Origin of the sequence: Microbacterium sp. ProA8, from assembly GCF_039905635.1 — a bacterium.
Lineage (GTDB): Bacteria > Actinomycetota > Actinomycetes > Actinomycetales > Microbacteriaceae > Microbacterium > Microbacterium chionoecetis.
The window spans coordinates 2,510,607-2,622,453 of record NZ_CP157000.1; the positions used below are offsets into that span (position 1 = coordinate 2,510,607).

The window sequence follows — 111,847 nt, forward strand, 5'->3', positions numbered from 1 at the left end:
GCCGAGCCCCAGGTCTTGTCGATCATTCTGCTCCTTCGCATGAACCGGCCGTGATGACGTCTGCAGAACTCCACGGGCTGGTCGCACCGAGTGACCGCTCCGGCGCGATCGCCGACTCAGGACGCGATAAGCGTGGAGTTCTGCAGACGATCCTCCGCTCGATCCGCTTCTCCCGCCAGATCGGCACTTGCCATGTGGAGCTTTGGCGGCTTAGCGTCCATATCGTGGACACCGAGCCAAAACGCACCATTCCCGGAGCCCAGTCGATCGCGCGGGCCGCGCAGCTGCTGCGGCTGGTGACGTCGGCCGGGAGCGACGGGATGCCGACGGCCGAGCTCGCACGCCGCGCCGACCTCACCCGGCCCACCACGCACCGGCTTCTCACGGCCCTCCGTCACGAAGGACTCGTCGACCAGGACGATCGCACCGGACGCTGGATGCCGGGACCGGAGCTGTTCCTGATGGGAACGGTCGCGGCATCCCGGTACGACATCACGTCCCTCGCCCGCGACATCGTGCGGTCCCTCGCGGTGCGGACGGAGGAGAGCGCGTTCCTCTCGGTGCGCCGCGGCGACGAGACGGTCTGCCTGCTGCGCGAAGAGGGCAGCTTCCCGATCCGCTCGTTCGTGCTGTCGGAGGGCGTGCGCTTCCCGCTCGGCGTGGCGTCGGCCGGGCTCGCGATCCTCGCCTTCCTGCCTCCCCACGATGTGGACGCCTACTTCGAGCGACACGCAGACCTGCCTCGCGAATGGGGCGCCTCGCACAGCGAGCCCCGCCTGCGCGCACGCCTGCGCGACACGAAGGAACGCGGCTACGCCGTGAACCCCGGTCTCATCGTCGAGGGGTCGTACGGCATCGGCGCGGCGGTCTTCACGCGAGAGGGCCACCCGCAGTGGGCGCTGAGCCTGACCGGGGTGGAGTTCCGGTTCGGCCCCGAGCGCCTCCCCGAACTCGGTCGCACCCTCCTGGCCCACGCCCACCAGCTGACCACCCGCATCGCGGCCGCCCGCTGACGTCGAGGATTCAGGATCCTTGCACCGAGAGCAGCCCTCAGTGGCGGTGGACCGCGTTTCTCCTGAATCCCTGACGCGGGCGCCGGTCAGACGGCCGCCGCGAGCTCCTCGCGAGCGGCGGTGGCCACGACGTCGGCACCCGCCGGCGACATGACGATCGTGTAGTGGTTGAAGCCGTCGACCCGCTCATGCTGCACGCCGGGGTAGGTGGCGAGCAGCCGCTCGAGGTGTGCGGGGGCGTACAGCCCGGGAGGCTCGTTCTGGAGTCCTCGCGGCACGGTGAGGAGGCGGGCGGGATGCTGCAGCCCGGCCAACGCGTCGGGCAGCGACGTTCCCGCATTCATGTCGAGGGTGTCGTCGGCGGTCGTCTCATAGCTCGTCGCCGGCCGGTATGCCCCGGCGCCGTCCTCGACGAGGTCGTAGGCGAGATACCGCTCCAGCTCGGGAGTCCACGCGCCGTCGAAGGCGGGATGCCGCCGCCAGAAGTCGAGGTACTCCCCCGCGTCCGCGAACCTCATGGACAGCCGCGCGGCCGTCGGTCCGAGGATGCCGGCGACGAGCTGGTCCGTACTGAGCCCGGCCGGAACGTCGAGCGGCAGCCCGCCGTCGACGAGCAGCAGACGCGCGACGCGCTCCGGGTGCCGGTGGGCGAAGACGACCGAGACGAAGCCGCCCATCGAGTGCCCCACCACGAGGGTCCGCTCGATTCCGAGCGCATCGAGCAGCGCGGCGAGATCGTCGGCGTGGGCGGCCATCCCCGCCGGACCCGCGATGCCGTTGCTCCGCCCGCGGCCGCGCAAGTCGGGCGCCACGATGCGCACTCCGGGCAGGCGGTCCACGACGAAAGGCCACGCGAGGTGCGAGGCGGTGACCCCATGCACCACCAGTGCCGTGGGCATGTCGGGCCGCGCATCCGCCGGTTCCCAGACGCCCGCATGCAGCATGCCGCCCGCGACGGGGACGTCGATCTCGCGATAGCGGTGCCCTGCGGTCTCGTCACTCATCGGGCCGTCCATCCGCCGTCCATCGTGTACGAGGCACCGGTGACCATGCCGGCCTTCTCCGACGCCAGCCACCCGGCGAGCGAGGCCACCTCGTCCGCCTCGACGAGGCGCTTGACAGCGCTCTCGGTGAGCATGATCTTCTCCACGACCTCGCTCTCGGGGATGCCGTGCACCTGCGCCTGGTCGGCGATCTGCTTCTCGACGAGGGGCGTCCGCACGTAGGCGGGGTTGATGCAGTTGCTCGTCACGCCGTGGGCAGCACCCTCCAGCGCCGTCACCTTCGACAGGCCCTCGAGCCCGTGCTTCGCCGAGACGTAGGCGGACTTGAAGGCGCTCGCGCGCAGCCCGTGGGCGCTCGAGATGTTGATGATCCTCCCCCAGCCCCGCTCATACATCGCCGGCAGGGCCGCCCGGATCAGGAGGAACGGCGACTCCAGCATGAGGCGCACCAGCAGGCGGAACGCCTCGGGATCGAACTCCGTGATCGGCGAGACCCGCTGGATACCGGCGTTGTTGACGAGGATGTCGACGTCGAGAGTGAGCTCGTCGAGCCCGCGGGTGTCGGCGAGGTCGACGACCCAGGACTCGCCGCCGACAGCGGCGGCGGCATCCGTCGCGGCATCCGCGTTCAGGTCTGCGATGGTGACGTGCGCGCCACGCGCCGCGAACTCGTGCGCACAGGCGAGGCCGATGCCGCTGGCGCCGCCCGTGATCAGCGCGCGCTTGCCCGCGAGGTCCTGCTCTGCCATCAGTCGTCCTCCCCCGCCCGCGGGGCGAGCGCGTTGTCGATGAACCGTGTCATGCCGGCGAACACCACCGGGTCGAGTTGTGCGGGCGGCTTGCCGTCGGCGTCGCGCTCCCACAGCAGGAACCTCATGCCGATGAGCTCACCCATGCCCATGAGGGCCCAAGCCGTCGTCTCCGGATCGAGGCCGCGGTCGACATCGCCCGCCGACTGCGCCGCACGCAGCCCCGCTTCGTAGCCTTCGACGATGCGCGTGTAGTGCGTTCGCAGCACTTCGGGCGAGACGAACTCGGCCTCGCGGACCACCCGATACAGCGCCGGGTGCTCCGCGGTGAACCGGAAGAACCCCGCGAAGCCCGCTCGTTCGGCTTCCAGCCGTGACGAGGCCCCGGTCATCGCCTCGGACATCGAGTGCCGCACTCGGCGGTTGAGATCGAGCACGAGCGCTTCGAAGATCGCCTGCTTGCTGTCGAAGTACAGGTAGAACGTGCCGAGGCCGATGCCTGCTCGCTCGGTGATCTTGACGATGGATGCCTCGTGGTAGCCCTGCTCTGCGAACACGAGCTCCGCGGCCTCGAGCAGGCGGCGCCGGGTCGCCTCGCCGCGCTTGGTGAGTGGCCGCCCGGTCGCAGACGAGACCAGCTCCTCCTCGTGTTCGACGAGTTCGTCGGACATGCTCATCGAGATTCCCCCTTCGTGGGAGCGCCGCTGACGGCGCGACCGCTCTTCCCCTGCGCGCTCTGCTGCGAGGCGCTCACCAGATTCCGGGCCCGCTCGCGCAGCCGCGAGCGGGCGAGCTTCTCGATCGTCGAGCGCGGGAGCGCATCGACCAGTTCGACGTGCACCGGGATCTTGAACGCCGCGAGGTTGCGACGCGCGTGGGCGAGCAGCTCGTCCACCGACAGTGCAGCTCCGGCCATAGGCACGACGAACGCGACGCCGCGCTCGCCCCAGACGTCGTCGGGCACGCCCACCACGGCGGCTGCCTCCACCAGCGGGTGCAGGCAGAGCGCGTACTCGACCTCGGCCGGCGCGACGTTCTCGCCGCCGGAGATGAAGATGTCCTTGAGGCGGTCCACCACACGGAAGATGCCGTCCGCGTCACGCGACACCAGGTCGCCGGTGCGCAGCCACTCACCGCTCATCGCCCGCGCCGTCGCGGCGTCGTCACCGAGATATCCGGCGAACACGCTGGGCCCGCGCACCCAGAGCTCACCGGTGGCCGCGCCGTCGAGCGGCAGCTCCGAAGAAGGGTCGACGACGCGCACCGCCACGTGCGGGTAGGGCCGTCCGACGGCGCCGGGAGCGCTCGCCGCCTCGGTCGCTGGAAGATGCAGCACGTTCGGCGCCGCCTCGGTGAGCCCGTAGCCCTGTGTCAGCGTGATGCCGCGCGCCGTCCACGTGTCCTGCAGCGCGACGGGCATGGTGGCCCCGCCGACCAGTGCGAGGCGGAGGGATGCCGTGTCGGTCGTCGCCCATTCGCGGTCGTCCGCGAGCATCCGGTACTGCGTCGGCACGCCCATCATCGCGGTGACCCGCCGGTCGGCGATCAGCTGGAGCACCCGCGTCGGCTGGAACGACCGCTCGAGCACGACCGTCGCGCCGACCCACCAGGCGAGCAGCGGCTGGCAGTTCCAGGCGGCGACGTGGAACTGCGGGAGCATCGCGAGCACGACGTCGTCCTGGCTGAGCGGCAGCGCCTGCGCGAGGGCGAGGTTGTTCCAGAAGCAGTTCGCGTGGGTGAGCACGACGCCCTTCGGCGCGGCCTCGCTGCCGGACGTGAAGATCACGAGCAGCGGGTCGTCGTCGCGCACCGGCCGTCGCGGCCTGGGGCGAGCCGCGCGCGGGACCGCCGCCTCGACCCCCGTGGTGCCGAGAACGGCGACAGGAGCGGCGGCGAGGCCATCGGCGACGCGCAGCGCCTCGCCGGCGAGCGCGGCGTGCTCGTCTTCGATGAGCACCAGCGCGGGCGCGGAACGCGTCAGCACGTCGGCCAGCTCGCGCGGCGTGAGCCGCCACGACAGCGGCACGAACGCGATGCCCGCGATGGCGCACGCGAAGAAGGCGACGACGTGGTCGGTCGAGTTGCCCGACACGGTAGCGATGCGATCGCCCGGACCGTAGCCGGCGCGACGCAGGCCGTCTGCGAGCTCGGTCGCGCGGCCGGCGAGCGTCGCGTAGTCGGTCGTCACGCCGCGGTCGTCGACGGCGATGCGCTCGGGCGAGCGCGCCGCGCGGTCGACGATCCAGCGGCCGATCGTGTGGGGCCCGTCGTCGATGTCGGGGTCGGCGTTCCAGGTCATGCGCGGACCCTGTCGGACGCGGCGGTGCCGGCGGCGACCGCCTCGGGGGTCTCGCCCGCATCGTCGAGCTGACGCAGCGCGCCGCGCACCTTCTCGCCGCGCCGGCGGCGGGCGGCGGCGTCGATCGTGCCGGCGATCCCGCCCGGGAGGAACATCACCACCACGATGAACAGCACGCCGAAGAGGAAGAGCGGCTCCGACAGCGGCACACGCAGCCAATCGGGAAGCCCGGCGATGGCATCTGAGCCGGCGAGCACGGTGAGTCGCTGATCGAGCAGCGTGTAGAGCACACCGCCCACGATCGCACCCCACCGGAATCCGACGCCACCCAGCACGACCATCACGAGCACCGTGATCGTCAGGTCGGCCGACACCGAGCGCGGCACCGTGCCGGACTGCAGCAGCATGTAGGCGACGCCGGCGAGGCTCGCCAGGCCGGCGGCGATGACGAAGACGATGAGCCGCACGCGGTAGGGCGACAGTCCGAGCACGCGGACGCGCTGCTCGTTCTCGCGCGTCGCACGGGCCAGATGGCCGAGACGCGAGGTGTCGACCCACAGGGTCACGAGGTACACGACGACGAGCACCGCGAGCGCGAACCAGTACAGATTCCGTGTGTTCACGACGCCGATGAGGAAGTCCGGCACCTGATCGGTGTTGAGGCTCAGCCCCTCCTCGCCGCCGGTGACCTGCGAGTTGCGGCGCACGAGCACAGATCCCGCCTGCGCGAACGCCAGTGTGACCATGGCGAAGGGGATGCCCGAGACACGCATCGACACGGCCCCGGTGACCAGTGCGATCACCATGCCGCCGATCAGGGCGATGAAGACTCCCGGCCACAGCGGCACGCCGAAGTGCTCGAGCGCGATGCCGAGCCCGTATGCGCCGGCGCCGAAGTAGAGGGCGTGGCCGAAGGACAGCATCCCGCCCGATCCGAGCAGCAGGTTGTACGACAGCGCGAGCGCGGCGAACACCATGCAGAGCGACAGCAGCGCCAGCGTGCCCGGCATGTACGTGGGCGTCGGGAGGATGCCCGGCAGCGACAGGTTCAGCAGCGGCAGCAGGGCCATGAAGACCACCAGTGCCGCGCCGACGATGGCAGGAACGTAGCGACGCATCATGCCTTCCTCCCGAGAAGTCCGGCCGGGCGTACCAGCAGCACGAGCGCCAGGAGGATCACGACGATGAAGTCGCCGGTGCCGCCGAGGTAGAAGTTGGCGAACTGCTGGAGTACCGCCACGAGCACCGACGCGACCGCGGCGCCGGTGAGCGAACCGAGGCCGCCGACGACCGTGACGATGAACGCGAAGATGAGGAGCGTCTGCCCCAGGTGGGCCGAGACGAACGTGGAGTAGTGCATGGCCAGCACCCCGCCGATGCCGGCCGCCGCCCCGCCGATCGCGAAGACGAGGGTGAACGAGCGCCGCACATCGATGCCGAGCGCCGTCACCATCGACCGGTTCTCGACCCCGGCGCGGATGATCATGCCGTAGCGCGTCTTCTGAAGGAACAGCACCAGCGCGGCGAGCACGAGCACGGCGGCGATCATCAGCACCCAATACGTGTTCGGGATGCGGGCGCCGAGCACCTCTGTCGTCTGCTTCAGCCAGGGCGGCCCGGCGATGTGGATGGGATCGGTGCCCCAGATCCCCTCGAAGAGCGCGACGGCCGCGAACGACAGGCCGACGGTGACCAGCACCTGCTCGATGTGGCGCTCGTACAGCGGGCGGATCAGCACGAGCTCGGTCAGCGTCGCGAAGACGGCGCCGACGCCGGCGCCGGCGAGCACCGACAGCAGGAACGATCCCCACGAATCCGTGCCCAGCGCCTGCGCGACCATCCAGCCCATGAACGCGCTCAGCGTCAGGAAGGCGCCGTGCGCGAAGTTGAGCACGTGCATCAGCCCGTAGATGAGGCTCAGGCCGCTCGCGACGAGGAAGTAGAGGGCGCCGAGGCCGACGCCGGTGATGAGGGTCAGGACGAGGGTGCTCACTTCGACTCGCTCCGCTCGCTCAGCGCATCGCCTGCTTCTTCGTGCTCCACGTGGACGCCGAGGAGGCGGCGGGTGAGGTCTTCGTCGTCGAGGATGTCGCGAGCGCGCCCGACGTGTGCGACGCGTCCGCCGGCGATGACGATGGCGTCGTCGGCGAGGCGTCGCACGACCTCGAGGTTCTGCTCGACGAGGAGGATCGGGACGGTCTTGGACGCCTCCTGCAGGGCGTCGGCGACCTCGGCGACGATCTTCGGCGCGAGGCCCTTGGTGGGTTCGTCAACCAGGAGCAGCATGTTGTCGTTGATCAGCGCTCGCGCGACCGACACCATCTGCTGCTGGCCGCCCGAGAGGGTGCCCGCCTGCTGGTCGCGCCGGGCGACCAGGTCGGGGAACAGCTCCGCCACGAAATCTCGGCGAGGCTGACGCTGCCGTTCGGCGAGCGCGAGGTTCTCGGCGACCGTGAGCTTCGCGAAGACCTCGCGGTCTTCCGGCACATAGCCGACGCCCCGGCGCACGATCTTGTGGGTGGGCAGCCCGTCGATGCGCTCGCCGGCGAGGCGCACCTCGCCGCGGCGCGCGATGAGACCGAGGATGCCGCGGAGGGTCGAGGTCTTGCCGACGCCGTTGCGCCCCAGCACCGCGGTGATGCCGGTGGCGGGGACGTCGAACGAGACGTCTTCGACCACCTGCTGGCCGGCGATGGTGCAGCGGAGGTTCCGCACGGTGAGGACGGGTGACGCCGAGGTCCGGCCGCCTCCGGGAGGTAGTGCGCTCATGCGGCCTCCGTCCCCGTCGATCCGCTGCCGAGGTATGCGCTCTGCACGAGAGGGTCCTCCATGATCCGCTGGGGGGTGTCGTAGGCGATGATCGTGCCGAAGTACATGACGGCGACCTTCTCGACGAGACCCATCAGGACGTCGATGTGGTGCTCGACCATCAGCAGAGTGCAGCCCTTCTCCCGCTGCATGGCCCGGATGTTCTCGACCAGGCCCGGCACGTCGCCGGAGCCGACTCCCGCCATCGGCTCGTCGAGCAGCACGATGCTCGAGTCCGTCGCCAGCAGCACCGCGATCTCGAGTTTGCGCTTGTCGCCGTGCGAGATGTCGCCCGCGTACGCGTCGCGCATGTGCCCGAGCCCGACGACGTCGAGCTTCGCCAGCGCGACCTCGGTCGCGGCATCCGTCCGTCTCGGGAAGCTGAACAGAGACCCCGACCCGCCCAGCGACACCTGTGCCGCCAGGCGCACGTTCTCGAGCACGGACAGCTTCGGGAAGAGGCTCGCCGTCTGGAAGGTGCGCCCCAGTCCCGCCCGGGCCCGCGCCGGCACGGATGCCGTCGTGATGTCGCGGCCATCGAGCAGCACGCGTCCGGCGGTGGGCTTCATCAGCCCCGAGATGACGTTGAAAAGCGTGGTCTTGCCGGCGCCGTTCGGGCCGATGACGCCCACCAATGACCCGGCGGCGATGTCGAGCTCGACGTCTTTGAGGATCGTCGCGCCGCCGATCTGCAGGCCGAGACCTTCGATGCGCAGCGGAGAGCCGCGGCGGACTGCGTCCGGGGCGGGCGCGGACGGGACGGACGTGCTCATGGGCTGAGTGCCTCTCGTAGTGCCTGATGGCCGGGTGCCGAGCGCAGCGAGCCGACGGAACGCGCTGTCGCGCCGTGCGTCTCGCTGCGCTCGATCACGCCGGTGCTCGGGACGGCGGTGCTACTCGGCTTCGGCCGGCGCGACGTCGTCCGCGGAGACCGTGTCGACCAGCTCGGGCACGAACGTGCCGTCCTGAGCGACGAGCTTCGCCTGGTACATCTCCTGGATGAGGGCGTGGTCGCTCTCGCGCACCGTCATCGCGCCCTTCGGCCCCTCGAACTCGAAGCCTTCGAGCGCGGAGACCATCGCGTCGACGTCACCCTGCCCCTCCTTGATGGCCTGGACGATCATGATGGCCGCGTTGAACCCGTCGGGGCTGAACAGGTCGGGGGTGCCGCCGGCCTCCTCGATCGCCTCGACCATCGCGGTGTTCACGTCGTTGTCGGACGCGCCCGGGAAGTAGTGGTTGAGGAAATTGATCTTCTCGGATGCCTCGCCGTAGGCGCCGAACGTCGCGGAGTCGCCGAGGCCGGTGACGACCGGGATCTCGTCGAGCACGCCCTGCTGGCTCATCGCCTGCCACATCGCACCCGAGGTGGCGCCTGCCCACGCCACGAAGACGAGGTCGGGGCTGCCGGCGAGCACCTGCTGCGCGAACGGCGTGAACTCGGTGGCGTCCTCGGCGACGAGCACGGAGTTGACCGTCGCACCCTTGCCGCCGAGGATCGCCTCGACGGCGGCGACGTTGCCCTGGCCGAACGCGTTGTCCTGCGCGAACACCGTCACGGTCTTGCCTTCGATGTCCTCGAGGAAGGTGCCCGCGGTGGCGACGTCCTGCGCGCTCTGGCGCCCGGAGCGGAACGTGTAGTCGTTGATGCCGGTGACGGCGTCAGCAGCGGCGGGCCCCGAGATGTAGAGCACCTTGTTCTGCTCGGCCTGCTCGGCGACGGCGAGCGCGACGCCGGACGATGCCGTGCCGGCGATGATGTTCACGCCCTCGCCGATGAGCTCCTTCACGGCGGTGACCGCCTTGTCGGGGTCGCCCGCGTCGTCGCGGTTCTCGATGGTGATCGTCGTGCCGTCGATCTCGCCCGTGCCGTCGGTGGCGTAGTCGAGCCCGGCCTCGAAGCCGTCGAGGTACTGCTTGCCGTAGCCGGCGAGTGGACCGGACTCGCTCGTGACGATGCCGACGGTCACCTCTTCGAGCCCGCCGCCGTCCGTGGCCTCACCGCTCGGTTCGGCCGACGGCGCGCATGCCGCCAGGGCCAGCGCTGCCGTGACGACCACGGAGCCCAGGAGCAACTTCTTCGTAACCCGCATGTGCGTGCCTTTCCCCATTGGAAGGATCTGGTGCCTCGAATCGATGCTTCGTCTCAAACATGAGATCCGATTCAGGTTCTTGCAATCTAGGCAAGCGCGTGGCGTCCGCGCAAGTCAGGAGCGCTGCCCGTGCCACGTCGTTACCCAATCGGGACGATCTGACATTGCATACCTGTGATATATACCAACGGTATGCTTACTCCGTGACCCACGACCAAGACATCGAGACCCTCATCGTCGCCGCGCACGCACTCACCCGCGTCGCCGCGCTCGAAACCGCGAACGACGCCCCCGCCGCACAGTGGCGCACGCTCACGATCCTGCGCGGCCACGGCGCACTGCGCATCGGCGAGCTCGCGCGACTCAGCCGTGTGACGCAGCCGGGCATGACACGCCTGGTCGGCCAGATGGCCGACCAGGGCCTGGTGGTGAAGACGACGGATGCCGCGGACTCGCGTGCGACGGTCGTCGAGGCGACCGCGCTGGGTCTCGAGGCACTCCAGACCTGGATGCTGCAGCTGACCGCCGCCCTGGCGCCGCACTTCGACGACCTCGAGCCCGAAGAGTGGGAAGCACTGCGCACGACGGCCGCCGTCCTCACACGAAAGCTCGATCGCACTCGCGGCGACGTCACCGCGACCGCGGAGGCGATCCGATGAGCGCTCACGGCCACAGCGCGGGTTCAGTCTGGCGTCAGCCGGCCCAGGTGTGGGCGGTCGCATTCGCGTGCGTCGTCGCCTTCATGGGAATCGGCCTCGTCGACCCGATCCTCCCGGCGATCGCCGAGTCGCTGCAGGCGAGCCCGGTGCAGACCGAACTGCTGTTCACGAGTTATCTGCTCGTCACCGGCCTCGCGATGCTCGTCACCAGCTGGATCTCGAGTCGCATCGGCGCGAAGGCGACCCTGCTCATCGGACTCGGTCTCATCGTCGTGTTCGCGCTGCTGTGCGCGCTCAGCGGCAGCGTCGACGCGATCATCGGGTTCCGTGCCGGCTGGGGCCTCGGCAATGCGCTGTTCATCTCGACCGCGCTCGCGACCATCGTCGGCGCCGCGTCCGGCGGCAGCGGGGCGGCCATCGTCCTGTACGAGGCGGCTCTCGGCCTCGGCATCGCGATCGGTCCGCTTCTCGGCGGGCTCCTCGGCGAAGTGAGCTGGCGCGGTCCGTTCTTCGGCGTCGTCGTGCTCATGGCGATCGCGTTCCTGGCGGTGCTCGTGCTCCTGCGCGGACCGAGCGAGAAGCCCGCGCCCGTGCCGCTGTCGGCGCCGTTCACGGCGCTGCGCACGCCGTCGCTCGCCGTGCTGGCCGTCACCGCGCTGTTCTACAACATCGGCTTCTTCGTGCTGCTGGCGTTCTCTCCGTTCCCGCTCGGGTTCGGCGCGATGGGCATCGGCTTCACGTTCTTCGGCTGGGGCGTCGCCCTCGCCATCACGAGCGTGTGGGTGGCGCCGCTGATGATGCGCCACCTGGCGCGCACGACCGTCATGCTGATCACACTCCCGCTGCTCGCCATCGACCTGATCGCCGCGGGACTCCTCGTCGAGGATGCCGCCGCACTCGTCGTGTGCATCATCGTCGGCGGGCTGCTGCTCGGCGTCATGAACACCGTGCTGACGGAATCCGTCATGGAGGCCACCGACCTCCCTCGCTCGGTCGCGTCGTCGTCGTACTCCGCGGTGCGGTTCCTCGGCGGCGCCGCCGCTCCCCCGGTCGCCGCGCTGCTCTGGCACCTCTACGGACCGACCGTGCCGTACGTCTTCGCCGCGGCATCCGTCGTCATCGCCACCGCGACGATCCTCTTCGGCCGCCGTGCGCTCGCCCGCATCGACGAGCGTGAAGCGGATGCCGCCGACGAGGCCGCAGCCGTGCTCGTCGGCGACGCCGCCTGACGCGGACGCCCGTCGCAGCGCACGCCTCGGAAACAGCAGAAGGGCGGTCCGTGAGGACCGCCCTTCTCGTGGTGCACCCCCTGGGACTTGAACCCAGAACCCACTGATTAAGAGTCAGTTGCTCTGCCGATTGAGCTAGAGGTGCGTAGTTCACAACGAGGCGAACCGAGGACCAACATTAGCATCACGATCGCGTCTCGTGAAATCGAGACGGGAGTGCCGCCGCTATCCTGGATCCTGTGACCACCCCTCTCCCCGCAGCGACGTTCGACACGCCGTTCGAGGGAGACCTTCGCGCCGATCTCGAGCTCGCTCTGCGGCTCGCCGACGCGGCGGATGCGGCATCCATGTCCCGCTTCGACGTCGAGGATCTCGACATCCAGGTGAAGGCCGACAGCACTCACGTCACCGAGGCCGATCTCGCCACCGAGCGGGCTCTCCGTGCTGTGCTCGAGACGGAGCGTCCCGCTGACGGCATCTTCGGCGAGGAGTACGGCGTCACGGGCGATTCGAACCGGCAGTGGATCATCGACCCGATCGACGGCACGGCGAACTACCTCAAGGGCATCCCGATGTGGACGACGCTCATCGCCCTCGCGATCGACGGGGTGCCGCGCGTCGGCGTGGCCAGCCAGCCGGCGATCGGCCGGCGCTGGTGGGCCGCCACGGGCCTGGGCGCCTGGACCAACACGCCATCTGGCGAGGCACGACGCCTCCGCGTGTCGACGGTGGATGCGATCGCCGAATCCAGCGTGAGCTTCCAGAGCATCGGGCAGTGGCGGGATGCCGGCAAACTCGGCGCCCTCGAGCGTCTGACGTCGTCTGTGTGGCGCGACCGCGGGTACGGCGACGCGTGGCCGTACATGCTGCTGGCCGAGGGGCGCCTCGAATTCGTCGCCGAGTTCGGCGTGAAGGAGTACGACATCGCCGCGCTCGCGCCCATTGTGACCGAGGCGGGCGGCAGGTTCACGTCGTTCGACGGCCGCGACTCGCTGTCGGAAGGCTCCTCCCTCGCGACGAACCGCGTGCTCCACGACGCGTATCTCGACCTGCTCCACTCCTCCTGACCTTCGCTCCGCTCGCCCCATCCCACCCCGACCGCCTCCTATCCCCCACGGAGACTCCCGATGCCTGCCCCCCGCATCCTCGGCACCGCTGCCGCCCTCGTCCTGTCCGCGGTTCTCCTCTCGGCGTGCGCCGGCACGCCTGAGGCCGCCCCAGAAGAGACGGGCAACGCGGCGACGCCGACGACCGCCGCTCCCGAGCCCTCGGCGACCCCGGAACCCGAGCCCGCAGCCGTCGAAGACCCGACGTGCGAGACGATCATCGGCGAATCGGTGGTCGCGGACTTCGAGAGCCTCGGCTGGACCTCGCAGGCGTCGCCCCTCTACATCGGCAGCACCGAGGTCGAGGGCGGCCTCCAGTGCATGTGGGCCGACTTCGAGGGTCCTGCCGGTGACCACGGGCAGATGTTCGGCTGGGCGGCGCTCTCGGAAGACGAGGCCGCCGACGCCCAGGAGGAGCTCATCGCCCAGGGCTGGGTGCCCGAAGAGGCTCCTGAGGGCCTCTACGTCACCGAAAGCGCCGACACGGCGATCGCGACGGATGCCGAGGGCTACGGCATGACGTACCTCTTCGCGAACGGGCAGGTGACGGTGGCCGACACGAAGCAGGGCCTGCTGCTGATCGAGTGGCCGAAGGGCTGACACGACCTCCGCCGCACGAAGCGGCGATCACGTCGCGCGGCGCACCGCCTCAAGGGCTCAGCGCACGCCCACCAGCGTGAGCAGGCTCTCGAGTCCCTGAGGTGTGCCCGGCCAATGCCGCTCGATCGCCGGCCGCCCGGCCGTGCGGATCGTGTAGCGCAGCGCGATCGCGACGATGATGGCGTCGTCGGCGTACCCGAGCACCGGGATGAAGTCCGGCACCAGATCGATCGGCAGCAGCAGGTATACGAGCAGCCCGCCCAGCCACCACCGCGTCCCGCGGGGTACCTCGGGATCGGCGACCAGCCGGCGCAGCAGCACCACGACATCGGCGACCAGCCGCATGATCTGACGCCAGTTCACGTCGCGCCCGGCGCGACGGGCCTGCACCCACAGGATCAGCAGCAGCGCCGCCCAGAGCACCAGCACTCCCGCGAGCACCGAGAGAACGGCGATCGCCCAGTCCGGCATCCGCCGACTGTAACACCGGTGCCGGAGCCGCTGCGGGCGATGGGCGACCGCGCAGGGCGATGGAACCGCGCGCGGACGGCGTAGGCTCGAACGCTATGGCGATCGGCGTGACGATGTACACCTTCGACATCCAGCTGGCCGACGTCGATCGGGGCGTCTACGAGGACCTGTCGGTGCGCGTGGCGCGGCATCCGTCCGAGACCGACGCCTTCATGCTGACCCGCGTGCTGGCGTACTGCCTCGAGTACGAGGAGGGCATCGCCTTCAGCGAGGGCGTCTCGGCCACCGACGAGCCCGCGGTGCTCGTACGCGACCTCACAGGTGCCCTCGTCGCCTGGATCGAAGTGGGGGCTCCGGATGCCGCGCGGCTGCACACCGGCAGCATGCAGGCCGAGCGCACTCGGGTCTACACGCACCGTGATCCGGGGAAGGTCGCGGCACCGTGGGCCGGTAAGCGGATCCACCGCGGCGACGAGATCCTGCTGAACAGCTTCGACCCCGGCTTCGTCGACGCCGTCACCGCTGTGCTCGCGCGCCGCAACACCATGACCGTCTCGATCACCGAGCGGCGGATGTACCTCGACCTCAACGCGACGAGCTTCGAGACCGACATCCACACCCAGACCGCCGCCTGACCCGGGCGGCGTCGGGCGGCTCAGCGCGGCAGGAAGTACTCGCGCGCGAGCGGCGCGATCTCGAGATGCTCGGCGTCCGCCCGCGTGATCCACCGCAGCTCTTCGATCTCCGCCCCGATGACCGGCTGCTGGGCTCCGATGTCGGTCGCGAAGACATCGGCCACCACGAGGAAGCCCGGCTCGTTCGCTGCGGCGGCGGTGTAGGAGCCGAGAGGACGCAGCTGCTCGGCATCGACGGAGAGGCCGAGCTCCTCGAGCAGCTCGCGGCTCAGCGTCTGGCTCGGCGACTCCCCCGGTTCGGGCTTGCCGCCCGGCTGCATGAACGCCGTCGTGCCGGCCTTGCGCACCAGCAGCAGCTCGCCGCGCTCGTTCACGATGACCGCGGCGGAGACATGGATGCTGCGGGTGCGGGTCGGGGCGGCGTCCGAGGTGGTCACGATGGCACGCTAACAGGTACCGCGCATTCGGCCCGGCGTAGAATCACGTGTGCTTCCCGATTCCGCCATCCCTTCCGACCTGCCGCCGAGCGGCATCGACCCGGACGACCTCGCGACCACTCTGCGCGTGCTCGACAACATGGCGGGGCTCGACGAGACGCACCCCGACTTCGTGGCCGTCCGGCGCGCGACCGCTGCCATGTTCAAGGCCGTGAAGAAGGTTCGCCGTCGCGAGATCCGCGAGGCGATCGCCGAGGCAGACCGCGCTGTCGTCGCGGCCACGGCCACCGGAGCGCCCGACCGGATCGACGACGAGACGCGCGGCATCCCGATCTCCACCGCGACGACCGCGCCCACCGCGGGCACCCTGATCAAGGCGCGCGGCTGCTACATCTGCAAGCAGCCGTACACGGTGGTCGACGCCTTCTACCACCAGCTGTGCCCCACGTGCGCGGCGATGAGCCACGCCAAGCGCGAGGCCCGCACCGACCTCACGGGCAAGCGCGCGCTGCTCACCGGCGGTCGCGCCAAGATCGGCATGTACATCGCGCTGCGTCTGCTGCGCGACGGCGCCCACACGACGATCACCACCCGGTTCCCGCGCGACGCCGTGCGCCGCTTCAGCAGCCTGCCCGATGCTCCCGAGTGGATCGACCGCCTCAAGGTGGTCGGCATCGACCTGCGTGATCCCGCGCAGGTGATCGGCTTGGCGGAGGATGTCGCCGCCGCCGGCCCCCTCGACATCCTCATCAACAACGCCACCCAGACGGTGCGCCGCTCCCCCGGCGCCTATCAGCCACTCGTGGACGCCGAGCTGGCGCCGCTCCCTGACGGACCGCTGCCCGAGCTGATCACGTTCGGCCACACCAACGACCGCCACCCCCAGGCGCTGGAGCGTTCGGTCACCGCCCATCCGATCCTCGCTGCGGCCGCCGCCCGCGCCGACGAGCTCACCGAGCAGGCCATGGCCGCGGGGTCCAGCTCGCTCGAGCGCCTCGCCGCAGGTACCGCGATCGACGCCGGCGGCCTCATCCCCGACCTGGACCACTCCAACTCGTGGGTGCAGAGCGTCGACGAGGTCGACCCGCTCGAGATGCTCGAGGTGCAGCTGGCCAACACGACGGCGCCGTTCCTGCTCGTCTCGAAGCTGCGTCCGTCCATGGCTGCGAGCAGCGCCCGTCGCACGTACATCGTCAACGTGAGCGCGATGGAGGGCGTCTTCAACCGCGGGTACAAGGGTCCGGGGCATCCGCACACCAACATGGCCAAGGCCGCCGTCAACATGCTCACGCGCACGAGCGCCCGCGAGCTGTTCGAGACCGACCGCATCCTGATGACGAGCGTCGACACCGGCTGGATCACCGACGAGCGCCCGCACCCGACCAAGGTGCGGCTCGCCGAGGAGGGCTTCCACGCACCCCTCGACCTCGTCGACGGCGCCGCGCGCGTCTACGACCCGATCGTGCGCGGCGAGGCGGGCGAAGACCTGTTCGGCGTGTTCCTCAAGGACTACGCCCCCGGCGCATGGTGAACCTGCCCGAACCGGGTCACCGGGTGGTCGTGCGGTACCTGCTGCCGAGCGGGCAGGCGACGGATGCGCTCGGCGAACTGCTGAGCGCGGATGCCGAGACCGTCGTCGTCGACGGCAAGCGCGGCGTCGAGCGCATCCCGCGCGGCGCGATCATCGCCGCCAAGGAAGTCCCCCCGCCGCCCGCGCCGCGGCGGGCTGCGGGGATCTGAAGGCCCAGGGCGCGACGTCAGAAGCGGAGCAGCACCTTGCCGGCTCGTCCTGGGACGGCGCTCGCTGCTGCGGCGGCCCTGGCCTCCTCGAAGGGGTAGACCGCGTCCACGGGGAGTCTCACCTCGCCCGACCCGATGCGCTGCACCAGCTCGGCGAACAGCGCACCGCGGGCGGCGGCATCCATCGTCCGGCTCACCGTGCTGCCCCAGAAGCCCTTCACGGTCGCCTGCTTGAAGATCAAGTCGCCCGCCGACAGCTTCAGAGTGCTCGACGCCATCGAGCCGAACGACACGAGCGTGCCGCCCTCGCCGAGGAGTGACAGCAGGTCGCCGGCCGCCGTGCCGCCGACCGAGTCCACGGCTGCCCGCGGCGCGTTCTCGCCCAGGATGTCCGCGACGCGCTCGCGCCAGCCGTCGGACTCGGTCGAGACGACATCATGGATGCCGAGCCCGGCCAGCTCCTCGACGCCGGCATCGCGCCGCACGAGGCCCAGCACGTGCACGCCGCGGGCGGCGGCGAACTGCGCCACCAGTTTGCCGACGGCGCCGTTGGCGGTGTTCTGCACGATCCAGTCACCCGGCTTCACGTCGAGGAAGTCGAGCAGGCTCAGCGCACTGAAGGGCATGGAGATGAGCTGTGCGGCCGTCTCGTCGTCGATGCTGTCCGGAACGGGGACGAGCCCCGCCGCCTTGGCGACGAAGTACTCGCTCCACACGCCGAAGGTACCGCCGGTGGCCACACGCTGCCCCACCTGCAGCGAGTCGACGCCCTCGCCGAGAGCGTCGACGACGCCGTACGCCTCGGTGCCGGAGCCGGCCGGCAATTCGGGCTTGAAGCCATACGTGCCGCGGATCGTCCACAGGTCGTGGTTGTGGATCGGCGAGAGCACGGTGCGCACCCGCACCTGACCGGCCGCCGGTTCGGGGAGCGGTCGCTCCGCAACCTCGAGAACCTCGGTCGCGTCGCCGAAGGTGGAGTGGATGAGTGCGCGCACGGTGGTGCTCCTTACGAGATTCATGGCCGGCGGGAGCGCAGCCACTCGGTGTTACAGCCCAGCATCCCCCGAACGCATTCCCCCTCGCATATCGGCTGTCGGTGCGGTGCCCGCGGTCTGCGCCGGGCCCAGCGGCGGTTAGCCTGGGAGCGAACCACGAGAGGCGCCCGGGGATGCGCACGCAAGACAGCGACGACAGCAGGCGCGCAGGCGCATTCAGGACGGGATCCGCATGAGCACCACCGGCACCGCCACGCGCCGCATCGAGCTGACGCTGCACCGGCCCTGGTTCGCGCTCTACGCCCGCGTGAGGCCGACGCTCGTGATCGCGGGCCGTGGCCAGCCGGTGCAGTGGGGCCTCGGCACGTGGCAGGTTCCGGCCGATCAGACGGTCGTGGTCGGGGTGTTCCTCTTCAACCGCATGTGGCGGTTCGGTCAGGCCGAGTTCGCCCTCGAGCCGGGGCATCCGCCCGCACTCCTCTACAGGGCTCCCGCGCTGCCGTTCGTCCGCGGTCGGATCACCGTCACCGACCACACCCGCGCCGCCTAGCGAACAGCCGCGCCCCCCGGGCGACCGCTTCCGGGGCCTGCGACCACACCCGTGAGCCGCCGAACGCGGCGCTCGCCCCCCCGTCCACAGGTCAACCGGCCTTCCACAGGAGATCGAATCGTTTCATCGTCCTGGGCAACCGCGGTTGACCTGTTGAACGCCGAGGTGAACCGGACGGCGCGGAGGAGGAAGCCACGCACGCTGCGACATCCAGGGATCCTCAATCCCCGGATGAGCGCGCCCTGAATCCCCCGCCGCGCTCCCCACAGCATGGAGGCATTCCCATCGAACAAGGAGCCGCCCTCATGCCGAAGATCCTCGACATCCCCGTTCCCGATCTCACCGGAAAGCACGCCCTCGTCACCGGCGCGAGCGACGGCGTCGGGTTCGAGATCGCCGCGCGCCTGGCGCGAGCCGGCGCCGACATCCTCATGCCGGTCCGCAATACGCAGAAGGGCGAGGCCGCGGCCGCGCTGATCCGTGAGCGGACTCCGGATGCCGTCATCCGTGTCCTGCCGCTGGATCTGTCGTCGCTCGAATCGGTGGCCGCGCTCGCCGAGCAGGTTTCGGGCGAGGGTCGGCCGATCGACATCCTCATCGCGAATGCCGGAGTGATGAACCCGCCGACACGGCAGCTCTCCGCCGACGGGTTCGAGCTGCAGCTCGCGACCAACCACCTTGGGCATTTCGCACTCGTCGCTCGACTGCTGCCGCTCCTGCGTGAAGGACGCGCACACGTGACCAGCCAGGTCAGCATCGCGGCGGATCAGGGCGCGGTGAACTGGGACGACCTCAACTGGGAGCACGGGTACGACCCGATGAAGGCGTACAGCTCGTCGAAGATCGCGTTCGGCCTCTTCGCGATGGAACTGCAACGGCGATCGGATGCCGCGGGCTGGGGTATCCGCAGCAACCTCTCCCATCCCGGCATCACGCCCACCAACCTCCTCTCGGCGCAGCCCGGGATGGGCCGCCCCGACGACACCACGGCAGTCAAGGTGATCCGCACGCTGTCGCGGCTCGGCATCCTGGTCGGCACTCCGTCGTCGGCGGCCCTGTCCGCGGTGTATGCGGCGACGAGCCCCAACGCACAGGGCGGCCACCTCTACGGACCGAGGGGCCCTCGTCATCTGGGCGGGCTGCCGGCGGAGCAGCCGGTGTACTCGCGCCTGCGGAGTGAGGCCGATGCCCGGCGGACCTGGGAACTTTCGGAGCAGTCGACCGGCGTCCGCGTACCCGCGTGAGCGGCCGGGCCGAGGGAGGGATCTCGGATCCCTGGCTGAGGAATGACGGATGCCGCAGACTCGGGTGATGGACAGAGCTCAGCTGGCCGACTTCCTGCGCCGCCGCCGAGCCGCGCTGCAGCCGGAGGATGTGGGGCTGCGGCGGGGTTCTCGGCGCCGCACCTCGGGTCTGCGCCGGGAGGAGGTGGCCGCCCTCTGCGACATGTCCGTCGACTACTACAGCCGGCTCGAGCAGTCGCGCGGTCCGCAGCCGTCTGAGCAGATGCTGGCCGCGATCGCCCGCGGCCTGCGGCTCACGCTCGATGAGCGCGACCACCTGTTCCGGCTCGCCGGCCATACGGCGCCGACGCGCGCGCTGCGCAGCGAGCACGTCTCGCCGGGTCTCATGCGCGTGCTCGACCGGCTCGCCGACACCCCCGCGCAGGTCATGACCGAGCTCGGTGAGACGCTCGCGCAGACGCCCGCTGCGCGGGCGCTGTTCGGCGACGAGACCCGCTTCGACGGCTACATGCGCAGCGTCGGCTACCGGTGGTTCATGGATCCCCGGGCGCGCGATGTCTACCCCGCCGACGACCATCCCCTGCACTCACGGGCATTCACCGCCGATATCCGCACGGCGTACGCGAAGTTCGGCGCACGGTCGCGCGCCGGCGCGATGGTCGAGGCTCTGCTGGCCGAGAGTCCGGAGTTCGCGGAGTTGTGGCAGGAGCACGAGGTGCGCGGAACCCACTCGCGCGAGAAGCTGCTGCAGCACCCCGAGGTCGGCGTGATGCAGATGCAGTGCCAGTTCCTGATCGATCCCGAGCAGGGTCAGACCCTCCTCGTGCTCACCGCGACGCCGGGCACCGAGAGCTACGAACGGCTGCAGCTGCTCTCGGTGATCGGGACCCAGGAGATCACCGCGGGGCGGTGATCGGCGGCGGTGCGCCGGCTCAGCGGTGCTGCTCGCCGTTCTCGTGTCGGGCGAAGATCCGGCGGGTGGTGAGGTCTGCCCCTGTGAGGATGCCCGCACGGCCGAGGAGACGCCCGTTCTGCCAGTTCGACAGGCCCAGCTCCGGCTGACGCAGCGCGTACTGCCCGTCGGCCCAGCGCGTGAAGCCGTCGCCGGCGAACGGCGCGTTCACGGTCTCTCGGAACCGCGCCTGCGCAGCCGGGTCCTCCGAGATCAGCGCCGCGACGAACTGCGGGCTGTAGTCGTTGAAGAGGCGTACGGCCTCGTCGGCGTCCTCGACCACGACGATGCTCAGCTCGGGGGTGTCCTCCCACTCCCACTCCGTGCCGAGCTGCTCGGCGTCGAGCAGCGTCGCACGGGGCTCGAGGACCACTCCCTCGGCGCGGCGCACCTCGATCGAGCGGTCGAAGTCGGTGCCCGGCAGCCAGGACTCGCTTCCGTTGACCACATGGACGCGCGCGACGCCGCCGCGGGCCGCGGCCGCCTCGTCTGCGGCGGCCAGTACCAACGGGACGAATTCGTCGGCCCGCTCGCGGACCACGGCGGCGACGTTGAGGGTGTTGCACACCTTGCGATCGAGCGAGTTCCGCACGACGCCGGACAGGCGGTGCGGGTCGGCCGTGCCGTCGGCGATCAGCCAGGCGCCGCCGGTGCCATGAGAGCTGACAGGGATGCCGCTCTGCCGAGCGACGCTGCTCAGCTCGGTCACCGCCGAGCCGGAACCGCGCACGACGGCGAGCGCCAGACGCGCATCGCTGAAGAGCGCCCATCCGGCTGAGCGTTCGCGCACCGGGACGAGGCTGACGGCACCGTCAGGCATGCCGGAGCTCTCCAGCGCGGGGCTCAGCGCGTGCTCCTCGATGGCTTGTGCCGTCCCGAGCGCGTCACCCCCGATGCGCAGGACGGCGGTGTTGCCGGTGGCGAGCACGCCGGCGGCGTCGGCGAAGACGTTGGGGCGCCCCTCGAACACGAACGCGATCACGCCGAGTGGTGCGGTGACGGTCTCGACGACCCAGTCGTCGTGCTCGACACGAGAGACGACGTCACTCGCCGGCGCGCTCTGGACGTGCGCCGCCCAGCCGCGCAGTCCGTCGATCATGTCCTGCCGCATGCGATCGGACACGCGAAGGCGGGTCGTCGATCGGCCCAGCGACTCCGCACGCGCGACGTCGGCCGCGTTCGCCTCGGTGATGCGTGACCAGACGTCGTCGTCAGCCAGCGCGTCGGCGAACGCGACATAGAAGGCGTGCACCGGCCCGCACTCGGCCGCCCGGAGCCGTTCGAACGCCGCGACGGCCGCATCCACCTGCTGTTCGACGGCGTCCCGCACCGCCGCCGGCACGTGGAGCAGAGCACCCGTGGTCTGCACGACGTGGAGGTGATCGCCGGGCTGGAACGCGGCGGCCAGGTCGGCAGGGACCGTGGTGAAGCGGTCGCCGCCGAAGGGGATGACGGCGCCGGCGTCGAGGTGGGTGAGCGTGCCAGCAGTCATCGCGGCCTTCCGGGTGGAGTCTGGGACGTGGCCCATCCTAAAGCGATCCTCCCCGACCGGATCGTCGAGCGGTGGGCTCGCGGCCGCACATGACAAGGGGGCCCGGGGCGCCGAGTGGCGCGACCGGGCCCCCGCCGCCCGTCAGCCCCGCGGCGGGTTCGCCGGAAGCCACTCCTCCAGAGTCGTCTCGAAGTGCTGCGCACCGTCCACCGGCATCAGTGTCCGCTCCTCCATCCGCGCGCCGAAGTACGGCGCATCCGGATCGGTCACGACCTCGCGCTGGTCGCCGCGGAAGGTGAGCCCGCGCCGCACCATCTCGTCGAGCCCCATGACCTCGGGGCCGGCGATCTCCACATCCGCATTGAGCGGCGCACCGGCCGCAGTACGGGCGACGGCGGTGGCGACATCCTCCGCCGCGATCGGCTGAACGAGGTTCCCCGGAAGGTGCAGCGCGTCACCGTTGGTCGAGACGGCCGCGATGCCGGTGATGAACTCGAAGAACTGCGTCGCGTGGACGATCGAGTACGGGATGCCCGACTCGCGGATCAGCTCCTCCTGAGCCGTCTTCGCCGCGAAGTACGAGATGGTGTTCGGGCGGTTCGTGCCGACCACGGTGAGGGCGACGTAGTGCCCCACGCCGGCATCGCGTGCAGCGGCGATGAGGTTCTTCGTCGAGGTCGTGAAGAACTCCATCACGTCGTCCGGCGCGAACGACGGCGAGTTCGACACATCGACGACGACGTCCGCCCCCTGTAGCGCGTCCGCAAGGCCCTCGCCGGTGATCGTGTTGACGCCGGAGTTCGGCGATGCCGGGACGGCCTCGTGCCCGTGGTCGGTGAGCTTCGCGACGACCTTCGAGCCGATCAGTCCGGAGCCGCCGATGACGACGATCTTTGCCATGATGAGCCTTTCGTTCAGGGAGCGCGGGGAGGTGCGCTCACCAGCTACGACAGGACAGCCGCCGGATCTGTGACGGCGCGCCCGCAGGGCGGGTGCTGGTTCGGCGCCACACTCACTCCACGTCCCAACCCGTGAGCTTGTCGGGGTTGACGACGAGCCACGCCTGCACGATCCGGCGGCGCCGGAGACGGATGCCGAGGATCCCGGTCACCTTCCCGCCGCGGCACACGACGACCCCGGACATCCCGTTCACCGACGCGACACGCAGCGTCGCCGCCGGATCCAGCAGCACACCGGAGAGGTAGCGACCCACCTCGGACGCACCGCTCAGCGCCGATCGCGGCGCGGGCACCTTGCCGCCGGCGTCGACGGTGAGCTCGACGCCGGGGTGCAGGATCCGCCCCACGGCGCGCGGATCTGCGGAAGCCGCAGCCGCGACGAGCGCCTTCGCCACGCGGTCATGCTGCACGGCGCTCGACTGCGAGCTCCGCGGTGAGAAGTGCAGCCACGACGCGCGGTGCCGCCGGGTCACGCCCCCACCGGAGCGACATGGCCGAGCTTGCCGGGGCTCATGATCCAGTGGATCTGACGGATGCCGTCATCCGACGCCGTGATCATCGCGACGGTCGTGACGACCCCATCTTCCGAGACGGTCGCTGCAGGCTGTCCGTTGAGTTCGGCCCATCCGATCGTCTTGCCGATCCAGAAGTGACTCGAGAACGCGGCGACGAACTTGGCGACGCGACTGCGTCCGGCGACCGGGATGCGCGCGGCGAGCTTGACGCCGTTGCCGTCGGTGGTGCTCACCACGTCCTCGGCGAACAACCGCTCGAGGGCGCTCACGTCGCCTTTCTGCGCGGCGACGAGGAACGCCTCGAGCAGCCGCCGCTGCGCGCTGGCCGCCACTTCCGCTTTGCGCGCCGACTCCAGGTGCTTGCGCGCACGGCTGACCAGCTGACGCGCGCTCGCCACGGTGGCGCCGATGACGTCGGCGATGCGCTCATACGGGTAATCGAGCGCTTCGCGCAGGATGTACGCGGCGCGCTCGGTCGGCGTCAGCTTCTCGAGCACGAGGAGGATGGCGAACTGCAGCGCCTCGCCCCGCTCGGCGCCCAGGGCCGGGTCGGCGTCGGTGTTGACCGGCTCCGGCAGCCACGGGCCGATGTAGGTTTCGCGGCGGGCGTGCGCGGACTGGGTCGCGTTGATCGAGAGCCGCGTGGCGACCGTCGCGAGGAAGGCGCCCGGCTCGCGGATGTCGACGCGATCGGCGTTCTGCCAGCGGATCCACGTCTCTTGCACGATGTCTTCGGCGTCGGCCACGGTGCCGAGCATGCGGTACGCGATGCCGAAGATCCGACGCCGGTGCTCGTCGAAGACGGCGAGCGCCAGCGTGATGTCGTCCTGCTCGTTTCCAAGCCGTGTGGTATCGCCCATTCCGGCTGCCGCTCCGTTCGCCGCGCTCAGCGTACGCCCGCGGCGGAAGGGAGAAGCGCCGCGTCGCTCTCGCGCGGCATCACCTGCCAGTCGTGGAATCGCGTCGGCGCGATGGTCGCGCCGGGCGCGGGCAGCAGTTCCCAGCGGTCGAGCTGCGCCCCGAAGTAGGTCGCGAGCGGGTCGGCGACGACCTCGCGCTCGTCGCGGCGGAACCGGAGCTCGCGCTGGGCGAGGAAGCCGAGTTCGAACACTTCGGGCCCGGCGTGCTCCGTGATCGCACCGGTCGGGCGCGCGAGAGCGGCCCGTGCGACAGCGGCGGCCACATCGTCGGCGGCCATGGGCTGGATCAGAGCATCCGCCAGGTGTGCGATGCCGCTGCGGGTGGCGGCATCCGTGATGCTGCGGATGAATTCGAAGAACTGCGTGGCATGCACGATCGAGAAGGGGCGACCGGATGCCGTCAGCAGGCGCTCCTGCTCGGCTTTGGCCTGGAAGTAGCCGCCCTCGGAGCGGGCGAGCCGGTCGGTGCCGACGACCGACAGCACGACGTGGTGGCGCACCCCGGCGGCGGCGCCGTACGTGAGCAGGTTGAGCGTCGAGCCCGAGAAGAACTCGCGGGCGCCCGCCTCGTCGGTGTACGACGAGTTCGACACGTCGACGATGGTCTCGACTGCCTCGAGGGCCTGCTCGAGGCCTTCTCCCGTGAACGAGTCGACGCCGACCGCGCGCGCCACCACGACGACGTCGTGCCCTGTGGCCGCGAGTGCCGCGACGACCCTCGAGCCGATGAGTCCCGTCCCCCCGATGACCGCGATGCGCATGACGACCCCTCTCTGCTTCACCGCGCGTGGGCACGCGCGTCACCAGCTGAGACCGGATGCCCCAGCCATCTGTGACACGAATTCCGAAGATGTGCAGAAAAGCCGGCGGCAGGGGGCACGCCGGACTCATCCGGGCATATGTCACAACACCGCCGCCCGCCCGGTCGTAGTTCACAACCGCAGGGTTCACGGTCCGAGTTCCGGGGAGCACACATGTCGAGCACTTCCTTTTCCACCCCGCTGCGCACCGTCGACGCCGGCGAACTGTCCGTCGCGTACATCGACGCGGGCGATCCCGCCGCCGAGCCGGTCGTGCTCCTCCACGGGTTCCCGTACGACATCCACAGCTACGTCGACGTGCTGCCGCTGCTGACGGATGCCGGCTTCCGCGTGCTCGTCCCGTCCCTCCGGGGGCACGGCTCCACGTCGTTCCGCGACACGCGCAGCATCCGCTCCGGTCAGCAGGCCGCGCTCGGTGCCGACCTGCTCGCGTTCATCGACGCCCTGGCCCTCGAGCAGCCGATCCTCGCCGGCTACGACTGGGGCGCGCGCGCCGCCTGCGTCGTCGCCGCACTGTGGCCCGAGCGCGTGGGCGGGCTGGTGTCGGTGAACGGCTACCTGATCCAGGACATCTCGGCAGCCGGCATCCCGCTCACTCCGCCTCTCGAAGCCGGATTCTGGTACTTCTGGTACTTCGCGACCGAGCGCGGGCGCGCCGGCCTCTCCCGCGACGCGCGGGGCATCGCCGACGTGATCTGGCGCCGCAACTCCCCCGCCTGGGCCTACGACGCCGCCACCCTGGACCGAACCGCCGCCGCCTTCGACAACCCCGACTATGTCGACGTGGTCATCCACTCGTATCGCCATCGCCTCGGTCTCGAGCCCGGGGCGCCTGCGTACGTCGACCTCGAACGTCGCCTCGCCGCACTGCCGTCGATCACCGTGCCCACGATCACGCTCGATGGCACGGCCGACGGCAATTTCCCCGCCACGGACGGATCGCAGCACGACCGCTTCTTCACCGGTCCGCGGCGGCACCGACGCGTTCCGGACGCCGGACACCACCTTCCCGCCGAGGCCCCGCATGCGTTCGCCGAAGCGATCCTCGATATCGCCGAGCCGCCGGGCGACGGCGCGGGCACTCCCTGAGGTCCGCGCGCCGCAGTCGGCAGCGAGGGCACGTCGGCGCCGGTGCCGAAGCCCCGAGCCGGCAAGCATCGGCGGCGCGTTGTCAACCCGGGAGCAGGAGCGCGTCCGCTGCGCCAGGCTGATCGTCTACGCAGAGGAGGACGCGATGACCGACCCGAAGCGAGATGCGCACGGACCGATGCAGGTGCCCGATGAGCAGCCGCCGGTGATCCCGACGGATGTGGGCGCTCAGCCGGCTCTGCAGGCCGGCGCGACGTCGCGGTGGACACTCCCGGCGGGTGTGCTGGCCGTCGTGGCCATCGTGCTCTACTGCTTCGCCTTCCAGATCCAGCTCGTGCTGCCTATCGTCGGCATCGTCTTCGTGATCGTGATGTGGCTGGTGATGTTCCTCGTCGCGCGCCGCGGCGGCGCCGACAAACACACGAACCGTCGGCTGGCGTGGCTGATGGGCGGTATGGCGGCCGGCGCGCTGCTGATCGCGATCGGCATCTACATCGTCGAATCGACGCGACTGCCCTGGGCGTGATGCTGTCGGCCGGTCGCCCTACTCTCGGGGTATGCGCTGCGTCGCCTTCATGCGGAATGTCAACCAGGGTCAACGCGGGCACCCCGCGACCGCCGACATCCTGGCCGGCTTCGCGGACGCCGGTTGCTCCGACGCCCAGACCTTCCAGAGCAACGGCACGATCGTGTTCGATTCCGACGCACCGTCGGCCGTCGTCGAGCAGGCGGCTGACGCCATCGCGGTGAGGTCGGGCTACGACCGTGAGATCCTGTGGATCCCGTGGTCAGAGCTTCGTGCGGTGGTCGACGAGCACGGCGCCACGCCGGAGCCGCCCCGCTTCGAGCTCACGCTGCATAGCGACACGATCATCGATCGGGACGATGTCCGGGTGGTGAGCTGCGCCACCGAGCATCGCTGCTCCATCGTCGATGCCGGGCAAGGCTGGGCTCTGGTCCGCAACGACGTCCAGGGTGAAGGCCACGGGACCCCCCTGCTCGAGAGTCTGACGGGAAGGCCGGCGACTTCTCGCGGGCTGCCGACAGTGATCCGGCTGATCGCCCGCTTCGGTCGATGAGGCTCATCGCACCGGGGCTCGCCGGTACATGCTGGACGTACCCCCGATGAGGTGATCTCGGCCTGGCCCGGCCGCCGCCGTTCTCTCTTCCGCGTCGAGGACACGGCTCAGCCCGCGGAAGTCCCGCAGCAGGATGCGCCGGAGGACGAAGGTCGGCAGCAGGGCCACCAGCCGGAGCCAGCCCGCGACATCGCCCTCGTAGTCGGCGAGAACGCGGGTGCCGCCGCCGTCCGCCACGCACACGTACTCCACCCGCGAGTTCCACGGCGACGTGGAGTGCCAGACCACGCGATGGCCGGGCTCGATGAGCTCGAGCACGTCGGCGAACCGCACTTTGAAGGGACCCCAGATGCGGTCGACCGCCCACCAGCGACTCCCGATCTCGGCCAGCCCCCCGTCGATCCGCTGTCGGAACTCGACGGCCGGTGCGAACTCCGGCCAGCGAGCCGGGTCGGCAAGGTACGGAAACACCCGCGCCGGAGGATGAGAGAGCCGAGCGTCCAGACTCACACGCCGCCACATCGTCGTCACACCATCTCGGGCACCGGGCGGTGGGGGTAGAGCTCCTGCATCGCCTGGTCGTACTTGCGCTTCATCAGCAGGAGATACAGAAGCCGGATCGGCGCGGGGATGTTCTCGCGCATCCAATCCTCCCGCTCGTCCTCCGGCACACTCGCGATCAGCAGCCCGACCTGCAGCGCCATGACGTCCTTGCCGAGCTCCTTGCGGTGGGCGGCCAGGGTCTCGCGCGTGTGCTTCTCCATCCAGTCCCACTCCTGCTGCGACATCACGACCCCGGCGACCGGCATGATCTCGTCCTCCTCCTGCCGGAGATGCGCCCCCAGGGTGTCGCGGAGCGTCTCGATGTCACCAGCCAGCGCATCGCGAAGACCGGGATCGGCGGTCGCAACCCAGGGAGCCAGCTGCGGCTCGATGCGGGCGAGCTGTGCGGCTACCTCGGCATGCTGGGCGCGCATCTGATCGACGTGCAGCGTGCAGCCGGGATCCCGCGAAGTGAGCCGGTCCCACAGCGCGATGTCCTCTGTCTCGTGATGCATGTGCAGCGCGTAGAAGTCGAGATGCGCATACCGGCCGACGATCGCCGCACGCGCGACATCTCCGGCATCCACCTCGCGGATCAGCAGCGGCAGCTCCCGGTAGAGCCAGCGCAGGATGCGGTGCACGAGGATCAGCCCCGACGTGTCGCAACCCGCGTGCTGCCCTTCCGGCAGCGCTCCTGACGACGGCAACTTGGCAGCCATGTCGTACCCCCAGTCCCCCGCCCACGCGCGGCTCGTCGACAACGAGGCACGCAGACAGCCGCACGATACACCCGCGGGCGGAGGAGCACACCCTCCTCGCCTGCCGGCGCTCGGCCGACTGGTCCCGAGGTCCGGTCAGTGATTCTCGGTGACGCGACCGGCATCGACCCGCCAATGCCGGTCGAGCTGCACGGCGTCGAGCATGCGGCGGTCGTGTGTCACGAGCAGCAGCGTGCCCCGATACGACTCGAGTGCCTGCTCGAGCTGCTCGATGGCCGCCAGGTCGAGGTGGTTGGTGGGCTCATCGAGCACCAGCACGTTCACGCCCCGCGCCTGCAGGAGCGCGAGCGCCGCCCGCGTGCGCTCGCCCGGAGAGAGTTCGTCGACCGGCCGGCTCACATGATCGGCCTTCAGGCCGAACTTGGCGAGCAGCGTGCGTACCTCACCGGACTCCATCGCCGGCACGAGCTCCTCGAACGCGGCGGCGAGGGGCCGTGATCCCACCAGCAGCGAGCGGGCCTGGTCGATCTCGCCGACCTCCACGTTCGCGCCGAGACTCGCTGTGCCCGCCGTCGGCGCCTGCCTGCCCAGCAGCGCCCGAAGGAGCGTCGACTTGCCCGCGCCGTTGTGCCCGGTGATGCCGATCCGTTCGCCCGCGTTCACCTGCACCGACACCGGCCCGAGCGTGAACGACCCCTGCTCGAAGACCGCGGAGCTCAGCGTCGAGACGACCGTGCTGGAACGCGGTGCGGAGCCGATGGTGAATTCGAGCTGCCACTCCTTGCGCGGCTCCTCCACCTCGTCGAGCCGCGCGATCCGGCTCTCCATCTGACGCACCTTCTGCGCCTGCTTCTCGCTGGACTCGGTCGCCGCTTTGCGCCGGATCTTGTCGTTGTCGGGCGACTTCTTCATGGCGTTGCGCACACCCTGGCTCGACCATTCCCGCTGGGTGCGCGCCCGCGCGACCAGATCCGCCTTCTTCTCGGCGAACTCGTCGTACTTCTCCCTCGCATGGCGGCGAACGGTGGCGCGCTCCTCGAGGTAGGCGTCGTAGCCACCGCCGTAGAGACGGTGGGAGTGCTGCGCCAGATCGAGTTCGAGGACGCGTGTCACGCTGCGCGCGAGAAACTCACGGTCGTGGCTGACCAGCACGACGCCGCCGCGGAGACCCCTCACGAAGGACTCGAGCCGCTCCAGGCCGTCCAGGTCGAGATCGTTGGTCGGCTCGTCCAGCAGCGCGATGTCGAACCGGGACAGCAGCAGCGCGGCGAGACCGACGCGGGCGGCCTGTCCGCCCGACAGCGACGTCATGGCCGCCTCTTCGGCGGGCGCCCCGCCGAGGTCGAGTCCTAGATCGGCGAGGACGACCGGAACGCGTTCGTCCAGGTCGGCGGCGCCGCTCGCCAGCCAGCGGTCCAGCGCCGTCGAGTAGGTGTCGGCGGGATCCACGCCGGTCGCGGACGGCGAAGGGTCGCCCAGCGCGGCGGCCGCGGCATCCATGTCCCTCGTCGCCTGAGCACAGCCGGTGCGACGGGCGATGTACTCGGCGACGGTCTCTCCGACGACGCGCTCGTGCTCCTGCGGCAGCCAGCCGACGAAGGCGTCGGCGGGCGAGAGCGTGATGCTGCCGGCCTGCGGTTCGTCGATCCCGGCGAGCAGCCGCAGCAGCGTGGACTTTCCGGCCCCGTTGGCACCGACCACCCCGATGACATCTCCCGGCGCCACCGTCAGATCGAGCGAATCGAAGAGCGTGCGGTGGCCGTGACCGCCGGCCAGGCCGCGCGTCACGAGTGTTGCCGTCATGCTCCCATCCTCTCAGCGCGCGAGCGCGTGCTCGGCACGCTCCACCCACGCACCGCCGTAGAGGATCCGTCTGCCGGAGGCAAGAGGGATGCCGGTGCTGCGCGCCCGCACCTAGGCTCGCGGGGCATGAGCACGAACACGCGTGACCACGACATCGTCCTCCTCGGCGCATCCGGGTTCGTGGGCGGATTCACCGCACGGCACCTGGCGCGTTCGGCGCCGGACGGCGTGCGGATCGCCGTCGCGGGACGATCCGAGTCGCGTCTGCGCGGCGTGACGGAGCAGCTCGGCGTCGATTGGCCGAGGATCGTGGTCGACACCGGGGATGACGCGGCCGTTGCACGGCTCGCGTCCTCGACGTCCGTCCTCGCGACCACGGTCGGGCCATACCTCCGCTACGGCATGAGCGTTGCCGCGGCCTGCGCACGCGCGGGCACGTCCTACGCCGATCTGTCGGGTGAGAGCATCTTCGTCGCGCGCAGCATCCTGCAGAACCACGAGACGGCCGAAAGGACCGGCGCCAGGATCGTGCACTCCTGCGGCTTCGACTCGATCCCGTCCGACCTCGGTCTAGGGTTCGCGCATGCGGCCGCCGGCGGTATGCCCATCGTCGCGGCGACGCTGCGGGTGCGATCGCTGCGCGGTGGCATCAGCGGCGGAACGATCGACTCGCTGCGGCAGCAGCTGGCAGAGGCGGCGCAGGATGCCTCCGCCCGGCGCCTCCTCGGCGACCCCTACGCGCTCACGCCTGGGCCGTCCGTGCGACTGCCCGGCCACCGTGGCAGCCGATGGGGCAAGGAGCGCGGGGCGTGGCAGGCGCCGTTCATCATGGGCGCGTACAACCAGCAGATCGTGCAGCGGAGCAACTACCTGACGGACTGGAGCTACGGGCAGCTCATGCGGTACCGCGAGGTCGTGGCCACCGGACGCGGGGCCGTCGGCTTCGCGCGTGCCGGCGCCGTCGCGCTCGCGACCGCAGGGTTCGTCGGGGCCCTGTCGTTCCCCCCGACGAGGGCGCTCCTGGATCGAGTGCTGCCTTCACCGGGCTCGGGGCCGAGCAGGGGCGCGATCGAGCACGGCACGTTCGTCCTCGACGTCGATGCCTACCCCGTCGAGGGCTCACCCAGGCGAACGCGGGTGGCTGCCCCGTACGACCCGGGCTACGGCGGGACCGGCGTGATGCTCGCCGAGTCGGCGCTGAGTCTCGCCCTCGATGAGCTGAGCGACCGGGCAGGCGTGCTGACCCCGATGGTGGCGATGGGCGAACGGCTGGCTGCCCGCCTGCGGGCTTACGGGTTCACCTTCGAGGTCGGCGAAGTCGACTGAGGGGTGCTTCGCCGCGAACGACGCACGACACCGGCGGTCACGTCAAGGGGGTGCGCGCGACATGGCCGCCGCACCAAGGTGAGCGCATGGGCATCCACAACGAGAACCTCCACGTCGCGCTCGACGACGACCGCATCGAGACCATCGAGCACGTCGTCGCCGAGGTGGAGGACGACATCCACCACGGCCGGGTGTCGGACGACGTCAGCCACGTGCTCGGGCAACGGCTCGAAGCCGCGGGCGTCTCGCTGGCCCCCGAAGCCGTCGACGATCTGGCCGAAGCCATCGAGAACGACGTCTCGCTCTAGCTCTCGGGAACTGACCGATCACTTCGACATCTCGCATGCGACCTTGTCATCGTCGCTGTGACGGAGACTGTGCTCTCGCCTCGGTCCCGACGCGGATCCCACAGCGGATAAGTCAGCGTCCGGGCATCTCGGTCGGCGTCAGGTGGAGGTCGGCTCGACTGCGAGCCAGGCGTTGATCTTCCGCGACGCGAGCGCCGTCGCCTCCCTCGTTCCCGTCGTCACGCCGAGAGGGAATCTCCGTCGCTCAGGGTTGCTCGGCGACAGCCAGACTGCGAAGGGTGCCGCATCAGTGCCTTGCCCCGAAAAGAACCCGTCGCTCATACGCATCACACCGGGAAGCGCTTCGGCCGCCGAGAGCTCGCCGCGCTCGAACGTCCGCGTGCGCCACCACGACACGACGATGAGCGCATCCCTCGTCAGGGTGAGCCCATACCGCCGGGAGCGGAACACCGCCGACAACACGATCGGCGCCATCAGCACAGCAGCCAGCAAGGCAAGAATCGGCAACCGGACCGGTGTCTCGGCCCCAAAAGTCACCTCGACCCCCTGCGTGAACATCGACACCAGGATCAGCACGATGCACAGCAGCGCCACTGCCGCCAACACGCTCGCGGTTCGTCGTACCCGCCTGCGCTGAAAGGAGCCGAGCTCGGCGATGGGACCGAGCATGTCGAAAGCTGTGGCGGGCACCCGCCCATCATCGCGGACCGAGAGCAACAGCACCCGTCGCCTGTGGACGATCTGTCTCGCGGGCCGGGCGAAGGAATCTTCTCGGGCAGTCGAGCAGCACCGGCGGATCCGCCCGCGCGGGTGCGAATGCCCGCCAGTCCCGCGCGCGCCTAGTGTGCACAGACTTCGAACACCGCTCGCCCATCCACGCAAGGATGCGCAGCTGTCGGCGGCAATGCAGAGGCTGATGTTCGAACCCGGGATCCTCTCGGCAGAAGACGGCGGATGCGGTCGATGAGTCTCGGTCGATCGATGGTCGGTGCGTCTGGAAGCGCACTGAGCATGACGCTTCCGTCATATCGGCGCCCGTCATCGGTCGACATGGCCGCGAGCGCGGCACCCAGACCAGCGAGATTGTCCATGGTAAACCCCTCCTGCTCCCTGTTTCCAGCAAACGTGCTTATAGTGGAAACACTAGAGAGGACCTCCGACATCGGCCCGACGAGAGGTAGGGATGCACGCATCGGATGACGTGACCCGGATGCGTCTGGTCGGCGGCAACCTGGGGCTGGACTTCATCAACACACGCACCGGACCACCGCAGGGCGACCCCGTCGATGACCTGCTCGACGGATATGCCGGCTTGGTGGCGTGGGCGGCTTATGCGGGAGTCGTCTCGAAGAACGCGGCAGCCCGCCTGCGCCGCCTGGCACATGAGGACCCGCCTGCCGCGGACGCCGCGTTCGCCCGATCGCGGGGCATTCGAGACGACCTCGACGAGGTGTTCCGCGCACTCGTTGAAGGCCGCGAGGCTGATGATCTGGTGCTGCGCAGACTTCGCGAAGACGAATCAGAGGCGCTCCGAAGCGCGCGACTGCGGCCCGGGGCTGTCTTCGCCTGGACGTGGGACGAGGACCGATCCCTCGCCGGCCCGCTGTGGCCTGTCGTCCATGAGGCGATCCGCCTTCTGCTCACCGGCCCGCTCGACCGGATCAAGCAGTGTGGCGGATGTCGCTATCTGTTCCTCGACGAGAGCCGCAACCACGCCCGGCGGTGGTGCAGCATGGAGGACTGCGGCACCGACGAGAAGATCCGACGCTACGTCACCACTCGTCGGGCTGCGCGGGAACTGCGCACCCTCGGATAGGGGGAACGCGGTCTCGGGCTCGTCCTTCCGTTGCGAGGCGAGCTGCTCGATGATGACGTCACCCGTCTGTGGACGATTCGAACGAAAAGGGCCCGAGATCCGCGTGGTTACGCGGCTCTCGGACCCTCTTCTGTGACAGCGGTACGTGGAGATGGGGGGAATCGAACCCCCGTCCATCGCTGAGTAACTGCGGTTTCTCCGGGCGCAGTCTGTGAAAGCGTTCTACTCGGCTCCGACCTTTGTCACAGACACCTAAGTCGACGAGCCCATCCTGATAAGAGTCCCGCGTGACGCTCAGGCGACGTCACGCAGCAAGATCCCTAGATGACGCCAATACCCGTGACGGGATCAGTCACGGATTGACGGCGTCGGGCTCGCTGCTCAGGCAGCGAGGGCGAACGCGGACTGCTTCTTTTCGGCAGTTATTGGTTTGCAAGGAGCGTTTACGAGATAACCCTGCATCCTCGGCCCGCTTCACGCAGATTCGCAGGCGATGTCGAAACCGATCATCCCCGTGTCCTCGAATCGAGGTGGTTCCTTCTCGCGAAGGGCCGCTGTCACACTGTGGAGTTGCCAACACCCGGGCGCCGAAGCATCCGAGCACATCAGAATACAACGGATGCCGCTCCCCCGCCATTCCCGGCGGAAACGGATGGTCGGTGAGCGCGTTCCGCGACAGGGGCCGGGTTGTCAAGGCCCGTGCGAGACCGCGCCGGTGATGGTCGGCTGAGGCCACCCACCTAAGGAGTGAGATCGAGATGTCGCAGAACACCCCCCAGCAGCGCGCCAAGCAGCCCCGGTCGGCTCTCGCCGGGCCTTACGGGCACCCCTTCCACCCCATCCTCGTGACCATCCCGATCGGCGCATGGGTGGCGAGCATCGTCTTCGACATCATCGGGCTGGTCTCGGACGACCCCGCGCCGTACGTGCAGGGCGCCTGGATCCTCATCGTCATCGGCCTCGTCGGCGCCGTGCTCGCCGCCGTCTGGGGCTTCCTCGACTACTTGCAGCTCGGCCGCGGCACCGACGCGCGGAGGACCGCGACGATCCACATGGCACTCAACCTCGGCGTCACCGTGCTGTTCCTCATCAACCTTCTCGTGCGGCTGTCGGCCGACGACCAGGACGAAGTCAGCATCGTCGGATTCATCCTCAGCATCGTCGGTCTCGCAGCCCTCGGCGTGTCGGGATGGCTCGGCGGCAAGCTCGCCTACCACTACGGCGTGCGGGTCGCTGACGAGCGCACCCAGATGGACGGCTTCCGCTGAACCCGGCTCGGATCAGGCGCTGAGCGAGGCGCCGGCCCAGCGGCGGCGCTGCGACAACACGATCGCGACGAGGCCGGCGGCGACCGCGCCGATCGCCACGGGACCGCGGCGCGACCGCCAACCTCCCGTCGCTGGGCTTGCCGAAGACGGCGGGTCGAACACCGTGCCCGTCGTCACGTCGGCGCCCTCGCCACGCAGTTCCACGTTGTCCATCAGCCACCCCGCCATCCCGTCGTAGACGGGCGGTGCGAAGCGATGCACCGGAAGCACGACCGTCTGCGACCGGCCGACGAACACGGCGTGACGCCGGCGATGCGGCGCCCTCACGATGGCACGCGCCACCCGCGTGGGCGACGACGCCGGGGGCAACGGGTGGACGTGCCGCGTGGTGACGTTGGCCGCGTGCTGGTAGATCGGGGTGTCGATCGTTCCCGGCAGCACGACGCGCACGCGGATGCCGGTACCGCGAAGTTCTTGCCGCAGCGACTCGGCGAAGCCGAGCAGACCCCATTTGCTCGTGACGTACGGCGAGATGGCCGGCGACCCGACGCGCGAGTAGAGCGAGCCGACCATGACGAGCGCGCCGGAGTCCTGGCGCCGGAAATACGGCAGCACCGCACGTGCCCCGTGCACCTGGCCCATGAGGTTCGTCTCGAGCACCTGCCGGAACATCTTGGACGGCAGATGCTCGAAGGCGCCGTAGGCGAAGACGCCCGCATTGCCGACCCACACATCGATGCGGCCGTACTCGCTGTGGGCGGCCGCGGCGAGCGCGCGCACCTGGCCTTCGTGCGACACGTCGGTCGGCACGACCAGCGCCACCGCACCCAGGGCCCGGCACTCCTCTGCCACGGCCTCGAGTGCGTCCTTGCTGCGCGACGCGAGCACGAGCCGCGCACCCTTCTTGGCGTACATCCGCGCCGTCGCACGGCCGATTCCGCTCGATGCGCCCGTGATGACCACGACGTGCGCGGCTGCCCGGCTCATGGGGCCTCGAGCGACGAGCGACCGGGCAGGTTGAGCTCGCCGGGATCGACATCGACGTCTCCGGTATCGTCCGGGCCGCCCGTGCCGGGGACGGCTCGCACGTCGCCGGGATCGATGTCGGCATCAACCGTGTCGGGCAGGGGATCGGCCTGCTTCTCCTGCGTCTCGCTCTCACTCGCGGGGCTGTAGCTCATGTCCTTGCGCAGCGACTCCTGCTCCGACAGCGGGCTCAGCCGCGACTCGGCGGGTCGTGATGACGCGGCGTCGGGATTCTCGTGTTGCGGGTCCATGCAGCGACGGTAGGCGGCATCCGTTCCTGCGGTCGTCCCCCTTGACATCCCCGCGCAGCGCACGCCGAGCCCATCGCGTCGCGACGAGCGACGCGCGACATCCTCAATCGCCGGGCCTCGGCCTGCGGCGCCTCCGGAGGGTCATCGACGCGGTATCGCACGCTACGGCCGCGCTGCCCCCACGGAGCCTGTCGCCCGCGGCGAAAGGTCCGGAAGCGCCCGGATGCCGAACTGATTGCGCAGCGCACTCAGCGCGGCGAACCAGCCGGGCAGACCCGTGACGCCGGGGCCGGGAGCTGCGGACGCGGAGGCGAGGTAGACGCCGGGAATCGGCGTGCGCCACGGGTCGGGGCTCAGCACCGGGCGACGAACGAGCTGCCAGAGGCTGGGAGCGCCGGCGGCGATGTCACCGCCGGGATAGTTCGGGTTGTGCCGCTCGACCTCGCGCGCCGTGCGTGAGCTCGCCGCGAGGATCGTGTCGCGGAAGCCGGGGGCGAACCGCTCGATCTGCGCGGTGACCGCTTCGCGGCGGTCGACCGCACTCCCGGCGGGCACGTGGGTGTACGTCCACAGGGTGTGCTTGCCCGCCGGGGCCCGGGTCGTGTCGAACAGCGACGGCTGCGACACCAGCACGTAGGGGCGTTCGGGCAGGCGACCGCGGTTCACCTGATTCTCGGCATCCGCCACCTCCGCACGTGTGCCGCCGAGATGCACCGTGCCCGCGCGGCGCAGCTCGGCGTGCGTCCACGGGACGGGGTCGCTGAGCGCGAAGTCGACCTTGGCGACGCCGTCCCCGTACCGGAAGCGCTGCAGCGCCCGCCGGTAGCGGGCGGGCATCGCGTCGCCGGCCAGCCGGATGAGCGCCTTGGGTGTCACATCGAGGAGAGTGGCGGTGGCGTCGGGCAGCGCGTCGAGCGCTGTCACCTCGTGGTCGACGACGAGTTCCCCGCCGTGCGCGCGCAGATCGTCGACCATCGCATCGATGATCGCCTGGCTGCCGCCGATCGGGATGGGCCAGCCGCGCGCGTGCGCATAGGCGGTGAGCGCCAGCCCCGCGCCGGCGGCGGGGACGCTCGGCATCGACAGGATCGTGTGCGCGGCGACACCGGTCAGCATGGCGGGAGCGACGTCTTGCCGGAAGCGCAGATTCCACGCTGGGCTTCCCTGCTCGAGCGCGCGCAGGCCGAACGAGACCGCAGTCGGGATGTCGCTCGGAATGCGCACCAGGGGCGACCCGGTGAATTCCGCGACGCGCGTCGAGTGCTCGACGAGCGGGCGCATCAACTGGGCGTATGCCAGCGCGTCGGGGCCGAGCGCCTCGGCGGTGCGCCCCAGATCGTGGTAGGCGACACCCGCATGGCGTTCGTCGAGCGGGTGCGCGAACGAGACGTCGGGCGTCACGAACTCCACGCGCTCACGCAGACCGAACTCGCGGAAGAACCGCGACTCGAAGGCCATCGGGTGCACCGCAGAGCACACATCGTGGTGGAACCCCGGCAGCGTCAGCTCCCGTGTGGCCGCCCCGCCGCCGGGCCGGTCGGCGCGTTCGTACACCCGCACGCGCAATCCCGCGCGGGCAAGGGTGACGGCGGCGGCGAGACCGTTGGGGCCGGCCCCCACCACGACGGCGTCGAGATCGCCGCCGCCGCGCCTGGGGCGGGTGTTCACGGTGACGGCGCCTCGGTCCCGGCGGATTCGCTCGCCACGGGCGGGTCTCCGGTGGGCGTGCCCGCGGTGGGCTTGGCTCCGGCCGGCTTGGCCCCGGCGGTCTTGGCTCCTGTGGGCTTGGCGCCGCTGCGTGACGGCTTGGGCGCGGGGTCGGATGCCGCGTCCGCCGCCGACTCACCGGGCTTCGGGGTGTCGGGAGCGAGGGGCTCCGACTCCCCCGCGCCGGCCAGGGGGTTCCATGAGTCCTCGAGGTCGAGCGGCTGTCCTGTCGCGTCAGCCTGCTCCACGCCGTCGGTGCTCGTGACCGGAGCAGGCTCGGGCTCCGTGGCGTTCGTCGACATCGCACCCTCCGTTCCACCGGTGCCGGACACGGCGTCGGCGAGCTCATCTCCCTGCAGTTTGGCAGCATCCGCGGGGTCGGCACTCGCCGATGCGGCCGTGGCGGCGCGAGCCCCGGCATCCGTGTGGTGCTCCTCGCCGGTGTCGGCCATCTCCTTCTCGGCCGTCGTCGCCTCGAGGCGGCCGGCGGCCCTCCCTTCGGCGAGGTACGCGAGCCGGTGCAGGGTCTCGTCGTTGCGCCAGTGCAGGGGGATGTCGAGCAGCTGCTGCGGGATGAACCGGCCCGGTCCCGCGATCGCCTCCTCCTGGATGCGCACGACGCAGCCGTCTCCGCGCGTCTTGACGTCGATGGTCACGCGCGCCTCGCCGATCGGCCAGCCGCGCGCCCGCATCACCATCATCCGCGACGGGATGAACTCCTCCACCACCGTCTTGTCGTCGATGAGCGCCGGCCAGACTCCGAACGAGTGATGCAGCTCTGCGCCCGCCATCGGCCACGTCTCGTCGACCTCTCGCATACGGGACGCCCCGACGACCCACGACGGATACAGCCAACCGTCGCTCAGCACCTCGAACACGTCCTCGGGTGTGCAGTGCAGCACCCTCACATTGCGGGACATCGCGTCGCTCCTCCGCCGTCGTGGGTCCGTGCGGACGACGATAGAACAGGCCGCGTCGGCCATGGAGCGGGTTGCGCCGAGACCGATCGTGTGCCATCCCGCGCCGATGTCATGATCACGGACGCCTCGTCCCGACCGTCGGCGGTGGCCTCGCCACCGGGGCGCGACAATCACCCCTCCCAGCGTGCACATGGTACGCCCGAGATCCCGATTCGTAAACAGGTCAGTCGGCTTCGAGGTCGGCGGGCTACCCTGTCGCCTCCCAACGACAACGTCGGGCTCCCTCGCCGGCCCGGCGGAGGAGGACACCCATCATGAGCACGAACACCCCGAGGCCGTTGACGGCCGAAGAACTGGCGGGCGAGGGAATCATCGCGCTACCTGCCAAAGAGGTCGTCTCGATCCTCGACCTGGCAGCCGATATCGACCTCGCGATCGACGGCGCGGCGCCCATCGACCTCGCGATCGCACTGAATGCGAACGTGGTCGCACCGATCGACGCGGCCGTGAGCGCGAACCTGCTCGCCGACGGCTCGTCGGCCCAGGCCATGTCCGACCAGGCGGTGCAGGTGACCCAGACCGTCGAGGCCGACGCGATCGCCACCGCGCTGCAAGACAGCACCATCGATCAGTCCGACACGACCGAGAACGAGGATCCCGCAGACGGTTCCCTGCTCATGGCAGGCACGGGTACCGGCGAGTTCATGGCCGACGGCGCCGCGCTGGCGGATGCCGCCCCGATCGACGGCAGCGTCGTCATCGATTCGACGGGCGCGATCATCGGCGTCCTGGATGCCGCCACGGGCAACGTGATCGACGCCGACGGCGCCATCATCGGAACGCTCAACGAGACGTCGGGAATCGTCGTCGACGCGGCCGGCAACCTCATCGGCACGGTCACCGACCTGGTCGACGGTGCAGCCGTCGTGGGTTCGGGTGGTCAGGTGCTCGGCATCCTGGATGCCCTCACCGGGCAGGTGCTGGATGCGACCGGCAACGTGGTCGGAGCGCTCGACCCGCTGACAGGCGAGGTGCTGGACACCCTCGGCAACGTGCTCGGCACGGTGACCGACTTCGTGGACGGCACGACGGTGCTGGATGCCGCGGGCAACGTGATCGGCATCCTCGATGCCGCGACCGGCAACGTGGTCAACTCCCTCGGCACCGTCATCGGTGCGCTGAACCCGCTCACGGGGCAGGTGCTCGATGCCGCCGGCAACCTGCTCGGCACCGTCGGCGAGATCATCGACGACGTGACCGACGCGCTCGGCCGGCTCAACACCGGCGACCTGCTGAAGGGCGATCTGCTGAACGTCGACGTCAACGTTGACCTCGATGCGGATCTCGCGGCACCGATCAACGGCGCCGTGGCCGCCAACGCCAACGTGGCGGCGCCGATCGATGCCTCGGTGGCGGCGAACATCCTCGCCGACAACTCCGAGGCCACCGCCATCGCCCAGCAGGAGGCGGTGATCACGCAGGTGATCAGCGGCAGCGCGATCAGCACGTCCGACCAGTTGTCCAACATCGACCAGGGCGACCCGGTCGACGACGACGACACGGCGTCGACCGACGATGTCGTCGTGCCTGCGGTCGAGATGCCCGCCGTCGACACCGTGGACGACACCGCGTCGACCGACGACGCTGCCGTGCCTGCGGTCGAAATGCCTGCCGTCGAAACCGTGGACGCCCCGGCGTCCGACCCGAGCGTCGACTCGGCTGACACCACCACACCGTGACAACGCTCGTCGACGCACCCACCCGCGTCGACGGTGTCGAACTCATCGGAGCGATGGTGGGGTCCGGCTACCGGACCTCACCCTCGCTGGTGAGGCGCGCGGACGGACAGGTGCTCCAGCTGACCCCGCTGCTCTACCACGTGCTCGACGCCGTCGACGGCCGGCGCGGAGTCACAGAGATCGCCGAGACCGTGGGGCGGGCCACCGGCCGCGCCGTCACGGCCGCCGACGTCCAGGCGCTGGTCGACCGGCACCTGCGGCCCCTCGGGCTGCTGCGCAAGGCCGACGGGTCCGAGCCCGAACTGCGGCGGTCCGACCCGCTCCTGGCACTCAAGCCGCGGCTCGCGGTGACCAAGCCGAGTACGACGCGACGACTGACCGACCCGTTCCGGTTCCTGTTCCGTCCCGTGCTCGTCGTGCCCCTCGTCTTCGCGTTCGTCGCGATCGTGGGGTGGGTGTTCTTCGAGCGAGGGCTCGCGGCATCCGCCTACGACGCGTTCCAACGGCCCCACCTCCTGCTGCTCGTGTTCGTGGTGTCGGTGATCTCCGCCGGCTTCCACGAGTTCGGGCATGCGGCCGCACACCGCTACAGCGGCGGGGTGCCCGGCTCGATGGGCGCGGGCCTGTACGTGGTCTGGCCGGCGTTCTACACCGACGTCACCGACAGCTACCGGCTCGGGCGACCGGGCCGCATCCGCACCGACCTCGGCGGGCTGTACTTCAACGCCATCGTGGTGGTGCTCACCTACTTCTGGTGGCTCACGACCGGCTGGGAGGCGCTGCTGCTGCTGGTCGCGACGCAGATCCTGCAGATGGTGACGCAGCTGCTCCCGTTGCTGCGCTTCGACGGCTACCACGTGCTGGCCGACCTCGCCGGCGTCCCCGATCTGTACCACCGCATCAAGCCCACACTGCTCGGGCTGCTGCCGCATCGCTGGAACTCGCCCGACCAGCGTGTCCTGACCGTCCGCGCGCGCGTGCTCATCACCGCGTGGGTGCTGGTGACGGTTCCTCTGATGGGATTCATGCTCTATGCGATGGTGCGGGCGGTGCCACGGTTGCTCGGCAGCGCGGGATCGGCGATGGGGACGGATGTCGCGGCCGTGGTCGACGCCGGGCTGAACGGTCGCCTGCTCGATGTCGCCGCGTACAGTCTCCAGGTGCTGACGGTGGCGCTGCCGGTTCTCGCCTGCGCGCTCGTGCTCGGACGCGTGGGCTTCCGGTTCTTCCGCGGGCTGCTGCGGTGGAGCCGCGGGTCGACCCCGAAGCGCGGCGTGGCCGTGATCGTCGGTCTTGCCGTCGCAGGTGGGCTGGCGTGGGCGTGGTGGCCGGGTGAGGACAACTACCGTCCGATCCAGCCCGACGAGCGCGGCACCATCACCGCGATTCTGCCCGACCGCGCGAGCGCGCCGGCTTCCGGCCCGCGCACCGTGCTGCCCGTGAGGGAGGCGTCGCCGATCGCGTCGCCGATCGGCGCGGCGGCGGAGCGGCGGCTCACGAGCGGGGAGCCCCTGGTGACCACGTTCGATCGGGGCACCACGCTGCCGACGAAGGCCGACCCCATGCTGGCCATGGTCCTCGTTCCCGCGACTCCCCAGCCGTCGGGGCCGACGCTGACCGCCTGGGACGGCACCTGGGTGTTCCCCTTCGACAAGCCGCTGCCTCCCGAAGAGGGCGACAACCAGGCGCTCGCGGTGGTGACGGAGGACGGCGGCGTGGCGTACGACGTGGCCTTCGCGATGGTCTGGGTCGACGACGTCGAGATCACGAACGTCAACGAGGCGCACGCCTACGCCTCGTGCACCGACTGCGTCGCCGTCGCCGTCGCGTTCCAGGTGGTGCTGATCATCGACGATGCGCGTGCCGTCGTCCCGCAGAACCTCGCCGTCGCCGCGAACTACGATTGCCGCTCCTGCGTCACCGCGGCGCTGGCCAGCCAGCTCGTGCTGTCGCTCGAGCAGGAGCCGGGTGAGCAGGAGCTGCGAGCGCTCGGCGAGGTCTGGCAGGCGCTGCTGGATTTCGGTACCCGGATCACCGCGTACTCGCTCGCCCAGATCAGTGCGGTTCTCGACGTCGTCAAGGAAGAGATCAAGGAGATCGTCGGTGCTGCGCCGCCGCTGGAGCCGGATGCGGCTGCCCCCGCGACGTCGCCCACACCTGAGCCGACACCCCTCTCGGACGTCGAGGCCGCCGTGCCCGGCGTGGTGGAGCCCCCGCCACCCGATGGCGTGAGCGAACCGTCGCCGGCGGACGAACCGGCGCCGGCGACCGAAACGACGCCGGCGACGGAGCCCGCCCCCGCGACGGAACCGGCGCCGCCGACCGATCCCGCGCCGGCGATCGATCCCGCGCCCGAGCCGGCGCCCGCGCCGGAGCCGGCGCCCGCACCTGCGCCCGAGCCGACGCCGGAGCCCGCACCTGCGCCCGAGCCGACACCGGAGCCCGCACCTGCGCCTGCGCCGGAGCCGACCCCGGAGCCGACACCGACGCCGTGAGGTGCCGGCCCGCGGCTCGGGTCAGGCGAACCCGAGTTCGCCGCGGACGATCGAGTCGCCCGAGTGCGTGGGATCGCCGTCGGCCGGTTCCTGCGAGACGTCGACGAGCACGTACTCGCGCAGATCGATGTCGTCGGGCACGGGAAAGACCCCGGTGCTGCCTTCGAGCGTGCCCAGGCTCACAAGAGCCGACGCATCCTCGGTGATCAGCCAGACCTCGCGGAATCCGTCGCTCGGCTCTGCGGCCTCGAGATCGACCTGGACCTGCCGCGCGCCGTCCGGCTTCTCCACGATCACCGCCGTGCCCGACGCATCGGGGTGGGCGGGGAACGCGTCCAGGGTCGCCACTGCGATCTCGACCGGCTGCGTCTCGCGCACCAGCGTCCACGTCCCCACAGCGGCGACGATCAGCGCGATGCTCGCCGCAAGAGCGAACACGATCCTGGTCCTCCGCTTCCGCCGCGCGGGCGCCGGAGCCCCGGGAGATTCCTCGTCGTCGGAGACGGATGCCGCAGCCGAAGCGCGCTCAGGCTCGTCAGCGGTCGCCGCCCGCTCCCGCTCGTCCGCGGCCGGAATCCCGCCGGCGGTCGACATCCGGTCCGCGGCGCCGAGCCCCAGCTCCTCGGCGATGCCCGCCCACACGCGCTCGGGCGGCGCCTCGAGGTCACCCACGCCCACCGTCGAGCGGCCGACGATCACGGTGTACTCCAGTTCGGCGAGCTCCAGCGCGCACTCGTCGCACGTGTCGAGGTGCGCACGCTCCTCGTCGGTCGCCGGCTCGCCGAGCGCGATCAGCGATAGGCGGTCGGGGTCAAGGTGCGACATGGCCTACCTCCAATCGGCTGCGCAAACGGGTGAGACTTCGCCTGATGTGGCTCTTCACCGTACCGAGCGGCATGCCCAGTCGCTCTGAGATCTGCTCATGAGTCAGATCGTCGTAGAACGCCAGTCGTACCACGCGCCGGGCGTCGGGCTCGAGCCGGTCGATCTCATCGGCGAGCAGCAGCCGGTCGCCCAGGTCGACCTCCCCGCCCACGACATCGTCCGGCGTGGTGAACCGCTGCAGTTCGGCCTGCAGCGCCCGCACCCGGGTCCGTGCCTCCAGGGTGTCCGCGATCCGACGCCGCGTGATGGCGATCAGCCACGTCGAGAGCTTCGCCTTCGTCGGGTCGAATCGCTCCCGCGAGGTCCACGCCGATACGAAGGCCTTCTGCGTGACGTCCTCGGCGTCGCCGCGATCGCCGACGAAGCGCAGCGCCATGGTGAACACGACCGGCGACCACCGGCGGTAGATCTCCTCGAGTGCGCGTTCGTCGCCGCGTCGGAAGCGATCGCTCAGCTCCCGCTCGTGCGCGTCATCCACGCTGTGTCCTCTCGTCCTCGTCCTCGTCAAGAGCGGCATCGTCGCCGGCTCAGGGAAGCGGGGTCGCTATGGCGACCACGTTATCCGCGTATCGGCCCGTCGTGGAGTCGAACTCCCCACCGCAGGTGATGAGCACGAGCGCCTTCGTGCCCGTGCGCGCGAACAGCTCCTCTACCGGGAGCTCGGCCTTGGGGAAGTAGGTGACGGATTCGATGGCATAGCGGTGCGTCGTGCCGGCGGCATCCGCCACTTCCACGACGTCGCCGGCGACCAGCTCGCGGAGCCGGCTGAAGGGGCCGATGGGATACCCCGGGGCGTCGACATGCGCCGAGATCACGACATTGCCGTCGGCGCTCGTCGGATCGGACCCGAACCGGTACCAGCCGGCGACGGCCGGGTCGACGGGCAGCTCCATGAAGCCGCCCTGCTCGACGCCGACGGGCACCACCGGAACCTCCACACCGAGCGAGGCGGCGACCACCCGCACCGGCGGCTGCGGGGTGCGCGCCGGTGTCGGAGTGGCCGCCGCGACCGGCACCTCGACCACCGCAGTGGGGGTCGGCGTGGGGAGCGCCGTCGTGGTCGGTGCCGTCATCGGCGGACTGCTCTCGGGTTGCTCCGAGCCGCACCCCGCCAGCACGAGCACGACCGCAAGGGCGGCCAGCGCCCCTGCGGTCGTCCTCGCCATGTCGCAGATCCTCAGCGGTTCGCCCGTGTCCGGACGACGACGACAGCGGATGCCGCGACCGCCGCCGCGAGCGCCAGCCCGGCGACCAGGAACATGGACTGCATCATCGCGTCGCGTTCGGCGAGCTGACCGCCGGTGCCAGAGTTGACACCGTCCGGGGCCGAGTGCAGGCCCGACACCGTCTGGACGGCGACCGCCAGGTTCTCGTCTTCGAGGCTGCCCCACGCGTAGACGACGGTGAGGACACCCTCCTGGACGGTGACATCGGTCGGCCCGAGGACGGGGTCGGTCGTCCCCGCCGCCGCGACGGAGGCCGAGATCGTCCCCGCGGCGAGGTCGAGGCTCGCCTCGTTGGGGTTGGTGAGGTCTTCGATGACCGGGGTGCCGCCCGCGAGGACGTCGACGGCGGGGGCCGCCGCGACGTGGCGAACGGTCAGGCGTCCTTCGCCTGCGGCGGTGCTCGACGTGTCGTTGACGAACGGTGTGAGCGTCGGCTGTCCAGCCTCGTTCAGGTGCGCGACGGCGGTGTAGTTGGTGCCGGCGGCGAGCGTCAGGGTCGCCGGTCCGAGCACCGGGGCGCTGGCATCCGCGGCATCCGGAGCCGTGATCGCGACCTCGTAGTCGCCGGCCGGGAGGTCGAGCGGTCCGGCAAGATCGCCGGGCTGGAAGTTGTCCAGAGTCAGCTCGCCGTTGACGTACACGTCGACCGGGGTCTCGGGGATGCCGTGAAGCACCGAGAGCACGGCACCGTCGGCAGTGCTGGCACTGGCGGGTGCGACCATCAGACCGAGGCCTGCGATGGCCCCGGCGGCGATGCCCGCGAGAATCTTGTTTCGCACGGTGGTCCTCCTTCGTCGGGGCGGTCGGTCGCCGCCCATCGGAAAGTGATTCCCTCCGAAGGGTGGATATGGATGCACCTGAATGAAGATGTCTCGGATCTTGTGCGCGCGGTGCGTAGAGTCGGCTTCATGAGCGACGTCGTCATCACGGTCCGCGGGGAGCACGAGACCCGCATCGCCCCCGAGCGTGCGATCGCGCACCTCACCATCCGCTCCGAGGGCACCGAGCGCGGCGCGGTGGTGGAGCGCATGGCCGCGTTCACCGAGCCGGTGCGCGATGACCTCGCCGCTCGCAAGTCGGCGGGCACGATCATCGAGTGGACGAGCCAGCGCGTGTCGGTGTGGTCGGAGCGACCCTGGAATCCCGAGGGCAGGCGTCTGGCCCCCGTGCACCACGCCAGCGTCGACTTCTCGGTCACCTTCGCCGACTTCGCCGTGCTGTCGTGGTGGGCCGGTGAGGTCGCCGAGCGCGAGGGCGTCCAACTCGGCTGGATCGAATGGAAGCTGACGCCTGAGACACGGGCGCGAGTCGAAAGGGATGTCGCCACCCAGGCCGTGAGCGTGGCCGTCGCTCGCGCGACGGCCTACGCCGGTGCCCTCGGGCTCGCCGACGTCACCGCCCTCGAACTCGCCGACCTCGGACTGCTCGCTCGGCAGGACCGGCCCGAGATGGCCCCGCCGGGGCGCATGCTGATGGCGAAGGCCTCCTTCGCGGGCGACGCCGCCGGCGGGGGGCCGGCGGTGCAGCTGCAGCCCGAAGACATCGTGATCTCCGCCGCCGTCGAGGCGCGCTTCGCCGCCCGATGACCGCTGCCGACGGCGCGCACCCGACGTCGGACACGTCCAGTGGGCCACACGCCGACCCTTCGCGGTCGTTGAGCGAGGGAGGCACGACCGAGACGAAACGCCACGAACACGGCGGAGACGCTTCGTCGCGCTCCCCCGACGGGCGACCCGTGAGCGTCCGCCCCGGGATCGCCGAGCGGCTGTCGCGCATGATCCAGCTGCCCACGGTCTATGCCGAACGCGCCGAACGGGGACCGGCGCCGTTCGACGCGTTCGCGGATCTTCTCGTCGATCTCTACCCCCTCGTGCACGAGCGCCTAGAGCGGGAGCGCATCGGCGAGCTCGGCATCCTTTATCGCTGGCGTGGACGCGTCGCCGAGCGGCCCACCGTGCTCATGGCGCACTTCGACGTCGTTCCCGTGGACGAGAGCGACGCGTGGTCGCATCCGCCCTTCGAAGGACGCATCGAGGGCGGCTGGGTCTACGGTCGCGGCGCCCTCGATGACAAGGGACCGCTGGTGGTGGTGATGGATGCCGTCGAGAACCTCCTTGCGGCCGGCTTCACGCCCGCGCGGGACGTGTACCTGTCGTTCGGCGGTGACGAGGAGACGTTCGGCGGCGCCGCCCGGGTGATCGCCGAGACGCTGCGGGACCGCGGTGTCGAGCCGTGGCTCGTGCTCGACGAAGGCGGCGCCGTCGTGGCGGCGCCCCTCCCCTTCGTCCGCGGACGGGCGGCGATGGTCGGCGTCGGCGAGAAGGGTGTGCTCACACTCCGCCTCAGCGCCCGCGGCGAGGGCGGACATGCGTCCGCTCCGCCGTCGCGGACCGCGGTGCGCCGCATCGCGCGCGCGGTCGAGCGCCTCGGCCCCGGCACGTTCCCGGCGCGCACTCCGACTGCGGTCACGCGGATGCTCGAGCTCTTCGCGACACGGGCCGACGGCATCCCTCACCGCCTCTATCGCCTGCTGGCCGCCATGCCGTGGCTGACCGCGCGGGCCTTCGCGGCGATGGGCGGCGAGCCGGCTGCTCTCGTGAGAACCACCGTCGCCGCGACCATGCAGTCCGGCGGCACGGCCGCGAACGTGCTGCCCTCGCAGGCGTCGGCGACGCTCAACCTGCGCATCGCGCTCGGCGAGTCGGTGCAGAGCACCGTCACTCGGGTGCGGCGACGGATCGCCGATCGACACGTCACCGTCGAGGTGCTCGAAGGTGACGAGCCGTCGCCGGAGTCCTCGACCGAGAACGCGCAGTTCGCGCTCATCACCGAGGCCGTGAAGGTGTCCCATCCGGACGCGGCGACCGTGCCGTACATGATGATGGCGGCGACCGACTCGCGGCACTTCCACCGCTTCTCGCCCGCGGTCTACCGCTTCGCGCCGCTCGAGATGAGCAAGGCGCAGCGCTCGTCGATCCACGGGGTCGACGAGCGCGTCGATATCACGGCGCTCGAACGGGGTGAGCTGTTCCATCGCACGCTGCTGCAGCGCTTAGAGTGATCGCACCCGCCCTGTGCGCACGCGCGAGGGCGGAGGGAGCACGCTCGGGTCTGGGGCCCACAAGCAAGGAGCACGGATGACGCGCAGCGCCATGTCCTCACGCGTCACGATCGGGACGCTGGCGAGCGTCGTCGGCTTCCTGGCCTTCGTCGAGTTCACGAGCGGCGTGATCCAGGGCTACTACACGCCCATGCTCACCGACATCGCGCGGCACCTCGGCGTGCACGACGCCGATGTCAATTGGCTCGAGGGCACACAGCTCATGCTGTCGGCGCTGGTCGTGCCCGCCTTCGCGAAGCTCGGCGACATGGTGGGGCACAAGCGCATGCTGGTGATCTCGACGGCCATCACGGCCGCGGCATCCCTGGTGCTGCCGTTCACCGACTCGTTCGCCGTCTTCCTCGCAGCGTGGGCCATCCAGGGCTTCTACGTCGTCTGGCTGCCGCTGGAGATCGCGCTGATCTGGTCGCGCTCGCGCCGTATGGAGGGCCGGGCGACGATCACCGCGCGTGCTGCGGGATTCCTCGTGGCGGCACTGGAGTCCGGCGCCATCATCGGCGCCCTGGTCGGCGGCATGCTCATCGACACGCTGCCGCTGTGGATCGTGCTGCTCGTGCCGGCGCTGCTCGTCGTCGCGTGCTTCTTCGTCATCCTGTTCGGGGTGAAGGAGTCGCCGGAGCCGACCGGCGGCCGCCTCGACAACGTCGGCCTCGTGCTCATCTCGCTCGCCCTCGTCGCCTTCACGGGCGGCCTCAGCCTGCTGCGCCTGGACGGCCCGGTCGACCTGGTCGCCTGGCTCGTCACGGCACTGGGCGTGCTGCTCGTCGTACCGTTCGCGCTGTGGGAGCTGCGACGGGAGGACCCGCTCATCGACGTGCGGATGTTCCGCTCCCCCGCGCTCGGCCCGGTGTTCCTCACGGCAGGACTGTTCGGCGTCAGCGTGCTCGGCGCGCAGGCGCCGCTGTCGACGTTCGCCCGCACCGACCCCGAGACGTATGGCTACGGTCTGGGAACGACCGGGTTCCAGACCTCGCTGATCATCGGCGTGTATCTGATCGCCATGATCACCGGCGCGCTGCTGTATTCGCTGATTGCGCGACTCACCGCACCCCGACTCACCCTCATCGGCGCGGCGACCCTCGTCGGCGTCGGGTTCCTGATGTTCCTGCCGTTGCACGACACCTACGCACAGGTCATCGTGAACATGCTGATCGTCGGTCTGGGCTCCGGCGCCCTGGTGGCGGCGCTCCCGGCGGCTGCGGCATCCGCTGCTCCGCCGAGCCAGACCGGCGTGGCGACGGGCCTCACGAACTCGGTCAAGACGGTGGGCGGCGCGATCGCCTCCTGCGTGTTCGGCATCGCCCTGCTGCAGGGCGCGACAGGCGCCGCTGCCGGCGGCACGGCCGGGTCGCTGTCGGGGTACTTCACCGTGTGGGCGGTGTGCGGTGCGACGGCCCTGGCTGCCGCCGTGCTGCTGTGCTTCGTGCCGAAGACGGCCTTCAGCGACCGGGCCTCGCACGACGCGACGGATGCCGCCGCTCCCGTGGTGCGCTGAACCGAGCCGGGGCTAGTCGCCGAGGCGGTTGCGAGAGCGCATGGCGCGCTCGGCCTCGCGCTTGTCCTCACGCTCGCGGATCGTCTGGCGCTTCTCGAACTCGCGCTTGCCCTTCGCGACCGCGATCTCGACCTTCGCGCGGCCGTCCGAGAAGTAGAGCTTCAGGGGGATCAGCGTGTAGCCGCCCGCCGAGATGGCGTGCGAGAGCTTGACGATCTCCTCCTTGTGCAGGAGCAGCTTGCGCGTGCGCTTGGAGGAGTGGTTCGTCCAGTGCCCCTGTGAGTACTCGGGGATGTGCACGGCGTCGAGGTACGCCTCGCCGTTGTCGATGTAGGCGTAGCCGTCCGAGAGGTTCGCACGGCCTTCGCGCAGCGACTTCACCTCGGTGCCGGTCAGCACGAGGCCGGCCTCGTACGTCTTCTCGATCGCGTACTCGTGGCGCGCGCGACGATTGGTCGCCACGACCTTCTCCCCGCGTTCCCTGGGCATGATGTCTCCTCGTCGAAGCCGTGCAGCCGGCTCCTGAGCGTCCGGCCGGTCCGTGAGCAGGTCCTTGGCGCACGGCAGCCTGTCAGTCTACCCCCGCGAGGGCGCGGGATCTCACGCCCGCAGCCATCTCCGGATCGCGAAGCCGGCGGACAGCGCCGCCAGCGCCACACCGACCAGGATCAGAACGGGCACGACGAGCCACGCGTCGCCGATGTCCACCCAGGTCGTCACGAAGTCGACGCGGTTGCGCAGATACTGGTCGACGCCGAAGTGCACGCCCGCGATGACCGCGGCGCTCGCGAGGATCGATCCCAGCAGCGCCGCGAACACGCCCTCGAGGATGAACGGGGTCTGGATGAACCGGTTGGATGCCCCGACCAGCCGCATGATCCCCAGTTCCCGCCTTCGCGCGTAGGCCGACAGACGGATCGTCGTCGCGATGAGGAGCACGGCCGCGATGAGCATGAGCACCGCGATGCCGACCGCGATGTAGGTCGCGATGGTGAGGGCTGAGAAGAGCGGATCGAGGTACTGCATCTGGTCGTTGACCAGTTCGACCCCCTGCATCCCGCTGAACGCCTCGATGATGACGTCGGACTGCTCCGGGTCGACCAGGGTGATGCGGAACGTCTCGTTGACCTGGTCGGCCGTGATGACGCTGGCGTTCTCTTCGCCGGCGATCTGCAGCAGCTCGTCGTACGCCTGCTGGTGGTCGAGGAACGTGAGCTCGCGGATGAGCGGCGCCAGCGCGCTGCCCTCGAGCTTCGCCCGCACCTCTTCCACCTGCTCGGGCGTCGCCTCGCCGTTCGAGCACGTCGCCGGTGTCGAGATGCTCGTGCACATGTACACGGCGACCTGCGCCCGCTCGACCCAGAAGTCGCGCATCGTGCCGATCTGCATCTGCATGAGGATCGCCGCGCCGACGAACGTCAGTGACACGAACGTGACGAGCACGACCGACACGACCATCGACAGGTTACGACGCAGGCCTGTGAAGGCTTCCGACATGATGAGTCCGAACCTCATGAGGTGGGCCCCACTTCGTCGTCGGGGTCGGTCTCGCCGAGGCCGAGCCGGTCGGCGAGGCCGAGTTCCGCCACCTCGATCTGCTCGAGGTCGACGACCGGGATCGACTGGGTGTGCGCGGGCGGCGCAGCCACCGCCTCCGGCTCTTCGGGCCCATCGGGGCCGTCGGCCGACTGCTCGAGCGCCTCGGCCTTCCTCAGCTCGTCGACGGCGAGCGCTGCGGCGGTGGCTGCCTCGGCTGCCGCAGCGGCGGCTGCCGCGACGCCCGGAGACACCGTCTCCGTCTCGCCGGCGATCGGCTCGTCCTCCTCGACAGCTGTGGGATCGAGCCCCGCAGCGGCGGCGATGGCGGCCTCGCGCTGCACCTCGAGCACCGCCGTGAGGGCGGCGACGGCGGCCGCGCCGCGCTCCGGCTCGGGCGCCAGGCTCGGGAGTCCCGACCGGTCGCCGTAGCCGCCGTGCCGCTCATCGCGGACCATCTCGCCGTGCCGCAGCTCGATCACGCGGCGCTGCATCTGGTCGACGAAGCCGGCCTCGTGCGTGGCCATGACGACGGTCGTGCCGCCCGCGTTGATGCGCGAGAGCAGCTGCATGATGTCGATGGAGGTCGCCGGGTCGAGGTTTCCGGTCGGCTCGTCCGCGAGAAGGATCTGCGGGCGGTTGACCAGCGCGCGGGCGATGGCGACGCGCTGCTGCTCACCACCCGACAGCTCGTGGGGGAACCTCTTCTCCTTGCCGGCGAGGCCCACGAGCGCGAGCACCTCGGGGACCGCCTGCTGGATGAAGGCGCGGGACGAGCCGATGACCTGCAGCGTGAACGCGACGTTCTGGAAGACCGTCTTGGTCGGTAGCAGCCGGAAGTCCTGGAAGACGGCGCCGATGTGCCGGCGGAAGTAGGGCACCTTGCGGTTCGACAGCGTCCGCAGGTCGCGACCGAGCACGACCACCCGGCCTTCTGACGGCGTCTCCTCACGGAGGATCAGGCGCAGGCAGGAGGACTTGCCGGATCCGGAGGCGCCGACGAGGAAGACGAACTCTCCGCGCAGCACCTCGAAATCGACATCGCTCAGGGCGGGTTTGGAAGTGCCGCGAAAGCGCTTCGTGACGTTCTCGAACCGGATCATGGCCTAACGAGCCTATGCGGCCGCCCCGTCCCCGTGTCCAGCGACACTCACGGCTGCGGCATCCACCGGTGGACTCCGGGCACCCGGCGGATCAGTCGTCGACGTCTTTGCGCTTGCGCCAGCGGATGCCGGCCGAGATGAAGCCGTCGAGGTCGCCGTCGAAGACGACGGCGGGGTTGCCGACCTCGTGCCCCGTGCGGAGGTCCTTCACGAGCTGCTGGCCGTACAGGAAGTAAGAGCGCATCTGGTCGCCCCAGCTCGCGGTGATGACACCGGCGAGCTCCTTCTTCTTCGCCGCCTCCTCCTCGCGCTGCAGCAGCATGAGGCGCGTCTGCAGCACCCGCATGGCGGCGGCGCGGTTCTGGATCTGCGACTTCTCGTTCTGCATCGACACGACGATGCCCGACGGGATGTGCGTGAGGCGCACGGCCGAGTCGGTCGTGTTGACCGACTGGCCACCGGGACCGGACGAGCGGAAGACGTCGACACGGAGGTCCCCTTCGGGGATCTCGACCTCGACGGCCTCCTCCATCACCGGGATGACCTCGACCGCCGCGAACGACGTCTGCCGCTTGTCGGCGGAGCCGAATGGGCTGATGCGCGCGAGACGGTGGGTGCCGGCCTCGACCGAGAGCGTGCCGTAGGCATAAGGGGCGTCGACCTCGAACGTCGCGGACTTGATGCCCGCGCCCTCCGCATAGGACGTGTCCATGAGCTTCACGGGGTACTTGTGACGCTCGGCCCAGCGCAGGTACATGCGCAGCAGCATCTCGGCGAAGTCGGTGGCGTCGTCGCCCCCGGCGCCCGAGCGGATCGTGACGACGGCGGAGCGCTCGTCGTACTCGCCGTCGAGGAGCGTCTGCACCTCGAGCTGGCTGACGATGTCCTCCAGCTCGGCGATCTCGCGACGCGCCTCTTCGGCGGCATCCTCGTCGTCCATCTCGTTGGCGAGCTCGACCAGCACGTCGAGATCGTCGAGACGCTGCTCGACGTCGGTGACGCGCTTGAGCTCGGACTGGCGGTGGCTGAGGGCGCTGGTGACCTTCTGCGCCTTCTCGACGTCGTCCCACAGATTGGGGGCGCCGGCCTCCTCGCTGAGACGCGCGATGTCTTTCGTGAGTGCCTCGACGTCGACCACGGCCTTGATGTCGGCGAACGTGGAGCGCAGGGCCTGGATATCGGCGGAGGGATCGAAGTCGAGCATGACAGTCCAGACTAACGTGGAAGCGATGAGCGATCACGCCGAGTCCGCCAGCGCGCGGGACGTGCTGTGGCGGTTCGGCCCCATGGTCTACGGCCCCACACTGCTCTTCGCGCTCGGCGAGGGTGCCGTCATCCCCCTGATCCCGGTGATCGCCGCGCAACTCGGAGCGGATGTCGCGACCGCCGCCCTCGTCGCGTCAGCGCTCGTCGTGGGCCAGCTCTGCGGAAACATCCCCGCCGGCTGGTCGGTCGCCCGCATCGGCGAACGCCTCACCATGGCGATCGCCGGCTTCGTCTCCCTCGCCGGCATCGTGGGCATGGCGTTCGCGCCGTCGCTCGGCATCTTCGCCATCGCGGTGTTCCTCATCGGGTTCTGCGCGGCGGCCTTCGGGCTCGCACGCCACTCCTTCATGACCACGCGCGTACCGCTGTCGTTCCGCGCCCGCGCGCTGTCGCTGCTGGGCGGCACGTTCCGCCTCGGCATGTTCGTCGGTCCTTTCGTCGCCGCCGCGCTCCTCGCCGTCCTCGGCGATGAGCACGCGACGATCTGGTTCTTCGGCGGCTGCCTCGTCGCGACGATCCTGCTGGTGCTCCTGGGTCCCGACCCCGAGAAGCAGCTGCTCGCCCCGTCTGCATCCGCCCGCGCGGAGGTGGACACCGAAGACACCGGCGAGCCCGTCACGGGTTCGATCCCGTTGCGACGGTCTCAGCGGTCGGGCTCCCCTACGGCGAGCGCGAGATCCGACCCCGGCACCGGCGTGGTGCGCACGATGTGGCGCCACCGCCGCGTGCTGTCGACGCTCGGGCTGGCCGCGGCATCCCTTTCCGCCGTCCGCTCTGCGCGCCAGGTCGTGCTGCCGCTGTGGGGCGTGTCGATCGGACTCGATGCGCAGACGATCGCGCTCGTGGTCGGCATCTCGGGCGCGATCGACTTCGCGCTGTTCTACGCGAGCGGCCAGGTGATGGACCGGTTCGGGAGGCTGTGGGCGGCGCTTCCGGCCATGATCCTGATGGGTGCGGGGTTCGTCGCGCTCGCCTTCACGCACGATCTCCCGCAGGCGGCGATGTGGTTCGCCATGTTCGCCGCGGTGCTCGGAGTGGGCAACGGCCTGTCGAGCGGCATCCTGCTCACCCTCGGCGCCGATGTCGCTCCGCAGTCGGATCCGGCCGCGTTCCTCGGGTCGTGGCGTACGCTCACCGACGCCGGCGGCGCGGTCGCGCCGCTGCTGGTCTCTGCCATCGCCGCGGTGGGCTCGCTCGCCGTGGCGACCGGAGTGATGGGCGCCATCGGACTGCTGGGCGCTCTGGCCTTCGTGCGCTGGGTGCCGAGATACGTGCCGCGGACACTGCCATGACCGCCGTGGTGCGATTCTGCCGCAGCCGCAAGGGCGGCCGGCGCTGCACGCGTCCCCTCGGCCACGCTGGTCTGCATCGCCACCGGACGATCATGTGGGCGGATGCCGCGGACGACCCCGCGCGCTGTCCGGGCTCCGGTGAGCCCGGCACGCCCGCCGCCCCGCTCGCCGACGGCTACCCGGACGGGCGAGCGATGTGCGCGGTGTGCCACCGCTTCATCGCGCTCGACGCGGACGCACGGCTTGTGCCGCACGACACGGCGGACGAGAGCGAGACGGATGCCGAGACCCGGCGCCGTCAGGAGTGGTTCAACGTCCACGGCTGGTAGGGATTCTCCCGCGGCCCGACGTCAGACCCAGGCTCTGCGCACCGCCTCCGCACCCAGCTGCATGCGCGTCGTGACGCCCGCCGTGTCCATGAGCTCGGCGATCCGGCGCTGCACCGTCCGCAGCGAGATGCCGAGCTGCGCGGCGGCCGCGGCATCCGTCACCCCCATGAGCAGAAGGTGCAGCAGGTCGTGGTCGATGTCATCGGTCGTGGGCATCGCGGCGATGGGGAGGAACTCGGTGGCGGCGCGCCAGTACTCCTCGAAGATCGAGCTCACGAGGTCGAGCAGGCCGCTCGGGTGGATGAGGAGCGCACCGAAGCCGCGGTCCTCGCCCTGCGAGTGCATCGGGACGAGCGCCATCTGGTCGTCGACGATGAACATCCGCGTCGGCAACGTCGGCAGCACACGGATCTCCTCCCCGATCTGGGCCATCTCACGCGCCGCGGTCAGGAACCCCGGCCGTTCCAGCACCGCGTTCTCGACGATCACGCGGTAGCGCACGCCGCGGGCGAGCGCACGGTCCTCCTCGATATTGTCCTCGCCGCTGAGCAGGGCGATCTCGTGCAGTACGAGCACGCGCACCTGCTCGATGGACGCGGCCTGCAGCTGCGCGACCCGCTGCCGCACGGCGTCGTCGCCGATCACCACGTCGACCACGTCTGCGACGCTGCGGCGCTCCACCGATCGCCGGTACAGATCGCTGAGCTCGACGAGCGCCTCGTGCGCGCGGGTGAGCCCACGCTCCCGCTCGAGCAGCAGCGGGCGCAGTGAGATCGACGGCGGCGACGCGACGAACCGGTCGCTGCTCGATGCCTGACGCGCCAGCAGACCGAGTCTTTCCAGCTCGGCGACCATGGGGCGCACGCGCGGCAGCGACATGCTGAGGGCTGCCGCGATCTCGGCCATCGACGCGGACGGCTGCTGCAGCACGCACCGGTACACAGCGGTGTGCGCCTCGTCGAGACCGAGCGCTTCGAGCACGGTGGCCTTCCCCATGTCGTCCATCGTCACCCGCCCAGCCTGGCGGATGGTGGCCATGGCATTTCTCCGCCACCACTTTAAGCACACCGGCGACGAAGGTGGGCACTACGGAATCCCCAACCGAGAGGCTCGCGCATGTCACGACCCCAGCCCTCCGGACGCCGCCTGCGTCCGATCGTCGCCGCCACGAGCGGCATCGCGATCGCGATCGCAGGCGTCGGCCTCGCCACCCTGCCGGCCACGGCATCGCCCGCCCCTGAGGTCTCCCCCGCCTCAGCCGCGCCCGATGCAGCTGCCGTCACCAGCCACACGGTGACCCTCCTCACCGGCGACCGCGTGACGGTGACCGACCTGTCGGACGGCACCCACGCCGTCTCGGTCGACACCGCCGTCGAAGGTGCCGGTGTCCGCACGTACGAGGCGGCCGGCGACCTCCACGTCGTACCCGACGCCGCGATGCCGTATCTCGCAGCGGGCGCGCTCGACGAGGACCTGTTCAACGTCTCCCTTCTCATCGAGTACGGCTACGACGACGCGTCGGTCGACGCCACCCCGGTCATCGTCGAGCAGGATGCCGCGTCCGCCCGGAGCTACTCCGCCCCGGCACCCGGGCTCGAGGTGCAGACGGCGCTCGAGAGCATCGGCGCCTCGGCCGCGACGCTCGGCCACGACGCGGCCGCCTCCGCGTGGCAGACGCTGACCGCACCCACGGCGCGCAGCTTCTCGGCCGCGCCGGAGCTCGCCGGCGGGATCGAGGCGATCCACCTCGACGGCAAGGTGCAGGCCACGCTCGACTCGAGCGTCGGCTACATCGACGCGCCCGAGGCCTGGGCCGCCGGCCACACCGGCGCCGGCGTCACCGTGGCGGTGCTGGACACCGGCTACGACGACACCCACCCCGATCTCCAGGGCCGCGTGCTCGACGGCTCGAAGAGCTTCGTCCCCGGCGAAGAGGTGGCCGCCGACCCGAACGGCCACGGCACCCACGTCGCCTCGACGATCGCGGGAACCGGCGCCGCGAGCGACGGCACCCACCGCGGCGTCGCCGACGGCGCGCAGCTGCTCGTCGGCAAGGTGCTCGACGCCAGCGGCTGGGGCCAGGACTCGTGGATCATCGACGCGATGGAGTGGGCGGGCCAGAACGCCCCGATCGTGTCGATGAGCCTCGGATCCCCCGTGCCGTCCGACGGCAAGGATCTGATGGCCGAGTCGCTCGACCGGATCGCCGAGCAGACCGGCGCCCTCTTCGTCGTGGCCGCCGGCAACGCCGGCGCGGCCGAGACGATCGGCGCACCGGGATCGGCACAAGAGGCGCTCACCGTCGGCTCGGTCGACGACCCGTCGGGCGCGCTGTCGTGGTTCACCAGTCAGGGGCCGCTCTCCCGCTCCGGCGCATTGAAGCCCGACGTCACCGGCCCGGGCAACGACGTCACCGCGGCACGTTCCGCCGACGCCGGCGGTGAGGGCGCGTACATCGGGATGAGCGGCACGTCGATGGCGACGCCGCACGTGGCGGGAGCCGCCGCGATCCTCCTCGGCGCGAACCCCGACTACACCACCGACCAGCTGAAGGCGGCCCTCGCCAGCACCACGGTCGACGTCGGCTACACCGCGTACCAGGGCGGCTCGGGCGTCATCGACGTCGACGCCGCACTGGAGGCACCCGTCGTCGCGTCCGGCTCGGGCGACTTCGGCATGCTGATGTGGGGCGAGGAGCCGACCCCGGTCGAGCGCACCGTCGAGTACACCAACCGGACGGATGCCGAGATCACCGTCGCCCTCACCGCGACGCTCGGCGACACGACGCCGGGCGCCGGCGGCGAGCCCGGCCCCCTGTCGGCCGGCATCGCGTTCGACGCCCTCACGCTCGACGTCGACGCGCTCACGATCCCCGCCGGTGAGACCCGCTCGGCGACGATGACGGTCGACCCGGCCAAGGTTCCTGCGGGCACCCAGCTGTCGGGCGTGCTCGTCGGATCCATCGAGGGCGACCCCGTGACGCGGACCGCGCTCGGAACGATCGCCGAGGCGGAGCGCTACGACCTCACCATCACGGCCACCGACTTCGACGGCAACGCGACCACCGCGTACGCGATGCTGTACGACCCCGCGACCCAATGGGCCGAGCCCGTGCTCGTCGCCGGCGAGTCCACGCTGCGCCTCATGAAGGGCGACTACACGGTCATGTCGTTCATGGAGCTCGCGCGTACGCCCGACACCATCGCGACGGTGCTGGTCGGCGAGCCCACGCTCGAGCTGGACCAGAACCGCACGGTCGCCCTCGACGCCCGCACCGCCGAGCAGATCACGGTCGGTGTCGGTCAAGACGGGCTCGATCCCGTCTTCCGCAGGATGGACGTGACGGTCGACGACTTCGTCGCGAGCGCGATGATGCCCGTCTGGACGGATGAGATGTGGGCGCAGCCGCAGACCGTCGACGACGCCGACTTCGGCTTCACCACGCGGTGGCGGCTGCAGACACCGCTGCTGACGCTCACGGCGGGCAAGCAGCCGCTCGACCTCATCGAGCAGATCGGCTCCACGCTGCTCGACGGATCGTTCAAGGCGACCGCCGTGGACGCCGGCAAGGGCAGCGCCGAGGAGTTCGCCACCGCGGACATCGCGGGCAAGATCGCCGTGGTGACCCGGTCGGCCGAGGTCTCGGCATCCCAGCGCGCCGCGAACGCGGCCGCCGCCGGCGCGAAGCTGCTCATCGTCGTCAACGACGGCGACGGTGAGTTCAACGAGTGGGTGGGATCCGAGGACTACGCGACGGATGTCGGCATCCCGGTCGCCGGGATCAGCGGCGTCGAAGGGCGTCAGCTGCTCGCGCAGCTGGCGACCAAGAAGCTGACGATCGCCGCCGTCGGGGTTCCGACCTCGGATGTCGTGTACGACATCGCCGAGTTCGGTGACGGCGAGATCCCGTCGGACCTCTCGTACGCGCACACCGCGGACGACCTCGCCCGCATCGACACCCGCTTCCACGGCCAGCGGGAGGAGATCGGCGAGTTCCGCTACGACTTCGTGCCCGGCGCGGAGTACGGCAACGGCTTCCCGATGCGCACGCAGCGCGGGACCGAGCGGGCTGAGTGGGTCAACACCGACGGGCTCCGCTGGTACCAGAGCCTGGGGATCACGTCGGTCCGCTGGGAGATGCGCGACATCATGCGCAGCTACGAGCCGGGCGAGCGCACCGAGGCCGAGTACTACGGCGGAATCGTGCGCCCGTACGTCGGGACGGGGTATTGGGTGCCCAACCTCGTGTCCGACTACGCCCAGATCAACATCCCGAGCTGGGCCGACGGCGGCGACTCGGCCCACACCGGTGCGTTCGACACCTGGAGCGAGCCGTCGACGGTGCAGCAGCTGACCGACGTGTACCTCGACGGCGAGCTGATCCGCCAGACCGAGCACCAGGGTGCGAACGTCTTCGACCTGCCCGACGGCGAGCACGACTGGCGCGTGGTGAGCACCGCGACCCACGACGGCTCGCACCTGGCGGGATCCACGAAGACGGTGAGCGACTGGACGTTCCGCGCCACCGGCAAGCTGGGCGATTGGGAGTACCAGCTGCTCCCGCTGATCCAGGCGTACTACGACGTCGACGTCAACGCGCAGAACCTCGTCGGCGAAGGCCGCAAGAAGGGCTCGGGAGTCACCCTGGGCCTGGAGCTCGGACACGTCGCGGGCACCTCCCCCGCCGGCGCGATCACCGACGCCACGCTCGAGGCCCGCACCGCGGGCGGCGATTGGGTGCCGGTGGCCCTGTCTTCGGCGGAGACGGATGCCCCGACGGGCGCTGTCGAGCATGACGGCGGCATCTTCGTCGAGTCGCGCGCCTGGGTCAGCGGATTCTCCGCCCAGATCCCGGTGCCCGACAAGGGCGGCTGGGTCGACCTGCGTGTGACCGCGACGGATGCCGAGGGCAACACGTTCTCGCAGGAGATCGAGCGCGCGTTCGAGGCCACGCCGGCCAAGGGCGCCCGCTAAGCGCAGCGCGCCACGAAGGGCTCCGACGCACGCGTGTCGGAGCCCTTCGTGCTGCGCCCGCGGCGCGGCCGAGGGCTAGTCTCGCGGACTCTTACCGGGCCAACAGCCGCTCACCAGAGCATCCCGATCAGGTGGGCGAACAGGTCCTCCGAGTCGTTGTCGAGACCCCGCCGCGCGAACCACGTCGAGATGTTCACCACGTCGCGGTGCAGGAAATCGAGCCCCTGCGGGTTGGCGGCCACGTCGACGATCTGGGGCAGGTCGATCACCACGATGCGCCCGTGGTGGTCGAGCAGGTTGTACGGCGACAGATCGCCGTGCGCGAAACCGGCACCGGCGAACGCCTCGAGGATGCCGACGACCTGGGCGAAGGCATCCTGCAGCTCCTCGCCGTGCAGTCTGCTCTGAGCGAGTCGCGGCGCCGCGGCGCGGCCGTCGCCGACGAACTCCATGAGCACCTCGGTGTCGCTCACCTGCACCGGATAGGGCACGGGAACGCCGGCCTGCCAGGCTCGGCGCAGCGCCTCGAACTCGCTGTGCGCCCAGTGCCCGGCCGCCACGGAGCGGCCGTGCGCCGACTTGCGGCCCACCGCGCGGGCGTCGCGGGTGTTGCGCATGGTGCGGCCCTCTTCGTAGCTGCCCGAGCGATGGAAATCACTGTGATGCGTCGTGCGATACCGCTTCGCGGCGAGCAGCACGCCGGCGGTGCCGGGGACGGCGCGCTCGATGAGGTGCACGTCTGCCTCCTTGCCGGTCTTGACGACGCCGAGCTCGGTGTCGAAGGCCGCTGAGGCGGTGACGAGCCAGTGCGGATGCGGCAGTGGCCCGCGCTGAGTGGGAGACGAGGCCGGCCAGGTGGACCAGCGCTGATCGGTGCCGGGTTCGAGTTCCGGCGAGAGAAGGGATGCGGACGCGTCGAAGCGTGCGGATGACATCGGGTGGACACTCCAGGATGGGAGGTCACCGGATCAGTGGGTGCGGGCGACCTCGAGGGAAGAGAACAGGACACAGGGCGTGGCAAAGGCAGCCATCGTCGTTCCTCCTTCCCGGTAAGGGTGCCGCGGCACCGATTCGCTTCACTGTAGCGGAGCCAGGGTTCGGCATCCATCAACCCCGCCCCCTTTCCGTCTGATGTGAACGGGTGCGGTGTCGTTGTCGGCGAGCACTACACGCTCGCGACCGCCTTCGCCGACGGGTTCCCCGACGGTCGCGGACTGTGCCGTCTGTGTCATCGGTCGCACTGGGCAGCGGTGGCGGGCTCGTCCCCCGCGACGCCTCAGACGACAGAGAGACGGATGCCGAGACCCATCGGCGCCGGCAATGGTTCAACGAGCACGGGTGGTAGCCGGCGCACACGAATGGCGCTCGACACAGGTCCGAGCGCCATCCGCAGGCTGTCGTGATCGACGGACTAGGTGCCCGTCGTCACTTCATCACGGCAGGGTCTTGTTGTTGTCGATCATCAGCGACGAGACCTCCTTGCAGCTGGCGGCGACATCGTCGTGGGCCAGGTTCGTGCTGTCATAGCTGACACGCCACGAGAACGAGCCCGACGTGGTGTACGCCGTCGTGTTGGACGTACTCACTGTCGCCGGCGAGGGCGACCCGGCGCCGGCCACGCCACCCGCGTCCGGGATGGCGACCGGCTGCGTCCATGCCGGGTCACCGGCACAGGTCCCGTTCGTGAAGAACTCGAACAGCACCGTCCCCTTCATGTTGCCGCCGGGCGAGGCGGTCACCGTGGCGGAGTCGTTCGGAACCCACCGCTGCGCCGTGCTCATCGTCGTGGGAATCGTGTTCACCATGACATCCTCGTTGGCGACGTTGCACGCCGTGTTGTGAGTCTGCGCCGTCGTGTTCGGCAGGCTTCCGTTGTACTCGGCCACCCAGTGGTACTCGCCGGGAGCGAGCGGAGCGAACGGAGCCGGGCTGTACTGCCCGTTCCCGGTCACCGCCACCGCCGCCGACGTGTAGACGAGCGGTCCACACACGGTCGCGCTCGGCCCGTAGAGCTTGAACACGATCTCTCCTCCGGCCGCTGCGCCCGCTGCGGGCGGAGTCGGTCCGGCGTGGATGATCGCCGCGGTCGGCTGGGGGGCAGTGCCCCCGAGTGTCGCCGTGTCGGTCACGTTGCCGCCGAGGTAGACAGCTGGCCCTGCCTGCGTGGTGAGTGTCGGCGTCACGGGATTGACCGTGAAGCACTCACCCGAGGTGGAGTCGCTCGATCCTGGGATCGCGTTCGCGGAGTCGCCGGTGAAGGTCGCCCGCCAGCAGTATCGTCCGGCCGACGTCACATAGGCCGGTGGCGATGCGACCGTGACGGGGTACTCCGTGGCGGCCGCCGGGAGGTTTGTCGAGCCGATGCTCGTCCCCTCCTTGCCGGTTGTTCCGTCACAGGTGCCGGCGTCGAGCTTGCACAGCCAGAAGGCTACTGAGCCTGCCGGGTCGGCCGTGCCGCCGGTGACGTCGACGACCGCGGAGTCCTTCACTGTCAGAACGCCGGTTCCGATCGAGATGCCCGCTGGCGTGATCGCCGTGCCGCTGCCGTCGGTCGGCGTCGTCACGGTTGTGGACTCGCAGTTGCTGAGCGTGATCCGCTGCAGGATCGTGTCTTTGTAGTCGGCGGTGTCGGAGTTTCCGGTGACCGTGCTCGGGATGACGTTGGCGAACGCGAGGCACTCGCCGCCCGACCCCAGATCGTTGGCGGTGAGGTTGATCGCAGCCTCGCCGCGGAAACCGTCGGCGCTGAACTCGGCGTCGTAGTCCTGAAGAGGGACAGCGTCGCTCAGCGTGAGGACGCCGTTGACCAGCTCCCATTCGCGCACGAGGAGCGTGGTGCTGCCTCCCTGCTGATCCCAGAGGATCAGGAAGTCGCCTACGGCCCTGTTTGCCCACGGGTTGCAGTTGTCGATCAGCTGCTGCTGCGTCGCCGTGCCGTACGCACATGCGGCGGGGGCCTCGTCAGCCATGAACTCGTACGCGATGAAGCCGCTTCCCGTCGACTTGTCACGCTGCCACGCGAAGTACAGGTAGTCATCGCCGTCCACACGCGCGGTGTCGAGCCACGTCGTGTTGAGGTCGACCTGCGCATTCGGGTTGGTCTCACCGAGTGTCGGCGGCGCGTCGTCGTGGATGACTCCGATCTTGGTCGTGCTCGCGTTCAGCGGTCCCAGCTCTTTGGTGTTCCCGGCGGGATCGGTGATCGGCGTCAGGTCGGGATCCGTGTCATCCGGCACGATGCCGTCGATGTTGTACGGTCCGATGATGTCCGCGGACGCACCGGGTGCGACCAGGACGGAGGCCACCAAGGCGAGAGCGGCTGCGGCGACCGCCCAAGGAGCGCGCCTGCGACGCGCTGGAATCTCCCGACAGTCGTTCGGGTCCTGACTGTTCATGGCATACCCTTCTCTCGGCGCGCCACTGGTCACGGCGCTCGACAGGACTTACGCTAGAAATCGCGTGGGGACGCGACCATCGGCAACTGGGTACCGGGGTGTGGGGAAACTCCCTAGGGTGATCCGTCCCGAGCGAGAAGGCGCGCGATTCGGGGGAGGAATCGTGAGCACGGAAGTGACGTTCGCACTGGTGGTCGCTGGGGATCATGTCAGGGCGGACTACGTGGCGCTGCTGGGACGGCTGGGACTGTCGTCGGCGTCGTTCGGACGCGCAAGGGATGCCGCGGCCTGGCTGAACGGCCAGGTCCCCGCGGTGGCGATCCTCGAGGTCGAGGACGGCGGCTGCGGTTTCCTGCGCGAGCTGAGGGACCGCTACGGGCCCGACATGCCCGCGGTGCTCGTGTCGGCCGACCGCATCACGCCGGCCGACGTGGTCGCGGGGCTTCTCGTCGGCGCCGACGACTACGCCGCCGAGTCCATGGACGCCGAGGAGTTCCTCGCTCGCGTGCGGCGGCTGATCGAGCGCACGCGCCCGCTGCATGTCGCGACAGCCGATCTGACGAAGCTCTCGGCGCTGACTCAGCGCGAACGGGAAGTACTCGCGCTGACGGCGGAGGGCCTGGGGCAGAAGCAGGTGGCGACGGCGATGGGCATCAGCATCAAGACCGTCGGCGCCCACATGCAGAACCTGCTGGTCAAGCTGGGCGTCCACTCCCGTATGGAGGCCGTCGCACTCGCCGCCCGCGCCGCCGTCACGGCCGGCGTCTGACCGGGCCGCGCGTAGGCGCTGCGGTGGACGGCGCAGCAGGCGCGGTCAGCGTCATCGCAGCGCGGTGCGGCTCGTCGCCGTGGATTCGAGCGTCACGCCATCAGGTACGAAGACGGTGACGATCGGCGGATGCCACTCCCCCGCCACCGTGACCCGTGCAGAGACGCCGTCGGGGCTCGTGGCGGAGACGAGTCGCGCCCTGTCTCCGATGGCATCCATTATCGCGACCGCCTCGCGACGTACGCCGGCATCGGTGAGCGTGGCGACGGGCTCACCGCCGGCGACGGAGAGCTCGAAGCCGTCCGCGGCGGCGAGGGCTGCGGCATCCGCCACCGCATCGAGCTGCTTCTGCGCGAGGTACAGGCTCGTCGCCGCGGTACAGACGAGGATCATTGCGATCGCGAGCACCGCGTAGCCGAGCGTCAGGATCAGCACACTCCCCTCGTCGTCCGCCTCCGGCATTCGCCGCGCGCCGCCGCCTCTGCGCACCGAAAGCCTCATTGTCCGCTCCAGAACCGCGACACCTTGTGCGCGCCCGTCGCTTCGACCGGGACCGCCGCGATGTCCTCGAGTCCGAGAACCGGCGGAACCAGCGGCAGTGTCACCGCGGTGCTCACCGTGACGTGCAGGGTTGCGCCCGCCCGCGGGCAGGAGGCCCCAGCCGGGGTGCAGCCGATCGACAGGTCCACGTCGTCGAGGCCGTACTCCTGCGACACCGCAGCGAGGACGGCATCGGCGCGGTTGCGCGCGTCGTCCGCGTCGGTGGCGGTCGACACGGCACGGGCGATGTGCCGCGCCGCCGCTTCAGCGCCGAGGCTCTGCCCCTGGATGAGTCCGAGCGAGACGATGAGGTACACCAGCGGCACCAGCATCAGCAGCCCGAGGAGGATGAACTCCAGCGCCGCAGAGCCGCGTTCCGCGTCGTCACCGGCAGCCGCGACGAGCTCAGTCGAAAGATTCGACGGGCGCATGCGCCGTCACCTCCAGCGAACGCGGAGCACCGAGCAGACCCACCAGCGGGAGTGTCGCGGCCACCTGGATCTCGGTGGTCTGCTGACCCAGCGATGAGCCCTCGCGCACGCTGACGTCGGTGGCGTACTCGCGACCGATCGTTCGACTCAGGATGTCGCGGGTGCGCTGCGCCCCGTCGGCGAGCGTCGTGTCGGCGAGTGCCGCGTGGTAAGCCCCCTCGACCGCAGCGTCGTGCACCACGTTGCGTACGTAGACCGCGAGGCCGAACTGCAGCACGCCGAGTGTGAGGACGGTGAGCAGCGTGCCGACGAGGACGAACTCGACCGGGCTCGCGCCCGTGTCGTCGCGGTGCTCCGCGGCGATCCAGGCGCGTAGGCCCGACATGCGGCTCGCGGCGACGCGCATCGCGTCAGAGTCCGGAGACGCGGCTGATCGCCTGCTCGAACAGGTCGGCGAGCGCCGGCCCCGCCATGGCCCAGATCACGACGACCAGCCCCGCCGTCATCAACGTGATCAGGACCCAGCCGGGTACGTCACCCCGCTCGTCCTCGGCGAGGTCGCGCCGCGCGCCGCGAAGCCGAGCCGTGAGGCACTGCATCCGTGTTGTCATCATTTCTCCTTCCGGCCTGTCAGCCGAGTCCGAGTCGAAGCATGAAGATCCCGGGGAAGACCGCGAACAGCACGCTCAACGGCAAAATCAAGAAGACCAACGGAAAGAGCATGTAGATCTCCTTCCGCCCGGCGCGCTCGATGAGGGCGCGCTTGGCGTCCTCGCGGGCGTCCAGCGCCTGCGCCTGCAGCACATGCGCGAGCGGGGCGCCGCGCTCGATGGCGGCGACGAGCTGATCGATCGAACGGGTCAGCGCCGGGATCTCGAGGCCGGCCGCCAGACGCGTGAGCGACTCCGAGAGCGACGATCCGGTGCCGACGGCGACGATCACGCTCCTCAGCTCCGTCGTCAGCTCCCCTGCACCCACCTCGCTCACGCGTCGGAGCGAGTCGAGGATGCCCTCGCCGGCAGACAGACACAGCGCGAGGAACTCCAGCACCGTGGGCAGTTCCTCTTCGATGCGCGCGGCGCGAGCGCGGGCGGCGTGTGTGAGCCAGGCGTCGTACCCGAGCCCCGCCGCGACGGCAGCGACCGGCGGGAGCAGACCGAGCACCGGGGATCCGCGCCCGGTGAGCACGAGCGCGACGACGACGCAGCCGCCGAGGCCGAGCCCCGCGATCGCCCAGCCGAGCTGGCGGCTGCGGAATCGCGCCGGGTCGATGGTCCATGCCGCACGGTGCAGGCGTCGGGCGAGGACCGCGTCGCCAACCGCCAGACGGGCCAGCCGTCCCCGGATGAGCAGCGACCACGTGGAGGGGTCCCAGGCGAAAGTCGCCCCGCCGCCGGGTCCCACCACGTCGAGGCCCCGTGGGTCGGTGACGTCGCGGATGTACGGCGCGATCCGTCGCGCCAGGCTCGGAGCACCCCAGCGCGGCGCGAGCGAGATCAGCAGGCACACGCCGACGCCGAGCGCCGTGCCGAGTACGACGGCGAAGGCGACGTCGCTCACGCCGGTGACGATCATCCGAACCACCGCCGCGGTTCGGGCAGGCGGCCGAGCCGGATCATGAGCCGATAGGCGACCAGCGAGACCGCCGCGCCGACGAGGATCAGGGCGATCCCGCCCGGGCTGGCGTAGGCACTCGCGCCCTCGGGACGCATGGCGAGCAGTGCGAGGATCACCCAGGGGGCGACCACGCCCAGTACCGCTGCGCCGCGCACCCACGACTGCCGCGACTCGACCTCGGCGCGCAGCGCCGCATCCGCGCGCACCGACGAGGCCAGTGCCCTGAGTACGGAGGTGAGCTCCGTACCCCCGACCTGTCGCGCCATCCGCAGCGTCTCGACGATGCGGTCGGCCACCGGATCCGCGAGGGTGGTCTTCAGACGCTGGATGCTGGAGTCGAAGTGGCCGGACGCCGCGACGTCCCGCGCGAACCCGGCGAACGCCGGTCTCAGCTCACCGGGTGCCGAGTCGGCCAAGCTCGCCACCGCGTCGGGAAGCGACATCCCCGCACGTACCGAGGCGATGAGCAGATCGCACACATCGGGCCAGAGTCCGCGACGGGTGCGCAGAAGCTTCGAACGCCGCGCTCGCAGCCACGCGAACGGGGCGATCGCCCCCGCCGATGCTGCGACCAGCGAGAGCGCGGCGACCGGCGCGACGAGCCACGCGACAGCTGCTGCCACCACGGCGCACAACCCCGCGACGACGACGATCGACGCCACGGAGACGCGAGCCATCCCGGCGTCTTCGAGCAGGCGCGCGATCCGCCCTCGATGCACGGGCTCGGCGCGCACGCGCGAACCTGCCGGCCACAGCCACGGCGACGCCACCAGCAGCAGCCCCGCCGCCAGTACGGCGCCCCATACGAACGTCACGAGGCGTCCGCCCGGTAGAGCGTGCGCGCCGTGATCACGCCGCCGGCCACACCGGTCGGCGCGACGACCTCGACCACGCGCCGCGCGCCCGTGGCGTCTCGTTCGCAGTGCGCGACGAGGTGGACGGATGCCGCCACCGCCGGCTGCACGAAGCTCGCGTCGATGTTGCGTCCGGCCAGGAGCGGAAGCGCAGCGAGCTTGCCGAGGGCCTCACGTGCCGAGTTCGCGTGGATCGTGGCCGCGCCGGGAACACCGGTGTTCAGCGCCAGCAGCAGGTCCAGAGCCTCGGCGTCTCGCACCTCGCCGACGACCAGACGGTCGGGGCGCATGCGCAGCGCTTCTTTGACGAGCCGCCGCAGCGTCACCTCGCCGGTGCCCTCGAGGCTGGGCTGTCGTCCTTGCAGTGACACGAGGTCGGGCGCGGCGACGGCGAGTTCGAACGTCTCTTCCACCGTCACGATCCGATGCTCCGGCGGGCACGCCGCGATGAGCGCACCGAGCAGCGTCGTCTTGCCCGCGTGCGTCGCTCCCGAGACCAGCACCGACCGCCCGGCGATCATCGCATCGCGCAGCAGGGTGGCTGCTTCCGGGGCGATCGAGCCCGCTGCGACGAGGCGGCCCAGGTCGCGGTACGCCGGCAGGAACTTGCGGATGTTGACCGCCCAGTGCCGGCGCGTGATGTCGGGGATCACCACGTGCAGCCGGCTGCCGTCCGGAAGGGAGGCGTCCACGAAGGGCTGGCTCAGATCGACGCGACGGCCGCTGGACTGCAGCATCCGTTCCACCAGATCTCGCACCGCGGTGTCGGTGAGCATGAGGGGCACCCGCTCGGCGACGCCCGCCCGCGCCACGAAGATCCGGTCGGGAGCGTTGATCCACAGCTCTTCGACCGTCGGATCGTCGAGGTATGCCTGCAGCGGTCCGAAGCCCGCGACGGCGGCGAGGACCTCCCGCACGCAAGCGGTCTCGTCGTCGACCGGCGCCATCCCGCGGGCCAGCGCGAAGTCGTTGTGACGGCGCACCTCGGCCCGGGCCACCTGGGCGGCGAACTCGGGGTCACGGGTCGGATCCGAGCGCTCCGCACGCAGCCTCTCACGCACCCGCTCCGCCACCAGCGTCGCGACGGGAGCGGTGGAGGAGGTCACGTCAGCATCCTCGCAATTCGTCGCGGAGCCAGCCGAAAGTTATCCACAGATGCGGCCGTCGCCCTCGAGGGGCAGGATGGAAGAACCGACGAAAGGACGACGATGATGACGAAGACAGAACTGACGCCGGCGGCGAAGGCAGGCCTCGGCGTCGTCGGCCTCGTGCAGGTCGTGTTCGCATTCCTGGCGTTCTGGGATCTCTCCCACCGCGAGGCCGACGAGGTGCGCGGGCCGAAGGCGGCGTGGATCCCGGCGATCCTCGTGAACTGGATCGGCCCGGCGAGTTACTTCCTGTTCGGCATCCGCCGCTGATCCACGCCCGAAGCGGGGGCCAGCCCCACAGCCGAGCCCCAGTCCCCTCAGTAGACTGAGAGCCACTTGCGGGAGTGGTGAAATCGGCAGACACGCAGGATTTAGGTTCCTGTGCCTTCGGGCGTGTGGGTTCAAGTCCCACCTTCCGCACGCGAGTTCTCGCATCCTCCGCCGACCGACGACGGGAAACCCATCGTGCACGCTGTTCCCACCGCCTTGATCCCCTGGCTGGATCCGGCCGCCATCATCGAATGGGCGGGCCCCTGGGCGCTCGTCGCCGTGTGCTTCATCGTCTTCGCCGAGACGGGCCTGCTCATCGGATTCCTCCTCCCCGGCGACACGCTCCTCGTCATCTCGGGCCTGCTGTCGCACCCGCAGTCGTATGCGCCGCACGGCGTGTTCGCCATCAGCGTGTGGTGGGTGGCGCTGCTGATCGGTCTCGCCGCCTTCGTCGGCGGAGAGGTCGGCTACTACATCGGCCACAAGGGCGGGCCGGCGGTGTTCGAGAAGAAGGAATCCGGGCTCTTCAGCGTCAAGAACGTCGAGCGCACGAACGCGTTCTTCGAGCGGTTCGGCGGACTGACCATCATCCTGGCCCGCTTCGTGCCGATCGTGCGCACCTTCGCCCCCGTCGCGGCGGGCGTCGGGCACATGAACAAGTGGAAGTACACGCTCTACAACTTCATCGGCGCGGTGCTGTGGGGCTTCGGTCTCACCATGTTCGGCTACGCCATCGGGTTCATCCCGCCGGTCGCCACCTTCGTCGAGAACTACATCGACCTGATCCTGCTCGCCGCGGTCGGCGGCACGGCGCTCGTGACGCTGTGGCACTACTTCCGCGAGCGCAGCAAGGCGAAGAAGGCCGCGCTCGCCGGCGAGGATGTCGTCACCGACCACAGCGAGGCCGAGGCGCTCGTCCTCGACTCCGAGGTGTTCGACCGCGGCCCCGAGCACCACGAGGGCGGCGCCCCGAGGGCCTGACCCGACGAGGGGCCCAGGCGGGATCCGTCAGGAGGCCTTCTTCTTGGCGGCCGGCTTCTTCGCCGACGACTTCGCTGCGGGCTTCTTCGCGGATGCCTTGGCAGCCGGCTTCTCGTCGGCGCCGGCATCCTTCTTGCCCGACGCCTTCGATCCGCCGCCTTCGCGAGCCGCGCGCGACTTCTCGACGCTGGCACGCAGCGCGGCCATGAGGTCGATGACCTCGCCGCCCGCGCCCTCTTCCTCCTGCTCGCCGAACGTCTCGGAGGTGTCGAGCGCGTCGCCCTGCTCGAGCTTCGCCTCGATCAGGGTGCGCAGCTCCTGCTGGTACTCGTCGGTGAACTCCTCGGGATCGAAGTCGCTCGAGAAGCTCTCGACGAGGGATGCCGACAGCTCGAGCTCCTTCGCCGAGATCCGGACGCTCTCATCCAAGGCGGGAAACGCCGCCTCACGCACCTCGTCGGCCCACAGCAGGGTCTGCAGCACGAGCACGTCGCCGCGCACCCGGAGGGCGGCCAAGCGGGTCTTCTGCCGCAGCGAGAACCGGACGATCGCCGTGCGGTCGGTCTGCTCGAGCGTCTTGCGCAGCAGCACGTACGCCTTGGGCGAGCTCGAGTCGGGCTCGAGGTAGTACGCGCGATCGAGGGTCAGCAGATCGATCTGCTCGCTCGGCACGAACTCGACGACGTCGATCTCGCGGCTCTTCTCGGCCGGGAGCGACGCGAGGTCCTCTTTGGTCAGCACGACGGTCTTGTCGCCGTCGTCGTAGGCCTTGTCGATGTCGGAGTACGGCACGACCTCGCCGTCGATCTCGCACACCCGCTGGTAGCGGATGCGCCCGCCGTCCTTGTTGTGCACCTGATGCAGCGACACGTCGTGTTCCTCGGTCGCGGAGTACACCTTCACCGGCACGTTGACGAGCCCGAACGTCAGTGCACCCTTCCAGATCGCCCTCATCACACCAGTGAACACCAGGCCGGCGACACCGGACCACCCCTTGCGGGACGCGACGAAGATAATCTGTGCGCATGGCGGGCGACGAGCAGCTGGTGCGCATCGGCGGCCGGCGCCTGCGCATCACGAACCTCGACAAGGTGCTCTACCCCGAGTCGGGCACCACCAAGGGCGAGGTCATCGACTACTACTCGCGCATCGGCGAGGTGCTGATCCCCCACGTCATCGGCCGCCCGGTGACCCGCAAGCGCTGGCCCGACGGCGTCGGCACCGCGGAGGACCCCGGCATGGTCTTCTTCGCGAAGGACCTCGAGCGCGGCGCGCCCTCATGGGTGAGGCGGATGCCGATCCCCCACTCCACGGGAACCAAGGAGTATCCGCTGGTCGGCGACATCCCGACGCTCGTCTACCTCGCGCAGGTGGCCAGTCTCGAGCTGCACGTGCCGCAGTGGCGCTTCGCCCCGGACGGCGATCGCGGACCCGCCGACCGGCTCGTCCTCGATCTGGATCCGGGGCCGGGCGCCGGCCTGCAGGAGTGCGCCGTCGTCGCAGGCTGGGCGCGCGACATCCTTCTCGGCATGGGGCTCGAGCCGTATCCGGTCACGAGCGGGAGCAAGGGCATCCATCTCTACACGGCGTTGCCGCCCGGCCAGTCGACCGAGCAGGCGTCCGCGCTCGCGAACGAGCTCGCCCGCGCGATCGAGGCCGACCACCGCGACCTCGTCGTGAGCAGCATGAAGAAGAGCGAGCGCCACGGGAAGGTGCTCATCGACTGGAGCCAGAACAACGGGTCGAAGACCACGATCGCGCCGTACTCGCTCCGCGGCCGCGCCCACCCCACGGTCGCCGCGCCCCGCACCTGGGACGAGCTCGACGACCCGCAGCTGCGCCACCTCGAGTTCACCGAGGTGCTCGAGCGCATCGAGACCATCGGCGATCCGATGGCGGCGCTCGGCTTCCACGCCGGCGGGCGCGAGGCCGAGTCCGGGCCCCTGTCGGCCTACATCTCCAAGCGCAGCGCGCAGCGCACGCCCGAGCCCGTGCCGGCGAACCCCCTGGGTGCGACGCCGTCGGGCGAGCGGCCGCGCTTCGTGATCCAGGAGCACCACGCCAGCCGCCTGCACTGGGACTTCCGCCTCGAACGCGACGGCGTGCTGGTGAGCTGGGCGGTGCCGCGCGGCGTCCCGCACTCGTACAAGCGCAACAACCTCGCCGTCATGACCGAGGATCACCCGATGGAGTACGCGACCTTCGAGGGCACGATCCCCGCCGGTGAGTACGGCGGCGGCACGGTGACCATCTGGGACGACGGCCGCTACGACCTCGAGAAGTGGCGCGACGACGAGATCATCGCGACGCTCGAAGGGCGGCCCGGTGGGCCGCTCGGGCGCGTGCGCCTCGCGCTGATCCGCACCGAGGGCGAGGGCGAGAAGTCCAGCTGGCTGCTGCACCGGATGAAGACGGATGCCGACGGCCGGCCGCAGCCGGACGGCATCGTCGTCGAGGCCACTCCCCAAGCCGACGAGCCGCGCCCGGCGCCCCGCGCCGGCCACGAGCGGCGTGCGTCGTCCCCGGTCGCGGAGCCCCGGCCCGCGGCATCCGGAACAGGAGATCCGGCGCCGACAGGACGATCGCGCGCACGGCGTCCTGTCGGCGGCAGAACACCTGATCCGGGCAACGACGGCGTCGACGCTGCCGCTGAACCTTCGACGACGCCGCTGCCTCAGGGCGAGGAACTGCGCCCGATGCTGTCGACGACGGCGACGCCCGCCGTGGCGCGTGCCGCCTCGGAGCGCTGGGGCGAGCCGGCGTGGGTCGAGATGAAATGGGACGGGATCCGCGCCGTCGGCGCGTGGGACGGTCACCGGCTGCGGCTCTTCGCCCGCAGCGGCAACGAGGTGAGCCACCGGTACCCCGAGATCACGGCGGTCGACGCCGGCCTCGGCCGCGAGCCGGCCGTGCTGGACGGCGAGCTGGTCGCGCTCGAGCCCGACGGCCGGCCCAGCTTCCCGCTGCTGCAGACCCGCATGAACCTCGAGCGCGCGGGCGACATCGCGCGGGAGGCGCGGCGCACGCCGGTGCGCTACTACCTCTTCGACATCCTCGCGCACGACGGCGACGATCTCGCCGACCTCCCGCTGCGCGAACGACGGGATGTGCTCGAGGCGGTGGTGGCGGCATCCGTCGACGCGATCGCCGTTCCTCCGGTGTTCGACGATGTCGACGCGGCCCTGGATACGAGCGTGCAGCTGCGGCTCGAGGGAATCGTCGTCAAGGATCCCGGCTCGCGCTACGTGCGCGGCGGCCGCGCCGAGTCGTGGCTGAAGGTGAAGATCACCCGCACCCAGGAAGTGGTGATCGCGGGGATCCGTCCCGGCAAGGGCGGGCGCAGCAGCACCTTCGGATCGCTTCTGCTCGGCATCCCCGACGAGGACGGCCTGCGCTACGCCGGCCGCGTCGGCACGGGCTTCAGCGACTCGACGCTCGCGACGCTGATGAAGAAGCTGCTGCCGTTGCGCACCGACGACAATCCGCTGACGGGCGTGCCTCCGCTCGACGCCCGCGACGCCCTCTGGGTGCGGCCTGAGCTCGTCGGCGAGGTGGAGTACGGGGAGTTCACGCCGGCCGGCATCCTCCGCCATCCGCGGTGGCGGGGTCTGCGCCCCGACAAGCGCCCCGACGAGGTACGCCGCGAGGACTGACCGGCTGCCGCTCAGGCGTGGGCGTCGTGCTCGACGTGACCGGCGGGCTCGAGCTGGAAGGTCGAGTGCTCCACGTCGAAGTGCTGCGACAGACAGGTCTGCAGACCGCTCAGGATGCCGGCTGCCCGGCCGTCCGCGAGCGCGGCGTCGTCGACCACGACGTGGGCCGTGAACACGGGTGCGCCGCGGGTCAGCTGCCACACATGCACATCGTGCACGTCGACGACGCCCGGGGTGGTGAGGATGTGGTCGCGGATCTCCCGCACGTGCGTGCCCTTCGGCGCCGACTCGGCGAGCACCGACAGGACCTCCCCGAGCAGCCGGATGGCGCGGGGCACGATCATCGCCGCGATGAAGAGCGACGCGATCGCGTCGGCCTGGTCCCATCCCGTGGTGAGGACGACGATCGCCGCGACGATGACGGCACCCGAGCCGATCAGGTCGCCGAGAACCTCGAGGTACGCGCCTCGCACGTTGATGCTGTGCCGCTGCGCCGCGCCGAGCAGCCACATCGCGACGGCGTTCGCCACGAGACCGATGAGGGCGACCACCAGCATGAGTCCGCCGGCGACCTCGGCGTCGTCCGGGTTCAGCAGGCGCGAGACGCCTTCATACGCCACCCACGCGGACAGCAGGATGAGGATGATGCCGTTGACCAGGGCGCCGAAGACCTCGGCCCGCTGATAGCCGAAGGTGCGGCGGTCGTTGGCCGGCCGTGCGGCGACCGTGCTTGCGACGAGGGCGATCACGAGGGCCGCGGCATCCGTGAACATGTGCGCCGCGTCCGCGAAGAGCGCGAGGGATCCCGACAGCGCTGCCCCGACGATCTGCACCACCATGACGGTGGCGGTGATCGCCAGCGAGATCCCGAGGAGGCGGCGGCTGCCGGCCCCGCGGATCCCGGTCGGCGCGTGATCGTGCATGCGCCCAGGCTAAGCCCGTGACCGCCCCCGAACGCGCCGTTCCGGCTAGTCGGGAATGATCGTGATTCTCAGTCGCAGTGCCACCGGTGGCGGGTCACAGCTCCGCGAGCAGCGGCCCGAGCGCCTCGAAGGCGCGGGCGCGATGGGATGCCGCATTCTTCTCGAGAGCGGTCCACTCGCCGACCGTCCGCTCGGCGTCGGGCGCCTGCCCGTCGGGGATGAAGATCGGGTCGTAGCCGAAGCCGCCCTCGCCCGCGGCCGCCTCCGCCAGGCGACCCGGCCACACGCCCTCCACCACGCTCTCGCGCGAGGCGTCACCCGGCACCACGAACGCGATCGTCGAGACGAACTGGGCGGTGCGGTGCGGATCGCGGATGTCGGACAGCTGGTCGAGCAGCAGCTCCAGGTTGGCCGCGGCATCCTTCGCGTGTCCTGCCCAGTAAGCCGAGAACACCCCGGGTGCGCCGCCGAGCACGTCGACGCAGATGCCGGAGTCGTCGGCGAGAGCCGGCAGACCGGTGTGCTCCGCCGCGGCGCGCGCCTTGATCAGCGCGTTCTCGGCGAACGTGACGCCGTCTTCAACCGGCTCGGGGCCGCTGTAGGCCACGACGAACAGATCCGGGCGCGTGGCCGCGACGATCGCCTGGAACTCCTCGACCTTGTGACGGTTGTGCGTCGCGAGCACGATCTGGCGTACGACGCCGTCCGCGTCCGCGTCCGCGGCGGCCGTCTGGGCCTCCGCCGCGGCGATGGCCTCGGCCATGTCGTCCGGGTGGGCGGTCATGCCGCGCCCTCGGCCGCTCCCTCGCCGAGCGCGGCGAGCTGGCGCGTGCGCAGGTCGGCGCAGCCGTTGACGCCGAGTTCGAGGAGGGCGTCGAGTTCGCGCTTGTCGAAGGGCGCGCCCTCGGCGGTGCCCTGCACCTCGACGAAGAGACCGCGACCGGTGACGACGATGTTCATGTCTGTCTCGGCGCGGACGTCCTCGACGTAGGCCAGGTCGAGCATCGGCTCGCCGTCGATGATGCCGACCGACACGGCCGACACCGAGTCGAACAGCACCTGCGCCTTCTGCCCGATGAACTTCTTGCGCCGACCCCACTCGATCGCGTCCGCCAGGGCGACGTAGGCGCCGGTGATGGCCGCCGTGCGCGTGCCGCCGTCGGCCTGCAGCACGTCGCAGTCGATCACGATCGTGTTCTCGCCGAGTGCCTTGGTGTCGACGACGGCGCGAAGCGCCCGGCCGATCAGGCGCGAGATCTCGTGCGTCCGGCCACCGATCTTGCCCTTGACGCTCTCGCGGTCGTTGCGCTCGTTCGTGGCGCGCGGCAGCATCGCGTACTCGGCGGTGATCCAGCCCTTGCCCTTGCCCGAGAGCCAGCGCGGCACGCCGTTGGTGAACGACGCCGTGCACAGCACCTTCGTGTTGCCGAACGAGATCAAAGCCGACCCTTCGGCCTGGCTCGACCAGCCGCGCTCGATGGTGATGGGACGCAGCTGGTCGACGGTGCGGCCGTCGGCGCGGGTGATGTCGGTCATTTCTCTCCTCTGACGATGCGCATGTCCCGAATTCGATCGCTTCCCGATGCCGGGGGCGGTGATTTTCGGGACATGGTGCGGGGATTGTGGGACACGGATGCCTCAGCCGAGCCGCGTCGGCAGGTCGATGGCGCCGGTCTGCACCAGTCGGACCGCGCTGACCTCGCGGCCCATGAGCCGGTGGGCGAGGCGCAGGAACTCGTCGGCGGACGCGCCGGTGGCTTCGTAGACGTGCTGGGGCTCGGCATCCGGACCCGCGAGCAGGTCGCGGGAGACCAGCTGACGGTAGACGTCCTTCGCGGTCTCGGTGTCGCTCGAGACGAGGCTCACGTCGGGGCCCATGACGTAGCTGATCGCGCCCTCGAGGAACGGGTAGTGCGTGCAGCCGAGCACGAGGGTGTCGACGCCGGCGTGACGAAGGGGCGCCAGGTACTCCTCGGCGACCGCGAGCACCTCGGGCGAGCCGGTCACGCCGGCCTCCACGAACTCCACGAACCGCGGGCAGGCCTGCGCGAAGACCGTGAGCCGTTCGTTCACCCCGAGCATGTCCTGGTAGGCGCCCGAGCTGATGGTGCCGGCGGTGCCGATGACCCCGACACGGCCGTTGCGAGTCGTCGACATCGCAGTCCGAACGGCGGGGTTGATCACCTCGACGACCGGGACGTCATAGCGCTCGCGCGCGTCGCGCAGCATGGCGGCCGACGCGGTGTTGCACGCGATCACGAGCATCTTGACGCCCTGGGCCACCAGCTCGTCCAGCACCTCGAGCGCGTAGCGGCGCACATCCGCGATGGGCTTCGGCCCGTAGGGCGAACGCGCCGTGTCGCCGATGTAGAGGATCGACTCCTGCGGCAGTTGGGCCGAGACGGCCCGCGCGACGGTGAGTCCGCCGACTCCGGAGTCGAAGATTCCGATCGGCGCGTCGTTCACGATGCCCCAGCCTACGCCAGCCGCTCACTAGGCTGGCCCGCATGACCCACGGGCACGCTTCGCGAGAGGGCGCCTCCACCGCCCTGCTGACCGACCGCTACGAGCTCACCATGGTCGACGCGGCCCTGCGCGACGGCACGGCCGGCCGCCGCTGCGTGTTCGAGCTCTTCGGCCGGCGACTGTCGGCAGGCAGGCGCTTCGGCGTGGTCGCCGGCACCGGCCGGCTGCTGTCGCTGATCCGCGACTTCCGCTTCGCCGACGCAGAGCTGCGGTTCCTCCGTGACGAGAAGGTGGTGGATGCCGCCACCCTCGACTTCCTCGAGGGCTACCGCTTCACCGGCTCGATCACCGGCTACCGCGAGGGCGAGCTGTACTTCCCCGGCTCCCCCATCCTGACGATCGAGGGCACGTTCGCCGAGGCCGTCGTGCTCGAGACGCTCGCGCTGAGCGTGCTCAACCACGACTCCGCCATCGCGACCGCGGCCGCGCGCATGAGCGTGGCCGCCGGCGACCGGCCCCTTGCCGAGATGGGCTCCCGCCGCGCCGCGGAGGGGTCGGCGGTGGCCGCCGCACGCGCCGCCTACATCGCCGGTTTCGCCGCCACCTCGAACCTCGAAGCCGGCCGGTGCTGGGGGATCCCCACGATGGGCACCGCGGCGCACTCGTGGACGCTGCTGCACGACACCGAAGAGGGCGCCTTCCGCGCCCAGATCGAGGCGCTGGGCGTGGGTACCACGCTGCTCGTCGACACATACGACATCCGCCGGGGCGTCGAGACGGCCGTGCGCATCGCCGGCACGGGGCTCGGGGGCGTGCGCATCGATTCCGGCGACCTGCCCACGGTCGCGGCCGAGGTGCGCGCGCAGCTCGACGAGCTCGGAGCGACCGGCACCCGCATCACTGTGACGAGCGACCTCGACGAGTACGCGATCGCGGCCCTCGCGGCATCCCCGGTCGACTCGTACGGCGTGGGCACCTCCGTGGTGACGGGATCGGGCACCCCGACCGCCGGCATGGTCTACAAGCTGGTCGCCCGGCAGGGCGACGACGGCGGGTGGGTCGGCGTGGCGAAGGCGTCGACCGACAAGGGATCGAAGGGCGGGCGCAAGGCGGCGTTCCGCACCCTGGACGACGGCACGGCCACGAGCGAGCTCATCGTCGTGTCCGACGGCTTCGAAGCCCTCGACACCGGGGCGGCGCACCCGGGAGCGCGCCCGCTGCAGGTGCCGCTCGTGACCGACGGCGCACCGGATACCGTGTTCGAGGGCAACGCGGGCGTGGAAGCCGCCCGGGCGCACCACGCGCGCGTGCGCGAGGAGCTTCCCGTGCGCGCGCTGGCCCTCAGCCGCTCCGACCCGGCGATCCCGACGGTCTACGCCGACGCGGAGTGACGCTCATGCGAGGTCCGGGCTCACACCTGCGCGCTCAGCGCGGGCTCGCACCCGCACGCTCCGACGGCCGGAGTCAGGCGCCGAGGGACTCGTAGATCTCTTTGCAGGTCGGGCAGACCGGGAACTTCTCGGGATCGCGGCCGGGCGTCCACTTCTTGCCACACAGCGCACGCACCGGCTTGCCGGTGATCGCGGACTCGAGGATCTTGTCCTTCTTCACATAATGCGAGAAGCGCTCGTGGTCACCCGGCTCGATGTTCTCTTCTTTGAGGAGCTCTTCGAGCTCGCGATCGAGGGTCGCGATACCGCCCTGATCAGGGCTGTCCAGCGGGGTGCTCATGGTCTGTCAGTGTAGCCGGGGCCGACCGGTGTCGGGCCCGTCCGGACGACTCAGGTCGACTCCGCGAACTCCATCAGCCGCCCGCCCCGACGCTCGAACGCGATCGCCCCGACGGTGATGCCGACGAGCAGCACACCGAGTCCGATGGCGAGGCCGCCCCACAGCGCCATCTCCGCGGCAGCCGTGTCGCCCTGCAGCGCGAGCCACCCGCACCACAGCACCGGCGCCGACAGGACGAGCGCGCCGAGCATGACGGCGCCCTGCGCGACCGCGCCCGCGGCGCTCGTGCGCTGGGGCTGCTGGAACGGGCTCTCACCCGGCCGCGACACCGCGTACGGCGCGACCACCGATGAGATGCTCGACAGCCCCAGACCCGACAGGAACAGGGCGGCGCACACCCCGGTGAGCGCCGGAAGCACCGCCCACCGCCCGTGCAGCGTCGTCGCGACCGGAATGGCCACCGCCAGCAGCGGCACACCGACGAGGAGCACCGGCACCAGGCGCCCGACCCGGTCGGAGACGCCGCGCACGCCGCTCGCGATGTGCATCCAGACCGCCGTGGAGTCGTACGCGAGGTCGTCGTGCGGCAGCCACCCGAGGAAGAGCGCGGCGAACGGCACCGGCACGAGCGCGACGAGCTCGGGCGGCACGCCCGCGATGAGCAGCGGCACCACCGTGATCACCGCCGCGAACGGGATCACCAGTCCGTTGACGACGTAGCGGCGATCCCCGAACCAGTAGATGAGGCTGCGGGCGGCCACGGCACCCCCCGGCGTTCCCGGCGCCACGCCGAACCACCCCAGCCCGCCGCGGGCACGGCCCGACGTGGGCCGCTCGGTCGTCGTGAGCAGCCGTCTGACAGCCCAGGCCCAGAGCAGCGCGAGCACCACGATGGTCGCCACGGCGACGAGTGCAGGGAGCCAGGCGTCGCCGCCGACGGCCACCACTCCCGGAAGCGCCCAGGCCGCGCCGAGCGGCGTCAGTGCCAGCAGATCCACGGCCTCGAGCAGCTGCGGCGGCACGGCGCCCTGCCATTCGAGGGATGCCAGGAACACACCCACCGGCACCACCACCACCAGCACCACGAGCACGAACACGCCCGACAGCTCGCGAGATCGCCGATCGCGCAGGAACAGCGACGCCAGGGCCATGCACAGGCGGGCGAGCAGCGTACAGGTGAGGACTCCCAGGACCACGCTGAGGATGCCGATGGGCACCGGCACGCCGTGGTCGGCCCAGACGATCGCGGCGCACACTGCGACGGCGACCAGCACCATGATCGGCACGCTGAGGAGCCCGGCGACGGCGAGCACCGCTGCGAGGCCACCCCGAGGCAGGCCGAACAGCGCGAACCGCCGCGGATCCAGCGGATCGTCGACCGCTCCGAACAGGGGTGCGAGCGCGAAGCCGAGCGTGACCGCGGAGCCGCCGAGCACGGTGACCGCCAGCACCTCCTCGGTGGCGGCATCCCGCAGCGTCAGCAGGGCCCAGCACGCCGCGACCGTCGCGGCGAGGAGGAGGACCAGCGCGCCGACCACACGGACGACGTGCCCTGCGTCCCCGCGGAGCGCGCCGAAGAGCAGCGCGACCCTCAGTCGGAGAACGTGTGCAGCCACTCGAGGCCCTCCACGTCGCTGAGGCCGCCGGCCAGTTCGACGAAGCGCTGCTCGAGCGTGAGCTCACCCCGCACCTCGGCGACGGTGCCCTCCGCGAGCACCTGCCCGGCGACGATGACCGCCACGCGGGTGCAGACCCGTTCGACGAGCTCCATGCCGTGACTCGACAGGATCACCGTGCCGCCGTGAGCCACGTACGCCGAGAGGATGTCGAGGATGATCGAGCTCGAGACCGGGTCGACGGCCTCGAACGGCTCGTCCAGCACGAGCAGGCGCGGCGAGTGGATGAGCGCCCCGGCGAGCATGACCTTCTTCAGCATGCCGGCCGAGTAGTCCGACACGCTCCGGCCGAGGGCGTCTTCGAGATCGAAGGCCCGCGCCAGGTCCGCCGTGCGGCTCTCGACGACGGCGGGAGGCAGCTTCCGCAGCACTCCGTAGTAGTAGAGCAGCTGGCGCCCCGTCAGGCGGTCGAACGTGCGCAGCCGATCGGGCAGCACGCCCATCAGGCGCTTGGCCGCGAGCGGCTTGGCCGCGGCATCCACCCCACCGATGTGGATGGTGCCACGATCGGGTTCGAGAAGGCCCGCGATCATCGAGAGGGTCGTCGTCTTGCCGGCGCCGTTCGGGCCGACCAGCCCGTAGAACGTCCCTGCGGGAACGGTGAGGTCGATGCCGTCGACCGCGTGGGTGCTGCCGAACCGCTTGGTGACGCCGCGGAGCACGAGCGCATCGCCGCCGGTGGCGGGCACCGCCGGGGTTCCGGGAATGACGGATGCCGCAGCCGCCGTGCCGGCGGCCGGGGTGCTCTCGACCAGAGGCGGGACCGACGGCGGCTGAGGCGCGCCGACGGGCGGAACGCCGCGTCGGGGCTCGGAATCGAGGTCCGCCGGCGCAGGCGGGGGCGCGATCGGGGCCGCTGCCTCGGGCGCAGGCTCGGAAACGGGCTCGGGCGCAGGCTCAACCGGCGCCGCGGGCTCGGCCACCGGCGCGGACTCGACCACGGGCTCAGCATCGACCACCGCGGCGGAATCGGCAAGAGGCGTGATGTGCGAGACGTCCTGCCGCGTGGATCCGGGTCCGGGGTGGACCGCGGGGTCGGCCGTGGTGGCGTCGGATGCGGGTCCGGCGTCCGATCTGACCCGGGGTGCTGGCCCGGGTTCGGAATCGTTCTCGCGGGGGCGTACGGGAGCGGCGTCGGCGGGCGGTGAGTCCGTGACCGGCGGAAGAGGCGGACGCGGCGGGACGACGATCCGCGCGGCGGCACTCGCGGCGAGTTCGAGATCGCTCGGAAGCGGCGGCGGCGGACCCGGATCGGGCTGCGGCTCGGCTTTTCGCGCGGGAGTGCGGGGCGTGCGCGGCGTGCCCTTGTCCGAGCGCGGCTTGCGGGGCGGGCGGCGGGGCTTGTCCGTGGCCGGCAGTACCGTGTCCGCGAGGCGCACGGCGTGCGCATCGGAGTGACGGTCCGGCTCATCCGGATCGATGTCATTCGGCACCGGGAGGGAGGCTGTCACCCAACCAACGTATCAAGCGGGCCTGATCCCGGGGCAGTTCATGTCGCCGCGTCGCGGCAATCGCGTTATGTCACAAATCGGCAACGGGAGCCCAACATTATGCGCCTTCCCAGGGGCCATGGATAGCATGGTCCCGGCACGAAGGGGTGTCGCGCCGGTGAACCGGCAGTGAATCACGCACTTCAGGAGAAGACTTTTGACCCTTCAGACCGTCATCCTCGCAGCCGGTATGGGCTCGCGCCTCGGCCGCAGCCTTCCCAAGCCGCTCACCGAGCTGAGCGACGGCCGCAGCATCATGCAGCAGCAGCACGACAACATCCGTGCCACCTTCGGCAGCGACGCCAAGATCACCACCGTGGTGGGCTACCGGGCGGAGACGGTCGTCGAAGCCTTCCCGGACGTGGACTACGTGTACAACGACCGCTACGACCAGACCAACACCTCCAAGAGCCTGCTGCGCGCTCTCGCGAAGACCGGCAAGGGCGGCGTGCTCTGGATGAACGGCGACGTGGTCTTCGATCCGCGCGTCCTCGGCCGCGCCATCGAGCTCATCGAGCGCGACCAGTCGTTCGTCACCGTCAACACCTCGAAGGTCAGCGACGAAGAGGTCAAGTACACCGTCACGGCTGAGGGCTTCATCAAGGAGCTGTCGAAGACGGTCAAGGGCGGCATCGGCGAGGCCGTGGGCATCAACTACATCTCGAGCCGCGACAAGAAGGCGTTCATGCGCCACCTCACGCGCGTCGACGACCAGGACTACTTCGAGCGCGGCCTCGAGCTCGCGATCGCCGAAGACGGCGTGCTGCTCCAGCCGCTCGACATCTCGGACCTGTACGCCGTCGAGGTCGACTTCGCCGAAGACCTCGAGCGCGCGAACCTGTACGTCTGACCCCTGCACGCAGGCGTGTCAACCCTGAGCCGACGTCAGGATCCGGACGCATAGACTCGGCGCGATGAGCGAGAAGGTTCACCGCATCCACTCCCTGCCCGGCGACTCGCCGTGGCAGGGCGGTCTGCCGCCCGCGGGCTCGGACGAGCACCCGTTCACGATCCGGGCGCTCGATCGGGTGCTCTCGATCCAGCGACCCGTCGTGCTCGCGCATCTGCGCAGCGTCCGGCTGCGGCATCCGGATGCCTCCGCCGCCGACATCGTCCGCATCCTCGAGCGACGCTATCTCGCGGCGGTCACGAGCGGCGGCGCGGCGGTGGGTGCGACCGCCGTGGTTCCGGGGATCGGCACCGGCGTCACGCTGGCTCTCAGCGGCGTCGAGACGGTGGCGTTCCTCGAGGCGACGACGCTGTTCGCGCAGTCGGTCGCCGAGGTCCACGGCATCCCGGTCTCGGATCCCGACCGCGCGCGAGCGCTCGTGCTGACCCTCATGCTGGGCAAAGAGGGCATCGACCTCGTTGCGCAGCTCGCCGGACAGGCGGCCGGGCGCGGCCCGAGTCGCTCCGGCTACTGGGGCGAGCTCATCACCAAGTCCCTGCCGCGCGCCGCCGTCGGCCCGCTCGTCGATCGACTCAAGTCGACGTTCATCCGTCAGTTCGCCGCTCGAGGCGGGGCGTCCTGGATCGGCAAAGCGCTGCCCTTCGGGATCGGTGCGGCCATCGGCGGCGTGGGCAACAACATCCTCGGGCGGCGCGTGCTCGTCGGCTCCCGGCGGGCGTTCGGCCTGCCGCCGCTCCAGCTGCCGCCCGAGTTGGAGCCTCGACCGGGCGCCGACCGGGTCGAGCGGATCGCGGGGCGCGGCATCCGTCGCGCCGGCGAGGTCGTGGTCGGCGGGGTGACCCGCACGACGGCCGCGGTCGGAAGCGTCGTGCGGCGCAGGAAGCGCGAGATCGAGGCTCCTTCCGCCGACTGAGGTTCCTCCCCCACACCTCGTCGGAGGGCGCTTCGCAGGGTTCTCCACAGCGAAAGCGTCGTGACCGCGATACCGCCCCCTGCGCGTCGGGGCCGGCTCCTACCGTGGCGGTCATGCTTCGCGCCCTCGATTCGGACGAACCCCCTCCACCGCACGCCTATCGGGTGCCCTGGCGCGTCGACGAGGTCTACGACAGGCATCCGCTCGTCACCAACGCCAGTCGCCTGCCAGTCGATGTCGTGCGCGTCTTCGTCGACGCGGGTGCGGCCTCCCTGACCGAGCACTGGGGCCTGATGCCACCGGGCGACACGGCCGAGCTCTGCCTGTGCGAGGCCGACCCCGGCTCCGCCGTCGTCACGATCGCCTGGCTGCGTCCCGAGGACGGCGAGGAGTATCTGTGGAGATTCGGCATGTGACCCGTGGTGGTGCCGCCGGGGCGAGAATGGCGGTATGGGTCTGTTCAGCCAGCGTCCCGAGGAACCCACCGAGTGGGCGGGTCTGCCGTCCGAACCGGCGCGCGCCGAATCGAGCGCGGAGAGACTTCCGGATGCCGCACCCGTCGATCTGGGCGGCCTGGGGAGCATCGGCCTGCCGGAGTTCGGCGGCGGCGGCGTCATCGAGGCGATCGTGATCCCGGTCACGCCGGTGGCCGGGAGCGATGCCGCAGCGGAGCCTGATTCGAACGATTGACAGCGGCCTCGACTGTAAGCGCTTGCACTCGTCCTCGACATGTCAACCGTCGCGGGCATACGCTCACAGGTATGGACAGCACGTTGGCGTGCCTGGCGGCGTGGATGCCGAGGCAGCGGTGGTACGCCGCGAAGGGCCGCCCGCCGAGCCTCCGCCTGGTGTCGTGGTGGGACATGGCGGTCGATGCCGATGACCTCGGCGAGGCCGACGCAGGTGTGCGCATCCGCACGTTCCTCGTTGCGGACGAAGGCGCGCTTCCGGCCGTGCTCTACCAGATCCCCGTGGTCGAGCGGGCGACGGAGACCGTGAGAGCCGATCCCGACCACACCATCGGCAGTCCGACCCCCGGCACGACCTTCATCGACGGGCCCCATGACCCGGCGTATGCGCAGGCGCTGCTGCGTCTCATCACCCGCGGCGGCACCGCGCGCGGCCCGCAGACGACCGCGATCGCCCGAGTTGTGGCTGCCGACAGCGTTCCCGCACTCGCCACGGCACGGGTGATCAGCGGAGAGCAGTCGAACACCTCCCTCATCTACGAGGGCGTCGGCACTCCCGTCATCTGCAAGGTCTATCGCCAGCTCCACGCGGGACTCAATCCCGACATCGAGCTGCAGGAAGCACTGGCGCGAGCCGGATCGACGCACGTGCCGCGGCCGGTCGGCTCGATCGAGGGAAGCTGGCCCGACCTCACCACCGCACACGGCAGCGTGCGCGGGTCGCTCGCCTTCGCGCAGGAGTACCTGCCGGGCGTCGAGGACGCGTGGCGCGTCGCCCTCCTGGCCGCCGCGCGGGGCGAGGACTTCCGCGCCCAGGCGGGCGCGCTCGGCGCCGCGACCGCTGAGGTGCACGTCGCACTGACCCGCTGCTTCCCGACCCGCAACCCGACCGCAGCCGACCGCGACGCCGCCGCGGCCACCTGGGAGCGACGGCTCGCCATAGCGATCGCCGAGGTGCCGGAGATCGCGGGACAGCGGGATGCCGCAGCCGCCGTGTACCGCCGCGCACTCGAGGTGCCCTGGCCGCCGCTGCAGCGGATCCACGGCGATTACCACCTCGGGCAGGTGCTCCACTCCCCCGAGCGCGGCTGGCTCCTCGTCGATTTCGAAGGCGAACCGCTCCGCCCGATGGCCGAGCGCAGGCAACCGGACTTCGCCCTGCGCGACGTGGCGGGCATGCTCCGCTCGTTCGACTACGTCGCAGGGTCGCTGCGCCTGGACGACCCCGACCGTTCGGCCGATGCGGTGCGGGCGTGGGCTCTCGACGCGCGGGCGGCGTTCGTCGAAGGCTACGCGGAGGCCTCCGGCAGCGGCCTGGACCCGCGGCATCCGCTGCTGGCGGCACTGGAACTCGACAAGGCCGTCTACGAGGCGATCTACGAAGCCCGCAACCGCCCGACCTGGGTCGCCATCCCGCTGCGGGCGATCGCGCGGCTCGTCGAACGCCCGGCACCCGTCACCTGAGCGATCTGTGGCATCAGGAGCCGGAGCGGAGGCTCCGGCCGCTGCGACGGTCCCCGCTCAGCCCTCGTCGTCGAGCTCGGCCTCGTCGTCGGCTTCGTCGTCGTCATCGACGACCGAGCGGGCGTACCAGGTCTCCCAGTCGTCCATGAGCCCCTGCACGGCCGCATGGAACCGCGCCGATGCCGCACCGGGCGTCGTGTCGCCGAAGTAGCGCGTCACCCACTCCTTGAGACGCGCGACCGCCTCAGGGTCGCCGAGCACCCGCTCGGTCTGGGCGACGACGTCGGGCGCGGCCGCGGCATCCAGCCACTCGCACGCCGACAGATAGCCGTGCATGTCGATCGCCGCCGCCGGATCGGCAGGACGCGTGATGAGGAGCGGCTTGTCGGCCGCGAGCCGATCGTAGACCATCGCCGAGATGTCCACGATCGCCACGTCGGCGGCCGACAGCTGCCAGCCGAGTTCCGGTCCGTCGTCGAAGAAGTGGTGCGCGCCCGGATCCGCGGTGTTCGCCGCGGCGAGCGCGGCGATGATGCGCCGGTTCGCCGCGCCGTATTCGTGGTCCACCACGCCGGACCGCGGGTGCGGGCGATAGATCACGCGGTGGCGCCCGGTGGCGAGCAGCGCACGCACGAGCGCCTCACCGTGGGTGGCGATGGACCCGTAGTGCGCCGAGGGCCGGTCACCCTCCCAGGTGGGCGCGTACAGCACGACGGTGCGCTCGTCCGGCGTGTACGGCAGCGTTCCCGAGTAGTGGTCGGCCTGGGGACGGCCGATCTCGATGGTGCGCCGATCGATGTCGTAGTCCCACAGCACCCGCGAGAGCCGCTCGCGTGCGGCGTCGCCCGCGATCATCGCGTAGTCGTACGCCTTGTACTGGTTGGTGGTCATGTACATCTTGTCGGACTCGCCGTGGTTGATGAACACGTGCCACCGGCGCCCGTACCGGAACATCTGGAAGTTGCGGGTGTTCTGATTCACGTACAGCACGACGCGGATGTCCTGCTTGGCGACGAAGCGCTCCAGATCGCGCACCGTCGGCACGAAGGCGACGGGCAGCGCAGCGTCGTCGAGGAGCGCCTTGGCACCGGTCGCCGCCCGGCTGAGCACGACGACGGGCCACGTCTTCGCGAGGGCTGCGAGAGGCTTGTACCACTGCCGCATCTGGTACATGTTGACCGCGCCGTCGGCGAAGTACACGGCCACGCGGTAGTGGAACGCCGGATGCTGCGGCCGGCCCACGAGCGTGCGTCTCACGTCGATGACGGCCGAGCGGTTGCGCACCGCCTTGCGGACGAGCGCGACCGCCTTCTTTCCATCTGAGACCAGACCCACGCCTCCAGCCTACCCAGCGGCACCCATGACATGATCGACGCGTGCATGTCGAGCAACACGGGCGCAGGGACGCTCCGGTCCCTCCCCCCGATGCCGGCGTGAGCTTCGTGATGCCGGTGCTCAACGAGCACGAATACCTCCGACATGCGGTCGAGACGGTGCTGGCACAGGATGTCGCCGGGCCGACCGAACTGATCCTGGCACTCGGTCCGTCCACCGACGGCACGACCGAGCTCGCCCGCGAGCTCGCCCGCGGCGACGACCGCATCGTGCTGATCGACAACCCCGCCGCGGACATCCCGATCGGCCTCAATCTGGCGATCGGCGCCGGCCGGTACCCGACCGTCGTCCGCGTCGACGCGCACTCCGAACTCGATCCCAGTTACGCCCGCAGCGCCCTCGCGACCCTCGAGAGGGTGCGCGCGGCGAACGTGGGCGGAGTGATGCGCGCCGACGGCCGCACCCCCTTCCAACGTGCGGTCGCGCGCGCCTACAACTCCCCCATCGGACTCGGCGGCGGCGCTTATCACGGCGGAACGCAGGAGGGTGAGGCCGAATCGGCGTACCTGGGTGTGATGCGCCGCGCGGTGCTCGATGAAGTGGGCCTCTTCGACGAGACCATCCGCCGCGGCGAGGACTGGGAGCTCAATCTCCGCATCCGCCGCGCCGGCTATCGCGTGTGGTTCGATCCGACGCTCGCCGTCACGTACTGGCCGCGTGAGAGCTGGACGCGGCTGGTGCGCCAGTTCTCGGCCACCGGGCGCTGGCGCGGCGAGCTCGTCCGCCGGTTCGGGCGCGGCAACTCGCTGCGCTTCTTCGCACCTCCGGCGCTCGTGCTGACGATCCTGCTCGCACTCGTCGTCGGCGTGCTGCAGCTGACGGGCGTGGTGCAGGGATGGTGGGCGGTCGCGGCATCCGTCGTGTATCTGCCCGTGATCGCCTACGCCGTCCTCATCGTCGGCGTCGCCCTCGGGCCCGGCGGCGGGCACGGCTGGCGCGACAAGCTGTGGACCGCCGCGGTGCTGCCCAGCATGCACCTCGCGTGGGGCTGGGGGTTCGTCCTCGGTGTCGTCGGCGGTGCCCATGACACGGTCGACACCTCCCGCCTGGGCACCCGCAACACGCCTCTGCCATGAGCAGGATGAGGCCGGCGTCCGTCAGACGTCGATGAAGCCCTGATCGAGGATCCGCGTCACCACGCGCTCGGCCGCGTGCCCGTCGTCGCGAGCGTTGAACTTGTCCCGCCAGAGCCGGTAGCGATCGGCGTACGCGGCATCCCCGCCGGCGTCCCCGTCGGCGGCGAGCGCCGCGACCAGTTCGTCCTGCGTGCGCACCATCGGCCCCGGAGCGTGTGCGGCGAGGTCGAAGTAGAACCCGCGCAGCTCGCCGCGGTAGTGCTCCATGTCGGGAACGAGGAAGTACATCGGCTTGCCGGTCACCGAGAAGTCGAACATCACCGACGAGTAGTCGGTGACCAGGGCATCGGCGACGAGCAGCAGCAGGGCGGTGTCGGGGAAGCCCGTCACGTCGATCACGCGCGGCCCCTCGGCATCCCGCCCCGGCAGCAGGGTGCGCGAGTGCCCGCGCACCAGCACGACGGCGTCGGTCGCGGCGGCGAGCGCCACCGGGTCGACGAAGTCGACGATCTGGTCCCGGTCGTCTCGCCACGTCGGGGCGTAGAGGATCACCCGCTCACCGGGACGGATGCCGAGTGCCTGGCGCGTCGCCGCGCCGTCGCCGGTGGTCAGCACGTCGTTGCGCGGATAGCCCTCGACCCAGACCGGGCGATTGAGGAACGCGTACGCCTTGCTCAGGATGCGGGCGGCATACGGGTTCTGCGCGAGCAGGACGTTCCAGCGGCGCGACTCGCGCACCACGGCGGCCATGCGCCGAGGGTCGAATCCGGGGCGGTGCAGCGCGAGGCGCTTGAGCGGCGTGCCGTGCCAGGTCTGCAGCACCACCTGGCCCTTGCGGCGGGCGAAGCGCCGGCGCAGCCAGTCGTTCACCACGAGCAGCCGGGCCGCTCCCCGCGCACGCCACCACTCGGGGCTCCCCTCGACGAGCGGGATCGCTCCCTCCGGCACGGCGACCGACAGGTCCACCACGCTCCAGTACCGCGTGACGTCGGGCGCGCGCCGCGCGAGCTCGCGATCGATCGCGAGCGGGTTGCAGCTGGCATTGCGCCCGTAGAAGCTCTCGAAGAACACCGCGTTCTCGAACCCGGACGCCGGTCGCGTGGCATACCGGCGTTCGAGGGCGTCCTGTCCCTCGCCCGAGTCGTACGCCGGGTCCATGGGCGGACCGACGCGCAGCGTCCAGCCGTCGAGCGTCGCGCGCAGCGTGCCGAGCTGAGTGACGGGGAGCGCCTCGGGCGGGTGGATGCCGCTGGCCGTCGCACCGCCGATCCGCACCTCGTACGTCCCCGACGGCAGCGGCAGCTCCGGACCGCCCCAGCGTGCCGCCCGCAACGGCAGCGTCGCCTTCCACGTCTTGCCGCGGCCTGTCACACGCGCCGTGACGCGAGCCCGGGCGCCGACGATCTCGACGGATTCGGGCCGCTCCCCCTCGCCCGCGAGCACGAGCGCAGGGACGCCGTCCGTCGTGAAGCTCGCCTCGGTCATCCGGTTCCTTCCTCGGCACGGGCATCGTGGGCCGTTCCGGCCAGAATCGCACGGTACACCCTCTCGGCATTGCGTCCGTCGCGGAACGCATGCACGCGCGCGCTCAGTGCGGCGGCGCGATCGATCCGCCGCGCGCGCTCGGCGGAATCCCCCAGGACAGCGTCGAGCTGCGCGGCGATGTGGGCCCAGTCGACGGCCCAATCGTCGCCGGCGACATCCGAATAGCGGCCGTAGAACCCGCGGCTCCGCGCGTACTCCTGGACGTCCGGGGCGAGGAACAGCGTGGGCAGCGGCACCAGCGCCGCGTCGAACGCGAGCGACGAGTAGTCCGTCACGAGCGCGTCGAGACCCGGCAGCAGCGGCGTGACGTCCGGCACGCGGTCGCTGCCGAGCGGCTGCACGCGATCGGTCGGGAACGGAGGCCGGTAGTCGCCGGCGCCGAGCGGGTGCGAGCGCACCAGCAGCGTCGCGTCGTGCCGGTTCAGCACCTCGACGATCCTGGTCCACTCGTCGGCGGTCGGTACCGCGGGGTCGGGTGCGCCGTCGCGCCACGTCGGCGCGTACAGCACGAAGCGCGCCTCCGGCGTCGCTCGCGGCACGGCGCGCGCGATGGCCGCCCGAGCGTCGCTGCGGCGCTCCGCGGCCGTGCCGCGAGAGAGCACGTCGACCCGCGGCTCGCCGGTCACCGGCACGCGGGCGTCGGGCAGGGCGAAGGCGGACTCGAGGCGACCTCGCACGGTGTGCGATGCGGCCGGCAGCACGCGGATGCGCCGCGCCGCGCCGCGGTACATCGCGCGCAGCAGACCTCTGACGGTGCCGGCGGCCGGCGTCCGTTCGATCGGGCCGGGTACCCGGAGCGTCTCGGGAGAATCGACGCCGATGCGCTTGAGCGGGATCCCGTGCCACAACTGCACCACGAACGCGCCCGACACGGCGTACCGGTTCACGTCGCCGAAGCCGTGCGTGACCACGATCACCCGGGCGCGCGCGGTGCGCCAGAGGCCCTGCAGCGAACGCTTCGGAACAGCGCGGATGCCGCGGGCCGCGGCATCCGTCGCCTCCTGCTTCGAGCCGACGAGCCAGACCGCGGTGCGACCGTGCGCGGCCGCGACGTCCCAGAGGGCGAGGGCGCCGTCGCCGATGCCGACCGCGCAGCCGAAGACCCATTCGTCACGCGTGCGCGGCACGAGCATCGTCAAGATGCGTCCTGCGGCATACAGCGGCAGCGTCGCGAGCTTTCGCGCGTTGCCCGCGCCGAAAGAGAAAGACGCCATCCCGCGAGCCTACCTGCGAGCCCGTATCGGGACTCGCTGACTCGCGAGATGGCGTCCTGTGGTGTGCAACCGCGCGTGCGGCTACTGCAGCGAGCCCAGCGTCACTTCCGCCGTCTGCGTCTTGCCGTCGCGGACGTAGGTGACCTCCGCCTGGCTTCCGGCCGCCGCGCCGCGCACCTGCGCGGTGAGATCGGTCGAGTCGGTCACGGGAACGCCGTTGAAGGAGATGACGACGTCGCCGGCCTGGAGACCGGCGTTCGCTGCCGCGCCGCCGTCGGTGAGCTCCTTGATGTAGGCCCCGGTGGTCGTCGAACCCTCGACGGATGCCGCGGGCTGCACGGTGGCGCCGAGCAGGCCGTGGGTCGCCTCGCCGTTCTCGATGAGCTCATCGGTGATGCGCTCGACGATGTCGGACGGGATCGAGAAGCCGACGCCGATCGAGCCGGAGCCGTCCGCGGACGAGCCGCCCGCGCTCGCGATGGCGACGTTGATGCCGATGAGCTTGCCGTCGGAGTCGACGAGAGCGCCGCCCGAGTTGCCGGGGTTGATCGCCGCGTCGGTCTGGATGACCGCGATGGAGATGGTCTCGGTGGCCGAGGACTGCTGGTCGCCCTGACCGAAGTCGAAGCGGAACGGCCCTTCCTGACCGTTCTCCTCGGGCTGCTGCTCGTTCTCGTCACCGCTGTCGGGCGCGGCCGACGAGGCGATCTGGATGGAGCGGTTGAGGGCGCTGACGATGCCCTCCGTCACGGAGTTCGCCAGGCCCAGGGGTGCGCCGACCGCCACGGTGGTGTCGCCGACATTCAGCTTGCTCGAGTCGGCGAACTCGATCGGGGTCAGGCCCTCGGCATCCTGCAGCTTGATGACCGCGAGGTCGTACGTCGGGTCGGTGCCGACGACCTCGGCGTCGTACACGCGGCCGTCCGAGGTCGTCACACGGACCGTCGCGTCGCCCGTGGCGCCGTCGAGGGTCACGACATGGGTGTTGGTGACGACGTAGCCGTCCTCGGTGAGGACCACGCCCGAGCCGGTTCCCGCTCCGGAGGAGCTCGTCGCGGCGATCGTCACGACGCTCGGCAGCACCTTGGCGGCGATCCCGGTGGTCTGGTTGACCTCGTCGGTGTCGTTGACGGTGACCGTTGCGGGTCCGGCGACCGGAGAGGCGCTCACCGGTGCGAACCACGAGACGCCCGCGTACGCGCCGCCGAGGCCTGCCGCTCCGCCGACGATGGCGGCGGCGACCATGAGCCCCACGATCTTGCCGGCGGCCGCAGGCTTCTTGTCCTTCGTGGTGCTCTTCGCGGTCGAGGTCGGCATCGGGCCCGTGGCGCCGCCGATCGGAAGCGTCGGCTGCGTGTCGGCCGGGTTGACGCCGAAGGACGCACCCGGTGCGGGAGCGGCGGGCTGCTGCTGTCCGGCGTACGAGTGGGGGTACGGGGCGGGCTGCCCCGCGTAGCCCTGCGGACGGGCGTATGCCTGCGCACCTGCCGGGTAACCGGCCGGCGGCGTGGGCGGGGTCGGCGCGGCCGGCTGGGTCGGCGCGGCCTGCGTGCTGTGCGACGCGGTCTGCGCGCTCGGCGCGGCGGTGGCGGCGTGGGCAGCGGGCGTCTGCGGCACGGGCGGGGCAGCGGGAGCGGCGGGCGGCGCCGGCGCGGTGGACGGCGCGGCCGCCTCCGGCTCGGCGGGCGTCTGCGCGGCGGCCTCCGCGGCCGGCTGAGTCGGGACGGCGGGGGTCTGGTCTTCCGGGCGATCGCCCTGGATGTCGCTCATGATTGCTCCTTCTGCCAAGCACTCACCACTGTGCCCACCGATGCTGTGCGTTTCTTATGTCGCGAATGGGACTCGCCTATGCAACAGGGATGAGCCCGCCCGGTACGGTGAAGCGATGCGACAGATCCCCGGAGCCTGGCATCGCACCGCCGCGGGTGCCGGACTCGTCGGTGACGACGGGTCGATCCACCCCACCATCTTCGCGGAGATGTCGGCCCTTGCGGCGCAAACGGGTGCGATCAATCTCGGGCAGGGCTTCCCCGACGAGGACGGCCCCGCAGCGGTGCTCGAGGCGGCACGCGCGGCCATCGCCAACGGTGTCAACCAGTATCCGCCGGGCCGCGGCATCCCGGATCTGCTCTCCGCCATCGCGGAGCACCAGGAGCGGTTCTACGGCCTCCTGCTGGATCCCGCCCGGGACGTGCTGGTGACCGCCGGTGCCACCGAGGCGCTCGCCGCCGCGCTGCTGGCATTGCTCGACGGCCCCGACGACGAGGTGGTCGTCTTCGAGCCGCACTACGACTCGTACGCCGCGATCGTGGCGCTGGCGGGTGCGCGGCTGGTGACGGTGCCGCTGCGGTGGCCGGACTTCCAGCCCGACCTCGAGGAGCTGCGCGCCGCGGTCGGCGATCGCACCCGCGTCATCCTGGTGAACGACCCCCACAATCCCACCGGCGCCGTGTTCAGCGCCGATGTCCGCGACGAGATCGTGCGTCTCGCGGAGCGCCATGACGCCGTCATCGTCACCGACGAGGTGTACGAGCATCTCGTCTTCGACGAGCCCCACGTGCCCCTCGCGACGCTGCCGGGGGCATGGGGGCGCACGCTGACGATCTCGTCCGGCGGCAAGACCTTCTCGACCACCGGCTGGAAGATCGGCTGGATCTCCGGCCCCGCCGCCCTCGTCGACGCGGTGCTCGCCGTCAAGCAGTTCCTCACCTACGTGAACGGCAGCCCGTTCCAGCCCGCCATCGCCACCGGGCTCCGCCTCGGCGACGACTTCTTCCGCGGCATCGCCGAGACCCTGCGCGCCAAGCGCGACCTCCTCGGCGCCGGTCTCCGCGCCGCGGGCTTCGACGTATCGACGCCGGCCGGTTCCTACTTCACCGTGGCCGACGCGGGCCCGCTGGGGGCAGCGGATGCCGGGGCCTTCTGCCGTGAGCTCCCCGAGCGCGGCGGAGTCGTCGCCATTCCGCTGACCGCCTTCGCCACGCCGGAGCGGCGCGCCGAGTACGCGACGCTGGTGCGGTTCGCGGCGTGCAAGCGCGTCGACGTGCTCGAGGAGGCGGCATCCCGCCTCGCCCGCCTCGTCTGACCGCCGAGCATCCCGCGCTCAGCGCGGCTGCACGCCGAATCGTCGGAGCGCCAGCGCGGGGTTGACCCGCCGCACCCGCCCGATCGCCCCGACGTCGAGGTGCGCCACCGCGACATCGGTCGACGTGCCGACCGCGGCGAGCTCGACCCCCAGCGGATCGACGATGAGCGAGTTGCCCACACCCAAGGGGGGTGGGTGGTCCGCCGCGGCGACGAACACCGTGTTCTCGATCGCCCGGGCGTGCAGCAGTGTGCGCCAGTGGTGCTCCTTGAGCGGCCCGCGCACCCACTCGGCCGGCACGAGGAACACGTCAGCCCCCGCATCGACGAGGAGCCTTCCGACCTCGGGGAACCGCAGGTCGTAACAGGTCATGAGCCCGAACCGGAGTCCGGCGAGCTCGAAGGTCTGCGGCGGGGCGGGCTCCCCGGGCTCGACCCAGTCCGACTCGCGCTGCCCGAAAGCGTCGTACAGGTGCAGCTTGCGGTAGTGCGCGATCAGCCCGGTGCCGTCGACCGCCACGGCGGTGTTGCGCACGCGCTGCTCGTCGCTTCCCCGTTCCAGCAGGCCCGCCACGATCACCATGTGGTGGGTGCCGGCCATCTCGGTGAGGGCCTGCACGAACGGGCCGTCCAGCGGCTGCGCGTGGGCGGTGAGCGACTCGTCGAACGGGTCGACGAAGTAGCTGGAGTACTCCGGGAAGACGATCACGCGGGCGCCTCGAGCGGATGCCGTCGCCACGAGATGTGCGACGGCTTCGATGTTCGCCGCCGCGTCGGCCGTCGGGGCGAATTGCGCGACCGCGATCGGCAGAGTGTCGGTCATCGTGGGTCTCCGTTCGCCCGGATGCGGATTCGCATGATGGCGGGCACCACCAGCCAGAGCACGAGGATCAGCAGCCCCAGCGGGATCAGCGCCCACCAGGCGGCCGCACCGTCGAGGACGACGTCGAACACGAACGCCACGACGCCCACGACCAGCACCGACACCGTCAGCAGCGCGGTGATCAGCGCACCGTGGCCGTAGCGGACGACAGCCGGCTTCGCGCGCTGCTGGAAGAGCACACGGTGCAGCGCCACCGGCGCGAGAGCCACGATCGAGCTGATCGCCGAGAGGACCACGAGGCCGAGGTAGACCGCGCGCTGAGGATCGGAGAGGTCCGCGAACGCCGGCTGGAAAGCGAGGGCGAGCAGGAAGCCCGTGAGGATCTGGGTGCCGGTCTGCAGCACGCGCAGCTCCTGCAGCACCTCGTTCCAGTTGCGGTCGGCCCGCTCCTCGGGCGTCTCGTCTCGGCCGTCGGCGCGGTCATCCTTCGGGTGGGCATCGCGGTCGCCGGGCATGCGCTCATCCTGTCGTGAGCGACGCGAGCACAGCAACCCGCACGCCCCGTGTGCAAGAGCACTCCAAACCCGTGTTAGGCTATTCCTTGTGCCGCGGGGTGGAGCAGCTCGGTAGCTCGCTGGGCTCATAACCCAGAGGTCGCAGGTTCAAATCCTGTCCCCGCAACAGAAAACAAGAAGAGGGCGTCCCGCAAGGGACGCCCTCTTCTTCGTTGTGCTCCGTCCCCACGCCGCCCTAGACGGACTGTCAGTCCGGCGGGTCCATCGCGCCGCTGAGGTCGTCGAGGAACCGCTCGATGACCGCGAGTTCGGACTCGTCGTACCGCATGGCGATCGTGCGCATGGCGCGCAGGCGCTCCCCGAAGACGCGGAAGAAGGCCTGGCGTGCCGTCTCCGTCAGCACGACCACGCGACCACGGCGATCGGTCGGGTGCGGGCGGCGCTCGACGTGTCCCGAATCGACCAGCCGGTCCAGCAGTTTCGTGGTCGAAGCGGTGGAGATCCGCAGGTGCCGTGCGATGTCGCGGGGACTCACCGACTGCTCCTGCCGCTCCCGGATGACGAGGAGCCGCAGCGCCGCCACATCGGTGGCGTTCATGTCCATGTCGTCCTTCATGCCGCTGTGCATGCGCTCCATGGCGTCGCTGACGGCGCGAATCGACGTGAGCACACGCATCACGGCGTGCTCATGATTCGTCTGCGGTTGCCAGCGCTCGGACTTCATGGACGTTCCCTCCGACCCGTTGTAGCATCGCATAGGAAAAATTGCTAGTTTGGCTAGCAATTAGGAGAGGAGTGATCGGATGCCCGACACCGACCACGTGGTGCTGCTGGACGACGACGGAAACCCCATCGGCACCGCGCCCAAGTCGAGCGTGCACGGTCCTGACACAGCGCTTCACCTCGCGTTCTCCTGTCACGTCCTCAACAGCGAAGGACAGGTGCTCCTCACCCGCCGGGCGCTGAGCAAGCGCACGTGGCCGGGCGTGTGGACCAACTCCTTCTGCGGTCACCCTCGTCCCGCGGAACCGGTGCTCTCGGCCGTGCGCCGGCACGCCGACTTCGAGCTGGGGCTCACGCTGAGCGACATCCGCGTCGCACTCCCCCTGTTCCGTTACCGCGCCACCGATGCGAACGGGATCGTCGAGCACGAGGTGTGCCCCGTGTACATCGCCTACACCGACGACGAGCCGGTGATGAACCCGCTCGAGGTGGTGGACTCACGCTGGGTGGAGCCCGAAGCCATCGCGGCCTCGCTCGAGGCGACGCCCTGGGCGTTCAGCCCGTGGCTCGTGCTGCAGGCCGAGCAGCTTCACCTGTTCGACACCCCCGCCCGTCAGCGTCGCGCGTCATGATCCCCGCAGCGACCGACCCGCGGCTGCAGATCGCGATCGACGGGGCGCTGGCGCGCATCCGCGACCGGGCCGTGGAACTCGGTCCCGCGTTCGGAGCCCTGGCAGATGCGATCACGCGGGCCGCGCACGGCGGCAAGCGCCTGCGGCCGGCGCTGGTGACGGCATCCTTCGACGCGTTCCGCACCGACGATGCGAACGCCTCGGCCGCTCTGTCGGTCGCGGCCGCGTTCGAACTGCTGCACACCGCCTTCGTCGTGCACGACGACGTGATCGACCACGACACGATGCGTCGGGGCGTGCCGAACATCGGCGGCGAGTTCCGGCTGCGCGCCCAGGACGGCGGCGCAGACGCCGAGGGCGCTGCCCTGCTCGGCGACGCCGCCGCCATCCTCGCGGGCGACATCCTCCTCCACGAGGCGTTCCGGCTGGTGGCCATGGCCCACACCGACGATGCGACCCGCGACCGCCTCCTCACGCTCCTCGACGATGCCATCGTGGTCTCGGCGGCGGGCGAGCTCGCCGATGTCGAGAACAGCGTCGCGATGCGCCACCCCTCGCGCGGCGCGACCCTCGACACCGCGTTCAACAAGACCGCGGTGTACTCGTTCCGCGCCCCCCTCCAGGCAGGGGCCGTTCTCGGAGGCGCGGACGCCGAGGCGCTGCGCGTGCTCGGAGACGCCGCAGGACGCCTCGGACTCGCCTTCCAGCTCGTCGACGACCTCATCGGAGCGTTCGGCACGACGCAGCAGACCGGACGGGACACGGGTCCCGATCTCCGCGAGAACAAGCGGACGCCGCTGGTCGCTCTCGCGCGTGAATCCGCCTCCGCCGGCCGGGTCGACGAAGCGCTGGCGCTGGCCCGCACCGGCCCGGTGGCGGTTCGCGAAGCGCAGTCCGTGCTCGAATCGAGCGGCGCGCGAGAGCGTATGGTCGCACTTGTGACCGAGACTCTCGCGTCCGTGCGGACGGCGGCCGACGATCCTGCCCTGCCGGCTCGCGCGGGCGTCCTGCTGCGCACCCTCGCCGACGGCATCGAAGCGAGGATCCCGTGAGGCAGGCACAGCGCCGCACCTCGACCGGACTCGCGCTGTACGACCGGGCGGCCGCGGATGCCGCCGCCACGGTGATCGCGCGCTACTCGACCTCGTTCGGGCTCGCGTGCCGCCTGCTCGGGCCGCGTCCCCGTCCCCACGTGCGCAACATCTACGCCCTCGCGCGCATCGCCGACGAGATCGTCGACGGTCCGGCTGCCGAGGCCGGGATGACGCCGCAGGCCATGAGCGAGGTGCTGGATCAGCTCGAGCAGGAGGTCCTCGACGCCACGGACCGCGGGTTCAGCTCGAACCTCGTCGTGCACGCGTTCGCCGGCACGGCGCGCGAGTGCGGGATCGGACCTGAGCTCGTCGCGCCGTTCTTCGCCTCGATGCGGACCGATCTGCACACCCAGCAGCACGACGCCATGTCGCACGACACCTACGTCTACGGCTCGGCCGAGGTCATCGGCCTCATGTGCCTGCAGGTGTTCGTAAACGCCGGGGCGCCGCATCCGATCACTCCGTCACCCGAGCTGACCGAGGGAGCCCGCCGTCTCGGCGCCGCGTTCCAGGACGTCAACTTCCTGCGGGACCGCAATCACGACGATGCGGTGCTGGGCCGGGACTACCTCGGGCTGACCGGCGACGAGGTGGGGCGCACGGCGATCCTCGATCGCATCGACGCCGACCTCGCCGCGGCCGCGCGCACCATTCCGGCGCTCCCGGCCGACTGCCGTCGCGCCGTGACCGCGGCGCACGATCTGTTCGCCGAGCTGGCGGCCCGGCTGCGCACCTGCGGCGACGACGACGCCCGGGTGCGTGTGCCCGACGCCGTCAAAGCGCGTCTCGCGGCACGGGCCCTGCTGGGATTCGCACCACGGGAGGCGCGCGCATGACCACCACCGAAGGAAGCCGGCGCGCCGTCGTCGTCGGCGGCGGCATCGGCGGGCTGGCCGCGTCGGCGCTGCTGGCCACCGAGGGCTGGGACGTCACGCTGTTCGAGGCACGCGACGAGCTGGGCGGCCGTGCGGGTTCGTGGGAGCACGACGGGTTCCGCTTCGACACCGGCCCCAGCTGGTACCTCATGCCCGAGGTGTTCGACCACTACTTCCGGCTGCTCGGCACGACGGCCGACCGCGAGCTCGACCTGGTGCCGCTGGATCCGGCGTACCGCGTGTACTCCGATCCGTCCACCGGCCTCGAGCCGCTCGACATCCGGTCCGGACGCGCCGAGGCCACCGCGCTGTTCGAGAGCGTCGAGCCGGGCGCGGGCGCGAAGCTCGACGCGTACCTCGACTCCGCCGCCGACGCGTACGAGCTGGCCGTCAATCGCTTCCTCTACGACACCTACGAGACGACGGCAGGCCTGAGGGACCCCGCCCTGCTGCGACGGATGCCGCGCCTCGCGCCGCTGCTCACGCGCAGCCTCGCGCGCCACGTCGAGAGCCGCTTCCAGGATCCGCGGCTGCGCCAGATCCTCGAGTATCCGGCGGTGTTCCTGGGCGGCTCACCGTACGGCGTGCCGAGCCTGTACCACCTGATGAGCCACCTCGACCTCGATGACCGCGTGCTGTATCCGCGTGGCGGCTTCACCGAGCTCATCGGGGCGATCGCCCGCCTGGCGGAGGCATCCGGAGTCGTCATCGAGACGGGCGCGCGCGTCACGGCGATCACCACGGAGGCCGGGGCCGCGACCGGCGTCGAGCTCGCCGACGGACGCCGCGTGAGCGCCGATCTCGTCGTGTCCGGCGCCGACCTGCACCACACCGAGACGCAGCTCGTCCCCCGCGCGGAGCAGAGCTACCCCGAGGAATGGTGGCGTTCGCGCACCCCGAGCCCCGGCGCGCTGCTGGTGATGCTCGGCGTCGAGGGGGCGCTGCCGCAGCTCGCCCATCACACGCTGCTGTTCGCGCACGACTGGCGCGCGGGCTTCGACGACATCTTCGGCCCGCATCCGCGCATCCCCGACCCCGCCTCGCTCTACGTCTGCCGCCCCAGCGCCACGGACCCCACCGTGGCGCCTCCCGAGCACGAGAATCTGTTCGTGCTCGTCCCCGTGCCCGCGGACCCCAGCCTCGGGCACGGGGGCATCGGCGGCGCAGGAGACCCGCAGATCGAGGCCGCCGCCGACCGCGTCATCGCGCAGATCGCCGAATGGTGCGGCATCCCGGATCTGGCGAGCCGCGTCGTCGTGCGCCGCACGGTCACCCCGGGCGACTTCGCCGACGATCTCGGCGCCTGGCGCGGCAACGCGCTCGGCCTCGCGCATACGCTCGGGCAGAGTGCGGTCTTCCGGCCGCGCAATGCGTCGCGGCGCGTCGACGGCCTGTCGTACGTCGGCGCCTCCACGCTGCCGGGGATCGGCCTGCCGATGTGCCTCATCTCCGCCGAGCTGGTCGTCAAACGGCTCCGCGGCGACCGGTCGCCCGGTCCTCTCGCCGAACCTGCGAGAGTGTAGGCATGCCGGGTGTGTATCTCGCCGCGATCCTCGCCTCCGCCGCCGGCATCCTGCTGATCGATCGGCGGTGGCGGCTCGCCGCCTGGGCAGCGCCCGGTCGGACGCTCGCCGCCGTGGGCATCGGCACGGCGTTCTTCCTCGCCTGGGACGCGGTCGGGATCGCCACGGGCGTGTTCGTCAAGGGCGGCAGCCCGCTGCTGCTGGGCATCGATCTCGCGCCGCATCTCCCGCTCGAAGAGCCGGTCTTCCTGGCCTTCCTGAGCTATCTGGCGCTGGTCGCCTGGGCGGGCGTTCAGCGCCTGCTCGATCGCCGGTGGACGGATGCCGCGGCGTCGACGTCGGAGGCAGCCCGATGACATACCCGCTCATCGTCGTGCCCTTCCTCGCGATCACCGTGGTCCTCGTGCTGCTCACGGCGCGACGCCCGCGCTTCGCGCAGCGGATGACGGCGTCCGCCCTGGCCGCCGGCATCCTGGTGATCCTCACCGCCGTGTTCGACAACCTGATGATCGCCGCCGGCCTCTTCACCTATCCCGAGTCGCTCATCTCCGGGGTGCGGATCGGCCTGGCCCCGATCGAGGACTTCGCCTATCCGCTCTGCGCGGCGTTCCTCGTTCCCGCGGTGTTCACGCTGCTCCCGTCTCGCCCAAGGCGAGCGGAGGTGCGCTCATGACCGCCGCACCACCCCTCGGCACAGGGGCCGTCGTGCGACAGCTGTTCATCTCGTCGCGGCCGGTGAGCTGGATCAACACCGCCTACCCCTTCGCCGCCGCGTACCTGCTGACCGCACGTCAGATCGACGCGACCCTCATCATCGGCACGCTGTTCTTCCTCGTGCCGTACAACCTCGCCATGTACGGCATCAATGACGTCTTCGACTACGAGTCCGACCTGCGCAACCCGCGCAAGGGCGGGGCGCACGGGGCGGTGCTCGACCGGCGCCTGCACCGGGTGACGCTGTGGACGGCGGGGCTGCTGTGCCTGCCGTTCGTCGCCTACCTCGTCGTCGTCGGCTCCCCCGCGTCGTGGCTCGTGCTCGCGGCGAGCCTGTTCTTCGTGGTCTTCTACAGCGCGCCGCCGCTGCGCCTCAAGGAGCGGCCGTTCGCGGACTCGGTGACCAGCAGCATCCACTTCTTCTCCCCGGCCGTCTACGCGCTCGTGCTCGCCGGGGCGACGTGGACGCTGCCGCTCGTCGGGCTCATCGTCGCGTTCGCTCTCTGGGGGGTCGCCTCCCACGCGTTCGGTGCGGTGCAGGATGTCGTAGCCGACCGCGAAGCCGGCATCGCGTCGATCGCGACCGCGCGGGGCGCACGATGGACGGTCCGCTTCGCGCTCGGCTGCTACGCCGCGGCCGGCGTCGCCATGCTCGCGACGAGCTGGCCGGGCCCGCTGGCCGCGGTCCTCGTCGTGCCCTATCTCGCGACGGTCTGGCCCTACCGCTCGGTCCTCGATGCCGACGCGGCGACGGCAACGACGGGATGGCGGCGCTTCCTGTGGCTGAACCAGCTGTCGGGCTTCGCGGTGACGCTGCTGCTCATCTGGTACGCGATCCTCACCGCGTAGGACGACGGCGAAGGGCCGCCCATCTTCCGATGGGCGGCCCTTCGCTGATTCCGGTCTACTGTTCGCCGAGCTCGATGAGCCTCTCGATGGCGGTGGTGAGCCGGGCGTCGGCCTCGCCGTACGCGGCCCAGTCGCCCTGCTCGAGCGCGGTCTGCCGGTCGACCAGCGCCTGCTGCGCCTCCTGGAGCGCGGCCTGGTACTCGTCGGTGGGCTCAGCCGGCTCGGTCGGCTCGGTCGGCTCCGCGGACTCGGTCGGCCCGGGCGTCGGCTGCGGCGGCGGGGTCCCGCCCGGCGTGGGCTCGACGTCGGTGTCACCGGCGTCAGCACCCGAGTCGCCGCCGAACAGCGTGTCGAGCGCTTCGTTCAGCGTGTCCTCGAAGGCGATGTCCGTGCCGAACGACACCAGCACCTTCTGCAGCTTGGGCAGCTTCGTGGCGCCCGAGGACTGCACGAACACCGGCTGCACGTAGAGCAGGCCGCCGCCGACGGGGAGCGTGAGCAGGTTGCCCTTCAGCACGTCCGAGTCGCCCTGCTTCAGGATGTTCACGAACGACGACACCTCTGGTTGCGAGTCGAAGTCGTTCTGCACCTGGCCGGGTCCCGAGACCGGGGTGTCGGCGTCGATCACCAGCATGCGGAGCTTGCCGTAGTCCTCGCTCTTCACACCGGCCTCGGCCCCGGCGTTCGAGTTGACGGCGAGGTAGCCCATCAGCACGTTCCGCGCGTTGCCGCCCGTCGAGGACGGGATGAACGACGTGAACATCGAGTAGGTCGGCGCCTCTTCACCGGGCATCTGCATCGTGAGGTAGTACGGCGGCTGCAGTGCGGTGTCGTCCTGCGGGTCGTTCGGCGTCTGCCAGCGGTTGTCGCTCTGGTAGAACGACCGCGCGTCGTCGACGTGGTAGACGCCCAGGATCGTGCGCTGCACCTTGAACAGATCCGTCGGGTAGCGCACGTGGCTCATCAGGTCGGCCGACATCTCGCTGATCGGCTCGATCGTCGAGGGGTACACCTTCTGCCACGCCTGCAGGAGCGGGTCCTCCTCGTCCCACGCGTACAGCGTCACCGAGCCGTCATACGCGTCGACGGTCGCCTTGACCGAGTTGCGGATGTAGTTGATGTCGTCGAGCGCGAAGCGCGGCGCGGGGTTGCTGGAGTCCGAGATGGCGGAGGTGAGGCTGACCGTCGACGAGTAGGGGTAGTTCGCGCTCAGGGTGTAGCCGTCGATGATCCACACGATACGGCCGTCGACGACGCTCGGGTACGCGTCGTTGTCGAGCGTCAGATACGGCGCGACCTTCTGCACACGCTCACGCGGGTTGCGGTCGTAGAGGATCTGCGATTCTGAGTTGACGTAGTCCGAGAAGAGGATCTGCTCGGCCTGGAACTTCAGCGCGTACACCAGCCGGTTGAAGACGCTTCCGAGGCTGGGCCCGCCGTCGCCCTCGAAGGTGGTCTTCTGCTCGCCGGAGGCGGCGTCGCCGCCCTCGGGATAGTCCAGCTCCGCCGGCGGGGTGCCCTCGGGCGCGCCCACGATCGAGTACGGCGGCGAGGACTCGCCGAAGTAGACGCGCGGCTGGAAGTCGTCCTGGTCCGTGAGGAAGCCGCTGGCGGGGATGCCGCGCTCCAGGAAGACCGGATCGCCGTCGCCCGTGCGGTCGTTGCCCTTGGCCACCACGATCCCGTAGCCGTGGGTGTACACGACAGCCGAGTTCTGCCAGTCCGCCGCGTTGCCGAGCTGGTCGAGGTTGAGCTCGCGGACTGACACCACGGTGTCCTGCGACACGCCGTCCCGCTCGTAGCGGTCGACGTCGAGCGGGTCGGCGAACTGGTAGTACGACCGGTACTGCTCGAGCTGGCGCACGTTGGGCGAGATGATCGCCGGGTCCATGATGCGCACCTGCGCGGTCGTGGCGGCGTCGTCGCGCAGCTGGCCGGGCTCGGCATCCGTCACCGCGGCGAAGTCCTCCTGCGTGAGGCCGGAGACGCCGTATGCCTGGTGCGTCATATCGACGTTGCGCTGGTAGAACTCCTCTTCGAGCGAGAAGCGGTTCGGCTGCACCTGGAAGGTGTTGACGACCCACGGATAGCCGACGCCGACGACGATCGCCGACACCACCAGCAGCGCGGTCGCGATGAGCGGGTAGCGCCAGCGGCCGATGATGGCGGTGACGAAGAAGAGGATGGCGACGATGACCGCCACGATGGCGAGGATCGTCTGGCCGGGGATGATCGCGTTGACGCCGGTGTACCCGGGGCCGGTGATGCGGTCGTCCGCGCCGGACTCCACGAGCGTCTTGTAGCGGTCGAGCCAGAGGCTCGCCGCCTGCACCAGCAGGTAGAGGCCGGCGATCACCGCGAGCTGGATGCGCGCGGACTTCGAGATGCGCAGTTCGCGCTGGCCCACGCGCACCGAGCCGTACAGGTACGACACGAGTGCGGTGACGAGCAGGCAGATCAGCAGCACCGCCGAGGCGAACCCGATCAGCGAGCTCCAGAACGGCATCGCGAACATGTAGAAGCCGGTGTCGAGGTGGAACTCGGGATCGGTGGTGTCGGTGGCGACGCCGTTGAACCACAGCCACGTGGTCTCCCACTGCGCCGAGGCGGCGAAGCCGGCGAAGAAGCCGAAGAAGACCGGGATGCCCCACATCGCGAGCCGTCGCAGCGGCTCGACGACCTCCTGGTAGCGGTCGAGCTGCGAGCTCAGCCGTGCGTACACGGGTCGCAGGCGGTAGGCGAGCTGGATCGACAGCCACACCGGCACGGCCATCCCGAGGAAGCCGACCACGAACATGACCACACGGGCGATCCACTGCGTCAGCAGCACCTCGGTGAACCCGAGCTGGTCGAACCAGAGCCAGTCGGCGTACAGGCTCGCGAAGACGAAGAAGGCCACCACGAGCGCGGCGATGATCGCGAGGGTGATGGCGATGACGCGTCGGGTGCGGGAGGGTGTGGCCGGGGGCGGCGACGAGGTCGTGGTCACCGTCCCATCCTAGGCGGCGGATTCAGGGCGGCCGCCTTGTCCTCCCTGGGCGAACTCTCGGAATCGCGCAACGTTTGGGGCACGATCCCCCGCGTCACCCCGCGGTGCAGGTGGGCAGCGCGTCGAGGTCTCCGCCCTCTCGCACGCCGTCCAGCACGGCGAGCGCGTCGTCGAGGTCCTCGACCGAGAAGACCCGCAGGTCGCCGGGGATGTGGCCGACGACTTCGTCGCAGTTCGCTTCCGGCGCGAGGAACCATTCGGCTCCGGCATCCACCGCGCCCCACATCTTCTGTCGGATGCCGCCGATCGGGCCGACCTCGCCGTCCGCAGTGATGGTGCCGGTGCCGGCGACCTGCTCGCCGCCGTTCAGCTCGTCCGGAGTGAGAGTGTCGATGATCCCGAGAGCGAACATCATCCCCGCGCTCGGACCGCCCACGTTGTTGAGCTGGATCGTGACGTCGATCGGGAACTCGTAGTCGGTGGTGAGGTTGACACCCATGAGCCAGACGGTCTCGCCGTCCTCGCCTGTCTCCTCCTTCGGCGTCACCTCGACCGTCTGCTGCTCGCCGTCGCGCACGATCAGCAGCTCGACCGGGTCGCCCTCGCCCTCGTTGATGACCGAGCGCAGCGCCGACACGTCCGCGACCGCCTCGCCGTTCGCCTCGAGGATGAGGTCGCCCTCCTGCAGCACGCCCGCGGCCGCGGCGTCGTCGAGGACGGAGTGGACTGCCAGCGTCGCACCCACGTCATAGTCGAGCTCGGTGAGCGCGGCGGCGGTGGCCTCGTTCTGTGAGTTCACCATCATCTGGGCGCTCTCCGCGTTGCGGTCGTCCGTCGTCTGCCCCGCGGGGAAGATCGCTTCGATCGGGAGCACCGCCTTGCTCGGATCGAACCAGGCCATCGCGAGCTCGAACCACGAGGGCGTGCGCTCGCGGTTGCCCTGCACCTGCACCGTGAGGAGATCCAGCGAACCCTCGGTGGGATACGTCTGCGCTCCCTCGACCGAGATGAGCGGCACCTCCTCGCCATCCGCGTTCTCGGCGCTGCCGAGGGTGTTGTACACCGGCCCGGGCTGCTGGATGACGTACGACGTCGGCAGGAACGTGATGATCAGCAGCACGATCATCGCGACGGCGAGCGCCCACACGCCGGCGAGCGTGCGCCGCGACATCCGGGGTCGGGGAGCGGGCTCGATCGTCGTGTTCTCGTCGAACAGGGCCACGCGGGACCTCTCTTCCGTGCCTTCTCGATGGGTGCCGGGTCGTTCGCGACCGGCGTAAGGCGTTCGGGGTCCCTGCCGGGGAGTGCGTCGGATGCTGCGACTAGCGTAGAGCGCAACGTCATCGACCGGCTGAAAGGCGGCTGAAGTGGCAGACGACGACACTCCTGGCGACGGGCCCAGCCCCGAGGACGACTTCCAGGAGCTCATCCGGCGGCTGTTCGGGGGTTCCGCGGGCGACTTCGACCCCGAACAGCTCTCGCGCCTGTCCGGCATGAACATCGACCCGGCCATGATGCAGGCGGTCATGCGGCAGCTCCAAGGGGCGTTCGAGAACGCCGACGAGAGCGGCATCTCGTGGGAGATGGCGCAGCGCCAGGCGCTCCACATCGCCAACCAGGAGGGGCTCGGCGTCACGGCCGGCCAGCGCACCGACCTGGATCAGGCGTTCGCGCTGGCGACGCTGTGGCTCAGCGAGGCGACCACGATCTCGGACCTGCCCTCTCCCCCGGTGACCCTCACGCGCGGCGCCTGGGTCGAGGCCACCCTCCCGGTGTGGGAGGAGCTCGCCGCCCCGGTCGCGACCAGCATCGCCGACGCTCTGACGACGGCGCTGAGCGAGCAGGCCCCCGAGGACATGCAGGGTCTCGTCCAGGGAGCCGGTCGCCTCATGCGCACGGTCGGCGGGTCGCTCTTCGCGTCGCAGCTCGGCCAGGTGGTCGGCAACCTCTCCAAAGAGGTCGTGAGCGGCGGCGACGTCGGCATCCCGCTGATGCCCGACGGCGAGGCCGCGATCCTTCCTCAGAACTTCGCCGACTTCGGGCGCGACCTCGAGGTCCCCGACGACCAGCTCGCCCTGTACGCGGCCACCCGCGAGCTCGCGCACGCCCGGCTGTTCCGCCACGCGCGATGGCTGCGTCTGCACGTCATCTCGCAGGTCACCGACTTCGCGCGCGGCGTGCACGTCGACACCGATGCGCTCGAAGACCTCGCCACGCGCTTCGATCCGTCCGAACCCGAAGAGCTCCGCAAGGCGATCGAGAGCGGCGCGCTGCTTCCGGCGCGCTCGGAGGCGCAGGACGCCGCGCTCGCGAGACTCGAGAATCTGCTCGCCACGGTGGAGGGCTGGGTCGAAGTCGTCACCGAGGACGCGACTTCGCGCCTTCCCTCGGCGCAGCGGATCGCCGAGGCGGTGCGACGCCGTCGGGCGGTCGGCGGTCCGGCGGAGCGCGCGCTGGGCTCGCTGGTGGGCCTCGAGATCCGGCCCCGCCGCATGCGCGAAGCCGCGGCGATGTGGCGTGCCGTGACGGATGCCGTGGGCCCGGCCGCACGCGATTCGCTGTGGGACTATCCCGACCTCATGCCCGCCCCCTCCGACATCGACGACCCTGCGGCGCTCGTCGCTCGGCTCGAGGCCCGGGCACGGGGCGAGGAGCCGGTCCGCGACGAGATGGACGATGCGCTCGCGCGGTTGCTCGCAGGTGAGGACTCGTCGGCACCGAAGGACGAGAGCGGACCCGAGGACCAGACGCCGGAGGAGGACGACGACGACGGGAGCGGCGCTCCCGGCGATCATCGACCGGTCTGACGCGACCGGGCACGGTGCCGCCTCCTCCCCAGGTTGCCGATCCCGCCCGAACGGCCTCGCGTCTGTGGATACCGCCGGTGGACGACCGCCCGTGCGGAAGGATCGGGCGCATGCTGCGACTCGACCCCGCGTTTCCTCCGGTGTGGCGGACCGACACCGCGCTCCAGTTCGGCTCGGAGCCGGTCGCGATCCTCGAGGATCCGCAGCCGTGGCAGCAGCGCGTCCTCCGCGAGCTCGAACGCGGCGTCCCGGACGGCGCGTTCGTCCCCTTCGCGCAGGCTCTCGGCGCTCCTGACGCCGCCGCCGCCACCCGGTTCCTCGCGCGCATCCGCCGTGCGCTGACGACGGATGCCGCGGCCACCCGCCGCGTCGTGCTGCACTGCGCGTCGGACGTGCCCGAGCACCATCGCGATGCGGTCGGCACGGGACTCGCCGCGGCGGGCTTCGACGTCGACACGGCGCACCGCTTCGATCCGGTCGGCGGCGCGGACCCGGATGCCGCCGCCGTGGTGTTCGTCGTGCACCGGCTGGTCGCACCCGGCGCCGTCGCGGGGCTCATGGGGGCGGACATCCCTCACGTGCCGGTGACGCTGACCGGCTCGGGAGCCGAGATCGGGCCGTTCGTGGAGCCGGGACGCACCGCGTGCCTGGCATGCATCGCCGCTCGACGTCGCGACGACGACCCGTCGTGGCCGGCCGTCGCCGCGCAGCTGCTCGGGCGAGCGGTCGACAGCGAGCCCGCGGTGCTGTGGGAGGCCGGCATCGTCGCCGGACGACTCATCGCTGAGCGCGCGCGGAACCCCTCGGCGCCCCGGACGCGGTCGGTGGCGCTGCGCGCCGGCTCCCTGCACCGGAACGTGCGATCGCACCGCCCGCACGCAGAGTGCCGCTGCCGATCTCTCGCAGGAACCGCGACGGCTGCCGCTCCCGTACGCCTCGAGACCACGTCAGCGACAGCGTTCGCCCGGCCCGCGTGATGCCGACGTACGCGAGGCGCCGCTCCTCGTCCACCTGCTCGAAGGTCGTCGCGTACGAGATCGGCAGAAGGCCCTCCGCCACGCCGATGAGGTGGACGTGCTCCCACTCCAGCCCCTTCGCCGCGTGCAGCGTCGCCAGGGTCACCGTGCGCATCGCCGGCTCGTCGTGCACCTTCGCCCTCGCCGTGAGTTCGTCGGTGAACGCCCGCAGCGTGGTGCCCGCCGGCGCCTCCTGGGCGAGCCGCAGGATGGCGGCGCGGGCCTCCCACGCATCGCGCAGCGCGCCGCCGGCTTCGGGAGGCTCGTCCGTGAGGCCGCGTGAGCGCAGGATGTCACGCACCGTGTCGACGAATCCGCTCTCGATCGGAGCGACCGATGCCGCGCGCAGCTCCATGACCGCCTGGCGCACCTCGGGCATGTCGAAGAAGCGCCGACCGCCGAGCACCGTCGTCGCGATGCCCGCGTCGGCGAGCGCAGCGACCAGCTCGGCGGACTGGGCGTGCGCCCGGTAGAGCACCGCGATGTGGCGCGGATCGGCGCCGGCGGCGATCTGCGCCCCGATGCGGGCCGCTACGGCGCGTGCCTCCGCGCGATCGTCCTCGAACGCCGTCACGGTCGGGATGGATGCCGTGGGGGCCGTCACTCCGGACGCCGTCGCTGCGGGGTTCGGCTCGTCGCCGGCTGTCTCGGCGGCGCGTGACGCGGCCGCCGTGAGGTGCAGTGCGCCCGGGCGCCCGCGCATCAGCTCGTTCGCGACCGCCAGGACCGGGGCATCCGATCGGTAGTTCGTCTCGAGCCGCACCACGCGCGCTCCTTCGAAGCGCGTCGGGAAGTCGAGAAGGAAGGATGCGTCCGCGCCCGCGAACGAATAGATCGTCTGGCTGGCATCGCCCACGACGCAGATGTCGCGCCGGTCGCCCAGCCAGAGCTCGAGCAGGCGGTTCTGCAAGGGTGAGACGTCCTGGAACTCGTCCACGGTGAAATGCCGGTACTGCTCGCGCACCGCCTTGGCCACCTGGGGCTCCGCCTCGAGCATGCCGGCGCAGGCCAGCAGCACGTCCTCGAAGTCGAGCTGACGCCGCTCATCCTTGAGCTTCTCGTAGGCGTGCTGGAGTGCGACCACCCGGTCGACGCCGAGTCGCCCGACGCCGTTGGGCCGTGCCGCGACGTAGCCGTCGACGCTCAGCATCGACACCTTCCGCCACTCGATCTCGGACGCCACGTCGCGCAGCGTGGCCGTATCGGGCGAGAGGCCGATGGAGTCGGCTGCGTGAGCGAGCAGGCGCACCTTGTTGTCGATGATGCCCGGCGCGCTGTCGCCCGCGAGCGTCGGCCAGAAGAAGTTGAGCTGCGCCAGGGCGGCGGCGTGGAAGGTGCGCGCCGCGACGCCGCCGACGCCCATCGCCCGCAGCCGGCCGCGCATCTCGCCGGCCGCCTTCGTCGTGAAGGTCACCGCCATCACGCGCCCCGGGGAGTACGCACCGGTGTCGACACCATGGGCGATGCGGTGCGTGATGACGCGCGTCTTGCCGGTGCCGGCGCCCGCCAGCACCACCACCGGGCCGCGCAGCGCCGTCGCCGCTTCTCGCTGGTTCTCGTCGAGCCCGTCGAGGACGTCGGAGCTCATGCCCGCTCCGCGTGCCAGTCGGCGATGAGGCGGTGCGCGATGGAGGCGGGACCCGGCAGGGTGACGTCACCGCGGCCCGCCAGCGCTCGGCCGATCTCGTCCCGTGTGAACCAGCGCACCGCCGCGATCTCGTCGCCGTCGGCCTCCGCCGCCGCGTCGTCGATCGCCGCGGCGAGGAAGCCGACCATGAGCGAACGGGGGTAGGGCCATGCCTGCGAGCCGCGGTAGGAGACGACGCCGACGGCCACGCCCGACTCCTCGGTGACCTCCCGGCGTACGGCGGCCTCGAGCGACTCCCCCGCCTCGACGAACCCCGCGAAGCACGAGAAGCGGTCGGCGCCCCACAGCGCGTTGGACCCCAGAAGCAGGAGGTCGGGGTCCTCGGCGCTCGTGATGGCCACGATCACCGCGGGATCCGTGCGGGGGAAGTGCTGGCGTCCGCAGTGCGGGCACCGGCGCGACCACCCGCTGTCGCCGAGGATCGTCCGCGTGCCGCAGGCGGGACAGAACGGGGCGTCCAGCAGCCACCGTCCGAGGCTCAGTGCCGCGACGAAGGCACCCGCCTCCGCCGCCGACAATGCCGCCCCCGCCGAGCGCAGACCCGCCCATCCTGCCGGCGCCGAGAACAGCTCGTCCTCCGAGGACGGGAACACCGCCGCAAGCAGCGCACCGCCGTCATCGTGCCGCCCGAGGAAGGCCCATTCGGCGCCGGCGGGCACGTCGTCGGGAGAACGCCACAGCAGCGCGTCCGGCGCGGCCAGCGGGGCGGCGTCGCCTGCGATCACGAGCACGCGCGTCTCGGCATCCGATTTCAGCGCATCGACGAGACCCGGAACGAGACGCTCCCCGGCGGCGCGG

Annotated in this window: 108 protein-coding genes, 3 tRNA genes, 1 other RNA gene and 1 pseudogene (2 of these 113 only partly in view); 48 read left to right on the forward strand and 65 right to left on the reverse strand. The window is 70.6% G+C overall.

What is annotated here, in order from left to right; all coding sequences use genetic code 11:
• On the reverse strand, positions 1-26 hold the start of the coding sequence (locus tag ABG085_RS11175; protein ID WP_347975818.1) for a CoA transferase subunit A. It extends 775 nt beyond the left edge of the window; the window shows 26 of its 801 coding nt (coding positions 1-26); it begins with the start codon at positions 24-26; the stop codon falls past the left edge of the window.
• Between the two features lie 198 nt (positions 27-224).
• On the opposite strand from ABG085_RS11175, the gene ABG085_RS11180 reads away from it, so the two are divergent.
• Positions 225-1,013: an IclR family transcriptional regulator gene (locus ABG085_RS11180; RefSeq protein ID WP_347975819.1), complete on the forward strand. Its 789-nt coding sequence runs from the start codon at positions 225-227 to the stop codon at positions 1,011-1,013.
• An 86-nt stretch (positions 1,014-1,099) separates the two neighbouring features.
• Here the strand turns inward: ABG085_RS11180 and ABG085_RS11185 are convergent, their stop codons facing one another.
• The 9 genes from ABG085_RS11185 to ABG085_RS11225 all read right to left on the reverse strand — a co-directional run bounded on the left by ABG085_RS11185 (position 1,100) and on the right by ABG085_RS11225 (position 9,966).
• On the reverse strand, positions 1,100-2,017 hold the full coding sequence (locus ABG085_RS11185) for an alpha/beta fold hydrolase (protein ID WP_347975820.1): 918 nt from the start codon (positions 2,015-2,017) through the stop codon (positions 1,100-1,102).
• Complete coding sequence (locus tag ABG085_RS11190) at positions 2,014-2,766, reverse strand: 3-hydroxybutyrate dehydrogenase (protein ID WP_347975821.1); 753 nt, start codon at positions 2,764-2,766, stop codon at positions 2,014-2,016. The genes ABG085_RS11185 and ABG085_RS11190 overlap by 4 nt, the downstream gene beginning before the upstream one ends.
• On the reverse strand, positions 2,766-3,437 hold the full coding sequence (locus tag ABG085_RS11195) for a TetR/AcrR family transcriptional regulator (RefSeq protein ID WP_347979175.1): 672 nt from the start codon (positions 3,435-3,437) through the stop codon (positions 2,766-2,768). The genes ABG085_RS11190 and ABG085_RS11195 overlap by 1 nt, the downstream gene beginning before the upstream one ends.
• A gap of 2 nt (positions 3,438-3,439) precedes the next feature.
• The gene (locus ABG085_RS11200) at positions 3,440-5,065 is read right to left on the reverse strand and encodes an AMP-binding protein (protein WP_347975822.1); all 1,626 of its coding nucleotides are present in this window, start codon (positions 5,063-5,065) and stop codon (positions 3,440-3,442) included.
• Positions 5,062-6,186: a branched-chain amino acid ABC transporter permease gene (locus ABG085_RS11205; RefSeq protein WP_347975823.1), complete on the reverse strand. Its 1,125-nt coding sequence runs from the start codon at positions 6,184-6,186 to the stop codon at positions 5,062-5,064. Before ABG085_RS11205 ends, ABG085_RS11200 begins: the two co-directional genes overlap by 4 nt.
• Positions 6,183-7,058 (reverse strand): branched-chain amino acid ABC transporter permease, encoded by an 876-nt coding sequence (locus tag ABG085_RS11210; RefSeq protein WP_163617423.1) that lies wholly within the window; start codon positions 7,056-7,058, stop codon positions 6,183-6,185. Before ABG085_RS11210 ends, ABG085_RS11205 begins: the two co-directional genes overlap by 4 nt.
• Positions 7,055-7,834, reverse strand: a complete 780-nt coding sequence (locus ABG085_RS11215; RefSeq protein ID WP_347975824.1) for an ABC transporter ATP-binding protein — start codon at positions 7,832-7,834, stop codon at positions 7,055-7,057. Before ABG085_RS11215 ends, ABG085_RS11210 begins: the two co-directional genes overlap by 4 nt.
• Positions 7,831-8,646, reverse strand: coding sequence for an ABC transporter ATP-binding protein (locus ABG085_RS11220; protein WP_347975825.1), 816 nt, complete (start codon positions 8,644-8,646; stop codon positions 7,831-7,833). Before ABG085_RS11220 ends, ABG085_RS11215 begins: the two co-directional genes overlap by 4 nt.
• A gap of 120 nt (positions 8,647-8,766) precedes the next feature.
• The gene (locus ABG085_RS11225; RefSeq protein ID WP_347975826.1) at positions 8,767-9,966 is read right to left on the reverse strand and encodes a substrate-binding domain-containing protein; all 1,200 of its coding nucleotides are present in this window, start codon (positions 9,964-9,966) and stop codon (positions 8,767-8,769) included.
• Positions 9,967-10,169: 203 nt separating this feature from the next.
• Here ABG085_RS11225 and ABG085_RS11230 point away from each other — a divergent pair, with 203 nt between their 5' ends.
• Together ABG085_RS11230 and ABG085_RS11235 are read left to right on the forward strand one after the other, a co-directional pair.
• A complete protein-coding gene (locus tag ABG085_RS11230; protein WP_347975827.1) occupies positions 10,170-10,625 on the forward strand; it encodes a MarR family transcriptional regulator in 456 nt (151 codons plus the stop codon).
• Entirely contained in the window at positions 10,622-11,854 is a 1,233-nt protein-coding gene (locus tag ABG085_RS11235; RefSeq protein ID WP_347975828.1) for an MFS transporter, read from the forward strand. The genes ABG085_RS11230 and ABG085_RS11235 overlap by 4 nt, the downstream gene beginning before the upstream one ends.
• A 69-nt stretch (positions 11,855-11,923) precedes the next feature.
• On the opposite strand, the gene ABG085_RS11240 is transcribed toward ABG085_RS11235, so the two are convergent.
• Positions 11,924-11,999: transfer RNA gene (locus ABG085_RS11240), tRNA-Lys, on the reverse strand.
• A 94-nt stretch (positions 12,000-12,093) separates the two neighbouring features.
• On the opposite strand from ABG085_RS11240, the gene ABG085_RS11245 reads away from it, so the two are divergent.
• Together ABG085_RS11245 and ABG085_RS11250 are read left to right on the forward strand one after the other, a co-directional pair.
• On the forward strand, positions 12,094-12,921 hold the full coding sequence (locus tag ABG085_RS11245; RefSeq protein ID WP_347975829.1) for an inositol monophosphatase family protein: 828 nt from the start codon (positions 12,094-12,096) through the stop codon (positions 12,919-12,921).
• Between the two features lie 60 nt (positions 12,922-12,981).
• Positions 12,982-13,560, forward strand: a complete 579-nt coding sequence (locus tag ABG085_RS11250; RefSeq protein WP_347975830.1) for a hypothetical protein — start codon at positions 12,982-12,984, stop codon at positions 13,558-13,560.
• Positions 13,561-13,617: 57 nt separating this feature from the next.
• Here ABG085_RS11250 and ABG085_RS11255 read toward each other — a convergent pair whose 3' ends face one another.
• Complete coding sequence (locus tag ABG085_RS11255; protein ID WP_347975831.1) at positions 13,618-14,031, reverse strand: DUF1232 domain-containing protein; 414 nt, start codon at positions 14,029-14,031, stop codon at positions 13,618-13,620.
• Between the two features lie 95 nt (positions 14,032-14,126).
• Here ABG085_RS11255 and ABG085_RS11260 point away from each other — a divergent pair, with 95 nt between their 5' ends.
• Positions 14,127-14,666, forward strand: coding sequence for a YaeQ family protein (locus ABG085_RS11260; protein WP_347975832.1), 540 nt, complete (start codon positions 14,127-14,129; stop codon positions 14,664-14,666).
• Positions 14,667-14,686: 20 nt separating this feature from the next.
• Here the strand turns inward: ABG085_RS11260 and ABG085_RS11265 are convergent, their stop codons facing one another.
• Entirely contained in the window at positions 14,687-15,103 is a 417-nt protein-coding gene (locus ABG085_RS11265; RefSeq protein ID WP_347975833.1) for an NUDIX domain-containing protein, read from the reverse strand.
• Between the two features lie 49 nt (positions 15,104-15,152).
• Between ABG085_RS11265 and ABG085_RS11270 the strand changes: the two genes are divergently transcribed.
• Together ABG085_RS11270 and ABG085_RS11275 are read left to right on the forward strand one after the other, a co-directional pair.
• Positions 15,153-16,634, forward strand: a complete 1,482-nt coding sequence (locus tag ABG085_RS11270; protein ID WP_347975834.1) for an SDR family NAD(P)-dependent oxidoreductase — start codon at positions 15,153-15,155, stop codon at positions 16,632-16,634.
• Positions 16,628-16,843 (forward strand): hypothetical protein, encoded by a 216-nt coding sequence (locus ABG085_RS11275; RefSeq protein WP_347975835.1) that lies wholly within the window; start codon positions 16,628-16,630, stop codon positions 16,841-16,843. The genes ABG085_RS11270 and ABG085_RS11275 overlap by 7 nt, the downstream gene beginning before the upstream one ends.
• Before the next feature lie 17 nt (positions 16,844-16,860).
• On the opposite strand, the gene ABG085_RS11280 is transcribed toward ABG085_RS11275, so the two are convergent.
• Entirely contained in the window at positions 16,861-17,838 is a 978-nt protein-coding gene (locus tag ABG085_RS11280) for a zinc-binding dehydrogenase (protein WP_347975836.1), read from the reverse strand.
• A 232-nt stretch (positions 17,839-18,070) separates the two neighbouring features.
• Between ABG085_RS11280 and ABG085_RS11285 the strand changes: the two genes are divergently transcribed.
• The 3 genes from ABG085_RS11285 to ABG085_RS11295 all read left to right on the forward strand — a co-directional run bounded on the left by ABG085_RS11285 (position 18,071) and on the right by ABG085_RS11295 (position 20,545).
• On the forward strand, positions 18,071-18,388 hold the full coding sequence (locus tag ABG085_RS11285) for a hypothetical protein (RefSeq protein WP_347975837.1): 318 nt from the start codon (positions 18,071-18,073) through the stop codon (positions 18,386-18,388).
• A 305-nt stretch (positions 18,389-18,693) separates the two neighbouring features.
• The gene (locus tag ABG085_RS11290) at positions 18,694-19,632 is read left to right on the forward strand and encodes an SDR family oxidoreductase (RefSeq protein ID WP_347975838.1); all 939 of its coding nucleotides are present in this window, start codon (positions 18,694-18,696) and stop codon (positions 19,630-19,632) included.
• 67 nt (positions 19,633-19,699) lie between these two features.
• Complete coding sequence (locus ABG085_RS11295) at positions 19,700-20,545, forward strand: helix-turn-helix transcriptional regulator (protein ID WP_347979176.1); 846 nt, start codon at positions 19,700-19,702, stop codon at positions 20,543-20,545.
• A gap of 19 nt (positions 20,546-20,564) precedes the next feature.
• Here the strand turns inward: ABG085_RS11295 and ABG085_RS11300 are convergent, their stop codons facing one another.
• The 5 genes from ABG085_RS11300 to ABG085_RS11320 form a co-directional block, all read right to left on the reverse strand.
• Positions 20,565-22,076 carry an aldehyde dehydrogenase family protein gene (locus tag ABG085_RS11300; protein ID WP_347975839.1) on the reverse strand — a complete coding sequence of 504 codons (1,512 nt, stop codon included), beginning with the start codon at positions 22,074-22,076 and terminating at the stop codon, positions 20,565-20,567.
• Between the two features lie 141 nt (positions 22,077-22,217).
• Positions 22,218-22,976 (reverse strand): NmrA family NAD(P)-binding protein, encoded by a 759-nt coding sequence (locus ABG085_RS11305; RefSeq protein ID WP_347975840.1) that lies wholly within the window; start codon positions 22,974-22,976, stop codon positions 22,218-22,220.
• Between the two features lie 112 nt (positions 22,977-23,088).
• Complete coding sequence (locus ABG085_RS11310; protein ID WP_347975841.1) at positions 23,089-23,508, reverse strand: hypothetical protein; 420 nt, start codon at positions 23,506-23,508, stop codon at positions 23,089-23,091.
• Positions 23,505-24,410, reverse strand: coding sequence for an RNA polymerase sigma-70 factor (locus ABG085_RS11315; protein ID WP_347975843.1), 906 nt, complete (start codon positions 24,408-24,410; stop codon positions 23,505-23,507). Before ABG085_RS11315 ends, ABG085_RS11310 begins: the two co-directional genes overlap by 4 nt.
• A 26-nt stretch (positions 24,411-24,436) precedes the next feature.
• Positions 24,437-25,231: an NmrA family NAD(P)-binding protein gene (locus ABG085_RS11320; RefSeq protein ID WP_347975844.1), complete on the reverse strand. Its 795-nt coding sequence runs from the start codon at positions 25,229-25,231 to the stop codon at positions 24,437-24,439.
• A 213-nt stretch (positions 25,232-25,444) separates the two neighbouring features.
• Here ABG085_RS11320 and ABG085_RS11325 point away from each other — a divergent pair, with 213 nt between their 5' ends.
• The 3 genes from ABG085_RS11325 to ABG085_RS11335 all read left to right on the forward strand — a co-directional run bounded on the left by ABG085_RS11325 (position 25,445) and on the right by ABG085_RS11335 (position 27,459).
• Positions 25,445-26,380 carry an alpha/beta hydrolase gene (locus tag ABG085_RS11325; protein ID WP_347975845.1) on the forward strand — a complete coding sequence of 312 codons (936 nt, stop codon included), beginning with the start codon at positions 25,445-25,447 and terminating at the stop codon, positions 26,378-26,380.
• 145 nt (positions 26,381-26,525) lie between these two features.
• Positions 26,526-26,906, forward strand: a complete 381-nt coding sequence (locus ABG085_RS11330; RefSeq protein WP_347975846.1) for a hypothetical protein — start codon at positions 26,526-26,528, stop codon at positions 26,904-26,906.
• A gap of 31 nt (positions 26,907-26,937) precedes the next feature.
• A complete protein-coding gene (locus ABG085_RS11335; protein WP_347975847.1) occupies positions 26,938-27,459 on the forward strand; it encodes a DUF1697 domain-containing protein in 522 nt (173 codons plus the stop codon).
• Positions 27,460-27,462: 3 nt separating this feature from the next.
• Here the strand turns inward: ABG085_RS11335 and ABG085_RS11340 are convergent, their stop codons facing one another.
• From ABG085_RS11340 to ABG085_RS11350, 3 genes are all read right to left on the reverse strand, one after another.
• Positions 27,463-27,981 (reverse strand): SRPBCC family protein, encoded by a 519-nt coding sequence (locus ABG085_RS11340; protein ID WP_347979177.1) that lies wholly within the window; start codon positions 27,979-27,981, stop codon positions 27,463-27,465.
• A gap of 5 nt (positions 27,982-27,986) precedes the next feature.
• A complete protein-coding gene (locus ABG085_RS11345) occupies positions 27,987-28,721 on the reverse strand; it encodes a hemerythrin domain-containing protein (protein WP_347975848.1) in 735 nt (244 codons plus the stop codon).
• A 135-nt stretch (positions 28,722-28,856) separates the two neighbouring features.
• Positions 28,857-30,524 (reverse strand): ABC-F family ATP-binding cassette domain-containing protein, encoded by a 1,668-nt coding sequence (locus ABG085_RS11350; protein ID WP_347975849.1) that lies wholly within the window; start codon positions 30,522-30,524, stop codon positions 28,857-28,859.
• 126 nt (positions 30,525-30,650) lie between these two features.
• Between ABG085_RS11350 and ABG085_RS11355 the strand changes: the two genes are divergently transcribed.
• On the forward strand, positions 30,651-31,850 hold the full coding sequence (locus tag ABG085_RS11355) for a saccharopine dehydrogenase NADP-binding domain-containing protein (protein ID WP_347975850.1): 1,200 nt from the start codon (positions 30,651-30,653) through the stop codon (positions 31,848-31,850).
• Between the two features lie 86 nt (positions 31,851-31,936).
• Positions 31,937-32,158: a hypothetical protein gene (locus ABG085_RS11360; RefSeq protein ID WP_347975851.1), complete on the forward strand. Its 222-nt coding sequence runs from the start codon at positions 31,937-31,939 to the stop codon at positions 32,156-32,158.
• Between the two features lie 138 nt (positions 32,159-32,296).
• On the opposite strand, the gene ABG085_RS11365 is transcribed toward ABG085_RS11360, so the two are convergent.
• A complete protein-coding gene (locus ABG085_RS11365) occupies positions 32,297-32,848 on the reverse strand; it encodes a hypothetical protein (protein WP_347975852.1) in 552 nt (183 codons plus the stop codon).
• Positions 32,849-33,341: 493 nt separating this feature from the next.
• Here ABG085_RS11365 and ABG085_RS11370 point away from each other — a divergent pair, with 493 nt between their 5' ends.
• The gene (locus ABG085_RS11370) at positions 33,342-33,974 is read left to right on the forward strand and encodes an ABATE domain-containing protein (protein WP_347975853.1); all 633 of its coding nucleotides are present in this window, start codon (positions 33,342-33,344) and stop codon (positions 33,972-33,974) included.
• A gap of 143 nt (positions 33,975-34,117) precedes the next feature.
• On the opposite strand, the gene ssrA is transcribed toward ABG085_RS11370, so the two are convergent.
• Positions 34,118-34,488, reverse strand: a transfer-messenger RNA (tmRNA) gene (gene ssrA, locus ABG085_RS11375).
• Between the two features lie 244 nt (positions 34,489-34,732).
• Between ssrA and ABG085_RS11380 the strand changes: the two genes are divergently transcribed.
• Positions 34,733-35,242: a DUF2231 domain-containing protein gene (locus ABG085_RS11380; protein ID WP_347975854.1), complete on the forward strand. Its 510-nt coding sequence runs from the start codon at positions 34,733-34,735 to the stop codon at positions 35,240-35,242.
• A 12-nt stretch (positions 35,243-35,254) separates the two neighbouring features.
• Here the strand turns inward: ABG085_RS11380 and ABG085_RS11385 are convergent, their stop codons facing one another.
• The 4 genes and pseudogenes from ABG085_RS11385 to ABG085_RS11400 all read right to left on the reverse strand — a co-directional run.
• Complete coding sequence (locus tag ABG085_RS11385; protein WP_347975855.1) at positions 35,255-36,229, reverse strand: SDR family NAD(P)-dependent oxidoreductase; 975 nt, start codon at positions 36,227-36,229, stop codon at positions 35,255-35,257.
• Positions 36,226-36,519 (reverse strand): hypothetical protein, encoded by a 294-nt coding sequence (locus ABG085_RS11390; RefSeq protein WP_347975856.1) that lies wholly within the window; start codon positions 36,517-36,519, stop codon positions 36,226-36,228. Before ABG085_RS11390 ends, ABG085_RS11385 begins: the two co-directional genes overlap by 4 nt.
• Positions 36,520-36,681: 162 nt before the next feature.
• Entirely contained in the window at positions 36,682-38,187 is a 1,506-nt protein-coding gene (locus ABG085_RS11395; RefSeq protein WP_347975857.1) for an NAD(P)/FAD-dependent oxidoreductase, read from the reverse strand.
• A gap of 518 nt (positions 38,188-38,705) precedes the next feature.
• Positions 38,706-39,146: pseudogene (locus tag ABG085_RS11400) on the reverse strand (SRPBCC family protein); the annotation flags it as partial.
• Positions 39,147-39,460: 314 nt separating this feature from the next.
• Here ABG085_RS11400 and ABG085_RS11405 point away from each other — a divergent pair.
• Positions 39,461-40,885 (forward strand): hypothetical protein, encoded by a 1,425-nt coding sequence (locus ABG085_RS11405; RefSeq protein WP_347975858.1) that lies wholly within the window; start codon positions 39,461-39,463, stop codon positions 40,883-40,885.
• Positions 40,882-43,380 carry a hypothetical protein gene (locus ABG085_RS11410; RefSeq protein ID WP_347975859.1) on the forward strand — a complete coding sequence of 833 codons (2,499 nt, stop codon included), beginning with the start codon at positions 40,882-40,884 and terminating at the stop codon, positions 43,378-43,380. Before ABG085_RS11405 ends, ABG085_RS11410 begins: the two co-directional genes overlap by 4 nt.
• Positions 43,381-43,401: 21 nt before the next feature.
• On the opposite strand, the gene ABG085_RS11415 is transcribed toward ABG085_RS11410, so the two are convergent.
• From ABG085_RS11415 to ABG085_RS11430, 4 genes are read right to left on the reverse strand one after another with little or no spacing between them, the layout of a single operon-like run.
• Positions 43,402-44,205, reverse strand: a complete 804-nt coding sequence (locus tag ABG085_RS11415) for an anti-sigma factor (RefSeq protein ID WP_347975860.1) — start codon at positions 44,203-44,205, stop codon at positions 43,402-43,404.
• The gene (locus tag ABG085_RS11420; RefSeq protein WP_347975861.1) at positions 44,192-44,743 is read right to left on the reverse strand and encodes a sigma-70 family RNA polymerase sigma factor; all 552 of its coding nucleotides are present in this window, start codon (positions 44,741-44,743) and stop codon (positions 44,192-44,194) included. Before ABG085_RS11420 ends, ABG085_RS11415 begins: the two co-directional genes overlap by 14 nt.
• A gap of 49 nt (positions 44,744-44,792) precedes the next feature.
• Positions 44,793-45,431 (reverse strand): class F sortase, encoded by a 639-nt coding sequence (locus ABG085_RS11425; protein WP_347975862.1) that lies wholly within the window; start codon positions 45,429-45,431, stop codon positions 44,793-44,795.
• A gap of 11 nt (positions 45,432-45,442) precedes the next feature.
• Positions 45,443-46,270 carry a DUF4397 domain-containing protein gene (locus ABG085_RS11430; protein WP_347975863.1) on the reverse strand — a complete coding sequence of 276 codons (828 nt, stop codon included), beginning with the start codon at positions 46,268-46,270 and terminating at the stop codon, positions 45,443-45,445.
• Positions 46,271-46,399: 129 nt separating this feature from the next.
• Here ABG085_RS11430 and ABG085_RS11435 point away from each other — a divergent pair, with 129 nt between their 5' ends.
• The 3 genes from ABG085_RS11435 (at position 46,400) to ABG085_RS11445 (ending at position 50,107) form a co-directional block, all read left to right on the forward strand.
• Entirely contained in the window at positions 46,400-47,077 is a 678-nt protein-coding gene (locus ABG085_RS11435) for an SIMPL domain-containing protein (protein WP_347975864.1), read from the forward strand.
• Between the two features lie 149 nt (positions 47,078-47,226).
• Positions 47,227-48,552, forward strand: a complete 1,326-nt coding sequence (locus ABG085_RS11440; RefSeq protein WP_347975865.1) for a M20/M25/M40 family metallo-hydrolase — start codon at positions 47,227-47,229, stop codon at positions 48,550-48,552.
• 76 nt (positions 48,553-48,628) lie between these two features.
• Positions 48,629-50,107, forward strand: a complete 1,479-nt coding sequence (locus tag ABG085_RS11445) for an MFS transporter (RefSeq protein WP_347975866.1) — start codon at positions 48,629-48,631, stop codon at positions 50,105-50,107.
• A gap of 12 nt (positions 50,108-50,119) precedes the next feature.
• Here ABG085_RS11445 and smpB read toward each other — a convergent pair whose 3' ends face one another.
• The 4 genes from smpB to prfB form a co-directional block, all read right to left on the reverse strand.
• Positions 50,120-50,596 (reverse strand): SsrA-binding protein SmpB, encoded by a 477-nt coding sequence (gene smpB / locus ABG085_RS11450; protein ID WP_163617463.1) that lies wholly within the window; start codon positions 50,594-50,596, stop codon positions 50,120-50,122.
• Positions 50,597-50,707: 111 nt separating this feature from the next.
• Complete coding sequence (gene ftsX, locus ABG085_RS11455) at positions 50,708-51,622, reverse strand: permease-like cell division protein FtsX (protein WP_347975867.1); 915 nt, start codon at positions 51,620-51,622, stop codon at positions 50,708-50,710.
• A complete protein-coding gene (gene ftsE / locus ABG085_RS11460) occupies positions 51,619-52,746 on the reverse strand; it encodes a cell division ATP-binding protein FtsE (RefSeq protein ID WP_347975869.1) in 1,128 nt (375 codons plus the stop codon). Before ftsE ends, ftsX begins: the two co-directional genes overlap by 4 nt.
• Before the next feature lie 91 nt (positions 52,747-52,837).
• A complete protein-coding gene (gene prfB / locus ABG085_RS11465) occupies positions 52,838-53,950 on the reverse strand; it encodes a peptide chain release factor 2 (RefSeq protein WP_347975870.1) in 1,113 nt (370 codons plus the stop codon).
• 25 nt (positions 53,951-53,975) lie between these two features.
• Here prfB and ABG085_RS11470 point away from each other — a divergent pair, with 25 nt between their 5' ends.
• Together ABG085_RS11470 and ABG085_RS11475 are read left to right on the forward strand one after the other, a co-directional pair.
• Positions 53,976-55,304 (forward strand): MFS transporter, encoded by a 1,329-nt coding sequence (locus ABG085_RS11470; RefSeq protein ID WP_347975871.1) that lies wholly within the window; start codon positions 53,976-53,978, stop codon positions 55,302-55,304.
• Complete coding sequence (locus ABG085_RS11475; protein WP_347975872.1) at positions 55,301-55,633, forward strand: hypothetical protein; 333 nt, start codon at positions 55,301-55,303, stop codon at positions 55,631-55,633. Before ABG085_RS11470 ends, ABG085_RS11475 begins: the two co-directional genes overlap by 4 nt.
• A gap of 21 nt (positions 55,634-55,654) precedes the next feature.
• Here ABG085_RS11475 and ABG085_RS11480 read toward each other — a convergent pair whose 3' ends face one another.
• Complete coding sequence (locus tag ABG085_RS11480) at positions 55,655-56,671, reverse strand: MarR family transcriptional regulator (RefSeq protein WP_347975873.1); 1,017 nt, start codon at positions 56,669-56,671, stop codon at positions 55,655-55,657.
• 78 nt (positions 56,672-56,749) lie between these two features.
• Here ABG085_RS11480 and ABG085_RS11485 point away from each other — a divergent pair, with 78 nt between their 5' ends.
• On the forward strand, positions 56,750-60,607 hold the full coding sequence (locus ABG085_RS11485; protein WP_347975874.1) for a S8 family serine peptidase: 3,858 nt from the start codon (positions 56,750-56,752) through the stop codon (positions 60,605-60,607).
• 110 nt (positions 60,608-60,717) lie between these two features.
• Here ABG085_RS11485 and ABG085_RS11490 read toward each other — a convergent pair whose 3' ends face one another.
• Together ABG085_RS11490 and ABG085_RS11495 are read right to left on the reverse strand one after the other, a co-directional pair.
• On the reverse strand, positions 60,718-61,542 hold the full coding sequence (locus ABG085_RS11490) for an RIO1 family regulatory kinase/ATPase (protein ID WP_347975876.1): 825 nt from the start codon (positions 61,540-61,542) through the stop codon (positions 60,718-60,720).
• 498 nt (positions 61,543-62,040) lie between these two features.
• Positions 62,041-64,002, reverse strand: coding sequence for a hemagglutinin (locus ABG085_RS11495; protein ID WP_347975877.1), 1,962 nt, complete (start codon positions 64,000-64,002; stop codon positions 62,041-62,043).
• A 163-nt stretch (positions 64,003-64,165) separates the two neighbouring features.
• Here ABG085_RS11495 and ABG085_RS11500 point away from each other — a divergent pair, with 163 nt between their 5' ends.
• Entirely contained in the window at positions 64,166-64,771 is a 606-nt protein-coding gene (locus ABG085_RS11500) for a response regulator transcription factor (RefSeq protein WP_347975878.1), read from the forward strand.
• Positions 64,772-64,822: 51 nt separating this feature from the next.
• On the opposite strand, the gene ABG085_RS11505 is transcribed toward ABG085_RS11500, so the two are convergent.
• The 7 genes from ABG085_RS11505 to ABG085_RS11535 are packed head-to-tail and all read right to left on the reverse strand — an operon-like array spanning position 64,823 to position 69,319.
• Positions 64,823-65,260 carry a pilus assembly protein TadG-related protein gene (locus tag ABG085_RS11505; RefSeq protein WP_347975879.1) on the reverse strand — a complete coding sequence of 146 codons (438 nt, stop codon included), beginning with the start codon at positions 65,258-65,260 and terminating at the stop codon, positions 64,823-64,825.
• Positions 65,261-65,268: 8 nt separating this feature from the next.
• The gene (locus tag ABG085_RS11510) at positions 65,269-65,742 is read right to left on the reverse strand and encodes a TadE family protein (protein ID WP_347975880.1); all 474 of its coding nucleotides are present in this window, start codon (positions 65,740-65,742) and stop codon (positions 65,269-65,271) included.
• Positions 65,717-66,148 (reverse strand): TadE/TadG family type IV pilus assembly protein, encoded by a 432-nt coding sequence (locus tag ABG085_RS11515; protein WP_347975881.1) that lies wholly within the window; start codon positions 66,146-66,148, stop codon positions 65,717-65,719. The genes ABG085_RS11510 and ABG085_RS11515 overlap by 26 nt, the downstream gene beginning before the upstream one ends.
• Before the next feature lie 4 nt (positions 66,149-66,152).
• Positions 66,153-66,341 carry a hypothetical protein gene (locus tag ABG085_RS11520; RefSeq protein ID WP_347979178.1) on the reverse strand — a complete coding sequence of 63 codons (189 nt, stop codon included), beginning with the start codon at positions 66,339-66,341 and terminating at the stop codon, positions 66,153-66,155.
• Positions 66,342-66,372: 31 nt separating this feature from the next.
• On the reverse strand, positions 66,373-67,302 hold the full coding sequence (locus tag ABG085_RS11525; protein WP_347975882.1) for a type II secretion system F family protein: 930 nt from the start codon (positions 67,300-67,302) through the stop codon (positions 66,373-66,375).
• An 11-nt stretch (positions 67,303-67,313) separates the two neighbouring features.
• Entirely contained in the window at positions 67,314-68,174 is an 861-nt protein-coding gene (locus tag ABG085_RS11530; protein WP_347975883.1) for a type II secretion system F family protein, read from the reverse strand.
• Entirely contained in the window at positions 68,171-69,319 is a 1,149-nt protein-coding gene (locus tag ABG085_RS11535) for an ATPase, T2SS/T4P/T4SS family (RefSeq protein ID WP_347975884.1), read from the reverse strand. Before ABG085_RS11535 ends, ABG085_RS11530 begins: the two co-directional genes overlap by 4 nt.
• 105 nt (positions 69,320-69,424) lie before the next feature.
• Between ABG085_RS11535 and ABG085_RS11540 the strand changes: the two genes are divergently transcribed.
• The 3 genes from ABG085_RS11540 (at position 69,425) to ABG085_RS11550 (ending at position 70,612) form a co-directional block, all read left to right on the forward strand.
• Positions 69,425-69,631, forward strand: a complete 207-nt coding sequence (locus ABG085_RS11540) for a PLDc N-terminal domain-containing protein (protein WP_347975885.1) — start codon at positions 69,425-69,427, stop codon at positions 69,629-69,631.
• A gap of 68 nt (positions 69,632-69,699) precedes the next feature.
• Positions 69,700-69,781, forward strand: a tRNA-Leu gene (locus tag ABG085_RS11545).
• A gap of 45 nt (positions 69,782-69,826) precedes the next feature.
• Positions 69,827-70,612, forward strand: coding sequence for a DedA family protein (locus ABG085_RS11550; RefSeq protein ID WP_347975886.1), 786 nt, complete (start codon positions 69,827-69,829; stop codon positions 70,610-70,612).
• A 27-nt stretch (positions 70,613-70,639) separates the two neighbouring features.
• On the opposite strand, the gene ABG085_RS11555 is transcribed toward ABG085_RS11550, so the two are convergent.
• Positions 70,640-71,566 carry a Ku protein gene (locus ABG085_RS11555; protein WP_347975887.1) on the reverse strand — a complete coding sequence of 309 codons (927 nt, stop codon included), beginning with the start codon at positions 71,564-71,566 and terminating at the stop codon, positions 70,640-70,642.
• A gap of 71 nt (positions 71,567-71,637) precedes the next feature.
• Between ABG085_RS11555 and ABG085_RS11560 the strand changes: the two genes are divergently transcribed.
• Positions 71,638-74,265, forward strand: coding sequence for an ATP-dependent DNA ligase (locus ABG085_RS11560; protein ID WP_347975888.1), 2,628 nt, complete (start codon positions 71,638-71,640; stop codon positions 74,263-74,265).
• 11 nt (positions 74,266-74,276) lie between these two features.
• Here the strand turns inward: ABG085_RS11560 and ABG085_RS11565 are convergent, their stop codons facing one another.
• From ABG085_RS11565 to murI, 4 genes are all read right to left on the reverse strand, one after another.
• Positions 74,277-75,188 (reverse strand): cation diffusion facilitator family transporter, encoded by a 912-nt coding sequence (locus tag ABG085_RS11565; RefSeq protein WP_347975889.1) that lies wholly within the window; start codon positions 75,186-75,188, stop codon positions 74,277-74,279.
• A gap of 94 nt (positions 75,189-75,282) precedes the next feature.
• On the reverse strand, positions 75,283-75,972 hold the full coding sequence (gene rdgB, locus ABG085_RS11570; protein WP_347975890.1) for an RdgB/HAM1 family non-canonical purine NTP pyrophosphatase: 690 nt from the start codon (positions 75,970-75,972) through the stop codon (positions 75,283-75,285).
• Positions 75,969-76,724 (reverse strand): ribonuclease PH, encoded by a 756-nt coding sequence (rph, locus tag ABG085_RS11575; protein ID WP_347975891.1) that lies wholly within the window; start codon positions 76,722-76,724, stop codon positions 75,969-75,971. Before rph ends, rdgB begins: the two co-directional genes overlap by 4 nt.
• 102 nt (positions 76,725-76,826) lie before the next feature.
• A complete protein-coding gene (murI, locus tag ABG085_RS11580) occupies positions 76,827-77,654 on the reverse strand; it encodes a glutamate racemase (protein WP_347975893.1) in 828 nt (275 codons plus the stop codon).
• Positions 77,655-77,695: 41 nt separating this feature from the next.
• On the opposite strand from murI, the gene ABG085_RS11585 reads away from it, so the two are divergent.
• On the forward strand, positions 77,696-79,045 hold the full coding sequence (locus ABG085_RS11585; protein WP_347975895.1) for a nicotinate phosphoribosyltransferase: 1,350 nt from the start codon (positions 77,696-77,698) through the stop codon (positions 79,043-79,045).
• A 73-nt stretch (positions 79,046-79,118) separates the two neighbouring features.
• Here the strand turns inward: ABG085_RS11585 and ABG085_RS11590 are convergent, their stop codons facing one another.
• Genes ABG085_RS11590 through ABG085_RS11600 form a run of 3 tightly spaced genes read right to left on the reverse strand, consistent with a single transcriptional unit; the run spans position 79,119 to position 82,512 of the window.
• Positions 79,119-79,385: a DUF3039 domain-containing protein gene (locus tag ABG085_RS11590; RefSeq protein WP_163617487.1), complete on the reverse strand. Its 267-nt coding sequence runs from the start codon at positions 79,383-79,385 to the stop codon at positions 79,119-79,121.
• 50 nt (positions 79,386-79,435) lie between these two features.
• Positions 79,436-81,001 carry a hypothetical protein gene (locus ABG085_RS11595; RefSeq protein ID WP_347975896.1) on the reverse strand — a complete coding sequence of 522 codons (1,566 nt, stop codon included), beginning with the start codon at positions 80,999-81,001 and terminating at the stop codon, positions 79,436-79,438.
• Positions 80,977-82,512 (reverse strand): ATP-binding cassette domain-containing protein, encoded by a 1,536-nt coding sequence (locus ABG085_RS11600; RefSeq protein ID WP_347975897.1) that lies wholly within the window; start codon positions 82,510-82,512, stop codon positions 80,977-80,979. The genes ABG085_RS11595 and ABG085_RS11600 overlap by 25 nt, the downstream gene beginning before the upstream one ends.
• Before the next feature lie 196 nt (positions 82,513-82,708).
• Here ABG085_RS11600 and ABG085_RS11605 point away from each other — a divergent pair, with 196 nt between their 5' ends.
• The 5 genes from ABG085_RS11605 (at position 82,709) to ABG085_RS11625 (ending at position 86,527) form a co-directional block, all read left to right on the forward strand.
• Positions 82,709-83,401, forward strand: coding sequence for a phosphocholine cytidylyltransferase family protein (locus tag ABG085_RS11605; protein ID WP_347975898.1), 693 nt, complete (start codon positions 82,709-82,711; stop codon positions 83,399-83,401).
• 64 nt (positions 83,402-83,465) lie between these two features.
• A complete protein-coding gene (locus ABG085_RS11610; RefSeq protein ID WP_347975899.1) occupies positions 83,466-84,374 on the forward strand; it encodes a hypothetical protein in 909 nt (302 codons plus the stop codon).
• Between the two features lie 113 nt (positions 84,375-84,487).
• Positions 84,488-84,790 carry a hypothetical protein gene (locus tag ABG085_RS11615; protein ID WP_347975900.1) on the forward strand — a complete coding sequence of 101 codons (303 nt, stop codon included), beginning with the start codon at positions 84,488-84,490 and terminating at the stop codon, positions 84,788-84,790.
• A gap of 34 nt (positions 84,791-84,824) precedes the next feature.
• On the forward strand, positions 84,825-85,064 hold the full coding sequence (locus tag ABG085_RS11620) for a hypothetical protein (RefSeq protein ID WP_347975901.1): 240 nt from the start codon (positions 84,825-84,827) through the stop codon (positions 85,062-85,064).
• Positions 85,065-85,135: 71 nt separating this feature from the next.
• The gene (locus ABG085_RS11625; protein WP_347975902.1) at positions 85,136-86,527 is read left to right on the forward strand and encodes a phosphotransferase; all 1,392 of its coding nucleotides are present in this window, start codon (positions 85,136-85,138) and stop codon (positions 86,525-86,527) included.
• 57 nt (positions 86,528-86,584) lie between these two features.
• Here ABG085_RS11625 and ABG085_RS11630 read toward each other — a convergent pair whose 3' ends face one another.
• Entirely contained in the window at positions 86,585-87,862 is a 1,278-nt protein-coding gene (locus ABG085_RS11630) for a CDP-glycerol glycerophosphotransferase family protein (protein ID WP_347975903.1), read from the reverse strand.
• 98 nt (positions 87,863-87,960) lie between these two features.
• Here ABG085_RS11630 and ABG085_RS11635 point away from each other — a divergent pair, with 98 nt between their 5' ends.
• Positions 87,961-88,998: a glycosyltransferase family 2 protein gene (locus ABG085_RS11635; protein WP_347975904.1), complete on the forward strand. Its 1,038-nt coding sequence runs from the start codon at positions 87,961-87,963 to the stop codon at positions 88,996-88,998.
• A 21-nt stretch (positions 88,999-89,019) separates the two neighbouring features.
• On the opposite strand, the gene ABG085_RS11640 is transcribed toward ABG085_RS11635, so the two are convergent.
• The 3 genes from ABG085_RS11640 to ABG085_RS11650 form a co-directional block, all read right to left on the reverse strand.
• Positions 89,020-90,483: a CDP-glycerol glycerophosphotransferase family protein gene (locus ABG085_RS11640; RefSeq protein WP_347975905.1), complete on the reverse strand. Its 1,464-nt coding sequence runs from the start codon at positions 90,481-90,483 to the stop codon at positions 89,020-89,022.
• The gene (locus tag ABG085_RS11645) at positions 90,480-91,757 is read right to left on the reverse strand and encodes a CDP-glycerol glycerophosphotransferase family protein (RefSeq protein WP_347975906.1); all 1,278 of its coding nucleotides are present in this window, start codon (positions 91,755-91,757) and stop codon (positions 90,480-90,482) included. The genes ABG085_RS11640 and ABG085_RS11645 overlap by 4 nt, the downstream gene beginning before the upstream one ends.
• A gap of 81 nt (positions 91,758-91,838) precedes the next feature.
• Positions 91,839-93,527 carry a trypsin-like peptidase domain-containing protein gene (locus ABG085_RS11650; protein WP_347975907.1) on the reverse strand — a complete coding sequence of 563 codons (1,689 nt, stop codon included), beginning with the start codon at positions 93,525-93,527 and terminating at the stop codon, positions 91,839-91,841.
• A 115-nt stretch (positions 93,528-93,642) separates the two neighbouring features.
• Here ABG085_RS11650 and ABG085_RS11655 point away from each other — a divergent pair, with 115 nt between their 5' ends.
• Positions 93,643-94,842 (forward strand): aminotransferase class I/II-fold pyridoxal phosphate-dependent enzyme, encoded by a 1,200-nt coding sequence (locus ABG085_RS11655; protein ID WP_347975908.1) that lies wholly within the window; start codon positions 93,643-93,645, stop codon positions 94,840-94,842.
• A gap of 18 nt (positions 94,843-94,860) precedes the next feature.
• Here the strand turns inward: ABG085_RS11655 and ABG085_RS11660 are convergent, their stop codons facing one another.
• Together ABG085_RS11660 and ABG085_RS11665 are read right to left on the reverse strand one after the other, a co-directional pair.
• The gene (locus tag ABG085_RS11660) at positions 94,861-95,664 is read right to left on the reverse strand and encodes a carbon-nitrogen hydrolase family protein (protein WP_347975909.1); all 804 of its coding nucleotides are present in this window, start codon (positions 95,662-95,664) and stop codon (positions 94,861-94,863) included.
• Entirely contained in the window at positions 95,661-96,179 is a 519-nt protein-coding gene (locus ABG085_RS11665) for a DUF6328 family protein (RefSeq protein ID WP_347975910.1), read from the reverse strand. Before ABG085_RS11665 ends, ABG085_RS11660 begins: the two co-directional genes overlap by 4 nt.
• Positions 96,180-96,271: 92 nt before the next feature.
• On the opposite strand from ABG085_RS11665, the gene ABG085_RS11670 reads away from it, so the two are divergent.
• A tRNA-Met gene (locus ABG085_RS11670) sits at positions 96,272-96,345 on the forward strand.
• An 81-nt stretch (positions 96,346-96,426) separates the two neighbouring features.
• On the opposite strand, the gene ABG085_RS11675 is transcribed toward ABG085_RS11670, so the two are convergent.
• Positions 96,427-96,903, reverse strand: a complete 477-nt coding sequence (locus ABG085_RS11675) for a MarR family transcriptional regulator (protein WP_347975911.1) — start codon at positions 96,901-96,903, stop codon at positions 96,427-96,429.
• 79 nt (positions 96,904-96,982) lie between these two features.
• Here ABG085_RS11675 and idi point away from each other — a divergent pair, with 79 nt between their 5' ends.
• The 7 genes from idi to ABG085_RS11710 are packed head-to-tail and all read left to right on the forward strand — an operon-like array spanning position 96,983 to position 102,589.
• The gene (idi, locus tag ABG085_RS11680) at positions 96,983-97,534 is read left to right on the forward strand and encodes an isopentenyl-diphosphate Delta-isomerase (RefSeq protein ID WP_347975912.1); all 552 of its coding nucleotides are present in this window, start codon (positions 96,983-96,985) and stop codon (positions 97,532-97,534) included.
• On the forward strand, positions 97,531-98,586 hold the full coding sequence (locus tag ABG085_RS11685) for a polyprenyl synthetase family protein (RefSeq protein ID WP_347975913.1): 1,056 nt from the start codon (positions 97,531-97,533) through the stop codon (positions 98,584-98,586). The genes idi and ABG085_RS11685 overlap by 4 nt, the downstream gene beginning before the upstream one ends.
• Positions 98,583-99,464 (forward strand): squalene/phytoene synthase family protein, encoded by an 882-nt coding sequence (locus ABG085_RS11690; protein WP_347975914.1) that lies wholly within the window; start codon positions 98,583-98,585, stop codon positions 99,462-99,464. Before ABG085_RS11685 ends, ABG085_RS11690 begins: the two co-directional genes overlap by 4 nt.
• Positions 99,461-101,026 carry a phytoene desaturase family protein gene (gene crtI, locus ABG085_RS11695; RefSeq protein ID WP_347975915.1) on the forward strand — a complete coding sequence of 522 codons (1,566 nt, stop codon included), beginning with the start codon at positions 99,461-99,463 and terminating at the stop codon, positions 101,024-101,026. The genes ABG085_RS11690 and crtI overlap by 4 nt, the downstream gene beginning before the upstream one ends.
• 2 nt (positions 101,027-101,028) lie before the next feature.
• Entirely contained in the window at positions 101,029-101,382 is a 354-nt protein-coding gene (locus tag ABG085_RS11700) for a lycopene cyclase domain-containing protein (protein ID WP_347975916.1), read from the forward strand.
• A complete protein-coding gene (locus tag ABG085_RS11705) occupies positions 101,379-101,699 on the forward strand; it encodes a lycopene cyclase domain-containing protein (protein ID WP_347975917.1) in 321 nt (106 codons plus the stop codon). The genes ABG085_RS11700 and ABG085_RS11705 overlap by 4 nt, the downstream gene beginning before the upstream one ends.
• Positions 101,696-102,589, forward strand: a complete 894-nt coding sequence (locus ABG085_RS11710) for a prenyltransferase (protein ID WP_347975919.1) — start codon at positions 101,696-101,698, stop codon at positions 102,587-102,589. The genes ABG085_RS11705 and ABG085_RS11710 overlap by 4 nt, the downstream gene beginning before the upstream one ends.
• 55 nt (positions 102,590-102,644) lie before the next feature.
• Here the strand turns inward: ABG085_RS11710 and ABG085_RS11715 are convergent, their stop codons facing one another.
• Together ABG085_RS11715 and ABG085_RS11720 are read right to left on the reverse strand one after the other, a co-directional pair.
• Entirely contained in the window at positions 102,645-105,578 is a 2,934-nt protein-coding gene (locus ABG085_RS11715; RefSeq protein WP_347975920.1) for a UPF0182 family protein, read from the reverse strand.
• 94 nt (positions 105,579-105,672) lie between these two features.
• Positions 105,673-106,800: a S16 family serine protease gene (locus ABG085_RS11720; protein WP_347975921.1), complete on the reverse strand. Its 1,128-nt coding sequence runs from the start codon at positions 106,798-106,800 to the stop codon at positions 105,673-105,675.
• A gap of 145 nt (positions 106,801-106,945) precedes the next feature.
• On the opposite strand from ABG085_RS11720, the gene ABG085_RS11725 reads away from it, so the two are divergent.
• A complete protein-coding gene (locus ABG085_RS11725) occupies positions 106,946-108,385 on the forward strand; it encodes a zinc-dependent metalloprotease (RefSeq protein ID WP_347975922.1) in 1,440 nt (479 codons plus the stop codon).
• Between the two features lie 777 nt (positions 108,386-109,162).
• On the opposite strand, the gene ABG085_RS11730 is transcribed toward ABG085_RS11725, so the two are convergent.
• Both ABG085_RS11730 and nudC read right to left on the reverse strand, forming a co-directional pair.
• Complete coding sequence (locus ABG085_RS11730; RefSeq protein ID WP_347975923.1) at positions 109,163-110,989, reverse strand: ATP-dependent helicase; 1,827 nt, start codon at positions 110,987-110,989, stop codon at positions 109,163-109,165.
• On the reverse strand, positions 110,986-111,847 hold the 3' portion of the coding sequence (gene nudC / locus ABG085_RS11735) for an NAD(+) diphosphatase (protein WP_347975924.1). It continues 53 nt past the right edge of the window; 862 of the gene's 915 nt are visible here — the last part of the coding sequence; the start codon falls outside the window, past its right edge; it ends in the stop codon at positions 110,986-110,988. Before nudC ends, ABG085_RS11730 begins: the two co-directional genes overlap by 4 nt.

What these genes read in the sequence shown, in the direction of transcription:
- ABG085_RS11185 (WP_347975820.1), bottom strand. Translation starts at nt 2,017, where the DNA reads ATGAGTGACGAGACCGCAGGGCACCGCTATCGCGAGATCGACGTCCCC.
- ABG085_RS11190 (WP_347975821.1), bottom strand. Translation starts at nt 2,766, where the DNA reads ATGGCAGAGCAGGACCTCGCGGGCAAGCGCGCGCTGATCACGGGCGGC.
- ABG085_RS11195 (WP_347979175.1), bottom strand. Translation starts at nt 3,437, where the DNA reads ATGTCCGACGAACTCGTCGAACACGAGGAGGAGCTGGTCTCGTCTGCG.
- ABG085_RS11200 (WP_347975822.1), bottom strand. Translation starts at nt 5,065, where the DNA reads ATGACCTGGAACGCCGACCCCGACATCGACGACGGGCCCCACACGATC.
- ABG085_RS11205 (WP_347975823.1), bottom strand. Translation starts at nt 6,186, where the DNA reads ATGATGCGTCGCTACGTTCCTGCCATCGTCGGCGCGGCACTGGTGGTC.
- ABG085_RS11215 (WP_347975824.1), bottom strand. Translation starts at nt 7,834, where the DNA reads ATGAGCGCACTACCTCCCGGAGGCGGCCGGACCTCGGCGTCACCCGTC.
- ABG085_RS11220 (WP_347975825.1), bottom strand. Translation starts at nt 8,646, where the DNA reads ATGAGCACGTCCGTCCCGTCCGCGCCCGCCCCGGACGCAGTCCGCCGC.
- ABG085_RS11225 (WP_347975826.1), bottom strand. Translation starts at nt 9,966, where the DNA reads ATGCGGGTTACGAAGAAGTTGCTCCTGGGCTCCGTGGTCGTCACGGCA.
- ABG085_RS11235 (WP_347975828.1), top strand. Translation starts at nt 10,622, where the DNA reads ATGAGCGCTCACGGCCACAGCGCGGGTTCAGTCTGGCGTCAGCCGGCC.
- ABG085_RS11250 (WP_347975830.1), top strand. Translation starts at nt 12,982, where the DNA reads ATGCCTGCCCCCCGCATCCTCGGCACCGCTGCCGCCCTCGTCCTGTCC.
- ABG085_RS11255 (WP_347975831.1), bottom strand. Translation starts at nt 14,031, where the DNA reads ATGCCGGACTGGGCGATCGCCGTTCTCTCGGTGCTCGCGGGAGTGCTG.
- ABG085_RS11260 (WP_347975832.1), top strand. Translation starts at nt 14,127, where the DNA reads ATGGCGATCGGCGTGACGATGTACACCTTCGACATCCAGCTGGCCGAC.
- ABG085_RS11275 (WP_347975835.1), top strand. Translation starts at nt 16,628, where the DNA reads ATGGTGAACCTGCCCGAACCGGGTCACCGGGTGGTCGTGCGGTACCTG.
- ABG085_RS11285 (WP_347975837.1), top strand. Translation starts at nt 18,071, where the DNA reads ATGAGCACCACCGGCACCGCCACGCGCCGCATCGAGCTGACGCTGCAC.
- ABG085_RS11290 (WP_347975838.1), top strand. Translation starts at nt 18,694, where the DNA reads ATGCCGAAGATCCTCGACATCCCCGTTCCCGATCTCACCGGAAAGCAC.
- ABG085_RS11295 (WP_347979176.1), top strand. Translation starts at nt 19,700, where the DNA reads ATGGACAGAGCTCAGCTGGCCGACTTCCTGCGCCGCCGCCGAGCCGCG.
- ABG085_RS11300 (WP_347975839.1), bottom strand. Translation starts at nt 22,076, where the DNA reads ATGACTGCTGGCACGCTCACCCACCTCGACGCCGGCGCCGTCATCCCC.
- ABG085_RS11305 (WP_347975840.1), bottom strand. Translation starts at nt 22,976, where the DNA reads ATGGCAAAGATCGTCGTCATCGGCGGCTCCGGACTGATCGGCTCGAAG.
- ABG085_RS11315 (WP_347975843.1), bottom strand. Translation starts at nt 24,410, where the DNA reads ATGGGCGATACCACACGGCTTGGAAACGAGCAGGACGACATCACGCTG.
- ABG085_RS11320 (WP_347975844.1), bottom strand. Translation starts at nt 25,231, where the DNA reads ATGCGCATCGCGGTCATCGGGGGGACGGGACTCATCGGCTCGAGGGTC.
- ABG085_RS11325 (WP_347975845.1), top strand. Translation starts at nt 25,445, where the DNA reads ATGTCGAGCACTTCCTTTTCCACCCCGCTGCGCACCGTCGACGCCGGC.
- ABG085_RS11330 (WP_347975846.1), top strand. Translation starts at nt 26,526, where the DNA reads ATGACCGACCCGAAGCGAGATGCGCACGGACCGATGCAGGTGCCCGAT.
- ABG085_RS11335 (WP_347975847.1), top strand. Translation starts at nt 26,938, where the DNA reads ATGCGCTGCGTCGCCTTCATGCGGAATGTCAACCAGGGTCAACGCGGG.
- ABG085_RS11340 (WP_347979177.1), bottom strand. Translation starts at nt 27,981, where the DNA reads ATGTGGCGGCGTGTGAGTCTGGACGCTCGGCTCTCTCATCCTCCGGCG.
- ABG085_RS11345 (WP_347975848.1), bottom strand. Translation starts at nt 28,721, where the DNA reads ATGGCTGCCAAGTTGCCGTCGTCAGGAGCGCTGCCGGAAGGGCAGCAC.
- ABG085_RS11350 (WP_347975849.1), bottom strand. Translation starts at nt 30,524, where the DNA reads ATGACGGCAACACTCGTGACGCGCGGCCTGGCCGGCGGTCACGGCCAC.
- ABG085_RS11355 (WP_347975850.1), top strand. Translation starts at nt 30,651, where the DNA reads ATGAGCACGAACACGCGTGACCACGACATCGTCCTCCTCGGCGCATCC.
- ABG085_RS11360 (WP_347975851.1), top strand. Translation starts at nt 31,937, where the DNA reads ATGGGCATCCACAACGAGAACCTCCACGTCGCGCTCGACGACGACCGC.
- ABG085_RS11370 (WP_347975853.1), top strand. Translation starts at nt 33,342, where the DNA reads ATGCACGCATCGGATGACGTGACCCGGATGCGTCTGGTCGGCGGCAAC.
- ABG085_RS11380 (WP_347975854.1), top strand. Translation starts at nt 34,733, where the DNA reads ATGTCGCAGAACACCCCCCAGCAGCGCGCCAAGCAGCCCCGGTCGGCT.
- ABG085_RS11385 (WP_347975855.1), bottom strand. Translation starts at nt 36,229, where the DNA reads ATGAGCCGGGCAGCCGCGCACGTCGTGGTCATCACGGGCGCATCGAGC.
- ABG085_RS11390 (WP_347975856.1), bottom strand. Translation starts at nt 36,519, where the DNA reads ATGGACCCGCAACACGAGAATCCCGACGCCGCGTCATCACGACCCGCC.
- ABG085_RS11405 (WP_347975858.1), top strand. Translation starts at nt 39,461, where the DNA reads ATGAGCACGAACACCCCGAGGCCGTTGACGGCCGAAGAACTGGCGGGC.
- ABG085_RS11415 (WP_347975860.1), bottom strand. Translation starts at nt 44,205, where the DNA reads ATGTCGCACCTTGACCCCGACCGCCTATCGCTGATCGCGCTCGGCGAG.
- ABG085_RS11425 (WP_347975862.1), bottom strand. Translation starts at nt 45,431, where the DNA reads ATGGCGAGGACGACCGCAGGGGCGCTGGCCGCCCTTGCGGTCGTGCTC.
- ABG085_RS11435 (WP_347975864.1), top strand. Translation starts at nt 46,400, where the DNA reads ATGAGCGACGTCGTCATCACGGTCCGCGGGGAGCACGAGACCCGCATC.
- ABG085_RS11445 (WP_347975866.1), top strand. Translation starts at nt 48,629, where the DNA reads ATGACGCGCAGCGCCATGTCCTCACGCGTCACGATCGGGACGCTGGCG.
- smpB (WP_163617463.1), bottom strand. Translation starts at nt 50,596, where the DNA reads ATGCCCAGGGAACGCGGGGAGAAGGTCGTGGCGACCAATCGTCGCGCG.
- ftsX (WP_347975867.1), bottom strand. Translation starts at nt 51,622, where the DNA reads ATGAGGTTCGGACTCATCATGTCGGAAGCCTTCACAGGCCTGCGTCGT.
- ftsE (WP_347975869.1), bottom strand. Translation starts at nt 52,746, where the DNA reads ATGATCCGGTTCGAGAACGTCACGAAGCGCTTTCGCGGCACTTCCAAA.
- prfB (WP_347975870.1), bottom strand. Translation starts at nt 53,950, where the DNA reads ATGCTCGACTTCGATCCCTCCGCCGATATCCAGGCCCTGCGCTCCACG.
- ABG085_RS11470 (WP_347975871.1), top strand. Translation starts at nt 53,976, where the DNA reads ATGAGCGATCACGCCGAGTCCGCCAGCGCGCGGGACGTGCTGTGGCGG.
- ABG085_RS11475 (WP_347975872.1), top strand. Translation starts at nt 55,301, where the DNA reads ATGACCGCCGTGGTGCGATTCTGCCGCAGCCGCAAGGGCGGCCGGCGC.
- ABG085_RS11480 (WP_347975873.1), bottom strand. Translation starts at nt 56,671, where the DNA reads ATGGCCACCATCCGCCAGGCTGGGCGGGTGACGATGGACGACATGGGG.
- ABG085_RS11485 (WP_347975874.1), top strand. Translation starts at nt 56,750, where the DNA reads ATGTCACGACCCCAGCCCTCCGGACGCCGCCTGCGTCCGATCGTCGCC.
- ABG085_RS11490 (WP_347975876.1), bottom strand. Translation starts at nt 61,542, where the DNA reads ATGTCATCCGCACGCTTCGACGCGTCCGCATCCCTTCTCTCGCCGGAA.
- ABG085_RS11495 (WP_347975877.1), bottom strand. Translation starts at nt 64,002, where the DNA reads ATGAACAGTCAGGACCCGAACGACTGTCGGGAGATTCCAGCGCGTCGC.
- ABG085_RS11510 (WP_347975880.1), bottom strand. Translation starts at nt 65,742, where the DNA reads ATGCGCCCGTCGAATCTTTCGACTGAGCTCGTCGCGGCTGCCGGTGAC.
- ABG085_RS11515 (WP_347975881.1), bottom strand. Translation starts at nt 66,148, where the DNA reads ATGCGCGTCGCCGCGAGCCGCATGTCGGGCCTACGCGCCTGGATCGCC.
- ABG085_RS11520 (WP_347979178.1), bottom strand. Translation starts at nt 66,341, where the DNA reads ATGCAGTGCCTCACGGCTCGGCTTCGCGGCGCGCGGCGCGACCTCGCC.
- ABG085_RS11540 (WP_347975885.1), top strand. Translation starts at nt 69,425, where the DNA reads ATGACGAAGACAGAACTGACGCCGGCGGCGAAGGCAGGCCTCGGCGTC.
- ABG085_RS11555 (WP_347975887.1), bottom strand. Translation starts at nt 71,566, where the DNA reads ATGAGGGCGATCTGGAAGGGTGCACTGACGTTCGGGCTCGTCAACGTG.
- ABG085_RS11560 (WP_347975888.1), top strand. Translation starts at nt 71,638, where the DNA reads ATGGCGGGCGACGAGCAGCTGGTGCGCATCGGCGGCCGGCGCCTGCGC.
- ABG085_RS11565 (WP_347975889.1), bottom strand. Translation starts at nt 75,188, where the DNA reads ATGCACGATCACGCGCCGACCGGGATCCGCGGGGCCGGCAGCCGCCGC.
- rdgB (WP_347975890.1), bottom strand. Translation starts at nt 75,972, where the DNA reads ATGACCGCCCACCCGGACGACATGGCCGAGGCCATCGCCGCGGCGGAG.
- rph (WP_347975891.1), bottom strand. Translation starts at nt 76,724, where the DNA reads ATGACCGACATCACCCGCGCCGACGGCCGCACCGTCGACCAGCTGCGT.
- ABG085_RS11585 (WP_347975895.1), top strand. Translation starts at nt 77,696, where the DNA reads ATGACCCACGGGCACGCTTCGCGAGAGGGCGCCTCCACCGCCCTGCTG.
- ABG085_RS11590 (WP_163617487.1), bottom strand. Translation starts at nt 79,385, where the DNA reads ATGAGCACCCCGCTGGACAGCCCTGATCAGGGCGGTATCGCGACCCTC.
- ABG085_RS11610 (WP_347975899.1), top strand. Translation starts at nt 83,466, where the DNA reads ATGAGCGAGAAGGTTCACCGCATCCACTCCCTGCCCGGCGACTCGCCG.
- ABG085_RS11615 (WP_347975900.1), top strand. Translation starts at nt 84,488, where the DNA reads ATGCTTCGCGCCCTCGATTCGGACGAACCCCCTCCACCGCACGCCTAT.
- ABG085_RS11620 (WP_347975901.1), top strand. Translation starts at nt 84,825, where the DNA reads ATGGGTCTGTTCAGCCAGCGTCCCGAGGAACCCACCGAGTGGGCGGGT.
- ABG085_RS11625 (WP_347975902.1), top strand. Translation starts at nt 85,136, where the DNA reads ATGGACAGCACGTTGGCGTGCCTGGCGGCGTGGATGCCGAGGCAGCGG.
- ABG085_RS11640 (WP_347975905.1), bottom strand. Translation starts at nt 90,483, where the DNA reads ATGACCGAGGCGAGCTTCACGACGGACGGCGTCCCTGCGCTCGTGCTC.
- ABG085_RS11645 (WP_347975906.1), bottom strand. Translation starts at nt 91,757, where the DNA reads ATGGCGTCTTTCTCTTTCGGCGCGGGCAACGCGCGAAAGCTCGCGACG.
- ABG085_RS11650 (WP_347975907.1), bottom strand. Translation starts at nt 93,527, where the DNA reads ATGAGCGACATCCAGGGCGATCGCCCGGAAGACCAGACCCCCGCCGTC.
- ABG085_RS11655 (WP_347975908.1), top strand. Translation starts at nt 93,643, where the DNA reads ATGCGACAGATCCCCGGAGCCTGGCATCGCACCGCCGCGGGTGCCGGA.
- ABG085_RS11660 (WP_347975909.1), bottom strand. Translation starts at nt 95,664, where the DNA reads ATGACCGACACTCTGCCGATCGCGGTCGCGCAATTCGCCCCGACGGCC.
- ABG085_RS11665 (WP_347975910.1), bottom strand. Translation starts at nt 96,179, where the DNA reads ATGCCCGGCGACCGCGATGCCCACCCGAAGGATGACCGCGCCGACGGC.
- ABG085_RS11675 (WP_347975911.1), bottom strand. Translation starts at nt 96,903, where the DNA reads ATGAAGTCCGAGCGCTGGCAACCGCAGACGAATCATGAGCACGCCGTG.
- idi (WP_347975912.1), top strand. Translation starts at nt 96,983, where the DNA reads ATGCCCGACACCGACCACGTGGTGCTGCTGGACGACGACGGAAACCCC.
- ABG085_RS11685 (WP_347975913.1), top strand. Translation starts at nt 97,531, where the DNA reads ATGATCCCCGCAGCGACCGACCCGCGGCTGCAGATCGCGATCGACGGG.
- crtI (WP_347975915.1), top strand. Translation starts at nt 99,461, where the DNA reads ATGACCACCACCGAAGGAAGCCGGCGCGCCGTCGTCGTCGGCGGCGGC.
- ABG085_RS11700 (WP_347975916.1), top strand. Translation starts at nt 101,029, where the DNA reads ATGCCGGGTGTGTATCTCGCCGCGATCCTCGCCTCCGCCGCCGGCATC.
- ABG085_RS11705 (WP_347975917.1), top strand. Translation starts at nt 101,379, where the DNA reads ATGACATACCCGCTCATCGTCGTGCCCTTCCTCGCGATCACCGTGGTC.
- ABG085_RS11710 (WP_347975919.1), top strand. Translation starts at nt 101,696, where the DNA reads ATGACCGCCGCACCACCCCTCGGCACAGGGGCCGTCGTGCGACAGCTG.
- ABG085_RS11730 (WP_347975923.1), bottom strand. Translation starts at nt 110,989, where the DNA reads ATGAGCTCCGACGTCCTCGACGGGCTCGACGAGAACCAGCGAGAAGCG.